The organism is Bacillus songklensis (genome assembly GCF_042649685.1).
Classification (GTDB): Bacteria; Bacillota; Bacilli; order Bacillales; family Bacillaceae_H; genus Bacillus_BA; species Bacillus_BA songklensis.
In genome coordinates this window covers 1-115,343 of sequence record NZ_JBHRZT010000070.1, presented here as the reverse complement: position 1 = coordinate 115,343, position 115,343 = coordinate 1, and the positions used below count along the sequence as shown (strand labels likewise).

Sequence of the window (115,343 nt, the reverse complement as noted above, 5' to 3'; positions counted from 1 at the left end):
GTCGTTATCCGTAATATCGCGGCCGGCAGTATTTCACAGCGCCTTGGCTTCAAGGAAGGGTTAAAGTTTGCACAGCCCCTTGTCGAGTTTTACTACAAAAACGATGAGTTAGGTGATCCGCTCATTACTGATGATCATGTATTATTGCTCGAACTAGCAACAACTGCTGAATTAGAAGAAATTAAGCGACAAGCGCTAGCAGTAAATGAAGTATTAATCCCTTATTTTCAAGAAAAGAACATCAAATTAGTTGATTTCAAGTTAGAGTTTGGCAGAACTGCTGCCGGAGAAATCATTTTGGCAGATGAAATCTCTCCAGATACATGCCGTTTTTGGGATTTGGCAACAAACAAAAAGTTAGATAAAGATGTATTCAGAAGAGATCTAGGTAAATTAACAGATGCATATAACGAAATCTTAACGAGAATCGGAGGATAATCATGTATAAAGTAAAAGTGTTTGTCACATTAAGAGAGAGCGTATTAGATCCCCAAGGAACGGCAGTAAAAGGTTCTTTACACAGTTTATCATTCGATGCAGTAAAAGATGTGCGTATCGGTAAATACATGGAATTAACAGTTGATAAAGTAGACAACATTGACCAAATGGTTAAGGAAATGTGTGAAAAGTTACTCGCAAACGTTGTAATCGAAGATTATCGTTATGAAATCGAGGAGGTAGTAGCACAGTGAAATTTGCTGTAATCGTGTTCCCAGGATCAAACTGTGATGTTGATATGTATCATGCGATTAAAGATGAACTTGGTGCCGAAGTCGAGTATGTTTGGCATGATGCAAATAATCTAGATGGGTTTGACGGTATCTTACTACCGGGCGGGTTCTCTTATGGAGATTACCTTCGCTGTGGTGCTATTTCCCGCTTCTCGAATGTTATGAACGCTGTTAAAAAAGCGGCTGACCAAGGCAAGCCAATTTTAGGCGTTTGTAACGGGTTTCAAATTTTAGTAGAAGCAGGTCTGTTACCAGGTGCCTTAATACGTAACAAAAATATCAAATTTATGTGCCGTACAGTTGAGTTACGTGTAGAAAATAATGAAACGATGTTCACAGCGGAATATGAAAAAGGTGAAATCATCCAAATTCCAATCGCACATGGTGAAGGAAACTATTATTGCGATGAAGAGACATTGCAGCAATTAATTGAAAATAATCAAATTGCATTCCGTTATCATGGTGAAAATCCAAACGGAAGTATTTCAGATATCGCTGGTATCACAAACAAGCAAGGAAATGTTCTTGGTATGATGCCGCATCCAGAGCGTGCCGTTGATGAGTTATTAGGAGGCGCTGACGGGTTAAAGTTATTCAAGTCGATTTTGAAGCAATGGAGGGAAACACATGTCGTTACTGCTTGAGCCAAATCCGCAACAAATTCAAGATGAGAAAATCTACCGTGAAATGGGTGTAACTGACGAAGAATTTGGGATGATTAAAAACATCTTGAACCGTCTTCCTAATTATACAGAGTTAGGCCTCTTCTCAGTTATGTGGTCAGAGCATTGCAGTTATAAAAATTCAAAGCCTGTATTGCGCAAGTTCCCAACGAGCGGTGAGCATGTGTTACAAGGGCCTGGTGAAGGTGCCGGAGTCGTTGATATCGGTGACAGCCAGGCGGTTGTGTTCAAAATCGAAAGTCATAACCACCCTTCTGCGATTGAGCCATATCAAGGAGCCGCAACGGGTGTAGGCGGTATTATCCGTGATGTTTTTTCTATGGGAGCCCGTCCGATTGCTTTATTAAATTCACTTCGCTTTGGTGAGTTAAAAACTTCACGCGGAAAATATTTGTTTGAAGAAGTCGTTGCAGGTATTGCAGGATATGGAAACTGTATCGGTATCCCGACTGTAGGGGGAGAAATTCAATTTGATCCTTGCTATGAAGGGAACCCGCTTGTTAACGCAATGTGTGTTGGTTTAATCGACCATAAGGACATTAAAAAAGGTCAGGCGCACGGCGCGGGCAATACAGTCATGTACGTAGGAGCAAAAACAGGGCGCGATGGTATTCACGGGGCAACATTTGCATCCGAAGAGTTATCGGAAGCATCTGAAGAAAAACGTCCGGCCGTTCAAGTAGGAGATCCGTTTATGGAGAAGCTTCTTCTCGAAGCATGTCTGGAACTTGTTCACTCCGATGCTCTTGTGGGGATCCAAGATATGGGTGCGGCAGGCTTGACATCATCATCCGCTGAAATGGCAAGTAAAGCCGGCATGGGCATTGAGATGTATTTAGATGATGTACCACAGCGAGAAACAGGCATGACGCCGTATGAAATGATGTTATCTGAATCACAAGAGCGTATGTTAATCGTTGTGAAAAAAGGCCGTGAGCAAGAAATCATTGACTTATTCCATAAATACGGTTTAGAAGCCGTAGCAATTGGAAAAGTAACAGACGATAAAATGCTTCGTCTATTCCATAAAGGGGAAATGGTTGCTGAGGTTCCGGCTGATGCACTAGCAGAAGATGCACCAGTTTACCATAAACCATCTAAAGAACCAGCTTACTATGCTGAGTTCCAGGCGATGGAGGAGCAGATTCCAGAAGTAAACGACTATAATGAAACATTAATGGAATTATTACAACAACCAACAATTGCAAGCAAAAAGTGGGTTTACGATCAATATGATTACCAAGTGCGTACAAATACAGTTGTGACGCCAGGATCTGATGCTGCGGTTGTACGCGTACGCGGTACGAAAAAAGCTCTTGCCATGACAACGGATTGTAATTCTCGTTATATTTACCTTGATCCAGAAGTGGGCGGTAAGATCGCGGTTGCTGAAGCAGCGCGTAATATTGTATGTTCAGGTGCAAAGCCGCTTGCCATTACGGATAACTTAAATTATGGTAACCCGGAGAAGCCGGAAATCTTCTGGCAAATCGAAAAATCTGTTGACGGTATAAGTGAGGCTTGCCGTGTATTAAGTACACCCGTTATTGGAGGAAATGTATCCTTATACAATGAGCGCAGCGGTGAAGCGATTTATCCAACGCCAACAATTGGTATGGTCGGTTTAGTTGAAGACCTGGCCCATGTGACTACACAAGAGTTTAAGCAGGCCGGCGATCTTATTTATGTCATTGGTGAAACAAAGACAGAATTTGGCGGCAGTGAGCTCCAAAAGCTTCGTTACGGCAAAATCTTCGGTAAAGCACCAGCGATCGACTTAACTATTGAATCGAATCGCCAAGAACAATTGTTGGCAGCAATTAAAGCGGGTCTTGTCCAATCTGCGCACGATATTGCGGAAGGCGGTTTAGCAGTTGCCCTTGCAGAAAGCTTAATGGGTGCATCCGGATTGGGTGCGAATGTAGCTGTAACAGGTGAAAATGTGACAGCCTTATTCGCTGAAACACAATCACGTTTCCTCGTTTCCGTTAAACCAGAAAATAAAGAAGCGTTTGAAAAAGCTGTGACAGCTTATTTTGCGGGAGAAGTAACGGAAACAAATGAGCTTGTAGTAAGCAACGAACAAAAAGAGTTACTTGTTAACATAGATGTAGACAAAATGAGAACGGCTTGGAAAGGAGCTATTCCATGCTTGCTGAAATCAAAGGCTTAAACGAAGAGTGTGGCGTTTTTGGAGTATGGGGGCATGATAATGCTGCCCAGATTACCTATTATGGACTTCATAGTTTGCAGCATCGCGGCCAAGAAGGTGCGGGAATCGCTGTAACAGACGGTGAAAAGGTAACTGTTGCAAAAGGTCTCGGACTTGTCACAGAAGTATTTGGTCAAGGAGAAATTAACGATTTACATGGAAAAGCGGCGATTGGCCATGTTCGTTATGCAACTGCAGGAGGAGGCGGCTATCAAAATGTACAGCCGCTTCACTTCCAATCGCATAGCGGCAGTCTTGCTTTAGCTCATAACGGAAATCTGGTAAATGCAACAGCTTTAAAACACCAATTGGAAAACCAGGGGAGTATCTTTCAAACAACTTCAGATACAGAAGTATTGGCACATTTAATTAAAAGAAGCGGTTATCAAACATTAAAAGATCAAGTGAAGAATGCATTGACGATGTTGAAGGGTGCATATGCGTTTTTAATTTTGACGGAAACGGAAATGTTAGTTGCTCTTGATCCAAATGGCTTGCGTCCACTTTCGATCGGTCGCTTAGGCGATGCATATGTTGTCGTGTCCGAGACGTGTGCACTTGATGTAATTGGTGCCACGTATGTAAGAGATGTGGAGCCCGGGGAGTTATTAATCATTAATGATGGAGGCTTAACATCTGAACGTTTTACTTTAAATATAAATCGTGCCATTTGTAGTATGGAATACATTTATTTCTCAAGGCCGGATAGCAACATCGATGGAATCAACATTCATTCAGCCCGCAAAAATTTAGGCCGTCAAATGGCCATTGAAGCACCAGTAGAAGCAGACGTGGTTACAGGTGTACCTGACTCAAGTATATCGGCAGCAATCGGCTTTGCTGAACAATCAGGTATTCCATATGAGTTAGGTTTAATTAAAAACCGCTATGTCGGCCGTACGTTTATTCAGCCTTCACAAGAGCTTCGTGAGCAAGGGGTAAAAATGAAACTTTCTCCTGTTCGCAAAATTGTAGAAGGAAAACGTGTTGTCATGGTAGATGATTCGATTGTAAGGGGAACAACAAGCCGCCGCATCGTGAATATGCTTCGTGAAGCGGGAGCGACAGAAGTACATGTTCGCATTAGTTCTCCTCCAATTAAAAATCCATGCTTCTATGGTATTGATACGTCAACAACAGAAGAGTTGATTGCAGCAAATCATACAGTTGAAGAAATTCGTGAAATGATCGGAGCGGATTCGCTTGTGTTTCTAAGTGAAAAAGGGCTTGTTGAAGCAATCGACAGACCGTATGAGGGAAAATATCGAGGTCAGTGCATGGCTTGTTTTACAGGGAAATACCCGACGGAAATTTACCAGGATACGCTGCATCCGCATGAGAAGGTTACATGTTAAACAAGCGTGTCATCATTTTCTACTAGAAAGGCATAAAAAGGAGGACTCATATGTCTCAGTCATATAAGCAAGCAGGAGTCGATATACAAGCAGGATATGAAGCGGTTGACCGGATGAAAAAGCATATTAAGCGTACAGTGCGGTCGGGCGTTTTAGGAGCGGTAGGCGGCTTTGGCGGAATGTTTGATTTATCGCTTCTAAATGTGAAGGAGCCTGTTTTAGTTTCAGGTACAGACGGTGTCGGAACGAAGTTGATGCTTGCTTTTTTACTAGATAAACATGACACAATCGGAATCGATGCAGTGGCAATGTGTGTAAACGATATTGTTGTTCAAGGAGCTGAGCCGCTTTATTTCCTTGACTATATTGCGTGCGGAAAAGCTGTTCCTGAGAAAATTGAACACATTGTTAAGGGCGTGGCAGACGGATGTGAGCAGGCAGGTTGTGCTCTTATTGGAGGAGAGACTGCGGAGATGCCTGGATTATATAGTGAAGAAGAATATGATTTGGCTGGTTTTTCCGTTGGTGTAGCAGAAAAGTCAAAGCTTGTCACAGGTGAAACGATTGAAGCTGGTGATGTTTTGATTGGGATCTCTTCCAGCGGTATTCACAGCAACGGTTATTCGCTTGTAAGAAAAGTTTTATTGGAAGATGCTAAACTTGATTTACATCAAACATATGATGGCTTTGATGTAACTTTAGGTGAAGAGCTGTTAAAACCGACTAAAATCTATGTGAAAGCTGTCCTACATGCACTGGAAGCAGGAAACATTAAAGGGATGGCTCATATTACGGGAGGCGGTTTCTATGAGAATATCCCGCGTATGCTTCCAGCAGGTTTAGGGGTTGAGGTTGATTATGGATCATGGCCAATTCCTTACATCTTTGATTTTATTCAAGAAAAAGGTGCCTTGAATCGAAAAGAGATGTTTGAAGTATTCAATATGGGGATTGGATTCGTATTGGCTGTGTCACCTGATCATTTGCATTCTGCTATTCGGGCTATTGAAGCGGAAGGTGAGAAAGCTTATATTATTGGCCGTGTAACGAATGAAGAAGGCGTTCAATTTGGCGGAGGAGCAATTGTATGATTAGCATCGCAGTGTTTGCATCAGGAAGCGGAAGTAACTTTCAAGCCATTTACGATGCGACCCAATCAGGCAGACTTCAAGCGCAGGTATCTTTGCTTGTGTGTGATAAACCGGATGCTAAAGTCATTGAACGTGCAGAGAAGGCGGGAGTTCAGACATTCGTCTTTTCTCCCAAAGATTTTGCCAGTAAAGAGGAATATGAAACAGAAATTTACAAACAACTTTCACAACAAAATGTAGAGTTTATTGTGCTAGCAGGATATATGCGTTTGATTGGCTCTGTGCTTCTAGAGAAGTTTAAAGGGAAAATCGTTAATATCCACCCTTCTCTGTTACCGTCTTTTCCTGGAAAAGATGCAATTGGCCAAGCGGTAAAAGCAGGCGTAAAAGTAACGGGTGTTACCATTCATTATGTAGATGCAGGAATGGATACCGGGCCAATTATCGCACAGCAAGCCATTGAAATCGGGAAAGGCTATACGAGAGAAACGATTGAGCAGCGTATTCATCAAGTTGAACATGCCATTTATGCTGAGACACTACAACAGCTATTTCAGCAAATCAAAAAAGCAGGAAATTCCTTGATAAAAACTTTTTAATACTTTACCATGATAATGAACAAAAGCAAAGTGAGAGGGGAATCAGCATGACAGCGAAGCGTGCTCTTATTAGTGTATCAGACAAGAATGGTATTCTTGAATTTGCCGGAGAGTTGACCAAGCTGGGATATGAAATTATTTCAACTGGTGGAACAAAAAAAGTATTGCAAGAAAATAAAATTCCGGTTATTGGTATTTCAGAAGTGACAGGTTTTCCTGAAATTTTAGATGGCAGAGTGAAAACACTACACCCTAAAATCCATGGCGGTTTATTAGCACTTCGAGCAAACGAAGATCATCAAAAACAAATTGAAGAGCATGACATCACACCAATCGATTTAGTTGTTGTCAACCTATATCCATTCCAACAGACTATTGAAAAACCGGATGTAACCCTTGCAGAGGCAATTGAAAACATTGATATTGGCGGCCCTTCAATGTTACGTTCAGCAGCGAAAAACTATCAATCTGTCACAGTGGCAGTAGATCCAGCTGATTATGAAACAATTATTACGGAACTAAAAGAGAATGGAACAGTTTCATTTGAAACAAATCAGCGTTTAGCGGCGAAAGTGTTCCGCCATACGGCAGCATATGATGCGCTTATTGCTGAATATTTAACAAATATCACTGGTGAGACGAGCACAGAAAAGTTAACAGTTACGTTTGAAAAGGTTCAAGGCTTGCGTTATGGAGAGAATCCGCATCAACAAGCGGCGTTTTACAAAAAACCACTAGCGCAAAAAGGCTCAATCGCAACGGCGACACAATTGCATGGTAAAGAGCTTTCATACAACAACATTAACGATGCCAATGCAGCATTACAAATTGTAAAAGAATTTACTGAACCTGCAGTAGTAGCAGTCAAGCATATGAACCCTTGTGGTGTCGGTGTTGGTAAAACAATCGAAGAAGCATACGGAAAAGCGTACGAAGCAGATCCAACGTCTATTTTTGGCGGTATCATTGCAGCTAACTATCCAATTGATGGTGCAACAGCTGCTAAAATGCATGAAATCTTCTTAGAAATCATTATTGCTCCTTCATTTACTCAAGAGGCATTAGACATTTTAACGACAAAGAAAAACTTACGCTTGTTAACAATCGAGTTTGATCAAAGCGAAAAGAGAGAAGTACAATTAACAACGATTAAAGGCGGTTTGCTTGTTCAAGAAGAGGATACTTACGGATTTGATGATGCGAATATCACAGTCCCAACAAAACGCCAACCAACAGAACAGGAGTGGGCAGATCTAAATCTTGCTTGGAAAGTTGTTAAGCATGTGAAATCAAATGCAATCGTACTTGCAAAAGATGATATGACAATCGGTGTTGGTGCCGGTCAAATGAATCGTGTAGGTGCAGCACAAATTGCCATCAATCAAGCCGGGGAAAAAGCAAAGGGTGCAGCGTTAGGATCTGATGCTTTCTTTCCAATGAGCGATACAGTTGAAGCAGCAGCAAAAGCAGGCATTACAGCAATCATTCAGCCTGGTGGTTCTATCCGTGATGAAGACTCAATTAAAAAAGCAGACGAGTATGGTATTACAATGGTCTTCACAGGCGTGAGACATTTCAAACATTAAAAAAAGTGCATAGGCCCTAAGAAAAAATGAATTTCTTCTTAAAAAGCGCTTTTATTCGAGGGGGAAATTCATTTTCCAGGGGTAGCTAGGGCGTAAGCTGTAAAAAAGCGATAAACTTAACAATAACTTGTAGTTCAATGAGGTGGGTATAGTGAATGTTTTAATTATCGGCAAAGGCGGCAGAGAGCATGCGATTGCATGGAAAGTATCACAAAGTCCATTAGTAGAAAAGGTTTTTGTTGCACCCGGAAACGATGGAATGACAGATGTAGCAACCCTTGTCCCGATTCAAGAAGATGCACAAGATCAACTAGTTGCATTCGCAAAGGAAAACAATATAGGTTTAACGATTGTCGGTCCTGAAATACCACTTATTGAGGGCATTGTTGATACATTTGAAAAAGAGGGACTAAAAATATTTGGTCCGAGACAAAAGGCAGCAATGATTGAAGGCAGCAAAGACTTTGCGAAGCAATTAATGGAAAAATATAAAATTCCTACTGCTGATTACAAGACATTTACAGATTATGAAGCGGCAAAAGCATATATTGAGGAAAAAGGGGCTCCAATCGTTATTAAAGCAGATGGTTTAGCTGCGGGTAAAGGTGTAACGGTAGCAATGACAATAAAAGAAGCCATTCAAACACTTCGGGAAATGCTGGTTGAAGGGAAATTCGATGAAGCAAGCCGCAAAGTAGTCATTGAAGAGTACCTTGAAGGGCAGGAGTTTTCACTAATGGCATTTGTCAATGGTACAAGGGTGTACCCGATGGTGATTGCCCAAGACCATAAACGTGCATATAACGGTGACAAAGGTCCAAACACAGGCGGAATGGGCGCGTACTCTCCTGTTCCTCAAATCAATGAAGAGGTTGTGCAAACAGCAATTGAAACCATTGTGCATCCGATGACGGAAGCAATGATGAAAGAAGAATGTCCATATACAGGTGTATTATACGCTGGTTTAATGGCAACAACGACCGGCCCTAAAGTCATTGAATTCAATGCCCGTTTTGGTGATCCGGAAACACAAGTCGTATTACCAAGAATGGAAAGTGACTTAGTGGAAGTATTGCTTAACTTATTGGAAGATAAAGCAGTTGATGTGAAATGGACAGAACAAGCAATTGTTGGGGTAGTAGTTGCTGCCGAAGGCTATCCAAACGAGTACAGGAAGAACACGCCGATTTACGGTCTAAACGATGTAAGCAATGAAGCACTCGTGTTTCATGCAGGTACAAAATTAGTGGACGGTACTTATGTAACCAATGGGGGACGCGTGCTTCTTGTAGCAGGCAAAGCCGATACATTAGAACTTGCCCAAAAACAAGTATATAAGGAACTTAAACAGCTATCATCAGAAGGTTTATTCTACCGTGATGATATTGCAGACAAAGCATTAAAATTAACGTCGCTTTAATTGTTTGCAACTAGTCTGACTATACTCTCTTCTTGAATCGGTAAATGTGAAAAAGACAAGCGGGATCATTTGCTTGTCTTTTTTAGTAAATCAAAACATCCGTTTTACTTTTTAAAATGTTGAAAACGTTTGTGCGTCTATTTACCCCCATATTAAAATGTATCTTGTTTTTGTCGTTTAAGAAGGATTGAAGGTAGATGACTCTTGCTCTATTTGCTGCTGTTGTTGATCTTGCTGATATTTATCATATAAGAAAGTTAACGGGCAAAAACGGGTGATTCCTTCCCCAACTTTCATTGCACCCATCATCGCAGCTAAAAGGTAGGATTCACGGTAAGGTCTCTTGGCTAATCGGGCTGTAGCCCATGTCAAAACGGTAAAACCAAATGTGATACGGACAAGTGCATTTATAATACCGATATTTGGCTTCATATTCTATCACCTATATTCCTATAATTTTTTGTAAAAAATTCACATATTCTTTAGTGCTTTAATATGGTTAATATGTTACGATTGAAATAACCATTATGATGAAGGGGGGAGTTGTACATGCTTGAACAACGATATCGCTGGAAAAATAAACACCTGCGTGAGCATGTAGCAGTTTTAAATGGGCAGAAATCACCCACTTTATTACTGAAAAATGCCACCTACTTAAACCAGCATTTAAGAAGTTGGCTTTCAGCAAACATTTGGATTTACGAAGACCGGATTGTTTATGTAGGAAATGAAATGCCTGAAAAGTTAAAAGATACTGAAGTAATAGATTGCCAAGGATTGTTTCTTGTTCCTGGATATATCGAACCCCATGTTCATCCTTTTCAATTATATAATCCCCATTCGTTTGCAAAATATGCATCACAGCACGGAACCACGACACTTATCAATGATAATATGATTTTAGCTTTGCATTTAACAAAAAAGAAAGCGTTTTCTTTTTTGAAAGAGATGCGTACAATTCCGGCTACGATGTATTGGTGGTGCCGCTTTGATCCGCAAACTGAAATCGTGCATGAAGAGACTGTCTTTTCACATGCCAACGTAAAAGCGTGGTTGGAACATGATGCCGTATTACAAGGGGGAGAGCTTACAGGCTGGCCTAAGTTATTATCGGGTGATGATTTGATGCTGCATTGGATGCAAGAGGCAAAGCGAATGAGAAAACAAATTGAAGGTCATTTTCCAGGCTCGTCTGAAATGACACTTGCTAAGCTTATGCTGTTAGGAGCGGACTGCGATCATGAGGCTATGACAGGGGAAGATGTGTTAAAGAGGCTTCTTCAAGGATATACGGTGTCGCTTCGTCATTCATCTATTCGACCTGACCTGCCAAAGCTGCTGAAAGAAATTCAAGAACTAGGCATTCAGCATTACGATAAAATGATGATGAATACAGATGGATCTCCTCCTTCTTTCTATGAAAAAGGGGTTTCCGATCATCTCATCAGGCTGGCTATCAAGCAAGGGGTTCCGGTTATCGATGCTTATAATATGGCCACCATTAATATTGCACGTTACTATAATATCGAATACTTGCACGGCAGTATTGCAACAGGACGCGTAGCGAATATTAATTTCCTAGATTCCATCAAGAACCCGACCCCTATCTCTGTTTTAGCAAAAGGAGATTGGATTGTAAAAGATGGAGAAGTGCAGAATGCATTCAATCCGTTTCCATGGGAAGAGCATGACTTTGCTCCACTAAAGTTAGACTGGGATTTGACGATGGATGATATGCAGTTTTCAATGCCATTGGGGATGTTAATGGAAAACGCCGTCATTATTAAACCTTATTCTATAGGAATTGACATTTCAGGAGATGAACTTTCAACTTCTCACGATGGGAGTTTCATGATGCTCGTTGATCGTCAGGGAAAATGGCGGATCAATACGATCATTAAAGGATTTACGACAAACGTTTTAGGATTTGCAAGCTCGTTTTCTAATACGGGAGATATTGTATTGATTGGCAAAAACAAAGAGGATATGCTCAAGGCTTTTCAGCGCATGAAGGAGATTGGCGGAGGAATTGTATTAGTGGAACACGGAGAAGTCGTGTATGAAGTACCCCTCACTCTAAATGGAATCATGTCCGATAAAAAGATAGAAGATCTAATGGAAGAGGAAAAGCAGCTGAGTCGTCTGCTGCGCGAGAGAGGCTACTGTTACAGTGACCCGATTTATTCCCTGCTATTCTTTTCCTCTACACATTTACCGTATATTCGCATTACGCCAAATGGAATTTACGATGTAATGAATAAAGTAGTACTGTTTCCGTCAATAATGCGTTAAAATATAAAAGTGGTAAAGGTTGTGCCTGCCTTGAAAAAATATTTTATTTGTTTAAGTTTGTTAGCATTGTTAGCGGGATGTCAACCCACAGAGAAACCAAAAATTAAAGAGAAAACAAATACATCCGAAGTAAGTGTATCACAAGAAGCGACCGCTTCTTACATATCTCCTTTAACAGGAGTCGAAGTTGATCAAGAATTGATGAATCGACCTGTTGCGGTCATGATTAATAATCATCCAAAGGCAAGACCGCAGGCAGGATTACCGCAGGCTGATATTGTATATGAGGCGTTGGCTGAAGGTGATATCACACGTTTTTTGGCTATCTTTCATAGCGAGAAGCCAGCATTTATCGGTCCGGTTAGAAGTGCCAGGGATTATTACATTGACTTGAGCAATGGCTATCATGCACTGTATATATGTCATGGCTGGAGTCCGGAAGCGAAGCAAATGCTCGAATCCGGCGATGTCGATCATTTAAATGGGTTGTTTTTTGATGGGATACTGTTTGAAAGGGTTTCGTTTCGAAAGGCACCGCACGATTCATATATTTCATACGATAATATTTTAAAAGGTGCGGGGTTGAAAGGGTATGAAATGGAAGAAGAAGTCGAACCTCTTTTATTTCAGGAGAAGCCCTTTGAGTCAGAAGGGAAAAAGGCTCAAAAAATTACCATATCCTATTCACGCGGGTCTATGTCTGAAGTCGAATATGTGTATAATAAGAAAGACGGGCGATATGATCGATTCACAAGCAATGAAAAGCTCATTGATTATAATACAAAGCAACCTGTACAAATGGATAATATACTCATTGTAGAAATGGACCATGAGATTGTTGATCAACAAGGAAGACGAGATATTGATTTAACCTCGGGCGGAAAAGGGTATTTAATACAGAAAGGAAAAGCCCTTCCGGTTCAATGGAAAAACGAGAACGGTAGAATTGTCCCCTATCGAGAAGGAAATCCCATTCATTTTATAAAAGGGAAGACTTGGATTAATATCGTTCCATTATCACCTGGTTTAGAACATATTGTTTCCATTCAAAGCAATGAAAAAGGAGTTTGAGTTCATGCAGATTGATAAACTTCGTGGGAAAGAGTTAGATCAATTATTTAAAGCTGTATTATCATTAAAAGACCTTGAAGAATGTTATCGCTTTTTTGATGACTTGTGCACTGTGAACGAAATTCAATCACTTGCACAGAGGTTAGAGGTAGCTCGCATGCTGCGTGAAGGGAATACTTATCATAAAATTGAAACAGAGACGGGTGCGAGTACAGCAACGATTTCTCGTGTAAAGCGTTGTTTGAACTACGGCAGTGATGCTTACCAAATGGTGCTTGAGCGCATCAGCTCAGATGAAAACAAAGAAGAAAACAAGTAAAAAGTATCCCTTTTGGGGATACTTTTTACTATATAATTTGAAAAGATATTGACTATTTTTAGGGATTCTGTTATATAATAAATATAAAATAAATAATCTGTTATAAAACAGAGCGAGGGGAGAATTATAAAATGGAAATGTATACACAAGCATATAACAGGTATATGGAGAAATGTGAAAAGTTCGGAGTAAAAGGTATCGATTTTATTGAGTTTATCCGCAATACAACAACAGAACAAGTACAAACGATGTTAAGTAATTCACATTAAGGCAATTGGAGTGGAAAAAATGAATAGTGACGTGGAGGTCGCCCGTTAAAATCGCCTGTCTATCTTAATGATAAAGAGTACAGGCGATTTTCTTGTTTTTAGGAAACAAAAAAGCATTCTTCGAGGAATGCTTTTTTGGCTTCATTAAAATTGAACCGCTTCTTCAATAAGAGTTTTTAATTCACTGATTGGCACACGTTTTTGTTCCATTGTGTCACGGTTGCGGATTGTTACCTGTTTGTCTTCTAATGAGTCAAAGTCAAATGTAATACAGAACGGTGTACCGATTTCATCATGACGGCGATAACGTTTACCGATGGAGCCGGCATCATCAAAATCCACCATGAAGTGTTTGGCCAAGTCTTCAAATACCGTTTTTGCTTCATCCGAAAGCTTTTTAGAAAGAGGAAGCACAGCTGCTTTGAAAGGTGCCAAGGCAGGATGCAAATGCATCACTGTACGGGATGTACCGTCTTCTAACGTTTCTTCTTCATAGGCATCAAGCAAGAATGCTAATGTCACGCGGTCTGCCCCTAAAGATGGCTCAATGCAGTAAGGGATATACCGTTCATTTGTTTCTTGATCGATATATTGGAAGTCCTCCCCTGAGTGTTCCATATGTTGTTTTAAGTCATAGTCTGTACGAGATGCAACACCCCATAGCTCACCCCAGCCAAACGGGAACTTATACTCGAAGTCGGTTGTCGCATTACTGTAGTGTGATAACTCATCTTCTGAGTGGTCACGAAGACGGATGCTCTCTTCCGTTAGACCAAGGGATAGTAACCACTTATGGCAGTGCTCTTTCCAGTAGTTGAACCATTCAAGCTCTTGGCCTGGTTTACAGAAGAATTCAAGTTCCATTTGCTCGAATTCACGCGTTCTGAAAGTAAAGTTGCCAGGAGTGATTTCGTTACGGAAGCTTTTACCGATTTGAGCAATACCAAACGGAAGCTTTTTACGCATGGAACGTTGAACATTTTTAAAGTTCACGAAAATCCCTTGTGCTGTCTCAGGGCGCAGGTAAATTTCGTTAGCAGATGTTTCCGTCACACCTTGGTGTGTTTTAAACATTAAGTTGAATTGGCGAATTTCTGTAAAGTTATCAGAACCACACTCTGGACATGTAATTTCATGTTCTTTAATTAGACTCATCATTTGATCGAAAGAAAGGCCGTCTACGATCATCTCAATATCCTTTTCTTGCAGCTTTTCTTCAATCAGCTTGTCTGCACGGTGCCGGGCTTTACAATTTTTACAGTCAATCATTGGATCGTTGAAGTTACCTAAGTGACCGGAAGCCTCCCAAGCTTTTGGGTTCATAAGAATAGCAGCATCTAAACCAACATTGTATGGGGACTCCTGAACAAACTTTTTCCACCAAGCTTTTTTGACATTGTTTTTTAACTCCACGCCAAGAGGGCCGTAATCCCACGTATTAGCGAGACCTCCGTAAATTTCAGAACCTTGGAAGATAAAGCCGCGATGCTTTGCGTGAGAAACGATTTGTTCCATTGAAACTGACATACAATTTTCCTCCTTCGTAATAAGTGGGCAGAGAAAAAACCAATAAAAAAATCCCCCATCCCACAGGCCTAATGCCCAGGGACGAGAGATTGTTTCCCGCGGTTCCACCCTGCTTGATACACGTTTGGTGTATCCTCTTTTCAGATGCACACTCCAGACTGCCGTTTCTCTAAATCTTTCTCTAGGCTCTCACCGCCCCTAGATCGCTTATATAATGAAGAGGATTTAGATACTATTGGTCCTTCATAGTATGATATGGTATCAATTTTTGTCTATATATTAGCACATCAGATTTAACTAAACAAGCATTGTTATAAGAATCTCTTTACCCGAGCAGTAAGACCCCCGCTTTAAAACTTGGCGTAATCGGAGAAGTTTAAGTGGGGGACGGAGGAAAAACCCACTGATGGAAGTTTTTTATTCACGTGTTTAGGTAGGATTTGCTTTCGTATATGGTATGCAGTTTTGCTATAATGTTGTAATGGAGCAACGAATGGAGGTTAACAAACACTATGTACGATATTAAAGAGTGGCGACACGTTTTCAAATTAGATCCGAATAAAGATATTTCAGATGAAGACCTGGAACGCATTTGTGAATCCGGAACAGATGCGGTAGTAGTTGGGGGAACAGATGGAGTTACATTGGACAACGTGCTGAGTTTACTAGCCCGCATTCGTCGTTATACGGTTCCGTGTGTACTGGAAGTATCGGCGATTGAAACGGTGACTCCGGGCTTTGATTTTTACTTTATTCCTACGGTCCTCAACAGCGGGAAACGCGATTGGATTGTAGGGCTGCATCATGAAGCCATGAAAGAGTACGGACATATCATGAATTGGGATGAAATCCTTGTAGAAGGTTATTGCATTTTAAATGAGAATTGTAAGGCAGCTCAAGTGACAGAAGCGAACACCCATTTAACAGAAGAGGATGTGATCGCGTATGCTCAAATGGCGGAGCAAATGTTTCACTTTCCCATTTTTTATCTAGAGTATAGCGGCGTGTACGGAAATGCTTCATTAGTGAAGCTGGTAAAGGATACAATGCAGCATACGCGGGTGTTTTATGGCGGGGGCATTGAGTCGATGGAGCAAGCAGCAGAGATGGCTCAGGCAGCTCATACAGTAGTAGTAGGAAACGTAATTTATAAAGATTTGACAACTGCTTTGCAAACTGTACAAGCAGTGAAAAATACGGTACGATAAAACAGAACGAATGTTTGGTTTGGGAGTGATGTCATTGCAATTTTTAAGTGAAAAATTATTGTCAGGTTTGAATCCAAAACAACAAGAGGCGGTCAAAGCAACAGACGGCCCTTTACTTATTATGGCAGGAGCGGGAAGTGGAAAAACAAGGGTGCTGACGCATCGCATTGCGTATTTAATGGCAGAAAAAGAAGTTGCCCCTTGGAATATTTTAGCCATTACCTTTACAAATAAGTCCGCGCGCGAAATGAGAGAACGTATTACCAGCTTACTAGGCGGAGCGGCAGATGAAATCTGGATTTCGACGTTCCACTCAATGTGTGTTCGCATTTTACGAAGAGATATTGATCGCATCGGTTATAACCGTAACTTTACGATCCTTGATACGACCGATCAGCTCTCGGTTATTAAGGCGATTTTAAAAGAGAAAAACATCGATCCGAAAAAGTTCGATCCTCGATCTTTCTTAGGAACGATCAGTTCAGCGAAGAACGAATTAATCAAACCGGAGCAATTTGACAAGACTGCTGCGAGCCCGTATGAGCAGATGGTCAGTGAAGTATATATCGATTACCAAAAGCGATTAAAAAAGAATCAGGCGTTAGATTTTGATGATCTTATTATGATTACAATCCAGTTATTCGAACGCGTTCCGGAAGTGTTAGAATATTACCAGCGAAAGTTTCAATACATTCATGTAGATGAGTACCAGGATACAAACCATGCTCAATACAAGCTTGTTAAGTTACTGGCGGAACGCTTCCAAAATATTTGTGTGGTCGGGGACTCCGATCAATCCATTTACCGTTGGCGCGGAGCGGATATTGCTAACATCTTGTCATTTGAAAAAGATTATCCCCAAGCGACCGTTATTTTGCTAGAACAAAACTATCGCTCAACGAAAAACATTTTAGCCGCGGCAAACGAAGTCATTGCGAACAATTTGAATCGTAAGCCGAAAAATTTATGGACAGAAAACGATGAAGGAACAAAAATTTTCCACTATCAAGCAATGAGTGAACATGAGGAAGCTCAGTTTGTGGCGGGTAAAATTAAACAAGCAGTAGAAAGCGGCAAACGAAAGTACTCGGACTTTGCCATCCTTTATCGTACGAATGCCCAATCACGTGTAATGGAGGAAGTGCTGTTAAAATCGAATATTAACTATACGATTGTCGGCGGTATTAAGTTCTACGACCGTAAAGAGATCAAGGACATGCTTGCTTATTTACGCTTAATTGCCAATCCTGATGATGACATCAGCCTGGTTCGTGTTGTGAACGTGCCGAAGCGGGGAATCGGTGCTACTTCTGTTGATAAGCTGGCTAATTACGCGATTGCCCACGATATCTCCATTTTTAAGGCATTAGGGGAGGTCGACTTTATTGGGCTCAGTGCAAAAGCGGTCAATGCCTTGATTGCATTCCGTGACATGATTACAAATTTAGCGAATATGCAGGATTATTTATCTGTTACCGAGTTAGTGGGAGAAGTCCTGGAAAGAACGGGTTATCGCGACATGCTGAAAGCGGAAAAGACAATTGAAGCACAAAGCCGCCTAGAAAACATTGATGAGTTCTTATCTGTCACGCAAAACTTTGAGAAGGGCAGTGAAGATAAGAGCCTTGTTGCCTTTTTAACGGATTTGGCTCTAGTAGCGGATATCGACCAGCTTGACAGTGAGGAAGATGAAAATGATGCTGTTATTTTGATGACACTGCACTCTGCTAAAGGATTAGAATTCCCAGAAGTCTTTTTAATCGGTCTGGAAGAAGGAGTCTTCCCGCACAGCCGCTCCCTTCAAGAGGAAGAAGAAATGGAAGAAGAGCGTCGTTTAGCTTATGGTGCGTGACGTTAGACAGAAATCGAGCTTGCTCGAAGGATTGTCTGGGCTAACGATTTGTTAGTTACAACTGAAACTGTGAGACCACGGTGGGATACCCAAATAAATCCCATGACTAGATGGCTGTTAATACTCCCCCATGCGTGTTTGGTAACGAATGCGTGTGAAGCGGGGTGAAGTCGCGTCGAGTAGCCCTAACAGGTTAAGCTGAGGAAAGGTTAAACATACTGCGAAAGTGATGCGGACAGGGAGCTATATATGGTTAGAATTTGAAAAATCAATGACGAACTGCTGAATGTACGCCTCGTAGAGCGGTCTTTAGAAATGAAGGCTAATTAATTACTTTCCAGAACAGATATCGTAGCGGTTTGTGATGGATGAAGCTAATGGGTTGCTTCACTCTATAAAGAGAGGTAATCGGGGTAAAGGCAGGACCTAAGTATAGTTATATACCTAGCAGTTTCGGAACGTCAGAAGTCCCTAACGATTAAGTAATAACTTGGGGAGCAGCAAGCCTAGGCTGTGAAAGAGTTATGAATAGGGATGGCAGTAGGGGTGTAGTACCAATGAAACTCTGATAATAAGGAGTGGAGGGAAGGCCCCAAGTCTAAGGGACAGGTTAATCGCTATCCTTATTATGATAACCTGTTTACTTAGATGGAACGCCGTGTGCGGTGAAAGCCGCACGCACGGTGTGGGGTGGGGGAAAAGCTGGAGATCACATCAAAGGCTTACCTATCACCATTAGGAATTACAAGGGCGGAGGAAGTACTCTATCTTCTTCATGCGCAGATGAGAACGTTGTTTGGTAAGACAAACATCAATCCGATGTCCCGTTTCATTAACGAAATCCCAGATGAATTGGTGGAGCGATTGAACGAGCGCAAAAAATCGCTTTCTCCATCCACAGTCAATCGTCCCGTAAAACGTTCGATGGCCGCACGCCCTGCTCTATCCTCAACTGGGGGCGAATCGATTGATTGGCAAGTGGGGGATAAAGCCGAGCATAAAAAATGGGGAATTGGTACAGTAGTAAGTGTAAAAGGAGAAGGGGATTCAAAGGAGCTCGATATTGCGTTCCCGAGCCCGACTGGCATTAAGCGTTTGTTGGCGAAATTTGCACCTGTTACGAAAGTATAATTTGTCAATCACGAATTGTGTAAAGGAGTAAAAGGAATGAATGTAGAAACGGCTAAGGTTCGTGTTCAAGAGCTGCATGATCAGTTGAACCGTTACAATTATGAGTACTATGTACTGGATAATCCGAGTGTCCCTGATGCGGAATACGATCAACGAATGCAAGAGCTAATTGATCTTGAAACGCAATTTCCCGAGTTAAGAACATCCGACTCCCCATCCCAGCGAGTTGGAGGACAAGCGCTGGATGCATTTGAAAAAGTGGAACATAAAACACCGATGTTAAGCTTGGCAAATGCCTTCAATGAGCAGGACCTGCGCGATTTTGATCGCCGTGTCCGCCAGGTAGTGGGAGATGGTGTTGCTTACGTTTGTGAGCTGAAAATTGATGGATTAGCTGTTTCCCTTCGCTATGAGGACGGCTATTTTGTACAGGGAGCGACGCGAGGTGATGGAACAACGGGAGAAGATATTAGTGCTAACTTAAAAACGATTCGTTCTATTCCGCTGCGCTTGCCGGAGCCTCTTTCGATCGAAGTAAGAGGCGAAGCTTATATGCCAAAGAAATCGTTTGATGCTTTAAACGAAATCAAGGCTGAGCAAGGAGAAGTTCCTTTTGCTAATCCAAGAAATGCAGCGGCTGGTTCGTTAAGACAGCTTGACCCTAAAATTGCGGCAAAGCGCAATCTCGATTTATTTTTGTATGCGATTGCCGATGCAGGAAATACAGGGGTTGAGTCCCATAGTGAAGGATTAAATTTACTTGATAAATTGGGCTTTAAGACGAATCCAAACCGCCAGAAATGTGCTACGATAGATGAGGTTTTAGAATATGTGGATAGCTGGAGAGAGAAGCGGCCTGATTTACCTTATGAAATTGACGGCATTGTCATTAAGGTCGATTTATTTAACCAGCAGGAACAGCTTGGTACAACTGCCAAAAGTCCACGCTGGGCCATCGCTTATAAGTTCCCGGCTGAAGAAGTGATGACAAGGCTCTTAGGAATTGAGCTGAATGTAGGGCGGACAGGTGTCGTAACGCCAACCGCCTTACTGGAGCCGGTTCGAGTTGCCGGGACGATTGTAAGACGTGCGTCCTTGCACAACGAAGACCTTATTCGCGAAAAAGACATTCATATCGGTGACTATGTTGTCGTGAAAAAGGCAGGAGACATCATCCCGGAAGTGGTAAATGTCATTGTAGATCGCAGAAGCGGTGAAGAGCAAGAGTTTCATATGCCGACACACTGTCCGGAATGCGATAGTGAACTTGTGCGTTTGGAAGGCGAGGTTGCGTTGCGCTGTATTAATCCTAGCTGTCCCGCTCAAATTCGTGAAGGGCTCATTCATTTTGTGTCCCGTAACGCCATGAACATCGATGGTTTAGGTGAAAAGGTGATTACACAGCTGTTTAAGGAAGATCTCGTTCACGATGTTGCTGATTTATACCGTTTAACAAAAGAGCAGCTCATTCAATTGGAAAGAATGGGAGAGAAATCAGCTGATAATTTAATCCAAGCGATTGAAACATCGAAAAGCAATTCTTTAGAGAAGCTATTGTTCGGCTTAGGGATTCGTCATGTAGGTGCCAAAGCTGCGAAAACATTGGCTCAACACTTCGAAACGATGGACAGGCTAAAAGAAGCAACCTATGATGAATTAGTAGCAATCAACGAAATAGGGGATAAAATGGCTGATGCCGTTGTCACTTATTTCTCCCAGCCGGAAGTACTCGAGCTTTTGGCTGAATTAGAGTCATTCGATGTGAATATGACATACAAAGGGCCAAGGCAAGTTGAGCCATCAGAGATCGATTCTTATTTCGCCGGCAAAACCATTGTACTAACCGGAAAGCTCGAACAATTAGCACGTAACGAGGCCAAAGCCAAGATTGAAGAACTTGGCGGAAAAGTCACCGGGAGTGTCAGTAAAAAGACCGATCTTGTCATTGCAGGAGAAGAAGCCGGCTCCAAATTAACAAAGGCACAAGAGCTTGGTATCGAAGTTTGGGACGAAGCTCGAATGCTCCAAGAATTAAATAAATAAGAGCAGTAAAACAATAGCCTAAAACTTAAATAACCTTGTAAAAAAGTGGCTGTTTGTCTTTTATATGGAGATTGTTTTACAGCTCTCCCCCCCCTCAGTGAGTGTGAAGGATTTTCTCATTTGTCTATAAGTGTCTATATATTAATTAATAAGAGGTGTCAAATGTTTTGTTGAAAAAAACGTTTTTAATTTCTCTCATCGTCATGCTGTTTGTCTCAGCGTGTGCACCTAATTTCAAAAAAGAGGATGAAGTTGTACAGCAGACGGATTCTAAAAAAGAAAAAGCAATTATTCCAAAGTTTAGTATTTCAGATAGTTATTATCGAACAATCCTTCCGTTTAAAGCAGGAGAAGCGAGAGGACTTGTTGCATCTAATTTAAATAACCGCCTTGATATTACAGAATTTGAGACTGGCTTAATGAGATTGGCACAGTCTGAGTTTCCCGCCGATCAGTATTTTTATCAAGAAGGGCAATATCTCGAGAAAAAAACTGTTCAGGCGTGGTTAAAGAGAAAAAAGACCGATCAACAATTAGCAGAGGCCCAAAAAGAATCGAAAGACAAAAAAGTCCAAAACTTAGGATTAAACCCAATTGATACGGGAAAGGGTTCGTTAGAAGAACGAAATAAAAGAAGTCCGATATATCTTTCCCATATTTTAGAGCAAGATTATTTAATTAAAGGTGATGATGAGAAGCTTCAACTCGGCGGCATCATGATTGGCTTAGCTTTAAATTCGACTCATTACTACGCCGAAGAGCATGGGTATCCTCGGGAAGTAAAAATTAAACAAGAAGAGCTTGAACGGGAAGGAAAGAAAATAGCAGAAGAGATTATTAAACGCATGAGGGAAATGGAAGGGCTCGGACAAGTTCCAATCACGATAGGTCTGTTTAAACAAATGCCTAAAAATTCTATTACTCCAGGAAACTTCTTTGCCGTAGGAGCAGCTGACAAAGGAGAGGCAACGATTGATAACTGGGAAAAGATAGATGAGAAATATTACTTATTTCCTTCATCTGAAGCAACGAAAGACTATCGGGACGATGCCATGATGTTTAATGAATTCAAGAGCAAGATTGAAGATTATTTCCCTAACTTTACAAGTGTCATTGCCCGCGGTTATTACAAAGACGGACAATTACAGCAGATGACCGTTGAGATTCCAATTCAATTTTACGGAAAAGGCGAGGTTATCGGGTTTACCCAATATGTGGCTGGTTTAATGCTTGAGCATTTTCCTCCTCATATCTCGACTCAAGTATATATTACTTCTACCGCTGGACCTGAAAGTGTCATTGTAAGAGAAGCAAATAAAGAAAAACCGTTTGTTCATATTTATCAATAAAAGAGGTCTGGACGTATTTTTAGGCGTCCGGACCCCTTTTTATATATTATATAAAAATATTTTTTAATATTTTAATAATTTTGATGTTTGGAGTAGTCAGTATATTCCAGTAAAATGAAAATTATGATATGTAACCGTTTTTTGTATTGGGCAGGGAAGGGAATGCAATATATTAATCTTTAAAACTAACTCTCAGGAAACGAAGTGTCCTTGAATGAAAAAGGGCGGTTTTCTCTCGTTTGTGCATGTTGATAGTGGGATAAAAATACAAAAAAACAACTATGGTGAAAGGTTGCTCCATTAGGCTAAAGTTTGGTATTATCAGTATATTGCAGTGGGACGAATATCCGGAGGTGAAAGGACATGTCAAGAATTTCAATCGACCAAGTAAAGCATGTTGCACATTTAGCGCGTTTAGCGATTACAGAGGAAGAAGCATCCATGTTTCAAAAACAGTTAGATGCGATTATTACATATGCAGAACAATTAAATGAATTAGATACAACGAATGTAGAGCCAACTTCGCACGTATTAGCGATGAAGAACGTAATGCGTGAAGATGAGCCGAAACAGGGCTTACCGATTGAAGAGGTTGTGAAAAATGCACCAGACCACAAAGATGGATACATTCGTGTACCATCTATTTTAGAGTAAGGAAGGAGGCTTTATTATGTCACTTTTTGATTCAAAGATATCGGAATTACATAAGAAGTTACATAACAAAGAAATTCGTGTACAAGACCTTGTCGACGAATCATATAAACGTATTAATGAAGTAGACGAAAAAGTAGGCGCATTTTTAGCGTTAAATGAAGAACAGGCTCATACTTATGCAAAAGAATTAGATGAAGCATTAGGAACGAAGGATGAATTCGGTCTATTATTTGGTATGCCAATCGGCATCAAGGATAACATTGTAACAAATGGCTTACGTACAACATGCTCTAGTAAAATTCTAGCAAACTTCGACCCCATTTATGATGCAACTGTTGTTCAAAAACTAAAAAACGCAGAGGCTGTTACCATTGGTAAGTTGAACATGGACGAGTTTGCGATGGGGTCTTCTACGGAAAATTCAGGCCTTCAATTAACGAGAAACCCATGGAATCTTGGTCATGTACCAGGCGGTTCAAGTGGTGGATCGGCAGCGGCAGTTGCAGCAGGAGAAGTACCATTCTCATTAGGCTCAGATACGGGTGGTTCCGTCCGTCAACCGGCTTCTTATTGTGGCGTTGTTGGCTTGAAACCTACATATGGCCGTGTATCTCGATACGGTTTAGTTGCGTTTGCGTCTTCTTTGGATCAAATTGGACCAATCACAAGAACGGTAGAAGATAATGCTTACTTACTTCAAGCCATTGCGGGGTTAGATCCAATGGATTCGACATCCGCTAATGTTGATGTACCTGATTATGTATCTGCTTTAACAGGCGATATTAAAGACTTGAAGATTGCCGTACCGAAAGAATATTTAGGTGAAGGGGTAAGTGAAGAAGTTCGTCAATCCGTTCTGGATGCGTTAAAAGCATTAGAGGGATTAGGCGCTACTTGGGAAGAGGTTTCCCTTCCGCATTCTAAATATGCGTTAGCAACTTACTATTTATTATCGTCTTCTGAAGCATCAGCGAACCTTGCCCGCTTTGACGGTGTTCGTTACGGTTATCGCACAGATAACGCTGAAAGCTTAATTGAGATGTACAAACAAACACGGAGCGAAGGCTTTGGTGACGAAGTTAAACGCCGCATCATGCTTGGTACGTTTGCATTAAGCTCCGGTTATTATGATGCTTACTATAAAAAAGCACAACAAGTCCGTACATTAATCAAGCAAGACTTTGAAAATGTATTTGAAAAATACGATGTCATCATTGGACCAACAACACCGACACCGGCATTTAAAATCGGTGAGAAAACAAGCGATCCAATGACCATGTATGCTAATGATATCTTAACGATTCCGGTTAACCTTGCAGGTGTTCCAGGGATTTCTGTACCATGCGGACTTTCTGATGGGTTGCCTTTAGGATTGCAGATCATAGGTAAACACTTTGATGAATCGACCATTTACCGTGTTGCTCATGCGTTCGAGCAAGCAACAGAACATCATAAAGCAAAACCAGCATTGTAAGGGGTGAGAACAAGATGAACTTTGAAACAATTATTGGTCTTGAAGTACACGTTGAGTTAAAAACGAAGTCAAAAATCTTCTCTGCAAGTCCCAATGCATTCGGTGCGGATCCAAATACGCAAACGAGTGTTATTGAATTAGGATATCCAGGCGTACTTCCTGTTTTAAACAGGCAGGCTGTGGAGTTTGCGATGAAGGCTGCAATGGCATTAAACTGCGAAATTGCGACAGACACGAAATTTGACCGTAAAAACTATTTCTATCCAGACAATCCAAAAGCATATCAAATTTCTCAATTTGACAAGCCGATTGGCGAGAACGGCTGGATTGACATTGAAGTGAACGGTAAAACCAAACGTATTCGCATTAACCGTCTTCACTTAGAGGAAGATGCAGGGAAATTAACGCATACAGGCGACGGTTATTCCTTAGTAGACTTTAACCGTCAAGGTACTCCCTTAGTGGAGATTGTATCCGAGGCTGATATGCGTTCTCCTGAAGAAGCATACGCATACCTTGAAAAATTAAAATCCATTATCCAATACACAGGTGTATCAGACTGTAAAATGGAGGAAGGTTCTCTTCGTTGTGATGCGAACATTTCTCTTCGTCCAATCGGTCAAGAGAAATTCGGTACAAAGACAGAGCTGAAGAACTTAAACTCATTCGCCTTCGTTCAAAAAGGTCTTGAGTACGAAGAGAAACGTCAAGAAAAAGTGCTTCTTTCAGGTGGAGAAATCCAACAAGAAACACGCCGCTATGATGAGGCAAGCAAAACAACGATCTTAATGCGCGTAAAAGAAGGTTCTGATGATTACCGTTACTTCCCGGAGCCGGACCTTGTGGCGCTGCACATTGATGATGAGTGGAAAGCGCGGGTGCGTGCAGAAATCCCTGAGCTTCCGGATGCACGTCAAAAGCGCTATGTAGAAGAGTTTGGTTTGCCATCTTATGACGCCAAAGTCTTAACGGTAACGAAGGAAATGGCGGATTTCTTCGAAGCGACAGTTAATGCCGGAGCCGATGCTAAGCTGGCATCTAACTGGTTAATGGGTGAAGTATCTGCTTATTTAAATGCAGAGCAAAAAGAGTTGAAAGATGTTGCGCTAACACCGGAAGGTTTAGCTGGTATGATCAAATTGATCCAAGACGGTACCATTTCTTCTAAGATTGCCAAGAAAGTATTCAAAGAGCTGATTGAAAACGGCGGCGATGCCGAAAAGATCGTCAAAGAAAAAGGTCTTGTTCAAATTTCGGACGAAGGTGCTTTACGCAAAATCGTTACAGAAGCCCTGGATGCAAATCCTCAATCCATCGAGGACTACAAGAACGGAAAAGAGAAAGCAATTGGTTTCTTGGTTGGTCAAATCATGAAAGCTACTAAAGGACAAGCGAATCCGCCGATGGTTAATAAATTATTGTTAGAAGAAATTCAAAAGCGCTAAGTAATGTAATAGCCCTCCCTTCTTCTGAAGGGAGGGCTATTACGTTATGTAGCTTTCCAGGGACAGCTACAAGCTTAGAAACATAAATAATTTGAACACTAAATGATGCAAAAGATATTCTTCAAAGGAAATAATCGGGATTAATTCACTCATTAATAAGCTATTTTCTAGTGATAATTGCTTGTTTTTTCTATATTTGTTATACTTATTTGCGCAAATTGGTGTACTTTTCAACTTAGAGACGCTGCTCGTTGGTGGGTGGTGTTTTTTTCGTGTAGAATAGAAAAGGACATGTTTGAAAAAGGAGTAAGTTTACGATAATAAGGATTAGTGAAAAATTATCATTATTTATAGGATGATGGGATATGAAACGAGCAAGGATTATTTACAATCCGACTTCCGGACGTGAGCTATTTAAAAAACATTTACCGGAAGTGTTACAAAAATTGGAACAGGCAGGTTATGAAACATCTTGCCACGCGACAACAGGAGCTGGTGATGCAACTAAGGCGGCGCGCAAGGCTGTTGAGCGCAAGTTTGATTTAGTCATTGCGGCAGGCGGAGACGGTACGATCAATGAGGTAGTCAACGGTATTGCCGAACAGGAATATCGTCCAAAATTAGGAATTATACCTGTTGGGACGACTAATGATTTCGCCCGTGCCATTGGTGTACCAAGAACAACGATTGAAGCAGCTTGTGATGTGATTACAGAGGGTGTTTCAGTGCCTATTGATCTTGGCAGTGTGACAAACGAAGGAAAAACGCATTATTTCATCAATATTGCCGGTGGCGGACGTTTAACAGAGTTGACATACGAAGTGCCAAGTAAATTAAAAACGATGCTTGGACAGCTTGCTTACTATCTTAAAGGGATGGAAATTTTACCGTCCATTAAGCCGACAAACGTTAGAGTTGAGTATGATGGCAGAATGTTTGAAGGCGAAGTTATGTTGTTTCTTGTATCGTTAACGAATTCAGTTGGCGGTTTTGAAAAGTTAGTACCAGATTCTTCTTTAAATGATGGAATGTTTGATTTAATTATTTTAAAGAAAACGAACCTTGCAGAATTTATCCGGATTGCGACACTCGCTTTACGCGGGGATCATATTAACGATCCAAATTTGATTTATACAAAAGCGAATCGCGTTAAAGTGTTCACAGATGAAAAAATGCAATTGAATTTAGACGGAGAATATGGGGGATTGCTCCCTGGAGAATTCGTTAACTTATACCGGCATATCGAAGTGTTTGTACCAAAGAAAAAAGCAGAAGCAATGGAGAGAGGCGAGAATCTTCCAGACGTGTAAAAATATCATCTTGAACATCTTCGCTAAATGGACCTTTTCCTCAAGATACAATCAGTTCAGCATTTTAGAAAAGGATGTAACATACGATGACCAAACAACAACTACCGGTTCAAAAGAATGAATATGTAGATGTCACATTTGAAGATTTAACCCATGATGGAGCAGGAGTAGCGAAGGTTGAAGGCTTTCCTATCTTTGTGCCGAATGCTTTGCCCGGCGAGCGTGGAAAAGTGAAAGTGATGAAAGTGAAAAAAGGGTATGCGTTCGGGAGATTGGAGGAAATACATGAAGAAAGCCAATATCGAATGACTCCTCCATGCCCCATCTATAAAGAATGCGGCGGTTGCCAGCTGCAGCATTTGAGTTATGAAGGGCAGCTTGTTTTTAAACAAAAGCAAGTGAAAGAAGTAATGGCACGCATCGGCCATTTACCTGATGTTCCCGTTCATTCTGTATTAGGGATGAATGATCCATGGCGCTACCGTAATAAAGCCCAGGTTCCTGTCGGAGAGCGAGAAGGAGGGCTTATCGCAGGCTTTTATCAACAGCGAAGCCATGAGATTATCGACATGGAAGCTTGTCTCATTCAACAAGAAAAAAATGATGAAATTGTTCAGGCTGTGAAAGAGATTTGCGGGAAATACGATATCCGTGCGTACGATGAACAAAAACACCGCGGTACATTGCGCCATATTATGACCCGCTACGGCCTTGTTACAGGGGAGGCCATGGTGGTACTCGTAACTAAAACAGAAGAGCTGCCTCATAAGAACAGCATTGTACAAGAAATCATCGAGAAATTCCCACAAGTGAAATCAATTGTCCAAAACGTTAATTCAAAGCGTACGAATGTCATCATGGGTGACAAAACAAATGTGCTTTGGGGCGAGGAATATATTTATGATTTAATCGGCGACATCAAGTTTGCTATCTCGGCACGCTCCTTTTACCAAGTTAACCCTAAGCAAACGAAGGTATTGTATGACAAAGCATTGGAGTATGCACAGCTGACCGGTGAGGAAACGGTAATTGACGCCTATTGCGGCATTGGAACCATTTCACTTTTCCTTGCGCAAAAAGCGAAAAAAGTATATGGTGTTGAAATTGTTCCTGAGGCGATTGAAGACGCAAAACGCAATGCGAAATTAAATGGCATGACGAATGTTGAGTTTGAAGTAGGAGAAGCGGAAAGAGTTATTCCTGACTGGTATGATAAAGGTATTAAAGCAGATGTCATCGTTGTTGATCCGCCAAGGAAAGGCTGTGATGAAGCCCTGCTGCAAACCATCATTGACATGAAGCCGAAAAGGGTGGTGTATGTATCCTGTAATCCGGCTACACTTGCCCGCGATCTTCGGATTTTAGAGGACGGCGGGTATAAAACCGTACAGGTGCAGCCTGTTGATATGTTTCCACATACGCTGCATGTGGAGTCGGTAGCCGTGCTGCAACTAAAAGAAGATGAATGAGTTTCTTAATGGAGTGATTGTTCTATTCACTCCATTTTGCCTGTTACGACCAACTTGAAGACCAAGGAGTGAAGTCATTGTATTTGACCGTTAAAGAGACCGCCGAGTTTTTATCTGCGTCGGAGTCGTATATTGAAAGCCTCATACGGCAAAAGCGAATCCGTGCTATCCATGATGGAGAGAAGTATTTGATTTATAAGGAGCAATTCAATACGCATTTGGAACAAATGGAAAAGTACAAAAAACTAGTGGAAGAAATGCTCAATGAACCAATTCCAGAAGATTTGGACGTGAAGGATGAGGATTAAGTTTAACACTCCTGTCACACTTCATCTCTCCTTTTTTCTGATCCAACTGTTTATCAATTTTGATAGGTACTGTTCACTACCGGTCGCGGATGAAAATTAAGGTGCGGTTACGTATGTAAACTGTATTTCGGTTTGATTCCGACTCGAAATCAGACGCCATGAATTTGTGCTATTGAAGTATGTCAAGGCATGGGAATATTTCATACTTTATATAGAAAATGAAGTTTTGAAATAGGGGGTGAAAAGGATGACAGATCGAAATTCTCTTTCTAGATATAAGAAAGATGATAATGGAGTTCTTTGGATATGGAATTATGTCGCAAATGCTAGATTAAAAGCTGGCTATAAAATAAAAACCTTACTCCATTATGAGCAATCCCCATTCCAAGAAATTAGTATTGTCGATACGAAAGGTTTTGGAAAAATGCTTATATTGGATGGAACACCGCAAATATCAACAAATGAGGGATTTATTTATAATGAAATGATTAGTCACATTCCCATCGTGACCCATCCAGATCCGAAGAAGGTGGCCATGATTGGCGGAGGAGATTGTGGCCCTGCACGTGAGGCGATGAAATATGCAGGGATTGAACAAATCGATGTAGTGGAAATTGATCAACGGGTTACAGAGGTATGTCGGATGTGGTTAACTCCTTCCTCTTATTATGAAAACGATCAAAGATTCCACATGATCCATCGCGATGGTCTCGATTGGATTCAGGAGAATAAAGGAAGCTATGACGTCCTTATTATTGACCGACCAGATCCAGCTGGACCGGGAGCCAAGTTATTTAAACCGGATTTTTACCAATATGTCTATGATTGTCTTACTAATGACGGCGTTGTTGCCTTTCAGTCAGGCTCCCCCTACTATAACATTTCTACTCTAAAAAATACTGTGAAAAACTTGAGGGATTTATTCCCCATTGTCCGTCCGTACTTGGTCTCTATACCAATCTTTCCTTGTGGTATTTGGAGTTTCACAATTGCCTCCAAGAAATGGGATCCTCTTCAGGCAGATCTCAACAAGTTGCAACACAAGGATACTCAATATATTGACCCTGAGATTTTTCTTGCTTCTTTTGTTTTGCCGAAATACGTGAAAAATATAGTGGATGAAGGGACTCCTTAAGGTAATCAACTTGAAAAAGGGACAAACGTTCTGCCTCTTTCCGTCTAATATCCTGCCAACTCAGTCAATAGCTTCTTCTTAGAAACGATTAATAAAATAAGAGAGTTTGTCCGTGAAGCGAGGTTTATTTTATGCAATTAAAAGAAAAAGGGCGGTGGTCTTTTAACCGCTCTCCCTTTAAGAATAAATGGTTCCCTATGTAACGGGCAATAAATGGTTGTTGGTGATTAATTGATCACAAATGTTGTTTGGAAATCATTTATAATTCGGGAAAATATATCAACTATTTTAGAACAGTGCTTACTTCGAACTGTTCGGGATAACTCGATTTGAAAAGTATTAAAGTTATGATGATATCCCGAATACCCCTTTCCGTCTCCTAGTCTATGAAAAACAATGGACTTGTTGCCAATAAATTTTTTATCAAATACTACTTCTATTTCGGGTATAATTTCTAGGGCCTTCTTCGTTAAGATTTCCTCGAACCAACTTCTAATTTCCATCGAACACGATTGTCCATGGACTGTTCCAACTTCAATAGCATAAGGTCCGTGATGAATATCCTTCATACCATGAAAAGATAAATGTAGATAAGGTTGTGTTAAATGGTTGTTAACATGATCTAATATGTCTAAAAATTCAAGGATATCTTTAATGGCATTTCTATATTCTTTTATACCTTCATCATTGTCACCATTAGGGCTTCTATTCAAATCAGCATGATTTCTCGATACTGTACCAACAATACCAGCACATCCTGTTTTTTTTATTAGATTCTCCACAATTTTGTCGGTAAATAAATCCGCTGCAGGCGGCGTAGCATGTAAGGCATCGACGTGACAGCATATAAATCCTTTGCCTTTGTTATATTTCAAGTAGTTTTGATGAATAAATTTCAATGGCATCGGTCATTCCTCCTTTATTTCGTCCCCAATCATGTCCCTCCATAATAACAAATGCAAGCGAAATGGAATTTGTGAAACATTATAGTAATTTGATAAGAAATATATACCCTCTCTTTAAAGTCAACAAAGCTTTCTATCCTTATATGGGCTTAACCGGGATAAACACACAGGAAACTTATTTGGATATTTATAATATATTATTAATTAACTAATTAACTTTTTGTATAGTATGAACGGAAGAAAGCTTTTGAAGATTATCTAAATTGGAGGTTTTACATATGGATCCGATGAGAGAGCGATTCTGTATGTTATCAGATAAAGAATTAATGTTGCAAACCCTTAATTTAAATAATGTACCATCCGTTGAACTGGTTGATCCCAAAACCTGTGCGTATCCTATCATAGGCCGAAAGTACGGTCATCACGTAGGAAAAGATATTTTTATTATAAATACACAGGATCAAGCGATGGATGAAGGATATGATTATTTTACAAAACTCTATGTAATCGAAAAGGAGTATCGTTTGGAAGTTCAAGCGCTTAACGTAAAAAGAATTCAAATAGCTGTAGGTCAACAGGTAATATTCAATGAAGTGCCAATTCGAACCGAAGCATTTGGCTGGAGCTGGGAATTTATAGATAGTACGAGTATTCCAACAGACTGGTTGAACATTGCCATTCGGGCGCTTTACGTAACGGGTCTTACTAATGGTTTTGTAAAAATTGGAATGTTAGCGAGCGGATCAGTAATTGTAACGGATATTAATTCTTCGGAGATTCCTTATTCAGAACCGGACATTACACCAAAACTCCCCTTCACTATGGGTGCAGACATTGAGTTTATGTTGAGTTGTGATGATGAACTTTTACCTGCATCCACTTTCTTTCCTATTAAGGGAGCCATTGGATGTGATGAGAGGCAAATCGAACAAGATAGTGGTGAATATGCGTTGGCAGAACTAAGACCGGAACAAGCGGAATCACCGCTGGAACTTTTTGGGAATATAAAAAAGTTGATATTAGAATCATCAGAAAAGGTACCTTATGAAAACATCCAATTTCATGCAGGCAGCATGCCTTTTTCAGGATATCAATGTGGAGGACATATCCATTTTGGAATGCCTCATTCTTTATCCCTATTAAGGGCTCTTGACCATTATCTTGCTATCCCTGCAGCGATGATAGAAGACCCCAGGACGGCTAAGATCAGAAGGAGAACAAAACACGGCGGGTTAGGGCGCTATCGTGTAAAGGAGTATGGGTTTGAATATTTATCCTTAAGTTCATGGATCATTGACCCAAAACTTACAATATCTATTTTGTGTCTTGCCCGGTTAGTCGCTGCACATCATCATGAATTAAAGAGTGAATTCGTATTTCATCCACTTGTTCAACGGGCTTACTACCAGGGAAATCAAATTTTTCTCAAACAGCTGTGGGGAGATATAAAAGCCAGGCTCATGAAAACCTCTAGTTATTCCCAATATGAGAGTGAATTATCTTTTCTATTCGAAGTAATTGAAAAAGGATATCCCTATAGTGAGGCAAGTGATATTCGCCGGAACTGGGAGATGACGATTCCTAAGAAATCATATGATCGAGGACACATTATCCAGATTCCGAAAAAGACGAGACTAAAATATAACCTTAAAGAGGGACAGTCTGCAACTATTTGTGCAGGAAAAGCAATTTCACCGGCCATCATTCACGCTTATCCATTCTCATTTCGAAATTCAAATATGGTACATCTTTCCAAATCCCTGCGCGAAAAATTATCTCTACCGAAAGATTGGTGTCCAAAATTATCATCTACAAATGGAGTAATTACCCTGGGGCCTATTGTCGGAATCCTCGCTACCCGTCCTTTTGAAAGACAAACTACCTATTTTCAACACTTATGTCGGCTTGCAAATGAAAAGCAAATGCTTGTATATGTCTTTGAACCTCAAGACATTGACTGGGATCAAAAAGTGATTAAAGGAACATCGCTCCAAGGTGACGAGCTTTTCCCTTTTCCGGCAGTCATCTATGATCGCTATTTTCTGGGTGGCGAAAAAAATGTTGACATAGATGAAGTCCGAACCAAGCTTCAATCAGTTTATAAAATTCCCTTTATCAATCCACCGATCTTATTTCATTTGACAGGTAACAAATGGGAGACCCATCAGCTTCTCGCTAGAGAGCATAAAAAATATCTCCCGGATTCCCGTTTACTCGAACACCCTAATGATATTACAGAAATGCTCGATAGCTATGGAGAAATCTTTTTAAAACCATTAGGCGGGGCTTTAAGCAAGGGAGTAATTCGGGTAATCCGTCGACCTACGGGAATCTTTTGGTTGGATTTCAATCAAAAAACATTCCATCAGCTTAATTATATAGAAGAGTTATTTACCCTGCTGTCTCCTCTGCTGAAAAACAACCCTTATCTTGTTCAAGAGGGAATCCAGAGGAAAAAGTACAACGGAAAAAATTTGGAGATACGTGTCTATATGCAAAAAACTCAAAAACAAATTTGGTATAGAACAGGTATGGTGGCCCGTCTCACAAATGAGGATGTGTTGACAGAAGCATCGGAAACGAACATGCGTTTAAGCAAAGTACTAAATAACTTGTACCCTGATCCAACAGATCGACGCAATGTCACTAACCAACTGGAGAAAATCTCTCGAAATATCGTTACAACTATAGAAGAGAAAATTGGTGCCTTTGGAGAGTTGGCGGTAGATTTATGCATAGACCAGTACAATTCAGTTAAGCTGCTTGAAATTAATGCGAAGCCCGACAACTTGTTTTCACAGATCAAAGCGTATAAACTGCGCACTTTGGCTGGCATCCGTCTGCTCAATTACGCAGCTTTGCTGGCAGGTTATGAAGAAGAAAATAAATAATAAAAAGTAAGGTGATTTTACGTGAAAAACTTAACGTTACAAGAAATCCTCAAGCAAATTGGGGGGGATGTCCTTCAAGGGTCAGGAAATCCATTAATTAAACATGTCATGAATTATTCAAAAAAGGATATTAATGATCACACATTGGTGTTTCATATGGATAGAGAACGAATTAGAGGTAAGTATTGGAAGCAAAATCATTCCATTGTGATCGTAACAGATAAACCTGATTTATGTACAGAACTAGGAAATCAAATCACTCTTATTAAAACTGATCATTTAGAAGAAGCTTATTGGAAGTTTATCGAATATTACCGAAGTCTTTTTGATATCCCCGTCATCGGTGTAACGGGAACTTGTGGAAAAACGACAACCAAAGAGATGATCCGCCAAATTCTCCGCGAAGATTATAAAGTGAAGGCCACCTGGATGAGCATGAATTCCATGTCCGTCAATTTGCGGTATTTGACTGGTATTGATGATGAAACAGAAGTGGCTGTCTTTGAGATGCCGGTTGCTTATCCAGGTTATTTGAGGGTTGCTTGTAAGTATTTCCAACCTCAAATCCGAATTTTGTTAAATATCGGGGTTCATCATCTGGCTGATTGTGAAACACCTGAAGAATATATGAAAGCGAAAGCGGAAATCGTGGAAGGATTAGATCCTGAACACGGAACGCTCATTTTGAATGAGGATGATGAAAATATTAGAAAAGTGGTGGATACCCGTCATTTTCATAGAGTCGTATATATTGGCAAGAGTGATCGTTGCCATTTTCGGGCAAAGAATATCCAGTATGCTGAAGGAGGCATGAATTTCACCTTGGAGCATGAAGGAAGGTTTTATGAAGTCTTTGTACCCGGATACGGCGGGCACAATGTCTATAATGCCCTTGCTGCAATAGCGGCCGCATCGTATGTAGGTATAGAAATCCCGGTTTCCATAAAGCGGTTAGCTTCATTTGAACAGGTGGAAGAACATTTAGAGTTTAAAAAAGGAATAAAAGGATGTACGGTGATTGATGATACATGGAATTCTTCTCCTCTTTCTATGGCTGCAGCGCTCCAAGTACTCAAGGATGTTTCAAAAGGAAAAAAATCAATCGCCCTTCTAGGTTATATGCCCCAACTGGGAGAAGGCCCGTATGCGATGAAACAATATGAAGAAATGGGAAAAAAGGCTGTGGAGACAAATATCGACTTACTTATCGTCGTAGGAGAAGAAGCAGAAGAAATTGGGAGAGCAGCTTTAAAGTTTGGAATGGATCAAAACAGTGTTCATTTTTGTCATACAGGTGATGAGGTATATGAAATTTTGCGTCCTCACTTAGATGAAAATACGAAGATACTTCTAAAAATTACCCATCGTGTTATGAAGAAATCAACCTTTAAAGAGCTAAGAAAAAAACTCATCCCGGAAAACGATGAGTAAAAAAGCAAGGGGAATGGCAATGAGGAAAACTACACAGCTGAGAAACTTGATTAATAGTAAACAGCTAGAGTCCATCATGGAAGCTCATAATGCTTTGTCTGCGAAAATCGTGGAAGAAGCAGGATTCAAAGGGATATGGGCAAGCGGTTTATCCATTTCAGCTACAATGGGTGTCCGAGATAACAACGAGGCTTCATGGACGCAAGTACTGGAAGTTTTGGAGTTTATGAGTGATGCGACATCGATACCAATTCTTCTTGATGGTGACACAGGTTACGGTAACTTTAATAATGCCAGGAGATTGGTTAAAAAGCTCGAACAGCGCCATATTGCCGGGGTTTGCATTGAAGACAAACTATTTCCGAAAACGAATTCATTTATTAGGGGCGAAGCACAGCCGCTTGCCGATATTAATGAATTTTGCGGAAAGATCAAAGCAATGAAAGATAGTCAGGTAGATGATGACTTTGTCGTGATTTCGAGAGTGGAAGCTTTTATTGCAGGCTGGGGACTGGAGGAGGCTTTGAAACGTGCAGAGGCTTATCGAAAAGCCGGGACTGATGCCATCCTTATTCACAGCAAACGATCCGATGCCGTAGAAATCGAAGCCTTTATGAAGGAATGGGGCGGAAGACTTCCGGTTGTTATTGTTCCGACAAAATATTATTCAGTTCCAACCGATCGATTTCGGGATTTAGGTATTAGTTTGATCATTTGGGCCAATCATAACCTACGGGCATCGATCAAGGCGATGCAAAAAATATCAAGTCAAATTTACCAAGATGAAAGTCTGTTAAATGTGGAAGGGGGTGTTTCTCCATTGGAAGAAGTGTTTCGACTTCAAGGAGCGGAAGAGCTTGCCGCAGCGGAGCAAATCTATCTGCGCTCTTCCGAACAGAAAACGAATTCTATTATTCTAGTAAGACAACCGGAGAATCAACCTTTAATAATGGAGCAAATCCGTCAACTAAAAACGCTTGGATTGAAAGACATTGTTAAAACAGGAGGTCCTCAGGCAAGAGAGATAGATGGCGGCGATCCTGCTGATAGTGGAGAGTTATATTCCCTTTACACGGCTAAAGACAAAATAAGGGAGAATACCATAATAAGCTGCAGTGACATCATCTATAAAACTCATGTCCTTACTGAGCTAATGGATGAGGAGAGCGACATCACAATTGTTGTAGATGCTGATTATGAGTTGAAAGGTCCCCCGAAATATTTTATTACGGCAAAAATTCCATATTCGAAAATGCTGTATTCCAAAACAGTAGACTTGATGCAAATATCAAGCAAGCCGGATACCCCAAATATTCATGGAGAGTTTATCGGTCTTTGGAAAGTTTCGGGGAAAGGAACCAATGTTGTAAAAGAAGCTTTGGAGGAGTTAGCAGAGAATGAAGATTTTAAACAGCTTACTTTGGCTGATCTTTTCAATCATATCCTGCCAATCCATCCAATTGCCGTTAAATATATTAAAGGATCATGGCTGAATATTGAAACCTTTAGGAAGATCCAAAGAGACGGTGAAGAAAAATGATCAACACAACGATATTCGGGGCTGAACTAAAAAGGATAGGTTTTGAATTTTATAGTGGTGTTCCCTGTTCGTATCTAAAGGATCTAATTAACTTTGCCATCAATGAGTGCGAATACGTAACGGCTTCCAATGAGGGAGAAGCTGTGGCCATTGCCGCTGGAGCAGCTATCGGTGGCAAAAAGGCTGTCGTTTTAATGCAAAATTCCGGGTTGTCTAATGCTGTATCACCTTTGGTATCACTCATTTACCCATTTCAAATTCCCATTCTTGGCTTTGTTAGTCTTCGCGGGGAACCTGGGCTTTCAGATGAGCCGCAGCACGAATTGATGGGACAAATCACACCACAAATGCTAAGCATCATGAAAATAAAATGGGAATATCTATCTTCCGACTTTGAGGAAGTTAGAAGACAATTGGAACGGGCCAATCAATGCATAGAAAATAATGAATCCTACTTCTTTATCGTAAAAAAAGGGACATTCGAACCGGTTGTACTTGTGGAAAAACAGATGAAAAAATCCATAACTATTGTGAAACGGGAAAAAGTGACGGATGACCAGCTGCCATCACGATACGAAGCATTACGAATGATTAATTCATTGAAGGATAGTGAAACCATCCAACTGGCAACCACAGGAAAAACGGGACGGGAACTTTATGAACTAGAAGATGCATGTAATAATTTGTATATGGTAGGTTCCATGGGATGCGTTAGTTCACTCGGACTAGGATTGGCCTTAACTAGGACGGAAAAGATGATCATTGCCTTGGATGGTGACGGTTCTTTACTCATGCGTATGGGTAATTTGGCGACCAATGGCCACTATTCTCCTCCCAATTTACTTCATATTCTTCTGGATAATCACATACATGATTCCACAGGGGGGCAACACACAGTTTCCCATAATGTCAATTTCGTGGACGTAGCAGCTTCTTGCGGTTACGCGCACTCGATTTATGTTCATAACCTAGAAGAATTAGAAAAGTGCATTAAAAGTTGGAAGCAGCATCCAAAACTAACATTTTTATATTTGAAAATAGCAAAGGGTTCCAAAAAGGGGCTTGGACGCCCAAACATAAAACCTCACGAGGTCAAAGAAAGATTGCAGGTGTTTTTGGATGATTAAGACTGCAGTTATTTTAGCGGCAGGAATGGGGAGTAGAATTCGTGAATGGACAGGAAATCGTCCGAAGGGATTTTTGATGATCGATGAAAAGCCTATTATTGAAAATTCCATCTCCAAATTGTTAGAAATGGGGATTAGTAAAATTTTTATCGGAACAGGGTATATGAGAGAAGCGTATGAGAAGTTAGCTTTTAAATATCCGCAAATTCAATGTATCTACAATCCAAAATACGAAACAACTGGAAGTATGCTCACCCTCTATCAGTTAAAGGACTATATTAAGGAGGACTTTTTATTATTAGAGTCGGACTTGATTTATGAAAAAGTTGCTTTGCAGACATTAATAGAAAATAAAAGGTCGGACGTGATATTGGCAAGTAAGTTGACTCATACTGGTGATGAGGTTTATATAGAAACGGATGAAAATCATTACCTTGTAAATATGTCAAAAAAACAAGAGGATCTGAACAGCATCTACGCAGAATTGGTTGGTTTAACAAAACTCTCCTATCCCACATTTCAAAAAATGTGTACCTATGTAAAAAAGGTTTTTCAAACAAGAGGGAATATTGATTACGAGGACGGGCTCGTTGGAATTTCTAAGGAAGTAGCTTTATATGTTCATAAACTGAGTGATTTAGTATGGTGCGAAGTTGATGACGAAAATCACTGGACGAGAGCAGTTAATATTATTTCTCCGATCATCAAAGCACGCGAAAGCATTCAAACATCTGTTAAACGAAATATATTATTGAATCCTGGACCGGCAACAACGACGGATACTGTAAAATATGCCCAAGTCATACCAGATATTTGTCCAAGGGAAAAAGAGTTTGGCCAGATCATGGAATTTATCTCCACTGAACTAACAAAGTTTGTTGCTAATCCTGAAGAGTATACTACCGTATTATTCGGTGGCTCCGGAACGGCAGCAGTGGAATCAGTATTAAGTTCGGTTATTGGTCAGGATGCTGTAGTGATTGTTAATAATGGCGCATATGGTAAGCGCATGTGTAAAATTGCTGAGATTTATGGACTAAATTATCTGGAATATGAAAGTCCTGTTGACAACGTTATCGATCTCAATCATCTAGAGCTTTTTGTTCAAAATGCTCCTCAAAAAGTTTCTTATCTTGCGCTCGTTCATTGCGAGACCACAACAGGTCTTCTTAATAATATCGAAGCTGTTGGAGAATTATGTAGAAAGAATAATATCTTAATGATTGTTGACGCCATGAGTTCATTTGCTGGGATTCCGATTGATATGAAAAAGATGAATATTTGTTATCTTGCTGCAAGTTCTAATAAAAACCTTCAAGGAATGGCAGGAGTATCGTTTGTTGTTGCCCGGAAAGATCATTTGGAAAAAACACGTCAGATTAAACCTCGAAATCTATATCTTCATTTATACGACCAGTACCATAATTTCAAAATGACCAAACAAATGCGATTTACTCCCCCTGTACAGACTCTTTATGCCTTAAAGCAGGCCATTATAGAAACTCAGTGGGAAGGAATCCAGAACAGATATGCACGCTATTCAAAATCGTGGGATACTTTAATTGAAGGAATCACCCGGCTTGGATTGACTCATTTAGTTCCAAAGAAACATCATTCCAAAATTATCACATCTATAATCGAACCTTCTTATCAAAACTATGAATTTAATAAAATGCATGATTTTTTTTATAGGGAAGGCTTTACGATTTACCCTGGTAAAGTTGACATGCTAGGCACCTTTCGAGTAGCGAATATTGGTGATATCACATATAAAGACATGGAAGTGTTTATCCTCCTTCTTGAACAATATCTTGAGGGATCGAAAGGGGGGTGAATGAAATCTTAAGTCACAAATTAGCAGTAGCGGTTATGGTGATGAATCGGGATCATAAATTCCTTCTAGTAAAGAGTTATAAAAGAGGATGGGAGTTTCCCGGAGGATTTGTGGGAATCGGTGAATCAATAAAAGAGGCAGCAATAAGAGAAGTAAAGGAAGAGTCTGGAATCGACATTCAGCTGACCAATTTTTTAGGAATCGAACAAGATGTTGCGAAATCAACTTGTGTGGTTATATTTAAAGGTACACCTGTTAGCGGAAAATTTGCCGCTTCTGATGAAAATCAAGACGTGGGTTACTTTACCTTTGATGAGGCGATGAGTATGATCACATTGGGAAAATTCAGGGATAGAATCGTTCGGTGCCTAAAGGAAAAAGAAATCCCTTTTTTTATTGAAAAATAAGAAGTGTTGGAGAGTTGAGAACTTGGACCGGGAACTGACCTGGCTGAAGGAATGGGGTTAGCCACTTCGATTTTTGAAGAATTGTATAATAAAGGGGCTGCCCTTCTTGTGATGGCAGAACTAAATAAGAGCTTCCTGTTGTTCTCTTAAATTCACAATTGTCTCCGACGCTTTATATCAACAAAAAATTCCAGCAATCATGATTTTGTGCTGGTATTTTGATTTCTGCCAATTGTTGCATGGGAAAAACGAGTTTGTTACTAAAGTGGGATGCCAGTGCATTTCCATTCTATTTTGAATGATGCCGTATAGGGCTTGCAATCTAGATATGATCGAAAAAATGAAGAGAAAGTGAGATTTTCTGCAGGACTATTTCTGTTAGAATAATACGAAGAGACCGGAAAGGTCAGAACTTGCGAAAGAATAAAGGAATATTGGTAGCACTTTTGCATTAAAATGAACTTATATATACAGCGGAGGAGAAAAATGTCATTAGAAAAACAACTAATCCAAAAGACGTATTATGAAACATTTATACAGGAAAATGAAACAAATCATCCTATTCAAGTGCTTGGAGAGGCATTTCTGGAGGAGCAAAAGAACGAGCTATATGATTTATCTTATATTCGTTTTGCACAAGGTGAGATTTATTATCATAACAAGGATTTTGAAGCAGCTATTTTTAAATGGGAGAATGTTAATAGTGAGCTGGAACTGTGGGCAAAAAAGAATATTGCGGATTCTTATTATGAGCTTGGATTGTTGTCAATTGCCGAAGACATTTATACATCTATTAATGCAGAATGCGGGATACTTACCGCCGAGGTGGCATTACAGTTATTTTCTCTTTACATCGAACAGAACAAGCTCGATTCCGCTTATGAGGTTATCAAAAGAGCCGTTTCTTCGAATCCGGATTATCCCAATGTCACGGAGCTTGCCCGTACTTTCTATGAAGAGCAGGAGGATTGGGACAGCGCCGTTGAGCTTGCCGTTAATGAATCGGTTCGAACTGAGTCATTAAAATGGTTTGAGATCCTAAAAGCATATATTGATAAAGGGTATACGAAGTCCCTTGCACCGGATTATTTTTATCAAGTGCTCATTACATTTTATAGAGTTGATCAAGTACATTTTAAGAAAGTCGTTTCGTCACTTTGGCACAGCTATAAACATCAAAAATCTTATTTGTCATGGATTAAAACGATTAATGATATTTTCTTGAATATTGAGGTGGAATTATACGATTATTGGCAGGAGATTTCCGTTCTTTATCAGGAAGCGTATTGTGAATTGATTGAGGGGCAGTATGCTATGAGAGAGCTGCATGATGTCATTCCGAATCTTTTAACGAATTGGTTGAAAATAACCAATGAATCGCGTGCTTTATTTCCATCTGCGGCAGTGCTGGCATGGTGCGAAAACTTTTCTTCTTCTATAAGCTCATTGGCAGTCAGGGATGCTGAAACCCGAATCTTTAATTCCAAGAATGATATCGATGGCTTACAATATAGCCTTAAGCTTTGTGAATCTATTATCAAATGGGCCCAGGATAATGATTTAGAAGTAGGACATAAATTTAAATGGCAGGCTCACCTGCTTTCAGATTTAACACAAAAATATCTTTTAATAGCAGGACTACAGGGGAATGGAAAATCTTCCTTTGTTAACTCTATGCTCGGAGAAAACATACTAGGAGAAATAGATTCAACTGTAGTTGTGGTTCACAGTAATGAGACGGAAGTCAACGAAATATCAGAGAAGGAAGTAAAGGCTATTCCAAACCTCTCTGATCTTCATGGCATGGCGGCAGCAAGCGGTCAATCGGATGTGAAAGAAACATGTATCGAATTGAAGATACCATGCCGATTTTTAGATGAAAACAACTGTTCATTTATTGATGTTCCAGGCTTTAGAGGAAACCGTCATGAAAGAGATGAAGTGTTTGAGTTTTTGCCTGTAGCTGATGGTTTGCTGTTTGTTCTTGATGCACATGCACCTTTTACTGATAGGGAAAGGGACATCTTATTGAGAATTCAAGAGGCAGTGCCGGGCATTCCAGTCCATTTCCTATTAAATAAAATCGATATGGTGCATACTGAAGCGGAAGCAAGACGAATAGCAGACGATACCAGGGATCGAGTCCATGCCTATTTTCCAAACGCAAAGGTTTTTTCTTATTCCTCGCTGTATGCAGCCGGGCAACAGCTAAGAGATTTGGCTGCGTTTATTAAATCCGGCTTTCTTTTAGGCCGCAAAAGTGTAGATGAAGAACGTACGGCAAAACTATTGTTTTTCATCCGAAAAACGTTGTCGCAGCTTTTAAAGAAGCGGGCAGAAATTGAAAACGGCTTAATTGATTCTACCAAATGGAATGAAGATATGGTAGTGAGGCTAAACGGCTTTATTAACAACCTTCATGATTTAGAGAAGGAGAAAACTCGTGTTGTGACGGAATATTATCATAAAGTCAAAGAAGAGATGAAAAAGGATCTTACAAGAAATATTCCGAAACTGTTACACAGTTGTTCTGACCTAATCAATGAAGACAGTGATTTCAGACAAATTCATTTTGAGCTCAACGAAAAGATGAACGAAAGAATTCAGAGCTATTTACAACAAGATTTATTGCCTAAATTTCGCAGCTCCATTCAAGAGTGGATTGGGAAAGCGAATGAGGAGCTCAATGAAGGCCGAACTTATTTAGAGGAAATGGGCGAAACATTTAATGATATGTACGGAGAAAAGAAATTGAAACTGGAATGTGATGTTAAAGTGCTCGATGATTGGTGCCGAGATGTTAATAGAATGACAAGCAGAGTGCAAATTGAAAAAGAGAATATTTTGCTTCGATTTAAGCCGACACAGTTTTTGTTAAAGAGTGCAGGAAAATTATTTGGAGCTCTTCCGCAAAACAAAACGCTGCTGTATAACCAATACAAAAAGTATTTAGAAAACGAAAATTATGATGATGTGACGGCTTCTATTGCAAACAAATTTTTCTTGCAATTTGATTTATTTGAAAAAACATTAGAAGTGGATATCTCGATATTCTTTAAAGAGCCATCTGACATTTTGAATCAAACGGTAGAGGAAACTCATGCAGAAATACAAAGAAACCAGGATATGCTAAGCAAAATGAAAGCAAATCCGGAAACTTACTACGACCCTTTAACACTTTTTGAATTGAGACTGCGTCAATATGAACTAATGCTAAAAGCAACCGAAGATATTGATCATATCTATTCCACTTTGGAAAGAGACCAGGGGAAAGCAATGACAACTTAAACCTTCAATTACCATCTAAACCATATGGAACGTGCTGCAGTTCTTGAAAAAGATGATGATATAGCTAAAACCCCCTGCTTAAAGGAGGGGGTTTTAGTATTCCAATATAGGTTTTTCTATCCTTTTTTTAGGGAATTACATTTCACTTTCTCTGTCAACTCGATGAATGGAATGGCCATCGTTTTTCCGCCTATATAGTAACCACCCAACAACAATCAAAAGCAGTCCCGAGGCGTCAAAGAGCAAATCATATAACAACTGGTCAGGCCCCGGTCTGACATGATGGATTCGTAACAGATGATGATCAATGATTCCTTCGAGAAAATTGAATGATCCTGCCCCCAATAAAAAGGCACCCCAAAACTTCCCGGGTTGGTGCATTTTTTCTGCTGGGTCATTTCTCCATAATAAAATTCCTGAAATGAAAATGACCACTGTTACAAACAAGTGAAAGAGACCATCACTTACAATTTGATTGTGGCGGTCTGTAGGCATATAGACACTATGCCATTGTAAGATTTGATGAAGGATGATGCCATCCAGCATCCCAATGATACCGACACCAAATAGAAAAGCCCCCCAAAAAGTGCGGTGATGTTTCATTTATTGCCTCCTGGTAATTCTGGTACTTAAAAGTCATTTCCTGCTACTATTTTCCCCTAATCACAGGATAGTTAAACAATATACAACAGTTCTTATTTGCCGTTACTTACCGTCAAGCTAATGACGTATTGAGTGAAAAATTAATCATAGAAAAACCTTGTCATGTAATTCGACAAGGCTTTTATCATTTGCTGAAACTTTAGCCAATCCTCTGTAACTTGAGATGCATGCTGAACCAAAAAGTCATATGAAGCTTTTGCCTTCGCGTCCATAGCTTCTCCTTGAACTTTAAATATTTTGTTACTTCCATTGTTAGGTGAAGGGAAAAATGTCAATGTAAAATGGATTCTTTTTGTAGTTCGTCGCTGGGGATGAGGCCATGTGCTTTGGTAGAATAGATGCCTTCCGGTTGTTAAGGCACGATGAATCTTCATTCATAAATCTATATTGTCTTGAGAAATCTTTTACTTTATAATTCGTAATAGGTAGAAAATTCAGATAAAGAGGAGGGTTTTATTTGGAGCAACTGATTGGGAAATTGAATGAGGTGTTGTGGAGTACAACCATGATTTATTTTTGTCTTGGTGTCGGCTTATTGTTTTCTATTTTGACACGCTTTTTGCAGATTCGACTCATAAAAGATATGATTATTCAAATGTTTAAAGGAAAAAGTTCTGATGCCGGGGTTTCCTCTTTCCAGGCGTTATCTCTCACTCTTTCGGGCCGTGTTGGAACAGGTAACATTGCAGGTGTTGCCACTGCCATTGCGTTCGGCGGACCAGGAGCTGTTTTCTGGATGTGGGTTATGGCCTTACTTGGGGCAGCCACTTCTTTTATTGAATGTACGTTGGCACAAATTTATAAAGTGAAACAAGACGGTCAATATCGCGGGGGCCCAGCTTACTATATCGAAAAAGGAACCGGATGGAAATGGTATGCAGTTCTTTTTGCAATAGCAGCACTTCTTGCCATGAGTATATTAATGCCCGGCGTCCAATCTAATTCGATTGCATTAGGGTTAGAAAACGCCTTTGATCTCAGCACAACGGTTACAGGCAGTGGTCTTGTCATTTTATTAGGCTTTATTATTTTTGGAGGGGTAAAACGCATTGTAAACGTCGCTCAATACGTGGTACCTTTCATGGCGCTTGGGTATATCGTTTTAGCATTTATTATCATGGTTATGAATATCGGAGAATTACCGGGTGTTTTCGCACTTATCTTTAAAAGTGCTTTTGCATTAGATTCAGCATTCGGCGGACTTATTGGTATGGCCGTTTTATGGGGAGTAAAGCGCGGCGTCTACTCGAACGAAGCTGGACAAGGTACAGGTCCGCACGGGGCTGCGGCAGCTGAAGTGTCCCATCCGGCAAAACAAGGACTTGTACAGGCGTTTTCTATTTACATTGATACATTGCTTGTATGTTCTGCAACAGCGTTTATGATTTTGTTTACTGGAATGTATAATACTCAAGCTCCTGACGGCTCATATATTGTGAACAATTTGGGGGATGTAGAGCCTGGCCCGGGATATACACAAGCAGCCATTGAGACCGTTCTTCCTGGTTTCGGTGCAGGCTTTGTGGCCGTCGCGTTATTCTTCTTTGCCTTTACAACGATCATGGCTTACTATTATATTGCGGAAACAAATATTGCCTACTTACTGCGCGGGAAGAACAGTAAATGGGCTATGTTAGGATTGAAAATTGTCATTTTAGCAGCAACTTTCTACGGCTCTGTCAAAACAGCCGCTTTAGCATGGGCTTTAGGTGACGTTGGTTTAGGTATCATGGTTTGGTTGAATCTCATTGCCATTCTGATTCTTGCCAAACCTGCATTAATCGCGTTGAAGGATTACGAAAATCAGAAAAAGCAAGGGATCGATCCGATATTTGAGCCTGAAAAGCTAGGCATTAAAAACGCAGATTACTGGGTCAATGAATATAAGAAAGACCAAGAACGTGTTTCTTAATCACCCATGAAGAATCAAACTAACCCTCTGCCGGGATTTATGGCAGAGGGTTGTTTGTGTCATAAATTAGTTTCAGGAGAAGGCTGGATTATTTTGCAGATGCGTAAAGGAGTAAAAGAAGATAGCATATCTTGTCCATTTTTCCCATACATTGAAGTAGGAAAAATAAATGAGGAGGATGGACGTGCAATTTTATTACGGGCAGCAAATGCCATTGCGTATTTTAGATGAAGCGGAATTTTGGAAGCATCAAGAAGAAGAGCATACAGTCGTCATTCGAGAGCTTGTGACAGGGTTGGAACAAGAGTATGTGGACGCATTGAAAGAGTGGGAAACGATTCTTTCCAAAACCCACCAGAAAGTGATCCGCTATATTGAATCGGTTACCCGTTCGGCTTACTATATTCCAACGCAGTTGTATCAGCAGGTATTAAAGCTTGTTTCTTTCTGCTTGAAGCAAAGTCTGGACTTCATTCAATTATGTCGACAGATTAAAACAGAAAGTAAAGCAGTGAGTAATAACCCGACCGCCAAAGTCGTATTAGATCACATTATTCGGGAATCCGAATACTTTGTTGGAATTGCCCAAGCTCTGTTGTATGGAAGTCAAGCTGGTCCCCAGTAGCATCTGCAATAGTTTGGATAATGCGATCATAAAATCAAAGGACAAGCTTTTAGAACGCTTGTCCTTTCGTGTGTTAAAAATAAAAAATTCCCAGTGTATATCGAAGAATATGGTTACGTTATTTATGAGGGGTTGTAGAAGATGACTCCCAAAGTATAATTGTTATACCTTTGAGGCCATCCTCTTCCCGGAATTCTATGCTTCTTCAACCTTTTTCAGAGGCTTATTGGCCGGGCCTTCCACTATATTCCCGTCGAATGAAAAGCGCGAGCCATGGCATGGGCAGTCCCATGTTCGATCTCCATGATTCCAATTCAGTTCGCAGCCCATGTGAGTACAGGTAGTGTCCACGATATGAAGTTCGCCGTTTTCATCCTTATAAGCACCGGCTCTTTTTCCATTTACTGTGACGACAGCACCTTCATCGTTTGTTAAATTTTCCGGGTTTTTCATAGGGGAATCCAATTTTCCTTCAATAAGATGTTTGGCAACGTCCGCATTTTGCGTAATAAAATGTTTTACATCAGGATCTGCCTGGAACCTCGATGGTGTAAAGAGATCTTTATAAGGATTATCCTGTTTCAAAATGATATCCCTTAATAATAGAGAGGCGGCGGTGCTATTGGTCATTCCCCATTTTCGGTATCCCGTTGCCACTAAAATGTTGGAATGCCCCGAGCTAATGGTTCCTATATAAGGAACTTTGTCGAGGGTAATTAAATCCTGTGCAGACCAGCGATACATATATTCCTTGATGCCTAAAACCTCATTTCCAAACGATTCCAACGCTTCATAGTGTTTCATCGTATCCATTCCCTGACCCGTTTTGTGGCTTTCTCCACCAATTAATACGAGCTTTTCCCCGTTCAAAGTCGTATAACGGAGAGAGCGTACCGGGTTATCTACGCTTAAATACATACCGCCGGGATACTCTTTTTCTGTCTTGACTCCGAGTACATAAGATCGTTCCGCATACATTCTGGCAAAATAAAATCCTTTTCCATCATCAAAAGGAAAGTGAGAACAAGAGATGACAAAATTACAAGATATTCGATGTCCATCTCTTGTTATAACCGTTGGCTCACTCCCCTCATCAATATCTATCGCTGTCGTATTTTCATAGATGCTACCGTCAGACTGGGTGATTTGCCCGACAAGGCTGGCTAAATACTTGAGCGGATGAAACTGGGCTTGTCCCTTCATCACAAGAGCCGCTTCTATCGGAATCTCAAAAGGGATACTGTCTAATAGTCCGCCGTCAATCCCCAGTGTTTGATAAGCTTCATATTCTTTTTCGATTTTCATTCTGTATTTTGGGGAGGTAGCATATAAGTAAGCGTCTTCGTGGCTGAAGTCACAGTCTATACTGTATTCACTTACCTTGTTTTTGATGAAATGAAGAGCTTCGTTGCTCGCTTCATAGTAGAGTTTGGCTTTTTCTTTTCCTAAATGGCTAATTAATTCATCATAAATAAGGTCATGTTGGGCGGTTATTTTTGCAGTAGTATGGCCGGTCGTGCCGTTTAAAATGCTCCCTGCTTCAATCACTGCCACTTTCATTCCCTCTTTTGCAAGAAGGTAAGCGGTCGTAATGCCGGTGATGCCTCCTCCCACTATGGCAATATCTACTCTTATGTTTTCATTCAGTTTGGGAAACGAGGGCAATGAGACTGAGTTTCTCCAATATGGATTGGGGTATTGGGGCATCTCTTTTTTTGATTTGTCATCCGAATTCATGGTTCTTCCTCCTATCAATCATCTATCTAATACATAATTTTTCCAAATGATCAAAATTCATGTACCCGAAAAGTTAAATGGATTAACATTAGCTGATAGAAGAGAGTACATTCTGGTGCGACTTAGAGGACCCTCCTAGCTCCTATAAACGCTTTTTTCCAATAGGAATTTAGGCTTGTTATTTGTACCTTTTTTCCTTCCCTGAACGTATGCATCATTTTCCCTGAACCGAGGTAGACGGCTACATGGCCAATCTTCTCTATCCCTTTTTTATGTTTCCTTTTGCTTGTAGTGAAAAATAATAAATCCCCTCTTTGGATGGAGGAAAAAGAAACGGGAGCGCCAATGAGAAACTGCTGCCTTGAATTTCGGGGTAAAGAAATACCGTTTACTCCCAATATATATTGGATGAATGAACTGCAATCAAACATATCTGTTCGATATGAAGGGGCATTAAATACATAAGGAGTTCCCAGATATTGCAGTCCTGTAGAGATAATTCGATTGATTAACAATGAAGACATCCTTCCCTAATAAGTTGTGTACCACTATCATATTCAAGAAAGTGTAAGATGCTTGTACAGACGTATAAAATAGGGGAAGAAGCTCTAAAAATTTGGATCTTGATATAGTTCACATTTTTACAAAAATTAACATAGTTTTACAAAAAATAAATAAAATTTATATACTATGCTGTTTATCTAATGATCGCCGCTGTAATGGCCATTGCAGCGACAATCCCTGTTGCGGATCATCAAATATGGATGTTTGTAAGACCTGCTTTAACCTCAAAGGAGAGAAAAGGATGTTTTTTTGTATATAGAATAATGAATTTAGCTTAGAAAGCGTTTCCGAAAATAACATTCCCAACATATGATGATAAGTAAGATGTGTTTGGATGATTCATCTCTTTCATTTAAGGAGGGGGAATATGAGCGGGAAAGATCAAAAGATCGAGACGATCATTATTCACGGGGGGTATGATTCTAAGGAGTGTCTAGGCAGTCTTTCGACACCCATTTTCCAAACCTCTACATTTACTTTCGATAGTGCAGAGCAAGGGGAGAGACGCTTTGCTGGAGAAGAAGCGGGCTATATTTATTCTAGGCTGGGAAATCCCACGGTCCGTGCGCTGGAGGAGAAAATTGCTGCCTTGGAAGGGGGGGGGGGCCGGTCTTGCTTTTGCCTCCGGCATGGCTGCTGTATCAGCTGTTCTTTTCGCTTTAACAAAGGGGAATGACCATATTATTTGTTCGAAGGGAATTTATGGGTGTACGTTTGGATTATTAAGGCTTATGAGTGAAAAATATCATATATCACATGACTTTTGTGCGATGGAAACGGAAGAACAAATAAAAGAGCTCATTCGCCCCGAAACGGTCTGTATATATGTAGAAACGCCTGTTAATCCGACAATGAAAATGATTGATCTGCAACTTGTTGCCAAAGTCGCCAAGGAACATGGCATCATGGTCGTCGTGGATAACACTTTTGCTTCTCCCTACTTGCAGCAGCCTTTAAAGTTAGGATGCGATATTGTGCTTCACAGTGCCACTAAATATATTAGCGGGCATGGAGATGTCGTAGCGGGCCTTGTTGTAGGAAAGAAGGATTTTATAAAAAGTGTTTCCATGGCCACCCAGAAAGATATAGGCGGTATTATCTCTCCTTTTGATGCATGGTTGCTTTTAAGGGGAATAAAAACATTGCCTGTTCGTATGGATCGACACTCGTTTAATGCCATGAAAATATACGAACTCCTCAAAGAACATCCGGTGATCGAGAATGTCTACTATCCCGGAGACCTTGACCATCCTGACTATTCCATTACAAAAAAACAAATGAAACAGGGCGGAGGACTGCTCTCCTTTGAAATAAAAGGGAAAAAAAGGGATGCCCAAAAGCTGTTAAATGAACTGAAGCTTATTAAGATTGCAGTGAGTCTCGGTGATACGGAAACATTAATTCAACATCCTGCAACGATGACGCATTCCATCATTCCGGAGAAAGTGAGAGCAAAAATGGGTATTACAGATCAATTGATTCGATTATCGGTTGGTCTGGAAGCATGGGAAGATATATGGGAAGATTTACGGCAAGCAATGGATAAAGTGCATCATCCTGATTAATCAAGGAACAATAGTTATATTCAGTATACCCCACTCTTTATTAAGGATCCGTTTAAATGGATTCACAAAAATCATTCGGCATGAACCGGGAGAATTCAGGTCGAATGATTTTTACATTGAAAGTCATCTTCTGTTTTCTTCGTTTTCTTTTTCCATAATAAATAAGCGGCTTTGCCGTCGCTGGGAATTCCGGTTGGATTATCCATTGGAAACAAAGCAAAAAAGACAAAGTAGAAAGAAAAATAAACAAACTGGTCCCAAAACATAGAAGGTTCGAGGACTTTCACCTTTATCATCGAATTTACTATCAGCATACTTATTAAATTAAACAATGATCCTCCAAGAATAATAAGAGAGTTAGTGAGACGATTATTAAACTTCAGATATGAGAATTCGCATCTCCCAGACCAGAAATAAAACTTGCGTATCTCAATTTTTCCCAGCATACACAGTTTCTCACCGCATCCAACTATCATTCGCGTATTTTTTCCGCCAAATAATTTTACAAAAAAGATATGACCTAATAAATGAATGAAAGTGACAATAGGAAAAATGAGAAAAAAGGCTAAGAGGAATTTCCATACATCGTATACTCCAAACATATAAATCCTCCTATTAAAAACCATGTTGTTCAAAAAACTCCTATTACTCTTACCCGATGCCATTCCCCTCTAACATGTTTCTATTTACCAGTTGTGGAGGGAAATGTATAAGCAGCCCCCTTGAAGATAGCTAGCAGATTTCATATTGAGGTTGAAGGTAGGATTGAAAACTATTTCATTTGTATTTAGGGGTTTGACCTTCTTGCTGAGGGGTATGTACAAACTAAGAGTAAAGCAAAATTAAAAATAAATAAATTTCTGATAGGAGGAAAACGACATGAGTACAAATGAAAAACATATTGTAGGAGTATATGATACAGAGGAAGCGGCAATTCGTGCAGTAGAAGATTTAAAGAATAAAGGGTATAGGGCAGAAGATATCTCGGTTATTGGAAAAAGCCGCGACGAAGTAGATGCTATTACGGATGAAACAGGTACAAAAGCAGGAGAAGGTGCAGTCACAGGTGCAGCCACAGGTGGAGCAATCGGTGGTATTGCAGGGCTATTGGCAGGAGTCGGTGCCCTTGCAATCCCTGGAATTGGACCAATCGTAGCGGCAGGCCCAATTGCAGCCACACTTGCAGGTGCGGCAGTAGGAGCAGGGACTGGTGGTTTAGCTGGTGCATTAATCGGTATGGGAATTCCGGAAGATGAGGCTGAACGCTATGATTCCTATGTCAAGGAAGGAAAAATCTTAGTACTTGTTGACAGGGATGCAGGTGCTGCGGATATTGACAGAGAAACATTAACGGATGACGTTTCATTAACAAGACGTAATGCGTTAAGAGAAAATGATCCTTTAACAAGAGAACGTACACTAACGGACAACAACAGTTTAACAAGAAAAGGTACATTAACAGACGGTGATAGAGTCTTAGGAACTGATGGACGTCCTACGACTTATCCTTCAAAAAACAACCCGCTTTAATGCTGATAAAAGAATGATAGAGTAGAAAAGCTGCCATTTTCGGCAGCTTTTTCTATTTAACTTTATTAATCCAGTCTGTGGATAGGTAAAGCCAGGTTTATCCCTTAATTTCTTTAAATAGAGATTAAATCTTTTATTAGTTGTTTAGGCATTTTTAAAAGGGTCTCCTGTTGGGAGAGATAATATATATACTGACTAAATTTTAAATTAAAACAATTTTTTTTCAAATGGAGGTTTTAAGAAAGAAATGAATTTAATGCGGCTTATATGTAAATAAAAGGAATTGGTATACAGTTGTCGAATGGTGAGAAGAGGCATGTAAAGAAGGGAAGGAAAAGAAATGAACTTTAAGACAGCTGATTTATGTGATGATTTTTCAGGGGAATTAGAGATTTGTAAAGTGGAATTTCGATCCTATGGGAGAAAAAGGCGGTTTTCTGGACCAATTTCAACCGTTAAAGTGTGGGAAGATAATGTATTAGTAAAGGAAGCACTTCAATCGATCCCTAAAGGAAATGTGTTAGTGGTAGATGGAGGAGGCTTCAAAAACTGTGCCCTGCTTGGCGACCGCTTAGGGGAGATTGCTCAAAAACGCGGCTTAGCGGGAATCATTATTAACGGATGTGTGCGGGATACTGTTGATTTGGCGAATCTCGAAGTCGGTATTCTTGCACTCGGCAGCAATCCATTAAAAAGTAAAAAAGAGGGAAAAGGAGAAAAAGATGTAACGGTACGGTTTGGGGATGTTGAATGGAAGCCGGGCCATTATGTTTATGCAGACGAAGACGGGGTTCTTCTGGCAGCAAGGGCACTTTTATAAAAAATGTTAAAATAGAAAAAGGAGAATGATCTCTTCTTTTTCTATTTTAACCGCCTTTCAAGGTTTAAATTTAGAATATAGTTGTATTTATCTGCATGTTTCAATTCGTCTGTCAACATTTCAAATACCATATCGCGATAATAGCGGGTTGGAAGTCCTGCAAGAATGTCTCGATATCGTTCTACCGCTCCTATTTCCCAAAAAAGCGCTCGTTTAGCTCCCTTAATATAAGAGGCCGGTTTTTCAAATCCTACATTTTAGTTTTCCTGGATACCTCGTCCTGTAAAATCCTCATGAATTTTTCGAAACATCTTGTTGTGTTTGCGTTCATCGTCCCGAATGAGTCAAAAATCAACTATGTTCTTTAACAAAAACAATGGCTTAAGAATAAAAATTCCTTTATTATGCTATGATAAACATCAACTCATGTAGCATGTCTGAAGGAAGATTCCTTTATCGTGAAATAGGATAAATTTCTGAATATACTTTTTTCAGCTGTTTTCAATTAAGAGCGGCTATAATTGAAGAGAAAAGGATGGAAATGTTAAATTTATCATCAAGAGGTCGAGGGCATATATGTATAGATTGCTTGTCATTATTGCAGGTTCAGTGTTAATTGGATTCGCGTACAACTGTTTTTTGATTCCCCATAAAGTACTGAGCAGCGGCATCAGCGGTATTGCGATGATTATCGGCATTTTGACTCCTTTAAGCACAGGGACGATGAATTTTTTGTTAAACTTGCCGCTTTTAATTATCGGTTTTATGAAATTGGGAAGACGTTTTGTTTTATACACCCTTCTTTCTGTTGTTGTTTTATCGATAGCCCTGTACATCATTCCGTTAAGGCCTATAAGTACAGATCCGATCTTGTCTTCCGTATTCGGCGGTGTACTGACAGGAATAGGAGTAGGAATGGTGTTTCGTCAATCTGCTTCAACCGGCGGATTCGATATTATTGGAATGCTCCTTACTCATAAAAGAGACTTTCCGCTTGGCGGCTTGTTATCTGCTATGAACGGCATTGTTGTATTTGTTTCTGGTTTTTTTGTGAATTGGGATGCAGCATTGTATACGATGTTGTCCATTTTTGTAACAGGTAAAGTGGTAGATGCCATTTATACACGTCATATTAAGTTGACCCTCATGATTATTACGAACAAAGGGGAAGAAATGAAGCAAAAGCTTCTTGGCAATCTTGTCCGCGGGGTCACCTTAATGGATGGGGAAGGGGCTTACTCCAGCCAAAAACGCAAGATTTTAATGACCGTTATTTCTCGCTACGAGTTGGCAAACGTGAAGCCGCTTATTCAAGAAGTGGATCCGAGTGCATTCGTTAACATTACAGAAACAGTAGAAGTCATGGGATTATTTCGTAGAGATGCCCACTAATATATATGGATCCACATAAATCATTTAACATGAGCAAAAACGTTCTCATGTTAAATGATTGACCTTTGTAAGCCTGCCCAAGGTGAGAGAACAGAAAAGCACAAATAGAAGAAGGCTCGGTAACAGAGGTTGAAAAATTAAGTTGGAGTTATATAAAATCAGCTTACTGTCTAATTGAATAGTAAGCTTTTTTTCATGATAAAATTAAAGTAAGAATAAGGAGTAATCTTGTTAATTTGGATGATCATTATACTTTGTAAAGGAGAAGGGAAAATGGATATCTTTTTCTCAATGGCAGAAGAAAAAATAAAAAAAGCGGTTCAAGATGGAGAATTTGATCAGTTGCCAGGAAAAGGAAAGCCGTTAGAATTTGAGAATTTATCGCATGTTCCTCCAGAGTTGCGTGCTTCTTATAAGATTTTAAAAAATGCAGGTATCCTCCCTGAAGAAATGCAACTGAAAAAAGACATGATTGATCTGGAAGACTTGATTGCTTGCTGTCACGATGAAGAGAGAAAAGCAACACTGAAGAAAAAGTGGAATGAAAAGATGCTTCAATTCAATACATTGATGGAAAAGAGAAAAATAGCCGGTTCCTCTGCCTTTATGTCTTATCAAGATAAAATTTATCGTAAATTTAGATAATATATGAATTCGCATAAGCGGCTGCCAAACTCCCTTCCGGGTTCTTGTCAGCCGCTTATATGAGAACCTTTGTAAGTCTATTCAAGGAGAAAGAACAGAAAAGCGCGAATAGAAGAAGGCTCGATGACAGAAGTGAAAAAATTAAGTTGAATGTATATATAACAAAAAACACCTGCTTGGGCAGGTGTTTTTTGTTATGGTGGCGAGATAGATTTATTGTTTAGAACGTAAAAGCTGCTGGAGTTCGTCTTTGTTTTGAGTTAAATCTTCTAATGTATACCCTTTTAAGACATTGATGAATGCTTGAAGTGCTTCATATAAAACATGTTTCAATTTACAAGAAGGTGTGATGAGACATTGATTTCCCTTACGATTAAAACACTCCACCACGTGAAAATCTTCCTCTGTGTAGGTCACGACTTCTCCGATATTGATGTCACGAGGATTCTTTGCAAGTCGTATGCCGCCGTTTCGTCCTCGGATGGTCTCTATAAGACCAAGCTTTCCAAGTTCATGAATAACTTTCATTAAATGATTTTTTGAGATGTGATAGGCGTCTGCAATCTCTTTAATATTGCTCAATTCATTACCTTTTTTTAATGCCAGATATAATAAAACACGAAGAGAGTAATCCGTATAATTTGTTAATCTCATTTAACTAACCCCTTGGTTTATGAAAGGTATTTTTACCCCGCATTAACGGGCAGTAAGATCCTCCCCAAAAACTTAGCGTAATCGGGGAAGTTTAGTGTAGAATCACTGCCCTAATCTAGCTGCGGCTCCTAGCTCCTCCTACGTTTCACTCCTTCCTGCGGAACCAAAAAGCGGTTCTTTGTCAGGAGTTCCAACGTGCGTCGGAGCTAAACAGTCGCCTCGCTTTCTTGTGTAAAAGCCCGATAAGATCAACTAACCATCAGTGGGACTAAGGGACGAAGACTAAGAACGCGACGTCCTGTCGCAACATCTTCGCTTGCACATCCTGTGCATCGAAAAACCTCCACTGATGGAAGTTTCCTTTATCATAGCATTTTTTCCAACCATTTGGTAAGGTTTATGCTCTGTTTATGGGAGGGAATAACCACCAAGTTTTTAATAAAGGCTATTTGGAAAATAAGTTGCTTATAAAGATAGTAACTTTGGCACAGCTTTAAATGAAAAGGGCAGCCACCGTTTTAATCATGCTTACATTGGAAATTGTGACAACTTTTTAAAAGATGTATTTAAAATATATCTTTTTTGGATGAATTCGCTTACTGTAAAGATATATTAAAAATACATGTTTAAAAGGATGAGAGAAAATGTTAAGTGCGAAAACGATTGAAATTGTGAAAAGTACCGCTCCTGTTTTGGAAAGATACGGCCAAGATATTACAAAGCGTTTTTATGAATTAATGTTTAAGGCGCATCCGGAACTTTTAAATATTTTTAACCAAACGAACCAAAAAACGGGCAGACAGCAGACAGCTTTAGCCAATACGGTTTATGCAGCGGCGGTTTACATTGATCAACTTGATAAAATTATCCCGGTTGTGAAACAAATTGGTCATAAACATCGCAGTATCGGAATCAAACCAGAGCATTATCCAATCGTGGGAGAGCATTTGTTATTAGCGATTAAAGATGTCTTAAAAGATGCAGCTACAGATGAAATCATTCATGCATGGGCAGAAGCATACGGTGTCATTGCAGATGCATTTATTTCAGTCGAGCAAGAGATGTATGAAGAAGCAGAAAACAAAGAAGGCGGATGGAAAGATTTCAAAGAACTTTATGTTGCAAATAAGGTAAAAGAAAGTGATGTTATTACATCCTTTTATTTAAAACCAAAAGATGGGTCAGGAGTCTCTTCCTTCTTGCCAGGCCAATATGTGAGTATTCGTGTCAATATTCCCGGTAAAGAGTATACGCACATTCGTCAATACAGTTTATCTGATGCGCCAAATGGGGAATATTATCGCATTACAGTTAAGCGTGAAGCAGATGATCAAAAACCGGAGGGTGCCGTTTCCAATTACTTGCATGATTATGTGAAAGAAGGAGATACAATTGAAGTAAGTGCTCCTGCAGGTGAATTTGTGTTGAATATGGAGAGCGAAAAGCCTCTTGTACTCATCAGCGGTGGAGTAGGGATTACACCATTAATGAGTATGTTAAAAGTTGCCGCAAAGGAACAGCCAGACCGTGATATGACATTCATCCATGCAGCAAGAAGCGGACATTATCATGCTTTTCGTAAAGAGGCAGCTTCTTTAGATGCAAAAATGTTCGTGTGTTATGAAAAACCGACAGAAGAAGATGTCGCTGCACAAAACTTTGATAAAGAAGGATACATTACAGCTGAATGGTTACAACAAGTCATTGAAAACAAAGATGCTGATTACTATATGTGCGGACCGCTTTCCTTCATGAAAGCCATTTATCAAGCATTGCAAGAAATTGGTGTGAAAGAAGAATCCATTCATTACGAATTTTTCGGACCAAACATGAAATTATAATCCTGGCGCTTCTTGTTTACCTTTCGGTTAGGATTCATTCCAAAAAAAGTTTGAGATAGGACAAGACCGGGTACTTTATTTATAGACAAGCGAAATGTTAAGGAGTGAGTCTATAATGAGCAAGAAAATTGCAGTATTATTGACGGATATGTTTGAGGATTCCGAGTACACGGAGCCTGCTAAAGCATTCAAAGAAGCCGGGCATGAGCTTACTGTCATCGAAAAGGAAAAAGGTAAAACAGTCAAAGGGAAACAAGGAGAAGCAACAGTAACTGTTGCTGCAAGCATCGATGAAGTGAAACCATCGGATTTCGATGCCTTGTTCTTACCAGGAGGCTTTTCACCAGATATTTTACGTGGGGATGATCGTTTTGTCGCTTTCGCCAAATCAATGATGGATGAAAAGAAACCGGTGATGGCGATTTGCCACGGCCCGCAATTGCTGATTACAGCGGAGGCTTTAAAAGGACGAGATGTGACGGGTTATAAATCCATTGCCGTTGACTTAAAAAATGCCGGTGCCAATTTTCATGATAAAGAAGTCGTTGTGTGCGGCAACCAGCTTGTAACAAGTCGTACGCCTGATGACATACCGGCCTTCATCCGTGAATCTCTTAACGTGTTACAATAAACGAGAATAAACGCTACTTAAAAGGAAGGACTTCCATTCGATGGGGGTCTTTTTTTATTTACATAAATTACCTTTTGGGATTTCTAAAGGAATTGAATCTTCCACTATTCCTATTGCATCAGTGTTTATAGTGGTGGTTAAATATTCCTTCAAACTATGTTTTCATAGTTTGATAATATTGGAAGCTTTAAAAGGTTGATAGATTGCTAGTATTCATGGAGAATAGTGTGCGTGGGGTCAAAAAAACGAGGAGGTAATTCACTTATGAAAAACAAAAAACTTCGTTTCGCGACTATTATTGGAGCCATGTCATTCGGATTATTAGCAACACAAACACAGGCAGATGCTTCAACAGTAAATTGTCCAGTAAATTCAAAACAGAATATTCAGCATATTAATGTTCAAGATATAAATGATGTAGATGAGCTTTTAAAGAAATTTAATATTCAAATCCCAACAGCTCAAGCTAAACAAACAGCACCAAAAGCAGCACCAGCTCCACAAACGAATAATGAAGCACAAGCCCAACCAACGGAACAAGCAGCACCACAGCCAACACCAAAAGCAGCACCAGCTTCGCAAACAAGCAATGAAACACAGGCACAGCCAGCAGCTGAACAAACAGCTAATCAATCATCTGTAAGTGAGTTTGAAAAGAAAGTCGTCGAGTTAGTAAACCAAGAGAGACAAAAACAAGGCTTAAAACCATTACAATTAGACACAAAACTTAGTGATGTTGCTCGTGAAAAATCAAAAGACATGATGAACAAAAATTACTTTGATCACACTTCTCCAACTTACGGCTCACCGTTTGATATGATGAAGAAATTCGGTATTCAATACAGTGCAGCCGGTGAAAACATTGCCAAAGGTCAACAAACACCGGAAGAAGTAATGAATAGCTGGATGAACAGTGACGGTCACCGCAGAAACATTTTAGATCCAAACTTTACACATATTGGTGTTGGATACGTAGAAGGCAGCGGTTCAACATATTGGACACAAATGTTCATTGGTAAATAAGTAGAAAAATCTTCCCTTTCTTAAAGGGGAGATTTTTTTTATAAGAAAGCATAGATTGTGCATTGAATTTGTCCAGCTACGCAAGCTACACCCTGGGGTCATTCCACTTCTTCCCGCGGAGCCAAGGAGCGACTCCTTCTCAGAAGGTCCAATACCCTATGGATGTGAACGAGCTTGCTCCGCTTTTCTTGTTGTATCAGTACAGTTAGGAGTCCTTCCTCTTATTGGAAAGCCTTTTAAAAAGGGTTTTTTGCAAGAGTTAAGAGGGTATAGTACTAGCAAAAGCAGAGAAGTGGGGATGATTATGGGCAAAATTTTAAAAAGAGTTTTAGCAGCCATTTTACCAATTCTGGTAAAAGAAGGTGCTGCCTATTATAAAAACCGAAGAAGAAGAGGAGTAGGGAGGTGACCCAAAAGGTAAAAAACCATACTTTTTGAGTCATCTCCCTGAAAGGATCGGGCATGTGAAATCCAATAAAATCAAGGATTTTCTGCCGGGTCCTTTCAGTAAAAACGTTTCTGGCTGTCTATCCCAAACTTATGGGGATTTTCCTTATTTATTTTTGTGTTTTTTCGATAAATTCGAATAAGAAAGACTGCCCTTTTCGATAAAACCTTGGATCATAAATCCCTAACCGTTCCTCATTATCTACGACTACGACAAATGGAGACCATTTGTACAGGGTCTGGGCTTTCGGATTTTGTTTGAATAGTTTTTTTAAGTTGCTGTTGTCACTGGATTGCAGCTTGTACATAAGGTGTTTTTGGGTTAATAAAGAGTCTTGGATGATGTCCACTGTATTCTCGTCTTTGCCGATAACAGAATAATTCCATGGAAGAAAGCTTGCAGATAATGCAAGTTGTTCATAACGAGGCTCATATTGCTTATACAATGCATAGCCCTGTATGGATTGAATGATAATGTGAAGAGCAATCATGATCCAGCTTATACGGTAAATAGACGATTCCTTGTATGAGCCTTTTTTCGATAAGATAAAAGCTAATAAGAAGATGAACCAAATGACAAAATCGATAATAGGGATGGTTCCAAAGGTTAATCGGGCATTTGAAAAAGGCTCTAAATAACCTGTACCCCATGCGTTAAACACATCGCTTGTATCATGAATAAACACAGCGAGAAGAGCAATCCAAAAGAAGCGCCAACTTTTCAGGCGAAAGATGAAGAAATTTAAAATAAAAAATAGAAGGGCCCATACCGGGACGAGAAAGAGCGAATGTGTAATCCCTCGATGCCACATTTGATATTGTCCAGATGTATCCCATAGCTGTGAAATCACGTCAATGTCAGGAATTTGACTGGCTCCTATAGCAGTAAACAGGAGAGTCTGTTTTTCCCTTTTACTCATGTTTTCTTTATTGATGGCTTTATAAATCCCAAGACCGAACAATGTATGTGTAATTGTGTCCATACCGTCACCAACTTTCAATCAATGCGCTCTTATTATAAAACGCACGCTTGCTGTATGTAAAAGAAAAGCATCGCTTTATGTGCGATGCTTTCAAGCTAGGTCTGGACTGGAATATGTTCAAACGTCTTAACATTGAAGAGGCCTTTATCTGTCAGTTTTAGTTCAGGGATGACAGGAAGGCTTAAAAAGGAAAGAGTAAGCAATGGGTTGAATTCATCCGAAGCCCCGATTTGTCGTAAGGCAATATTGAGTTGATGAAGCGAGTCATTGACTTGATGAAACGGTTGGTTGGTCATAAGCCCTCCAATAGGTAAGGAAAGAGAAGTAATCGTTTGTTTGTTTTTCACGATTGTAATCCCGCCCTGCAGCCGTTTCAATTCCTCCACAGCATGAAGCATATCCTCATCATTCGTCCCCACTACGACAATGTTATGGGAATCATGCGCAATAGTAGTGGCAATCGCTCCGCAAGTAAGACCGAATCCTTTCACAATACCAAGTCCGATATTTCCAATCTGATGATGGCGTTCGATTACGGCTAACTTTAATTGATCTTTTTTTACGGAAGGAACAAACTGTTGACGGTGAACATCAACTGATTCAATGAGATGATTTGTGATCAGGCTGTTTGGAATAATCTCTATTACATGGGCCAACTGATTTTTCATCGTTATTTGTAAATCGTTATGAATGAGAGGAGGAATATGAACAGAATCTGTTAACCCATCTGCCTTTGTTGTATGTGCAGATAAAGAAGCTGCATATGCTCCTTGCTCTGCTGCCAGCTTCCCGTCTTTGTATACTTGATAAATATTCAATGTTTCTAAGTCATCCAGTAGCAGGAGATCAGCTTTATAACCGGGAGCAATGGCCCCTTTTCCTTTTAATCCGTAACATTCTGCCGCATTCAGCGAGGCCATTTGAATGGCTAGCAATGGATTTAGTCCTTCTTTAATGGCGAGGCGTATATTGTGATCGACAGAGCCTTCCACGAGTAAATCATCTAAATGTTTGTCGTCTGTGCAAAATAAACAACGGCGGGCATTTCGTTCATTCACAACAGGAATTAGGGCTTTCAAATCTTTAGCGACAGAGCCTTCACGAATCAATACATACATGCCTCTTCTCAACCGTTCTAGCGCGTCTTCTACAGTGGTACATTCATGGTCGGTCAATATGCCGGCGGTACGGTATATATTGAGACCTGTTTCATCCAATCCGGCTGCATGACCATCAATGACAGCTCCTAAGGAAGCGGCATTCATTAGTTTATCAAGCATTTGAGGGGAAGCATCCCTAACAGAAGGGAAATCCATGACTTCTGCTAATCCCATTACTCTAGGATGCTGATAAAATGGCTTTAAGTCTTTGGCATGGAGAACAGCCCCAGCATTCTCAAAAGGAGTGGCCGGCACGCTGGAAGGGAGCATCACCATGACATCAAGGGGGATATTCTCTGAATCATCAAGCATGAATTGGATTCCTTTTGCACCTGCGACATTGGCAATTTCATGAGGGTCTGTAATGACGGTTGTCACACCGTGAGGGATAACCAGTTTTGAAAACTCTCTTGGTGTCACCATTGATGATTCAATATGCACATGGCTGTCGATGAAAGCCGGAGAGATATAACGTCCTTGTGCATCAATAATGATGTCTCCTTCATAGTTTCCGATCCCGACAATCATTCCTTCAGAAATGGCAACATCGCCCTCTATAATATCAAGGTTAAATACATCAATGATTTTTCCATTTTTAATAACGATATCCGCTGGGCTTTTTTTGCTGGAAGCAGCAATTTGTTTATAGTATTTTGTTTTGTACATGGTGTCTACTCCTTTCTGAAAATAAAGAAGTAGTTAGACTAAAAAGAGAAGAACATAAGAAGAGAATAGACGGGTAGTGTGTTCATCTCTCGTAGTCCAACTATTTACGGTAGTCCGGTAGAGACTCTTGGCCCATATCGCCAAGATTATACGAGTGATTTTTCTTTATTTTGATTCATTCTAAAAGTCAGACCTCTTTTCGGCAATGATTTTTTCAAAAACTATGGGAAATATCGATTTCACACGAACCAGCTAAAAATAATAGGAAGAACATAGTTGTTAAATAGCGGTTTTTCAAAAAGAGGGTGCCCCAAAAGTACAAAGAATATACTTTTGGGGCACCCTCCTGCGATGGATCATCATTAAAAATCCAGCATGGCGATGAAGGCCCATCACAGAAAAAATGGATGATTACCGTCATCTGGAGGCTTTTGAGTCAGCCTCTTTTTTCTTAAGCTTGTTTACGCAAGTTTCCTAATTCTTCAGCGATGGCTTGCATTTCGTTTGGACTGAAGGAGTTTTTTTTCATGACTAATTCATAAATATCGTGCAGTTCTTCATACATTTCTTCATCAAAATGAGCAGGCTTAATAGCACCGAAATTTAATACCTTTAATTTTTCCTTAATTGCTTCAATCATAAATTCCACATTTTCTGCTGTCTTTTTTGATAAATCCACTTTTTTCAATCCTTCCGACTGTTTTTTTCATTATAACATGTTTCGAGTGAAAGGAAAGGATGACAATCACGCTTGCATATATCAGTGCCGGATGATTTTTGTTTTCTTTATGAATGCCTAATCTGTTTTTTCATCACTTTTCATCCATCAAATCATTTGTATATAATGTTTGTAAATAAAATTAAAGGAGAAAGAAAATGGTAAAAGTACTGTTTGTATGTTTAGGGAATATTTGCCGATCCCCGATGGCAGAAGCGGTTTTTCGCGATTTAGTTAGAAAAAAAGGCATGGAAGATCAAATTATCATTGATTCGGCAGGAACAGGCGATTGGCACATCGGAAATCCCCCTCACAAAGGTACACAGGCAATTTTAACAAAAAATAATATTAATTTTGGTGGGCTGACGGCCCGTCAGGTCAAAGAAGATGATTTAGCTGAATTTGATTATATTATCGGGATGGATACAGAGAATATTGGGAATTTAAGAAGGATGGCTGGATACAACAAAACGGGTTATATTGGCCGTTTATTAGACTTTGTACCGGAAGCTCAGATAAATGACGTGCCGGATCCGTATTTTACCGGAAATTTCGATGAAGTATATGACTTGGTGAAAAAAGGCTGCGAAAACTTATTGGAAGATATTTTGGAAAAACATTTTCGTGTTTAGGACTGATCTACATAGGAGAAAACAAAGGAGGAGAGCAGAACGATGAAAAAACGAAGTAAGTTATTAGATGGAATCCTGATTGGAGCTTTAGTAGGTGCTGCGGTATCGATGTTCGATAAAACCACACGCGAGCGGGTCATAAGAGGCGGTAAGAAGGTTGGAACACAAGTGGCGGAAGTGGTTAAGAATCCAAAACAAACCCAGCAAGTAATGAAGGAGAAGTTCAATGAATTGAAATCAACGGTTGAACATATCTCTGAGGACGTCTCTTTTATAGCCGGGAAAGTAGAGGAGTTGCGGGAAGTAACGCCGCAAGTAATGGATATTGTAAAAGAAACAAAAGATGTTTTCACAGCGAAGGATTCGAAAGAACATTCTCTCCACTAAGAGAGGTGAACATATGGAGAATATAAACGAAACGAATTCCCCTTCCTGGTTGAAAGAATTGGTATGGCGATTTCAACGTGATGAAATTTCAAGGCTTGCAGCAGAGCTGGCTTATTATTTTCTCCTTTCCTTATTTCCGTTTTTAATTTTCTTGATTACATTGATTGGCTTCTTTCCTTTAGAACAGAAAGACGTATTAAATTTAATAAGTGAATTTGCTCCAAAGCAGACGATGAAAATGATTGAAACAAATGTAAACACCATTATTGGTTCACATAATGAAGGTCTTTTATCGTTTGGGATCATCGCTACTATTTGGTCTGCTTCTAACGGAATTAACGCTATTGTAAGAGCTTTTAACCGTGCGTATGAAGTGGAGGAGAGCCGTTCTTTTATTGTGGCTAGAGGAATGGCGGTAATGTTGACGACGGCCATGATTTTTGTCATTATAACAGCTTTACTACTCCCTGTTTTTGGGAAAATGATCGGCTTGTACTTATTTTCGACATTTGGCTTATCGGTTACTTTCTTAGCCATATGGTCGGCTTCCCGCTGGATTGTTAGTGCCATTATCTTATTTATAGTTTTCACAGGGCTGTATTATTTTGCGCCAAATAAACATTTAAAGTTAAAAGAAGTAGTAAGGGGATCTGCCTTTGCTACCTTTGGATGGATGATTGCTTCCCTTGCTTTTTCGTATTACGTCGGTAATTTCGGGAATTATACAGCAACATATGGGAGTTTAGGGGGAATCATCATTTTAATGGTTTGGTTATATATATCAGGGATGATTATCGTGATAGGGGGAGAAATCAATGCCATTTATTATCAAAAAAATGTTATTCCCCATGAGTGATGAACACATATTACCACTCAATACATACCGTCAAAACAGCCATACTATATGATGTAAGGGATACTTTTTTAGGAGGCTTATATCATGACAAAACATACAAAAAAAGGCGGCAGCCACAACAAACAAAACAGCAAACAAGGTTCTAAAAATAAAACAAGCGGCAGCGCAAACGGGCAAAACGGCTATCATTAAAAAAACAGCTTAGGGTTCCCTAAGCTGTTTTCGCTTATTTCAGCAGGCGCAGGCTATTTAAAATGACAAGAATGGTGCTTCCTTCATGTCCGATGACACCAAACGGCAAGTCAAGAAATTGAAGGAAATTAGAGCATATGAGCAGAATGATCACACTAATGGAGAAAATAATGTTTTGTTTAATGATTTTGTTCATTCTTTTTGACAATTCCATGGCTTCTGCAATCTTTGATAAATCGTTTTTCATCAGGACGATGTCAGCTGTTTCCAATGCTACATCTGTTCCTTCTCCCATGGCAATTCCGACATGAGCGGTTGCCAGGGCAGGAGCATCATTGATTCCGTCTCCAACCATTCCTACCGTCTCAAATTTCTCCTTTAAGCCTCTTACTTTATTGACTTTTTCTTCCGGCAGGCATTCCGCTTCATACTGGTCAACATGGCATTCTTTTGCAATTGCTTCTGCTGTTTTTTCGCCGTCTCCTGTCAGCATGACCGTATATACACCTAGGCGTTTAAGGTGCTCGATGGCTGAAGATGTTTCATCGCGAACCACATCTTTTAAGGCCAGAAGACCGACAATTCCTTTTGGATCTTTTGCAAATACGATTGTTTTACCTTCCTCTGCAAGTTTTAGGGCAATGGAATGGTGAAAGGAGAGAGCTTCCTCTTTTCCCACGAATTCAGATTTGCCAACTTTCCATTCTTCCTGTTGGACAGAACCGATGACACCCCATCCAGGCGCATCTTCTAAATAATCGGGCTGCAACAATGGTTTGCTCCCTTTTGCTTTGGCGTGTTGTACGATGGCCTGTGCCAGCGGGTGGTTGGATTGTCGCTCAATAGAAGCAATCTTTTGCAAAAAATCAGCTTCGTCTATGTCCGAGCGTACTACTACGTTTGTTACTTCCGGTTTTCCCCTTGTCAGTGTTCCTGTTTTATCAAGAGCAATGGCTTTTAGATGACTTAACCGTTCTAAGTGAACTCCGCCCTTAAATAAAATACCTTTTCGAGCTCCGTTCGAAATGGCTGACAAGGAAGCCGGCATAATGGAGGCAACAAGGGCACAAGGGGAAGCAACAACGAGTAAAATCATGGCTCGATAAAATGTTTCGGTCCAACTCCACCCTAATAAATAATGAGGAAGAAACATCATAATCGCCACAGTTGCAAGAACAATTTTCACATAGATTCCTTCAAATTTTTCAATAAAAAGCTGAGAAGGGGACTTTTCACTTTGAGCGCTTTGAACAAGCTGGATAATCTTCTGGAACAGTGTTTCTTGGGATTCTTTTGTAATTTCGACTGTAATGGCTCCTTTTAAGTTGACGGTGCCTGCAAATACTTCATCATTGCCAGATTTAAAAACGGGTACGGATTCACCTGTGATGGCAGCCTGATCAATGGTTGTTTCACCTGTTGCAATGAGGCCGTCTGAAGGAATGCGCTCCCCCGGTTTCACGAGAATCCGGTCACCGATTGAAAGCGCAGAAACATGAACAACTTCCTCTATTCCGTGACGGATTCGCGTTGCCTGTTCAGGCTGGAGTTCCATCAAAGAAGTAATCTCCCGGTGACTTTTATTCATTGTATATGTCTCAAGGGCACCGCTTAAAGCAAAGATAAAGATTAGCATCGCTCCTTCCACCCAATAGCCGATGATGGCAGATCCGATGGCTGCAAAAATCATCAGCATTTCCACATTTAGCTCTTTATTTTCAATTGTTTCTTCAATGCCTTCTTTTGCTTTGGCATATCCGCCAATAAGATAAGCTGATATGAACAATGTTACAGCTAACGTTGAATGAGCTCCTTTTGAAACGATCCATCCTGCTAAAATGAGAATACCGCATATCAAAGTGGCAATTAGTTCGCCATGTGTAGAAAGGAATATAGAAAGAGAAGAAGGCTGTTCTGCTCTTTTTCTCCTCTCCAGTACGTTTGCTTCCATATCCATCACTCCTTTTATTTATTGTATAAGAAAGTATAGATTGTGCTTTGGAACTGTCTAGCTGCGGCTCCTAATCTTTCGGTCGCCTGCGCTTTTCTTAGTGTCTAGTTCCGCAAGCTATCCTCTACGGTCACTTCACCACCTCCTACGGAGTCAAAAAGCGACTTCTCGTCGGTGGTTCCACTGCCCTATGAGCATGAGCAAGCTTGCTTCACTTTTCTTAGTAATTGAGAATTAGAATCACAATCATTACTCCTAAAAAAGTACGAAAGCTGCCATCCATACAGATAGCAGCATATTTCTTTACCATATTTTATTATTTATTAAAATTATACCATGCTGTATAGGAGTTGAAAAAGATTATTTTCAGTTAATATATGATTCAAAAAGCTATAGGTGATAAGAAAAAAAAGAGGCTGGCTCCAAAGCGTAAAGAACTCGCTAGTGGGGCCGCCTCTTAAGAATGGAACATATATATAAGGGAGAGAAATTCCTGGCTTACCAGTTGAATCATTCGTACGCTCGGCAGCGGTACGAGACTGGAAGCACTATTCTACGATTTCTTCGTGATGGTAATACACAGCGTTGTAAATATGCTCAATATCGGCATCTGTCATGTACATTAAAGTTTCCTGATCAAACTCTTTCACCTTTGCTATAAACTCCACCATGTTTTTCCGTTCTTGTCGACTCATTGTTAATCGCTCCTCTCAATTTCTTACTGTTTTAATACAGTTTATTATTGTTAATTGTATTATATAACAGATTTTTGTTTTTGTGCTCATTTTTTTAAAAAATAGGCCAAAATTTTTAAAGAGCTCGTTCCTGTTTACTCTTTAATAGGAACGAGCCCGTTTTGTCTAAAGGATATTAATGCGATAAGAATGAGCAGCAGCATGAAGCTGATGACGTAAAAAAAGCTGGCATTAGGTGAGAATTGAATAAACAAACCTCCCATATAGGGGCCGAGGATACTTCCCATACTGAAAGCTATACCGCACATGAGGTTTCCGGCGGGCAGTAAAGCTTTTGGAAGTAAATCCGTCATATAACTAATTCCCAGAGAAAATGTAGAACCGACCAACATACCGGAAATAAATAAACAAATGATTAAACCGATGACTGAATGTTCTATAAAACTGGCGGATAAGAATGTAAAAAATCCTGAGGCCATCACGAAAACTAAAATGTTTCGTCTTCCGTATTTATCACTCAAAATGCCAAGAGGTAATTGGAAGACAATGCTTCCTAATGCGAAGGCAGGCAGGATAATGGATACGTGTTCAATTGTAATTCCGTTTCGCAAAGCGTAAACCGGAAAGTTGCCGTGAAGTGAAGCTTCTAAAAAACCATATCCAAAAGGCATTAGGAGTGAAATCCATCCGTACTTCATCACTTTGCCAAAGCGTTTCATTGTACGGAAAAAAGAAGGAGAATGATCATCTTGTTCGGGATATTCGTTTTTCAACCACACAATGAGTGACCAGGCAATCAGACTTGCGATGCTCGTGATGATAAATGGGAGAGCGGGATGGATGTGCAAAAGCGGTGCGATGGCAGGCCCAAGCGCGAATCCTACTCCAAACGAAATCCCATAAACCGATAAATTGCGTCCAAGCTTATTGCTGGGTGAAGAAGAGGTAATCCATGTTTGAGTACCAAAATGCAATGCATGGTCTCCAATTCCAATTAGGAATCGTAACACAAACCAAAACCAAAACGATTTCCATAAAGGAAAAGAGAAAAGGCAAAGTACAACAAGTAAGCCTCCATACAGAATAAATGGTTTGTACCCGTATTTTCTCAAAGGATATTCCATAAAAGGAGAGGCAATCAAAATACCGATATAAAGAGCGGTAGCATGTAGTCCATTAAGAGAAGAAGATATCCCTTCTTGTTCGAAAATAATGGAAATAATGGGCAGCAGCATCCCCTGTGAAAAACCGGAGATGCCTACAAGTACTACTAATATCAAAAATCGTATTCGATTGATTGTCATCACGATGTCCTCACTTGTTCATGATGGTTATCCCGTCTAACGGACAGTAAGATTTCACTGATAAAAGTTTAGCTTTATCCTTTTTGATGGTATCGGTTGTTATACAATTTGGCAAGGTTTTTCCGAGAAGGAGGATTTGTTTTATGATTTGTATGAAGACAAAGGTTGTGCTATAACAAAGGAAAGAAGAAGGGGTGAGAAACATAACATGGAATTCAAGATGAAACCGGAAGTAGGGTTTACAACACAATTGTCATATGGGGAATTGCATATTGCCGGAGATGAGGAGTACGGTTTTCGTCCATATCAATTAATGGTTGCATCTATTGCGGTGTGCAGCGGGGGAGTATTACGTAAAATTCTGAAGAAGAAACGTCTTGAAGTGGACGATATAACCATTCGTACGGAAGTCGTTCGTAATGAAGAAGAAGCAAATCGCGTTGAAAAAATCCATATTCATTATCTGATTAAAGGCCAGAACTTACCAAAGGAAAAAATAGAGCAGTCGTTAGAACTTGCCCGCAAAAATTGCCCAATGGTTCAATCGGTTATCAATAGTATTGAAGTAACAGAGAGCTTTGAACTTGTCTGATTATATGATTTATCCATAAGCAGTTGCCAAGTTCCCTTGCAGGCTCTTGTCAACCGTTTATACAAAGACCTTTGAAGGCATTTTCAGAAGGTCTGGATCATCGGGATAGCAAATATCCAATATCCCAGAGATTGATGTGTTAGAAAATTAACGTGGATTTTATATAGAAAGCTCCACTTTTGTCATTGATTAGAGGCTTATGGGACAGCCTCTTTTCTTATTGGAGTAATTGCGGTTTGCTTCCCGCTTTCTCATAATAACGAATGGTTTGAGGCATAAGCTGAAGCAGTATATATTCAGGATCACCTGGTCCGTTAATCCATTCTTTTAAGTCTTTGCTTTTTCAGCTCTTCTGATATGTTTTCAACCCCTCTTTTTTCAAATGTCTATCATTAATCTTTCTAATTGAAGGGGGGGTAAACATAAAAATGGAAGGGGAAAGGAATAACATGTATTCAAAATGTTTATAAGTAAAGAAAAAAGGAAATAGTTAAAAAGATAATTTCATGTAAATTATTCCAAAAAACTCTATCTGCAGTGGTAATATATTTTTATAATACAAATGTTAAAAATGAAAAAAGGAAGGTATTCTACTATGGTTAACAAGGTGTTTTTTCTGGCGGTGTTAATCGGTGTTCCTTTGTCTGTTATAGGGAGCTTGATGCACTGGTCACCTGTTCTGTTGTTCATTATTTACTGCCTAACAATTATTGCGCTGGCAAGTTATATGGGAAGAGCAACAGAAAGTTTAGCAGTGGTCGCAGGACCGCAAATTGGAGGATTATTGAATGCTACATTTGGAAATGCGGTAGAATTGATCATTTCCATCTTTGCGTTAAAAGAAGGGCTTGTAGAAGTTGTTTTGGCATCTTTGACGGGTTCTGTTCTAGGAAACTTACTGTTAGTAGCAGGATTATCATTTTTTGTCGGCGGATTAAAATATAAGCGTCAGGCATTTAACGTATATGATGCACGGCATAATGCGGGGTTATTGATTTTTGCTGTTATTGTGGCCTTTGTTATCCCGGAAGTGTTTTCAATTGAGATGACCGAAGGGGAAACATTAACGTTAAGTATCGGGGTTTCCATCATTTTAATCGCTCTTTACCTAGCAGCTTTATTTTTCCGTTTAGTTACGCATCGAGGTGTGTATGTACATAAAAGTGATACAGCAGAAGAACATGAAGAAGCAGAGTGGGGCAAGGGAAAGGCTCTTATCATTCTGGGAGCAGCTACCGTTGCGGTGGCCTACGTATCTGAAAACCTTGTGCATACATTTGAGGTTGTAGCAGAGCGATTTGGCTGGAGCGAGTTATTCATTGGGGTTATTATTGTGGCCATTGTAGGAAATGCAGCAGAGCACGCTTCTGCCATTATCATGGCATACAAAAACAAGATGAACGTTGCCGTTGAAATCGCAGTTGGCTCTACACTGCAAATTGCTTTGTTTGTAGCACCGGTTCTTGTCCTGGTTTCCTTAATGTTTCCGACGACGATGCCTCTTGTCTTTACTCTGCCGGAGCTCATTGCAATGATCGCATCCGTCTTACTAATGATCATCATTTCCAATGACGGGGATACAAACTGGTTTGAAGGAGCTACACTTCTTGCTGCATATGTTATTATGGGAATTGGATTTTACTTGTTATAGAAGAAAAAGGAGCTAACTCAAAAGTCTCCAGAGGATGATAATAATCCATTTTTCGGCGATGAACCTCACCGAAATCCATGATTTTCTTGGATTTTTGATGACGGTTCATCGCAGGAGGGTGTCCCAACTTGGGGCACCCTCTTTTTTACAGCTTACTAAGTATTAGAAAGATTTCTCCTCTGTATGGATATGTGTGCTGGTAATCAAATCCCTCCTTTTTCTTGAAAAGATGTATGAAAACTATATGGTAATTTTGGTTTGAATATTCTTAACTTTTGGCAGCGTTTTCATTTTTCTTCGAAAATTCAAGTAACTCTACCATAAAAATAAGGATAAATCAAAACCCTTTTGAAAACACTATATATGATAATTCGAGTGGAAAGGAGTTCACATATGCTGCGGAAGGTTTCATTGGCTGTTCTTGTTCTTTCTTTCTTATGTATCATGCCGTTTTCATCGTATGCCAACAATCAAACAAATATTGCCTCTTCCGTAAAGGTACCTAACTCAGCTTTAAATATTTCAAAAGAAAATACATATCCTAATGCTTCACAGGATATGCCATATTTAGAGCCGAGTGAGTTGGCAAAAGAATTAATCGGCACCTCTAATGTAAAAATCGAAAACCCGGACTTAATCCGAATGCTCAATGAGTCGACGATTTCTAAATCCATTTTAGCTTTCGGCTCACGGGCTACTATTTATTTGGGACAGTGGCCATTAAATTACGAGTCGTCTGAGACAAATACGAATTGGGAATATCAAAGAATCAATACGAATCTTTTTGATAACAGGGGAGGGAAAATACCTTATCAGATTCGCTATAGACAAGAAGAACAAAAACAAATTAAAGGCGGTTTAACAGCAAGTGTTCCAAATGCAGAGCATGTAAAGCAAATGATGTTATTAAAAGCGATGGACAAAACGAATCTGCCTTTGGCTTTTACAACAGTAATAGGGGCAGGGACAAAAAAAGATCAAGTATATAACGTACCTCCTAAAAAAATAGGGTATTTATATGGATATGCGCCTGCCGTAAATGAAAAGGGAAAAGTCACATATGGTGAAGTGTATCTTGTATTAAAAGGCACAAAACATTCGATTGTGGTAAAAAACGTGACTTCTCAGGGGATTGGAGCCTGGATTCCAGTACAGGATTATGTCTCTTTTAGCTTTGGCGTTTACGACCAGCCTAGATAAAGAAGAAAAGAGTTCTGCTCGTTGTGCAGAACTCTTTTTCACCGTGTAAGAAAGTACAAATTGTGTTTTTGGAATTGTCCAGCTCGGAAAGCCAAACCGTACGGTCATTTCACTCCTTCCTGCGGAGTAAAAAAGCGGATCCTTCTCAGAAGTTCCAATGCCCCATCGGTTTAAGCGGGCTTTCTTCGCTTTTCTTATGTTACTTGTACAATACAAGGTTGGATTTCTTTTTAGTAAAATCCTCGGCCGGATAATAGCTGTTTTTGACCAAGATATTTGGTCCCAGGCATTGTACGCTCGGACAATGGCAACTTAACTGCGCAGAAAGGGAAGATTGCTGCCAATTGTCGAAAGCTTCTTTTAATGTACAGTCCTTAATATTTCCTAACGGGGGAGCATCTCCGAAATCTGTCACAATGATATCGCCATTAAAGATATTCACATTTAAACGAGAGCGGCCGTCTGGATCGTTTCGAACAGTGACATTTTTACTTGTGTGCAGGCGTTTTAACAAGCTCAGGTCTTCTTTGTTCTGGCTGCAAGGATAAAACGGCAATGTTCCGAACAGCATCCAGACCTTTTCATCCCTGATATCCAGAAGGTGATGAATAGCCAATCTTATCTCTTCAAGTGAGAGTGTTTCGAGCGTACTGGCAAAGTCGCTTGGATACATCGGGTGGACTTCATGACGCTTACATTCCATTTCCTCCACAATCTGGCGATGGATTTTTTCGAGGTGAGGAAGGGTTCGTTTGTTCAACATTGTTTCAGCAGATACCATCACTCCGGCTCTTGATAAAGCCCGGCTGTTTTCAATCATTCGCTCAAAATAGCTGGCACGCTGTTCGTAAGTCGGTTTGCGTTCCATCATCGCAAAGCCACCTTCCACAAAATCCTCCATTGTCCCCCAGTTATGAGAAATATGTAGAACATCCAAGTACGGAATAATCAATTCGTAGCGTGATAAATCCAATGTTAAATTTGAATTAATTTGCGTACGAACCCCGCGTTCACGGGCATACTTTAGAAGAGGAACTACGTAGTTTTTGACAGATGACATGGAGAGCATCGGTTCCCCGCCCGTAATGCTTAATGAACGTAGTGTCGGGATTTCTTCCAGCCGCTTTATGAGCAGCTCAACAGGAAGAGCGGAAGGGTCTTTTGACTGCAGTGTATACCCGACAGCGCAATGTTCACATCGCATATTACAAAGAGTCGTCGTTGTAAACTCAACGTTCGTCAAGGTCGATGTTCCATACTCTTGTATGTCTAAATAAGCTTCCCATGGATCATAGGACGGATTAATTGGTTGTAGGGGTAAAGTCTTATTCATTAAGATGCTCCTTTAAATAGAATGACAACACCGCTTATTATGGAATTTATTAATGAAGGTTGTCAATTATGAAATGATTCGTTAGGATAAAATAGGAATTGTATCAGTGAAGAAATTACCTGCATGTTAGACGGGATCAGTGAGAAAGGAGCGGTTGCTTGTGGGAAATGCAGTTCGAGATAAAGAATCTCAAGTAAATTATTTAAAACAGCGATTAAACATGTTTTTAGATGTATTAGATGCGATTGAGCCTGAACATACAGAGTTAGAGGATATCGACCGTCTTATTAAAATGATTGATGATCTAGAAGAGAAATGCGAACAGTTTAAAAAAGATTGGTAAAAACAAAAAGTCCCAGCATGGGACTTTTTGTTTTTACCTTTCGCTCTAAAATTCAAAAGAGTATAATATGAATGTAGATTACATATATAACACGAACAGGGGATTGGGAAGGAGAAAGACGGATGGAACAGTTAAAACAAAGTATGTATGAATTAATCGTAGAAACATCAACAAAATTGCCAAGGGATGTTCGTCGTGCAATTGCTGAAGCAAAAGCAAGAGAAAATGCAGGAACACGTGCTGCGATGTCATTATCAACCATTACAAATAATATTGCGATGGCAGATGAGAATATTTCGCCAATTTGTCAGGATACAGGGTTGCCGACATTCAAAATCAAAACACCAATTGGTGTTAACCAATTAAAAATTAAAGAAGCCATCTATTGGGCTATTGCGGAAGCGACGAAACACGGCAAGCTCCGTCCTAACTCGGTTGACTCGCTTACAGGGGAAAACAGCGGAGATAACTTGGGAGCAGGTACACCTGTCGTTAAATTTGAACAGTGGGAAAAAGATTATATAGATGTACGCCTTGTTTTAAAGGGAGGCGGCTGTGAAAATAAAAATATTCAATACAGCTTGCCATGTGAGTTAGAAGGATTAGGGCGTGCCGGACGCGATCTTGATGGCATCCGAAAATGTATCCTGCACTCCGTTTACCAAGCACAGGGCCAGGGATGCAGTGCAGGATTTATTGGCGTAGGTATCGGCGGTGACCGTACGTCTGGTTATGAATTAGCGAAAGAGCAACTGTTCAGAAGTGTAGACGATGTCAATCCAAACGAGCAGCTAAAAGAACTTGAAGAATATATTATGGAAAATGCCAACAAGCTTGGCATCGGTACGATGGGATTTGGCGGTGAAACGACCTTGCTTGGCTGTAAAGTTGGCGTTATTAACCGTATTCCGGCAAGCTTCTTCGTGTCGGTCGCATACAACTGCTGGGCATTTAGACGCTTAGGGGTTAAATTGGATGCACAAACAGGGGATATTCAAGAGTGGTTCTATCAGGATGGTGAACATATTGACTTCTCTAAATCTAAAGAAGAGAAAGCAGAAGCCTCTTCTGAAACGAGAGAAGTGGTGCTGCAAGCCCCAATCACGGAAGAACAAATCCGTGAACTGAAAGTGGGAGATGTTGTACGTATTAATGGAATGATGTACACAGGCCGTGACGCCATTCATAAATATTTAAGCGATCATGATTGTCCGGTAGACTTAGACGGTCAAATTATTTACCACTGTGGTCCGGTTATGTTAAAAGATGAAGATGAGAAATGGCATGTGGCGGCAGCTGGCCCGACGACAAGTATTCGTGAGGAGCCCTATCAAGGAGATATTATGAAGAAATTTGGCATTCGTGCTGTAATTGGTAAAGGTGGTATGGGACCAAAAACATTAGCGGCGCTAAAAGAACATGGCGGTGTATATTTAAATGCAATCGGCGGGGCAGCACAATATTATGCAGACTGTATCAAGTCCGTTGAAGGCGTGAACTTCATGGAATTCGGTATTCCAGAGGCTATGTGGCATCTGCGTGTGGAAGGCTTTAAAGCAGTTGTGACAATGGATTCACATGGTAACAGTTTACACAAAGATGTTGATCAATCATCTCTGGAAAAACTGGCACAATTCAAAGAACCTGTTTTTAAATAAAGTAAAACTTTCATTTTTTCATCCTTAATGTTTCATGTGAAACATTAAGGATTTTTTATTGACTTTATTAAAGCTCCATATTGACTTTTTGAATTTTGCGCGTATTCAGGTAAAATACCCATTCGGTACATTTTTAGCTAAGGTTGAATGAATGGCTCACTGAACGCTAATGCGCTATTTTTTGGATGGAAAACAATACAGGGGATGAATCCGTAGGTGACACACAAACTAAAAACAAAAAGCAAGAGAGGTGACACCCATGTTTAAGCGCATCTCTTTTTTATGTGCTACTATATTGATGAGTTTTCTTATATTTCAAGGCTGGTCAGAGGCCAGTACCTATTCCAATAAATCGTTACATTGGGGATTTAGTAAGAGTAAAAATCACGAACCGGCATCAGCCGGAAAAGAACTGGATGAGCTGTTGGCAAAGTATGATTCCTTTTATATTGGTCATACAAAAGAAAAGCATATTTATTTAACATTTGATAATGGTTATGAAAACGGCTATACAGAGAAAGTGCTGAATGTATTAAAAGAGAAAAAAGTACCTGCTGCCTTTTTTGTGACAGGCCATTATTTAAAAGATCAGCCTGACTTAGTTAAGCGAATGGTAAGCGAAGGGCACATTGTCGGCAACCATTCATGGCATCATCCTGATTTAACTCAAGTCAGTGATGAGCGTTTAGGAGAAGAACTGAAAAAAGTAAAAGAGGAATATAAAAGGCTCACAGGTCGAGATGATATGAGATATTTACGGCCGCCAAGGGGAATCTTTAGCGAGCGAACATTGGCCCTATCCAGACAAGAAGGCTACACGAATGTCTTTTGGTCGTTAGCTTTTGTCGATTGGAAAACAGATCAACAAAAAGGATGGAGATATGCTTACGATAATATTATGAGGCAAATCCATCCGGGATGTATTTTATTGCTTCATACTGTCTCAGGAGATAATGCTGAAGCACTCGGAAAAGCTATTGATGATTTACGTAAAGAAGGCTATGAATTTCACAGTTTAGATGAATATATACTAAACGAAGCAAAGGTGGATCCTATTCTGTTTCATCAAAGATAGAAATATGCATAAAAGAAACTGACAGGGTATTTGAAAAGGAGAAGCTCTTTTTGGATACCCTTTTTCACATGGTATAATGAGAGCAAAAGAAGGAAAAGGATGAAAGATGTGTGGAAACGAACAGTTAAGCTAACACCGCCTTATGATTTTGAACGTGTAATGGAAAGGTTGGCTCTAGATCCTTTGAATAAAGTGGATAAAAAGGAGAGTATAATGTGGGTACCCCTCTATATAGACCGGAAACCTGTGGTCATTAAACTTAAAAGTATAGGAACGGTTGAAAAACCCGTTTGTATGGTCCAAGCCTGTCAAAAGGTTGGTGAAGAGGCGGTATTAAACGAATTAAAGCGCATTTTTCAATGGAATGTATCCTTGTCCAGAGTAAATGCTCATTTTGCTCATACACACTTAGCCCCTTTATTCGAGGAGCACAGTGGAACACCGCTTGTCTTAGAATTCGACTTATACCGCTGCTTAGTCAAGTCCATCATTCACCAACAGATAAATTTAAAAGTTGCCCATACACTGACAGAGCGCTTCGTTCACACGTTTGGCAAACAAATGGACGGGGTATGGTTTTATCCTTTACCGGAAGAAACGGCTATGTTAAGGTATGAAGATGTTCAAGCATTAAAATTCAGCCGGAGAAAGGCTGAATATATAGTGGATCTTTCTGTCCAAATTGCAAGCGGGAAATTGGATCTAAATGAACTCCATTCGGCATCTGATGAAGAAATCATGAAGAAACTAATTAAAGTGCGAGGGATTGGACCATGGACGGTCCAAAGCTTTTTGATGTTTGGTTTAGGACGGGCGAATATGTTTCCTTATACTGATGTAGGCTTGCAAAATGCATTGCGGCAGCTGTTTGCTTTAGAGAAAAAACCGACGTTAAATCAAATGCAGCAATGGAGTACAGAGTGGCATCCTTATTTGAGTTATGCTTCTTTATACTTGTGGAGAAGCATTGAAAAACGAACAAGCTGAGGGTTAAGAGATGAATAAAATAAATACAGGCATTAAAATGAAAAAAGGTCAGGTAGTTCTGTTAACAATTAAGAGACTTGGAATTAATGGTGAAGGTGTAGGCTATTACAAAAAGCAAGTAGTATTTGTTCCAGGAGCTTTGCCAAATGAAGAGGTATTCGTTGAAATAACGAAGGTACAGCCTAATTTTGCAGAAGGAAAAGTAAAACGCATTAAAACAAGATCTCCCGAGCGAATTGAGCCCATATGTCCCATTTATGAAAAATGTGGAGGCTGTCAACTGCAGCATTTAACATACGAATCACAGTTAAAACAAAAGAGGGACATTGTAATCCAGTCATTTGAAAGGCACAGTTCATTAAAAGAACTGGAAAGAAGGGTATTAAACACGATTGGAATGGAAGAGCCATGGAATTATCGGAACAAAGCACAGTTTCAAGTTGGAGTACAGAATCAAAAAGTCATTGCAGGGCTTTACGGGTTAAATTCACATCAGTTAATCGATATTGAAACATGTCCAATTCAGCACAGTGCAACAAACAAAGTTACCAATATGGTCAAAACAATCTTACAGGATTTGCGTATTCCGATTTACGATGAGCGAAAACGAACAGGTATCATTCGCACGATCATTTCGAGGGTAGGGTTTGAAACAGGGGAAGTACAAGTCGTGTTAGTGACAAGTCAAAAGGAAATTCCTCGGAAAGATATATTGGTGGAAGAAATAAAAAAACGCCTGCCTGAAGTGAAATCCATTATGCAAAATATCAATGGACAGAAAACGTCTCTTATTTTCGGTGACGAGACCGTTCCTTTATCTGGAGAAGAGGTTATTCAGGAAGTGTTGGGCGATCTTTCATTCGAGCTATCAGCAAGGGCCTTCTTTCAGCTAAATCCTATTCAAACAGTAAAGCTTTATGATGAAGTAAAAAAAGCAGCTGGCTTAACAGGGAATGAAAGGATTGTCGATGCATATTGCGGAGTGGGAACAATTGGTTTATGGCTTGCAAAAGATGCAAAAGAAATTAGGGGCATGGACACCATTGCAGAATCCATTGAAGATGCAAAAAAGAATGCCCAAAAGCATGGGTACCACAATGCAAAATATGTGGTAGGAAAGGCTGAACACTGGCTGCCGAAGTGGGTAAAAGAAGGCTGGAAGCCGGATGTCGTAGTAGTAGACCCGCCTCGTACTGGTTGTGATAAGGAATTGCTCAAAGCGATTTTAAACGTAAAGCCGGAAAAAGTAGTTTATGTATCATGTAATCCGTCTACATTGGCAAAAGATGTGGAAAAACTAACGAAATTTTACCGGGTCGAATATATTCAACCTGTGGATATGTTTCCTCATACAGCTCATGTAGAAGCAGTGACGCGACTTATTCGTAAATAATTTTTAAAAGAAAGTGGTTATCCCACTTTCTTTTTTTATTGAGACATCACTGCTGACAAGAGTTGAGAAGAACATTGATTATTTTAGAACATATTGATGGGGTAAAAGAACATTTTTTGGATTCTACGTATTTAAAAAGGAAATGTAAAGGGAGGATGTCAAACGTTAAACAAATAAAATGAATTTATCCACAAGAAAAGTAAGTAGGGAATCCTTTATAAAAAGGATATCAACATATTTATTCACATTATCCACAAAAATAGGAGGAAATACTCAAAAAAATTATACACTAACGAAACCCTATCATGATAAGGAATAAATAAATTATCCACATTATCCACAATAATGTGGATAAGCTGTGTGTATATATTTAATTTTTATAAAAAGTGTGAATATATTGTGAACAACTTAATTAAACAGTGTAAAACCACAAATTTTAATTTTGTTGTTCATTTATCCTGTTTTAAAGGGCGGTAAATCCTAGTTTCTTAAGTAGGATTTACCGCCCGTGGGAACTTAATTGATTTGGATATAGTTAAGAAGCAAAGACTAACTACGCAACGTTCTGTTGCAACGTCTTTGCTCACACGCCCTGTATGTCGTCAACTTATCTTTTATTGTTTTGCATTCCATGAACACGGTTATCTGCTGCTTGGGATCTTGCTAATGCTTCTAGATCCTCATGGTCTGCGTGTTCCATTGAAAATTCAACATCAAGACCATCAGCTTTATCACCTTTTAAATTCTTTGGTACTTGAGGCAATGTTGCTTTATTTTTATCACGACTTCTTCCACCGCGAGATCTGCCCATTAGAAAGCCCTCCTTTAATACATATGAACGATTGTTCATATGTATTTTGTGTAGATAGGAGGACTGTATGTATGAAAGATATTGTCAGCTTAGTGTCTCGCTTTTTTGGCTGTGTATCCGCCGGCTTGATCTGCCATTTTAAAATCACGGGCATAAGATACTTCCTGGGAGCTGCTTAACGTATTTTTTGTTTTATCCCGTTTCTTCTTTTCACTCATTTGTATCCCTCCAATAAAAGTGTGATAAATCTTTACATTTCCTATTTTGACCAATCCGTTTTCTTTTCAAACGAGCCATTCGAAATTTTCTGCAACAGGAGGGCGTAAAAAACCTCTTTCCCCACACGGAGGAAAGAGGTTTTTTACGCTTCTTTGAGATGCTCTTCTTGAAGTTCTTGCCCATTACGCATGATGTATAATGTGTAAAGGTCTTTTGAAATTTCATACAAATTATAAACATCGCCTTCTTGATTGATTTCTTCATAAAGGCTTTTTCTTGTTTCATTTGCCAACGTTACATAAGGCAGTTTTTCCGCTGCTTTCATGGAACGAGCATTTACCTTTCGGATACGCATGAAAATGCGCTCAATGCCCAGCTCATAAAATAGTTCATTAAAGAACGCTTCTTTTGCTACTTGGTTATATCCTTTCCCATGAAAAGGTTTGCCTAACCATGTGCCAAGGAATCCTGCATTGTCTTCGACGTCAAATAGGTTAATGGTGCCGATCGGATTACCCCACTCGTCTGTGATGGTACGAGAAATTAGTTCGCCATGTTCTTCCGCTTCGATTGTCTGTTTTGTCACGAACAAAAATTCTTCGTAAGAATGGGCTTTATGACGAACAAAAGGGAAGACATCCGGGTGCACCATTAGTTCGTATAAAGCCTGGCAGTCATGTAAATCACGTTTTTTCAACATAATATTCCCCTCCTATCGAGGGCAGACCACGACTGTTGGCTCTCCACACCCTCGAAATTTTTTATAAAAGATCAAAAAATTTCGGGGTGGGAATCGAACCCACTAGAACCAGTATTTACTGGTGGCGCACCATTTGCCTTCCCATTCAAAGTCAACAAATCTATTTGAATGTTTTATCCAATTGTAAGCAACTCTCAATTAAAAAGATAACTCTTACCATACGTATCATACTAAAAAATAATTAAAAAGGAAATAGGTAATTTGTTAATTTTTTTTAAATAATATTTTTCCATTAATCATCGTTAAAACCGGTTTAGCCAAATAATGGAGCGGATGATGGCTCCATAAGACAATGTCTGCATCTTTGCCTTTTTCTAAGCTGCCAATTCGATCATCAACCCGCAAGTTTTTAGCCGGGTTGATTGTAATTCCTTCCAGTGCTTTTTGTTCATCCAATCCTTCCCGAACAGCAAGAGAAGCACAAATATTCAGATACTGGATAGGTGTATAAGGGTGATCGGTTGTAATGGAAACTTCAACCCCATGTTCCACCAGAGTTTGATATGTCTTCCAGCTTTTATTTTTCAGCTCGATTTTAGAGCGCCTTGTCAAGGTTGGCCCCACGCATACTTTTAAGTTTCGGCCCTTTAACTCTTCTGCAATTAAATGCCCCTCTGTACAATGCTCAATACGAACATCAAGATCAAACTCATCAGAGAAGCGCAAGGCTGATAGAATGTCATCAGCTCTATGAGCATGGATCCGGACGGGTATCTCCTTTTTAAGTGCCTGAATAAGGGGTTTGATCCGCAGATCTTCTACATTATCGCAATATTTAGCACTATAGAAGGCCTCGCGAAGCATCCCCATAATCCCCATGCGTGTAATGGATTCTTTATTGCCGTTACTGTGAATACGTTTTGGGTTTTCTCCTAAGGCAATTTTCAGTCCTGCTGTTTCTTGGATGATCATGTTTGAAATATTTTTACCTGTTGTTTTGATGACTGAAGTAGTACCTCCAATTACGTTAGCGCTCCCCGGCATAATATGCACGGTGGTAATACCATATTGGATGGCATCTTGAAAGCCAGGGTCAAGCGGATGGACACCGTCGAGCGCACGAATATGAGGAGTGAGAGGGTCAATGGTCTCGTTGGCATCATTTCCCGCCCATCCGGTCCCTTCGTCATAAAGCCCCAAATGCGTGTGAACATCAATAAATCCAGGAAAAAGGTATTGGTTTCGGCAATCGATGATCTCCATCTCTTCTGATGTTTCAATATGGCGATTTATTTCTTTGATTTTCCCATCCTCAACAAGCAAGTCGTGATTTGACAAAGGAGGGGACGTAACAGGATAAATTGTTGCATTTTTAAATAAAACCTTTTTCATACTAAACTCCTATCTACAGCTGCAAACTTTATAATCAAGTCGAAGTTCTATCAGAGAAGGTTATTTTTCTCCGATGACTAGTTTGTTCTTACAGGCGTTCAACTATGTCTAAAAACAATTCTTAATGCCCATTAGAACGGTATAAATGTGTTAATGCTCCTTCTAGTTTATCATATGTAAATGAATAGTGATGGTCGCATAATTTTTGAGGTAAAACACGTTGTCCTTTTAAAATTAACATGCTCATTTCCCCTAAAAGTATGTTAAGGGCAAAGTCAGGTACTGGCAGCCAATGAGGACGGTTTATGACTTTGGCGATGGTTTGCCCAAATTCCTTCATTGTAACGGGGTGGGGAGCCGTAACGTTAATCGGTCCTTCAAGATCTTCATGTTCGATGATAAAAGCCATAATACGGACAACATCTTCAATATGCACCCATGACATCCATTGTTCTCCAGAACCGACTGTTCCTCCTGCAAATAATTTATACGGAAGGATCATTTTAGGAAGAGCTCCTTCATTTTGCCCCAGGATAATGCCAAAGCGGGTAAGGGAGGTGCGAATTCCGTATTCCTTTGCCTTTAGAGCTTCTGCTTCCCATGCTTTGACGGTAGAGGCGAGAAAATCATTATTCTCGGAAGGGGATGCTTCTGTAAACGTTTCAGTTGTCGAGGTCCCATAGAATCCGACTGCACTTGCATTGATAAACACTTTTTTGGAAGAGGTCTTCATCATTTTAACAAGCTTTTGGGTTGTCGACACCCGGCTTTGAATGATCGCTTTTTTCCTCTCCTCGGTCCAGCGGCCGCTGTTTAAGGAAACACCAGCAAGGTTAATGACAACATCTGCTTGTTGAACGTACGGCAAGGCATGTTCCCAATCCACATAATGTAAACGACCGGATGAAGGGCGGGGATTTCTTGTTAGGATCCATATGTCATGCTGTTGATTCAAAAAGAACGATGTTAACACCTTACCAACAAATCCTGTACCGCCTGCAATGACAATTTTCATTTCCATCAGCCTCCTGCTTATCGTCTCTTATAAATAGTTCAGATGATGTATATAAACGTTGAAACATCTTTTTGTATTGTATAATCTTAATAATAAGGTTTAAATCAATCGTAATTTAAAGGGATTAATCGGAAGAAATGGGATGTTTTTTATGCCAATTATTACTAAAATAACAACTCAAGCGAAAAATAGTGAAAGGTACAATGTGTACCTTGATTATGGCAAAGGGGAAGAATACGGTTTTAGTGTTGATGAATACGTTCTGGTGAAATTTCAGTTAAAAAAAGGAAGAGAGTTGGACGAACTTGACTTAACTGAAATTCAATACGCCGACGATGTGAAAAAAGCGTATAATCTAGCCCTGAATTACTTGTCATACCGGATGAGATCCAAAAAGGAAGTCCATACTTACTTAAAATCAAAAGGGATAGGGGAAATGATCATCCAAGAAGTGTTACATAAACTCGATGATCAACGCTATATTGATGATTTAGAGTTTGCCAAAGCCTATGCACGTACTCAAAGGAGTACAACCGTAAAAGGACCGAATCTCATTCGGAAAGAACTAAAAGAAAAAGGGATTGCTGACGAGTATATTGATATTAGTTTAATGGATTTTTCCGATAATGAGCAACTTCAAACTGCAATTAAAATTGCAGATAAAACAAAAGGGAAAAATCAAAAGCTATCCTCATCGGCCCTCAGGCAAAAAATTGAACAAACATTGCAGCAAAAAGGTTACTCTTTTACCATCATTCAACAACTTTTTCATGAATGGGGAGTGGAAAAGGAAGAAGATGCAGAGTGGGAAGCGTTGAAACATCAAGGCCTAAAAGCGCACCGCCGCTACGAGAAATATGAAGGATGGGAATATGAACGGCGGATGAAACAAAGCTTATATCGAAAAGGGTTTGCAATTGAGGATATTAAACGGTTGTTAGAAGAGCTAAAAAGTGAAGAGTAATGGAATTGGACAATTTGACCCCAAGGAATTTATCCACCTTGGGGTCAAACTGCTATTGGATGATGATATCTTCATTTGTATGTTGCTTTTCATAAATAAACTTAGCGATGTCGCTTGCTGGTTTTAAGCGGCTCTTATCTTTTATATGGTCTGTTTTATCCCAAAACGGCGTATCCATTCCACCCATGTACGCGCCAATAATGGAAAGGCGGGTATCGGCATATTCCTTTTGTAAGCTTTCGGTGAAGCCGCGCACAGCAAATTTGCTGGCTACATATACCGATTCATTGACCTTGCCCCGTAATCCCGCTGTGGAGACGATATTAATAATCTTTCCTTCGGGCCTTGAAAGAAGATGTTCAATCAGTGCTTTAGTAACATAAATGGTCCCTTTTACATTACTGTCAATCATCTCTTCAATTTCTTCATGACGCAAGCGGTGAAAATGACCAAAATGTCCTACCCCTGCATTATTAATTAAAATATCGATCGTATGGGTTAATAAAAGTTTTTTAACGGCTTTTTCCGGGCTGCGGATATCGAGCTGCTGAATATGGGCGGTCCCGCCTAGCTGCTTTATTAAGTGTTTGGTTTTTTCAAGCTTTGATAATGTTCGACCCGCTAAAATAACCTGATGGTTGTCTTTAGCATAAAGGAGAGCCAATTCTTTTCCCAACCCCGTACCTGCTCCTGTAATCAATACCGTTTTCATGCTTTATCACCTTTCTTTCCTTTTTCAACATAACTATTTTTAACGGTGGATGCAAGTGCAGGCAATATCTTTTGTTTTTTCGATTGTTTTCGTATACTTAAGATGATAAGGAACGAAAACTAACACCGCGGCGTCCTGTCGCAACGTCTTCGCTAGCACGTCCTGTGCATCAAAGGGGGAACACATATCATGCAAGAAAAACGATACAGCGATATGAAGGAATGGGAGTTGAAACAAGAAATTGGTTCACTGCAGGAAAAAGCAAGAAAAGCGGAACAAATGGGAATGGTGAATGAATTTGCTGTGTTTGAACGTAAAATTCTTCTTGCTAAAGCCTACTTGTTGAATCCAGACGATTTTCAAGCAGGGGAAGTATATGAAATTGAAGGGGACCCTGGTAATTATTTTAAAATTGATTATATAAATGGTGTCTTTGCATGGGGCTTCCGCCTAGGGGGAAACATGAAAGAAGAAGCGCTGCCGATTTCAATGCTGAAAAAGTGAGGCTGTCCCATAAGTCTCCAATCGATGGCAAAGGTTGATCTTTACTGAAAGGGCCCGTCACGGTATTTTTTTATTTTGCCGTATTTTCATGACGGGTCCTTTCAGGAGGATGACTCAATAGGTATGTCTTTTTATACCTTTTGAGTCATCCTCATTTCTTATGAATAGTTAAGAACGTTTGCGGGTTTCGCGTTTCAAGATAATTAAGTCTTGTGTCAGCCGCGTTTCTCCGTTTGCCTGAGAATGTGCATGTTTCGGATTTGCCCATGGCTGCTGAAAGGGATTGGAATAAAGATTGTCATAAAATCTTTTATGTGTGTGTTGGCCCAAACGAAACACCTCCAAATGGAATTGCTTTTCTATTCGTCTGTTCGTTGATTAGAAGCACGCATTCTTTCTTGAGGGTGTGTATTAATGGTACCGTTTGCTCGCATAGAGGCAAACTCTGCTTTTGCGCGGGGTTCACCTTCTAGTTTCTGGTTATTTTGGTTTGGAAAACCTTGTGCTTTATTACGCATTACAATCCTCTCCTTTTCAAGAGGTTATCATCAGTACGTGCATTGATATGCACGTATCAATAGTATGATTCAAAAGAGAATCACTATGTAAGCTTGCTTTGATACATTATTGGCAAAAGAGGTGAAAAATATGGAGGATACATTTAAGCGGCTTGCCGATTTGTTATTGGAAAAAAATGATTCACTATCTTACGGTCAGGCCCGTACATGGGTGGAGCTACTATGGGAAGACTTTGAAAGCACGTATGCAAAAGCGGGGCGGACATACAGAGGGCCGGAAGTGACAGAACAAATTGTCAGAAGATGGATTGAACAGTATGGTTCCAAACTTCATGAAATGAAAACGGAAAATCCTAAATATAAACATTTAATCAATCGCAATGACCATCTCACCCATTAAAAAGCTAAAACATTTTTACAATGAAATGGACCTTCCTTTCTAAAGGAAGGTCCATTTCATCTTTAATTGGGTAAATAGTCCAGCTTTTTTCTGAGCTTTTGCTCACTAAAAATCCAGCCTGTATAGGAGCTAATGATATTTAAGTTATAATCCAGCTGAACAACCGCTACAAATGGATAATAATCTTTACTACGATAGCGCAAGTCGATAAACCGCACCTCAATATGGTCATTATATTCCTCAATTTCCCAGCGATATACAGGTGAAAAAGAGAGAAAGGCTGATAAGTTATCATCCTTTTTGGCAGCATGGATGATGTCGGATTCCGGAATTGGCACTTTATCAAATTGATCGTAAACAATGATTTCGTTTTTGATAGCGCGTCCCACATAAAAATGGTTTTTGGCTGTAATCGCCAAATGCCAATGAGAAAAGCGCAGTGTTGGTGAAATAATTAAGTTGGTGACATCGGGGATTTTATCATGAACGGCTTTGGCCACTTTGCGCTGCATCCGAAAGCGTATAACATAATAAAGGAAAAGAATCGCATAGACGATTAAAAAGGTATAACCGGGATGCGCCCCTAATCCCCATACGATAATTCCCGCAATGTGAACAAGAAAGATAAAAGGGTCGAACGTGTTAATGATGCCAAGTGCAATCCATTTCTTTGTAAAAGGCCGGAGTGCCTGAGTTCCGTATGCATTAAAAATATCGACAAACACATGAAAAATAACAGCTACAAAAGTCCATATCCATAAATGTAAAAGATTGGCGGTTGGAAAAAAGAATGTAATTATTAGAATAATGAGTAACGGCCATAACATCACGGCAGGAATGGAATGAGTGATGCCGCGATGGTTACGAATATATGTCGCGTTGTTTTGCAATTTTAAAATGGTATCTAAATCAGGGGCAAGTGAGCCGGCAATTGCACCAGCCATGATCGCTTGAGCAGTAGCAGGGTGTGACGCGGCAACCGGATCGAGGGTGGCCAGTCCTCCCAATGCAATTCCCATCACGATATGAGTACCAGTATCCAAAGGCAAAACCTCCTTTTCTACTCTTTGTCACTTCTCCTTATATGCTTGTGGTTTATTCCTTTCTAACGGGCAGCAAGAACCCTACTTCTTTAAGCAGGGAATAACAGCACATAAGAATTGAATTGGTTCAACTAACCATCACTAGAGGTCATAACTGTACTGATGGAAGGTTCATCTTATTATTGGTAAATTCATTCCTGTTTAATTAAACTAAAGAAGATTAATGAACTAATGACATAATCTATATTTATAGTAATACCTCGGAGGATATAACGTGAAACAAAGTAAAGATATTGTAAATCATTTTAACATAAATCAATTTCAACATGATTTAATTTCATGGTTTGAAAAAGAACAGCGTACCTTACCATGGAGAGCCGATCAGGATCCATATAAGGTCTGGGTCTCTGAAGTAATGTTGCAGCAAACGAGGGTAGATACTGTCATCCCTTATTTTAATAACTTCATTCAACAGTTCCCGTCTATTGAAAGTTTAGCAAATGCTGATGAGGAGAAAGTCTTAAAAGCGTGGGAAGGGCTCGGCTATTATTCGCGTGTCCGTAACTTGCAAGCGGCAGTTAAGGAGGTTCATGAGAACTATGGAGGGAAAGTGCCGAATACCCGTGAAGAGATATCTCAGCTGAAAGGAGTCGGTCCTTATACGACAGGAGCCGTTTTGAGCATTGCTTACGGCGTTCCGGAGCCTGCGGTAGATGGAAATGTGATGAGGGTTTTATCGAGAATTCTTTCCATATGGGAAGATATAGCGAAGCCAAAGACAAGGAGGTTGTTTGAAGAGGTCGTACGCTCAATTATTTCAAAAGAGAACCCTTCTTTCTTTAATCAAGGTCTAATGGAATTAGGTGCGATTGTATGTACGCCTACTTCTCCCTCTTGTTTATTATGTCCTGTTCGTGAGCATTGCCGGGGATTTCATGAAGGCGTTCAAGACCAGCTGCCGGTGAAATCCAAAAAGAAATCTTCTAAAACGGTTCAATTAACAGCCTCCGTTTTAACTAACGAGGATGGAAAAGTGTTGATTCATAAGCGGCCCGGTACAGGTTTGCTAGCGAACCTATGGGAATTTCCAAATGTAGAGGTGACAGAGGAAGCGGGTTCAGAACAAGAACAATTCCTTGCATATTTGCAGACGCATTATCGGGCGAAGGCTGATTTGCAAAAGCCTTTTGCTACCATTCAGCATGTTTTTTCCCATCTTGTTTGGAATATTCAGGTGTATCGGGGAACATTAGAGTCTGAAGTGGAGCAAACGTCAACCATTAAATTAGTGGATTTTACAGAATTGGAGAATTATGCATTTCCTGTTTCGCATCAAAATATTCTGAAAGTCTATAAAGAGGTTGAATCAAAAGCATAAAGAACATGGTCCCGATTCAACCTTCTGAAAATGAACCGTCATGATAAATCGAGTAAAAACAGGGATTTTCTTGACGGTTCATTTTAATTTAGAAACATGATGACCCGTCTTATTTCGTTCTGACGAGAAGATCCTTTTGTTTTAATCAATCATAGGAAATTCTTGTACCATGGGCGTAATCGGCTTCGTGACGTTTCAATCCGCCTCTTGCTTCAATTTCTTTAATAATTTCACGGTGAATGGTTTGACCTTCTGTATTTAAGTAAGGAACCATTTGTTGGAGCGAGTGGTGAAAATACTCCAATTCATTATCTGTCCATTCTTGTTTAGAAGTCATGGATAACTCTGTCATATCACGACCTACGTACATATGTCGCTTCACCTCTGTTTTATTAAAATGCCTTTTGCGACTTTACCCTGTTCTAACGGTCGATAAGACCTTGGCTTCTTCACGTGAAGAATAACCACCCGTCCGTAAGAACCCGATAAGGTCAACTAACCATGAGCGGGAGAACCCCGTTCATGGAAGTTTCACTTTATTTTGGCAAAAAAGCTTGTTTCCTATACAATACAAGTAAATATGGTATTTAAAGGAGTGATGGGTTTGTCACAAAAAGTAGCACTTGTTACAGGAAGCAGCCGAGGAATCGGAAAGGAAATTGCCCTTCGGTTAGCAAAAGAAGGATATGATCTTGTAATTAACTATGCCCGCAGCAAAACGGCTGCTGAGGAAACAGCCAAGGAAATTGAAGCACTTGGAAGAAAAGTGTTATTAGTGAAAGCAAATGTTGGAAAAGTGGAAAAAATCAAAGAAATGTTCGCTGTCATTGATGAAACTTTTGGAAGGATGGATGTGTTTGTCAGCAATGCAGCTTCAGGTGTACTGCGTCCGGCAATGGGGCTTGAAGAAAGTCATTGGGACTGGACGATGGACATTAATAGTAAAGCGTTTTTATTTTGTGCACAAGAGGCGGCGAAGCTGATGGAAAAAGCGGGCGGCGGCAAAATGGTCGCCATCAGTTCGCTTGGTTCCATTCGATATTTGGAAAACTATACAACCGTTGGGGTTTCAAAAGCGGCACTTGAAGCGCTGACCCGTTATTTGGCAATTGAGCTTGCCCCTAAAAATATTGTTGTTAACGCAGTTTCAGGCGGTGCCGTGGATACTGATGCGTTAAAGCATTTTCCGAATCGGGATCAGCTGTTAGAAGATGCTAAAGCTAATACACCAGCTGGGCGAATGGTGGAGATGGCCGATCTGGCCAATGCGGCTATGTTTTTAATCTCGGATGCAGCGAGCATGATTCGAGGTCAAACTATCATTGTGGACGGCGGTCGTTCATTGATGATGTAACAAAAAATTTTTATGGATAGTTCTCTCACCTCCTGGGCAGATTAAATGTCGTGGAGGTGATTAACAATGGCAAACAACTTCAAAAACCAAGCCGGTAGAACAGCAGCTGGAACTAACATCCAGCAAGTTAGACAACAAAATGCTCAATCTGCACAAGCAGGCAGCGCAGCTGGCGCAGGCCAATTCGGTACTGAGTTCGCTTCTGAAACAGCAGCTGGTACAAACGTACAACAAGTACGTCAGCAAAACGCTCAATCTGCACAAGCAGGTCGCGCAGCTGGTGCAGCAGCCGGAGCAGCAGCTGGTGCAGGCCAATTCGGCACTGAGTTCGCTTCTGAAACAGCGGCTGGAACTAACATCCAACAAGTTAGACAGCAAAATGCTCAATCACAAGCTGCAAAAAACCAAAATTCTAGTCGCTAATTGATTTACTTCAAGGTACTTCCTTGTTCATAGGAAGTACCTTTTTCAGTGAGAAACTGCGGTGGCGACAAAACTTCTTGAAAGTTTACATATCTCGTCAAAGGATTCACAGCGCTTGAAAAAGAATCTAGTACGAAAGGAAAAGATGCTCAAAGTTGGTGAGGAGGGTAAATGAAATGAATCACTTTGATACATTGGTAGGCCAACAATTGGAAACGATGGATCAGCTATTGTTTTTGCAATCAGAGATTGAGCGTTGTCAGGAAATTGAGCAGGAGCTTGAAAAGTTGCAAGAGAAAACGAAATTAAATTTCTTGCGTGAAGAAATTTTGTCCATGAAACTTCAACTAAAAGAAATTCAACAAACATTCGAGACTCAAACAGCTGAAATCATTAGAACGTACCAGGCTACTGTATCTTAAATTTTTGTTTAGAAAAACGGCCATCTACTCCAAAAGATGGCTCTTTTGTTTTAAATTAGCTCTCAAATCGCTATAATAGTATAAATAGGGCTAGAAAGCGTTAAATGAAAGTAGGGGAGTAAACATGGGCTTTCCCATCGAAGGAGAAACAATTCAAATACATAGTTACAAACATAACGGCAAAATACACCGTATATGGGATGCCACGACTATTTTAAAAGGTTCTAGAAATATGGTGATAGGTGGCAATGATCGCACGGTTGTGACAGAATCGGACGGCAGAACATGGATTACCCGTGAGCCGGCTATTTGTTATTTTCATGCCAAATATTGGTTCAATATTATTGGGATGCTCAGAGAAGATGGTATTTATTATTACTGTAATATCAGCTCGCCGTTTATTTATGATGAAGAAGCGCTAAAGTACATTGATTATGATTTGGATATTAAAGTTTTTCCTGATATGACGTACACTTTGCTCGATCAAGATGAATATGAGCGTCATCGCAGGCAAATGAATTACCCGGCTGTAATTGATCAAATTTTACATGAAAACGTAGAAACGTTGAAAAACTGGATTCGTCAACGTAAAGGGCCGTTTGCACCAGATTTTATTGATACATGGTATGAAAGATATTTGACTTATCGAAATCCTTGAGGTAAGCCAAAAACCTGTTGCCTTTTCCATCAACAGGTTTTTTAGGTGTTTATTGTAAGGGGGAATATTTCTGAGCACCATAAGACGTTACATGCATTTCGTAAAACCGTACAGATGGCAAATTATCGGGACAGTTTTGATTGGAATTATTAAATTCGGGATTCCGCTGTTAATCCCTCTCTTATTAAAATACATAGTAGATGACATCATTAATCAAAATGGGCTTTCTTCTGCGGCAAAAACAAAAGAATTAATCACCATTATGGCTGTTATGCTTGTTGTTTTCGTCATATTAAGACCTCCTATTGAATACTATCGTCAATATTATGCCCAGTGGGTTGGAAGTAAAGTTCTTTATGACATTCGTGATAGGCTGTTTGACCACCTCCAAAAGTTAAGCTTACGCTATTATTCGAATACAAGGGCGGGAGAGATCATCTCCAGGATCATCAATGACGTAGAGCAAACAAAAACGTTTGTCATTACAGGGTTAATGAACGTATGGCTCGATACGCTGACCATTTTGATCGCGATTGCCATCATGTTCACAATGGATATAACTTTAACTATTGTATCGATCATCTTATTTCCTATCTATGCATTTTCCGTTAAATATTTTTACAGCCGTTTGCGGCATCTGACTCGTGTGCGATCACAAGCATTAGCTGAAGTACAAGGTCATTTGCATGAAAGGGTGCAGGGGATATCGGTCATTAAAAGCTTCGCCATTGAAGATCATGAACAAGAGCAGTTTAATAAGCAAAACCTTAATTTTTTAGAAAAAGCTCTTGAACACACGAGCTGGAATGCAAAAACGTTCGCTGTCGTGAACACCGTTACGGATGTTGCTCCTCTCCTAGTTATTGGCTATGCGGCCTTGCAAGTGATTCAGGGGGATTTGACAGTAGGAACGATGATTGCATTTGTAGGCTATATTGACCGCTTGTACAATCCGCTTCGCCGGTTGGTGAACTCTTCAACTACCCTTACACAATCTTTTGCGTCGATGGATCGGGTATTTGAGTTTATTGACGAGAAGTATGATATTGTCGATAGCCCTGACGCGATGGAGTGCAGGGGTGTAAAAGGCGAGGTTATATTGGATCATGTTTCTTTTGCATATGAAGATGAAGAAACATTCGTGTTGAACGACATCAATCTTCATGTACAATCAGGACAATCTGTGGCGCTTGTTGGGATGAGCGGCGGAGGCAAATCGACCTTAATCAGCTTGATTCCCCGTTTTTACGATGTGACAGAAGGAAGAATTTTAATTGACGACCGGGACATTCGCGATTATAAGGTGCGAAGTTTACGCGATAAAATTGGAATAGTGCTGCAGGATGCTGTTTTATTTAGTGAATCAGTGAAAGAGAATATTTTGATGGGAAAGCCAGATGCAACAGAAGAAGAAGTGATTCAGGCAGCAAAAGCAGCCAATGCACATGATTTTATCTTAAACCTGCCTGAAGGGTACAATACAAAAGTAGGGGAGCGGGGAGTGAAGTTATCTGGTGGACAGAAACAGCGTATTGCTATTGCAAGAGTGTTTTTAAAAAATCCTCCGATCTTTATTTTTGATGAAGCAACTTCGGCACTGGATTTAGAGAGTGAACACTTGATACAAGAGGCTCTTGAAGAACTGGCGAAAGATCGTACTACCTTTATTGTAGCCCATAGGCTATCAACCATTACCCATGTAGATCGTATTGTATTATTAGAGCATGGAAACATTGTCGAAACAGGTACGCATGAAGAATTAATGGAGAAAAAAGGGAATTATTATCAATTATTCAATGTACAACAACTGGATACAGACTAAAAAACCGGCTGCCCTGAATTTAGGGCAGCCGGCTTTTTTATAATGAGCGTAAAATGTAATATGGATGTTCGGTCCTATCAAGGAAATGAAAGGGTTGTTTCATACGAATGAGCCCAAAATTGTTAAAATCAATATAATTCTTGACTAGAGTTTTTTCTCTAGTTAAAAATTTATGGCAAAACTTTTTTATGATACTGTTCTTTTTCTTTTACATAGAGACAACTAGGGGAAGACATTATACTTATAAGATAAATTTTACCAGTTAGTAATGATGATAAGGTCATAAATATCAAGGGTATTTTTTTCTATAAGGAAAAATGTAAGCGTTTCAAAAAAAGTGTAGAGATGAATGTAAACCCTTTCTGTATAAAGGATTTACACCCTTTTGAAAAAGTATGTCGGTTTTTGTCGATGGAAAAATAGGGAATTCCGCACAAATTCCCTTTAACTTTTTTAGGATAGAATGTATACTCTAAAAATGAAAAATATTCTAATTATTTAAAAAATAAGCAACTGTGGGATGTGAGAACGTGACAAGAAAGAAAGTGCTCGATGTAGTAGGATTAAAAACATCGTTTTTCACAGAGGAAGGCGAAATACCAGCAGTTGATCATGTTGATTTTCACATAAACGAAGGGGAGATTTTAGGGATTGTTGGAGAATCCGGCTGTGGAAAAAGTGTGACCTCCCTTTCCATCATGAAGCTCATTCCATCTCCTCCAGGGAAAATCACTTCTGGTCATATTTACTTTAATGGTGAAGACTTAGCCCGGGCATCCGAGAAAAGAATGCGCGAAATAAGAGGAAATGATATTGCGATGATCTTCCAAGAACCAATGACCTCACTCAATCCTTTGTTTACAATCGGCAACCAATTGACAGAAGCAATCCGAATACATAGAAAGTGGGATAAAAAGAAAGCGAAGGGCCATGTCATTAACATGTTAAGGCTGGTGGGTCTTCCAAGGCCGGAAGAGTTATTTCGAGAATATCCGCATCAACTGTCAGGCGGGATGCGCCAACGTGTCATGATTGCGATGGCCCTGCTTTGCGACCCAAAGTTATTAATTGCCGATGAACCAACGACCGCATTGGATGTGACCATTCAAGCGCAAATCTTACAACTTATGAAAGAACTCAATGAAAAATTAAATACGGCGATTATGCTTATTACGCATGATTTAGGTGTGGTAGCGGAAGTATGTGACCGAGTGAGTGTCATGTATGCCGGTAAGGTTGTCGAAGAGGCAGATGTACAAATGATTTTTAAAAATCCGAAGCATCCGTATACAAAAGGGCTAATCCAATCTGTACCGGACAAGCGTTACAAAAAGGACCGCTTATATTCCATTCCGGGTAATGTACCAAAACCTGGATCAATTAAGAAAGGCTGTCGTTTTGCTGGTCGCTGTGACTATGTAAGCGATCGATGTTATCAAGAAGATCCCCTTCTTTATGAAGTAGATGAACCGGGGCATCGTGTGCGTTGTTTCCTATATGCAGAAGAGGGGGTTGGACAAAATGATGGAATCGTTACTACAAGTTAAAGGGTTGAAGAAACATTTTTCCATCAAGGGCGGCCTTTTTGGTAAGGAAATAGGAACCGTTAAAGCCGTGGACGGCCTAAGTTTCGACGTGAAAAAGGGTGAAACGCTCGGAATTGTAGGAGAGAGCGGCTGCGGGAAGTCAACGACGGGACGATTGCTGCTCCGGTTGATTGAGCCTACTGATGGACAGGTCATTTTTGAAGAAAAAGAGATTACGAGTTTATCCAATAGTGAAATGCGTAAGTTGAGACGGGAAATGCAAATGGTATTTCAAGATCCATTCGCTTCTCTCAATCCGCGCCATACCATCGAAAAAATATTAGAAGAACCCCTTATTGTTCATGGAATAGGCAATAAGGAAGAGAGACGGAAAAAGGTTAGGGAGATACTGGAAGTGGTCGGTTTGAGCAGCTATCATGCAAGCCGCTATCCCCATCAGTTCAGCGGAGGACAAAGACAGCGTATCGGTATTGCAAGAGCGCTGATGACAAAACCAAAGCTGATTATTGCCGATGAACCTGTTTCGGCTCTCGATGTGTCGATCCAATCCCAGGTTTTGAACTTGCTGGAAGACTTACAAAAAGAGTTTCAATTAACGTATATTTTTATCTCTCACGATTTAGGCGTTGTTCGACATATCAGTGATCGCGTTGGAGTGATGTATCTAGGGCAAATGGTAGAACTGGCCGAGAGCGAAAGAATTTACGAGAAGCCGCTTCATCCCTACACCGAAGCATTGTTATCAGCCGTACCTGTTCCGGATCCGGAATTTAAACGCCAGCAAATCGTGCTTCAAGGCGATTTGCCGAGCCCGTCGAATCCACCGGTAGGCTGCCCTTTTCATACACGCTGCGGTAAATGTATGGATATATGTAAAACAAATCGTCCCGTATTAAAAGAGATTGAACCAAATCATTTTGTTGCCTGCCATCTTTACGAATGAAACAAACAGTAAGGATGATAGATAACATTAATGATAGATATATAACATAAGAAGGGGGATTTTAAATGAAGAGGAAATGGTATGCTTTAGTACTGATTGTTGTACTTACACTTTCCGTGGCGCTTGTTGGATGCAGTAAGTCAGAGTCAACAGGAAGCGGATCCAAGGAAGGCGGAAAGCAAGAAAGCGGCAGTAAACAAGATACTCTTGTATTTGGCCGCGGCGGAGATACAGTATCTCTAGACCCTGCTACTGCAACAGACGGGGAGTCTTTTAAAGTAACGAAAAACTTATTCAATACGTTAATTGAGTTCGGTGAACAAGATACTGAATTACATCCGGGGCTTGCAAAAGAATGGTCTGTTTCAAAGGATGGTTTGACGTATACGCTTAAATTACAAGAAGGCGTTAAATTCCATGACGGTACAGACTTCAATGCAGAAGCGGTTGTATTTAACTTTAATCGCTGGAAAGCAGGTAACAAAGAGCAATTCTACTACTATAACTCTCAATTTGGCGATGTGATCCAGGAAGTAAAAGCGGTGGATCCAACTACAGTAGAATTTAAATTAAGTCGTCCATTAGCTCCATTCTTCAAAAATTTAGCGATGTCACCGTTTGCGATTTCATCACCGGCTGCCATCGAGAAGTATGGCGACAAATACAATGAAAATCCTGTAGGTACAGGGGCATTCAAATTTAAAGAGTGGAAACGAAATGATCGTATTACAATCGTCAAAAATGAAAACTATTGGATAGATGGTCTTCCAAAATTAAATCAAGTTATCTTTAAAGTAATTCCTGAAAATTCAGCTCGTCTAAATGCATTAAAAACAGGCGAAGTTGATTTAATTGACGGCGTGAATTTCAGTGATGTCCCTGGAATCGAAAGCGATTCTAACTTACAAACTTTCTTCCGTCCGTCTTTAAACGTAGCATACTTAGGTTTAACATCGACAAGAGGTCCATTAAAGGATAAAAAAGTTCGCCAAGCGTTAAACTATGCGGTTGATAAAAAAGCATTAATTGATGCATTCTTTGCTGGTGAAGCCACTCCAGCGATCAACCCGATGCCGGAAGTAGTAGAAGGTTACAATGATGCCATTCAAGATTATCCATTTGATTTAGAAAAGGCAAAACAATTATTAGCAGAAGCAGGCTATCCGGATGGATTTGAAATGGAACTATGGGCGATGCCTGTGCCGCGTCCGTACATGCCAGATGGCCAAAAGGTAGCGGAAGCCCTTCAAGCCAACTTTGCGAAAATCGGTGTAAAAGCCAAAATCGTCACATATGAGTGGGCAACATATTTAGACAAAGCCCGTGCTGGCGAAGCCGATTCTTTCTTGCTTGGATGGACCGGCGACAACGGTGATGCTGATAACTTCTTGTACGTATTACTAGACAAAGATTCAATCGGCAGCAACAACTACTCTTATTACCAAAATGAAGAGGTTCATAAATTGTTCATTCAAGCTCAAACTGAAGTAGATACTAAGAAACGAAACGAATTATACAAAAAAGCACAAGAAATTATTAAAGATGACGCCCCTTGGGTACCTCTTGTGCACTCAAAACCAGCGTTAGCAGGAAAAGCTAACATCACTGGCTTTAAAGCACATCCAACTGGCTCTGATGAATTAGGAACAGTTGAGTTTCAATAATCGGTAAGTCGTGTTACAGCCTAAACGAAGGCTGTGGAATGCCTCATGCAAAGTATGCAGAGATTATGATGGGGGGTGTCCCAAAACCCCAAAATATGTGGTTTTGGGACACCCATCAAATGAATCGTCATGGAGAATCTAGTGAAATCCAGGGTTCCTCTGACGATTCATTTGATAAAAAATTTTTATAACGTGGAGGAGCGGCCTTTTGAGTCAGCCTCTTTTTTAATGAATAAGGAAGTATAAATTGCACGTTGAAATTGTCTAGCTGCGCAAGCTACATCCTACGGTCATTTCACTTCTTCCTGCGGAGTCAAAGAGCGACTCCTTCTCAGAAGTTCCAATGCCCTATGGATGTGAACGAGCTTGCTCCGCTTTTCTTAATATATCATGAAAGAAGTGATGATATGTTTTCTTATATAGTACGGAGAATTTTAATGTTAATACCGGTTTTACTAGGCTTATCACTTGTTGTGTTTTTTATGATTCGTGCTATTCCGGGTAACCCGGCCCAAGTCATTTTAGGGCAGCTTGCAACGAAAGATGCCATTGAAGCACTGACAAAGGAACTTGGATTGGACCAGCCTTGGTATACTCAATATTTCAAATATCTTGGCGGGTTATTAACGGGAGATTTGGGAGACTCATTACGGACAAAAGCTCCGATTAGTGAAGAAATGCTTCCGTATTTAGCCGCAACGATTGAGCTGGCGGTAGTCGCATTGTTAATTGCAGTTGTAATCGGAGTAAATGCAGGCATTATCAGCGCTTGGTTCCAAAATTCATGGTTTGATTATGCTGCCATGCTATTAGCATTAATCGGTGTTTCCATGCCAATTTTCTGGCTGGGACTGATGGAACAGTGGACATTTGCTATCCAATTAGAGATACTTCCGACTTCGGGAAGAGAAGATGTGCGTAATCCAATTGATCCGATTACGAATCTCTATCTTATTGATACGCTCCTTCAAGGACGTACCGATCAATTTGTACAAGTTTTACAACATCTTGTCTTGCCGAGCTTTGCGTTGGCGACCATTCCAATGGCCATTATTGCCCGTATTACACGTTCCAGCATGTTAGAAGTCATGCGTTCTGATTATGTTCGTACAGCAAGAGCAAAAGGTTTGGGAATGTTTTGGGTTGTATACAAACATTCTTTGAAAAATGCAGTTATTCCAATTATTACGATCATTGGTTTGCAGTTAGGGTTATTGCTTGGCGGTGCTATTTTAACGGAAACTATTTTCAGCTGGCCTGGAATCGGCCGTTACATCTATGAAGCAATCGGCTTCCGTGATTATCCCGTTATTCAGTCAGGCATTCTTGTCATTGCGGTCATTTTCGTCTTAATTAACTTAGTTGTCGATATCTTATACGCAGCAATAGATCCGCGAATTAAATATAATTAGGAGGAACGTTCATGGCAGAATTAGCAAGAAATGATGTATCGTTAAACCCGACTGTCCAGCAAGGGGCAGCTGTTTCGCCATGGAAAGAAGCGTGGAGAGGGTTTCGTAAAAATAAATTAGCGCTCGTTGGAGCTTTCATAGCCCTGTTCTTTATTTTATTGGCTGTGTTTGCGCCGGTTATTGCTCCTCAAGGGATTAATGAGCAAGATTTATCCCGACGATTACAGCCGCCTTCCAGTGAGCACTGGTTTGGTACGGATGACTTTGGTCGTGATATTTTATCGCGTGTAATCTATGGAGCAAGAATTTCCTTGTGGGTCGGCTTTTTCTCCGTATTGGGATCTGTCGTGGTCGGTACATTTTTAGGGATTGTAGCCGGCTATTATGGTAAATGGGTAGACGCCATTATCTCGCGTATTTTTGATATTATGCTCGCGTTTCCAAGCATTCTTTTAGCCATTGGGGTAGTTGCGGTGTTAGGGCCGTCTTTGCAAAACGCTTTGATTGCCATCGCCATTATCAACATCCCAAACTTTGGCCGTTTGATCCGGTCAAAAGTATTAAGTGTGAAACAAGAAGAATATATTATGGCGGCAAAAGCCATTGGTATGAGTGATGCAAGGATCTTATTTTCGCACATTTTACCCAACAGCATGACCCCTATCATCGTGCAAGGGACACTTGCTATTGCTGCAGCAATCATTGAAGCTGCCGCACTTGGTTTCCTGGGGCTGGGAGCCCAACCGCCTAATCCGGAGTGGGGAAAGATGCTGGCCGATTCGAAGCAATTTTTAGTACAAGCTCCTTGGACCATGATCTTTCCAGGTTTAGCGATTATGCTGGTAGTATTAGGATTTAACTTAATGGGGGACGGCTTGCGTGATGCCTTAGACCCCCGAATGAAAAATTAGTATATAAATTCATATAAAGAATTAACACGGGTAAAAAACGCCCATGCTGAATTCTTTACGCATCATTCTAAAGCAGCTTTATCCAGAAGGACCTTTAAGAAAAGGTCCGTTTTTTATTTGGGGGGAACTTCAAAAAATTACTATATTAAGAGGTAAATAAGAAATATAATAAATGGTGAGAAAAGGTGGAAAAGAAGGGTGGATCTTCCATGGCCAAAAGAGTAATTATACTAGCTGTTACGCTGGTTGTTTTTACGGTTGGGGCCGTTTTTTGGAAAAGTGACATCGTTTTTGCGGAAAGTCCAGGAAAAATCGGTGTTGTGTTTTCCGAATCCAGTGAAAAATATTCTCTAATTTCAAGGCCGGGAGGAACCTATAACAACCAGAAAGTTGCTCCAAAAGATCCATGGTCACCAATAATTGAAAAAGAGCAAAAATTGTATGCACTGCTGGCAGAGCAAGGCTTTCAAGTAGAAAAGGTGTCTGATCAAGACTTGAAAAACGCTTCAACATTAAGGCGGTACGATGCCCTTGTCTTTGCCCATACCGTCTTAATGTCAAAGGAACAGCGCTACACGGTGAAGGAGTATATTCGAAATGGCGGCGGTGCTTTGTTTATTTATGGAACAGCCCGCAACGAGGTGACAAAGTTTCCAAAAGAAGGACAAATGGATTTAACACCCCTTATTTATGATACAAAAACGTGGATTTGGGAGTGGGATAACTTAACGGAGGTTTTTCAATCTGCATTCGTTAATGACGTAGTTGTAAAAAACACCAAGCTTACACAATCAAGTTCACATCCCATTATTCAACATACATTAAGGACGTCGGATCAATCGAAACTGTCTATTGAAAACAACCGCTCAATGGGGGAGTGGATTGAAGTAATTAAGCCGTATGCAGGTGCAAAAGTGACTTCTCTTCTTACAAATGAGGCGTTCAAAGACGTATCTCCAAACTCTTCTTTAAAAAGCTTTATTGATGTGCTGTCAGCTGCGAATGTGACCACTGGCTATCCAGATGGAACCTTCCGCCCTAACAATTTTGTAACAAGAACTCAGTTTGCTACCTTTGTCGATCGTGCACTCCATGTAATGGAGTAAAGGCGTTTTTGGACTATTAAATAAAAACCACCGTCTCCTTTCAATTTCCGTCGAAAGAAGAACGGTGGTTTTTCATTGTTCTGCCGTAATCGCTGATAAGAATTTTACTTTATTCGCTCTCTTGTTTTTCTTGGATGTCGAATGCATTATCTTCTTTATGGTAATGATGAAAGCTGTCAATCAGTTTATCCAGGTGCTCTAATTGTTCACTGTATTCGATGGTGGCCGAGACAAGAGGGAAGAGATGATAAACCATTTTGTTTTCTTCTTCATCCTCGAATAGCTTGTACTTCATGAAATTATTGATGAGTGCTCGCTTGCTGGTGCATGCTTCGTTAGCCATCGTTTCTGAGAATTGTGTCTTGATTTTTCCTACAAACTTTAACATCAATTGCTCATGATACGTTAATAAACATTCAACTTCTGACTTAATAAGGTGTTGAAATGTCTTAGGCATATGATGCATGTCGTGTTCAAGACGATGTAAAAGCTTTAATGTCTCCAGCGCTCTTGTGGTTGTAACAATCATTTGACGAAAAAGAACAAGTTTTCGGGATTTAACAAAAACTCTCTTTTTCCTATATATTCGTTCTTCTTTATAAAAAGTAAAAAACAACTCCATCTTGTTCATCTTTTCCTTAATTCGTTCGATGTCTTCTTTCAGAAGAGTGTAATCAGAGGCTTGACGGATGTTTATACGAATCCATTTAATGATTTCCTCCGTTGTATCTACGATTTTATAGTACAGCTTTGTTTCATACTTCGGAGGAATAAAAACAAGGTTCACGATGAAAGCTGAAAGGACTCCAAGCATTATGGTTAAAAAGCGAATGATAGCAAAAATAACAAATTGATCACTCGTGCTTTCCATGATGGCAATAACGGTGACAAGGGCTAGACCAATAGTGTTTTCAATTCTTAACTTTAAGTTAATCGCAATGACAATGACTGCTGTTAATCCGATAATAAAAGGATTGTTTCCGAAGATTAAAACGAAGACAATAGCTAAAACCGCTCCAATTATATTGGCTTGCACTTGCTCTAAAACGGTAAGGTAAGAGCGATAAATAGATGGCTGCATGGCAAAGACAGCAGCGATCGCCGCAAACACCGGAGAGGGCAGCTGCAAAATATTTGCCAACAAAATAGAAAGAGTGATGGCAATTCCCGTTTTCAAAATGCGGGCACCAAGTTTCATGTGAATTCAAAGTTCCTTTCTTCTAAAATGATCTTTAATTAATTATTATCCTTTTTGATTTAAAGTAAACAATAACATAATATACAAGGTTTATAGCTTGATATCAAGAGAAGAAAAAAGAAAAATCCCGCTAAATCGCGGGATTTTTCGATTATTTTTTTCCAATTGGAAGGTAAGGGTTATTCAGTTGAAACAGAAGGGTCAGCTTGCTCTTTCGCTGGAATGATTTGCAGGAAGTGCTGAGCCGGCTGTTGCAGCAATGTATCCATTTCTTTTGCTTCTTCTGTTTGTCCTTGTTCGGTTAACGCATCTCGATAAATCGTCAAAAGCTCTGTTACATCAGAGATTCCTTTTTCGCTTAGCGGCGTGATACTAACTTTTGCACCTTTAGCGATACGTCGCTGTAATGCTTCTTTGGTTAACCCCATTTCCGGCTGGTGTCTTAAGTAAATAACACCGCCAGTCATACCGGCGCAAATCCATGGACCTGGATCACCTAAGACAAGGCCTCGGCCGTTTGTCATGTATTCAAAAGCAAATCCTTTAATGTTGGCATTTACCCCAAGATTACCATGTTCTTCTTGAGGAATAGGCGTCGTAACTTTCCCGCCGATAATCATATCGGCACCAGATAGGCGGATACCGGCCCTTGCATCGGCATTTCCTTGCACAGCAAGTAAGCCTTTTTGTGCTCCATAACCGAATCCTTTACCGACTGATCCGTTATAGTATTTACCGTCTTTTCCTTTTGACTTAAGGACAAAAATACTGCCGCCTAATGATGTTTTTCCTGTTCCGTCTTGCGCACCGCCGCTTACTTCAATACGGATGCCGGAACTATTATAAGCACCTAGACCGTTTCCGGGAATCGATCCTTCTTTATATTGAAGTTTAACTGCCGGCAGTTTAAGGTAGGAGCCGTCCAAACGATTTCGAACACGATGGCAAGATACGCGGCTTCCGAGAATGCGCTGTTCGGATGTTACCGCTTCGTATTCACGAGATTTCGCCAAATCTTCCACGTCGAAATCTAGATATTCTGCGCCTACTGCAGCACTTAGTTTTGGGCGTTCACTGCTTGCTGCTACTTCTTGCTGTGCAAAAGGATGGATATCAACTGTCTTTAATAAGTGAGTTAAATCCATCCAATCCTGACCACGGGCCTGAGTAAGTAAGTCGGATCGGCCGACAATGTCTTGCAAGCGATTGAACCCCAGATTCGCCGTTAAGCGTTTTAACTCATCACCGAACGCTGTAAATAGGTTCATCAATCCTTGTACCGCATCATCTAATTGACGAGGTACAAAACGGCGTAAACCATGTTCTTTTGCCTGTGCTTCTGACTCAATCTGTGTCGCGATACCAACATGACATGTATCTAAATGGCAACCGCGACAGGTCGTACAGCCGATTGCAATCATGGACAATGTACCAAACCCGATACGGTTCGCACCTAACAGCATCAATTTCATGACATCCAGAGCACTTTTAACACCGCCATCAGCCCAAATTTCTACTTGGTGACGCAGCCCTGCTTCCAGTAAAGCGTTATGAGCAGCTTTAACGCCGATTTCAACCGGCAGTCCAACATATTGGAGGGCATGGATACGTGCGGCCCCTGTACCGCCGTCAAATCCACTCAACGTAATAATATCCGCGCCAGCTTTTGCAATTCCTACAGCGATGGTTCCAATGTTTGGGACAACAGGTACTTTAACAGCTACTCTTGCTTGGTCATTGGCTGTTTTGAGCTCAGCAACCATTTGTGCCAAGTCCTCAATCGAATAGATGTCATGGTTATTGGACGGTGAAATTAAGTCTGATCCGACGGTTGCATTACGAGCTTCAGCAATCTTTGCCGTTACCTTTGAAGCTGGCAAGTGCCCCCCTTCACCAGGCTTCGCTCCCTGGCCAATTTTAATCTCTAAAAGATTAGAAGAGTTTAAGAGTTCCGCATTTACACCAAAACGTCCAGAAGCCACTTGCTGCCCGCGGGTACGCCGATATTTACCGAGCATATCCTTAATTTCGCCGCCTTCACCATTTAGACTCACCATGTTTAGGCGATCGGCTGCTTCAGCATAAGCGCGGAAGGCAATCTCGTTTTGTGAGCCAAAAGACATGGAGGCAATGACAAACGGCAAACTGTGGTCTCCTACACTTATATCTGCTTTTTCTGATGAAAGCGTTTTGTTTGCCGTCACTAAGTTTGTTAAGTGGCGAATCGTTGTAGGATTATTTTCTTCTAGATCGGTTAGCTTTTCACGGTAAGAATCGTAAGATCCTGTTTGGGCTACTTCACCAATTGCCTTCCAGATGCGAGGGAATAGATGGAATGTTTTCCCTGGTCTGGCTTTTTCGTCTTCAAAATCCTGTGCGCGTGCAAGGGCATCCTCTTTTAAAGCATCAAAATCATAGCTTAAATGATGGGAACCGAAGAAGTTGACAACGTTTAAGACAGCGGCAATTTCTTCATGCAAGCCGATGGAGGAGAATAATCGCCCGTAGCCTCGCAGTTCATGAATCCCGATGGTAGAAATAACTTTCTCTAAACCTTTAACTAAAGCTTGATACAGGTTTACGATAGGTTGAGTTGCTTCTTCGCTGACTGTTGCAAATAACAGGTAAGGACTAATGACGTTCGCACCTAAACCGTAAGCGACAATCACATCATGCAGCGATCGAATGGCACCGGATCTGAGCAGCAACGTACAGTCACGGCGAAGCTGCTGCTGTACAAGTGCTTGATCGATAGCTGACGTAATCAAATGGGGATCAATCCACAACAACCCATCTTGATGAGCTTTCGTATCATCGATAATTAAAAGGGTTTTTCCGTTTTGAACCGCTTGGATAGCTTCATCTGCCAGGCGATTTAATGCGCTTTTTAATGTTTCCTTTTCGCTGAAGGTAGCAGATACATAATAAACGAGACCTTTTGTTTCATAGGCATTTACAAGCTGGTCATAGGAAGGTTGCTCTAGCGATTCTGAACATTTATAGCCCAACTGTCCTTCAATCAATAATGGAGAAGCCAGCTCCACGACATAGCTTTTTTCCTCGTTCTTTGTTAGAGAAGGGCGTTTGCCGATAATAGTTCTTGTTGAAAAATGCTCTGTTTCACGATCGCGGTCGATCGCGGGATTTGTTACCACCGCAACACTTTCTTTGATAAAATCAGCTAAGTTTTTACGAGAAGAATCAATAGCTGCAAGAGGAGCATCATGTCCAAGGGAACGAATCGGTTCCGCCCCTTTTTCTGCCATTTGTTCAAGCAATTGAATATGCTCCCGGTCCCAGCCGAACGCTGCATATTGTCCATTTGATACTTTGGCAGGATGAGCAACTAAAATATGCTTCTCGTATTTAGGTGGTGTTAAGCGTTCTGCCTCATTTGACAAAGAGACCCGTCTTGTAAAGCGCTTGTACACCTCTTCTTGAAATGCAGGATATTGATAGACGTCCATAATTCCATCACTGTTCCATTTCAGCCCGATCTTTTCGCCTGGTGCTAAAGGCTTTGGTTCTGCTACATACTCACTGTTTGGAATAATCCCCGGTTCAGACGAGAAAAGGTAGGAAGTATCAGTTTCGAGCTTCCATAGAGGACGTAATCCTAAAGCGTCTACACTAAATACCGCTTCATCTTCATATCTGGAAATAATGCCTGCCGGTCCTTGTGCAAAATGCCCCCAGCCTTCGCGAATATAAGTGTACAAGTTTTGCAAGTGAGAAGGATAGGATTTCATTTCGTTAATAATAGGCGGAAAGAGGATGTCCACCGCTTCGAATAAAGAATAGCCATGACGGGCAATCAATGTTTGGATGATTCGATCTAAATCTTGCGAATCACTTCCACCTTTTGTAAGAGGGACATCCATCATTCTTGCTTCATCTCGTAATTTGGCTACCGTATTGATTTCGCCATTATGACCCAACAAACTAAATGGCTGCACCCGGAAGAAAGTTGTTAGCGTGTTTGTTGAATAACGATTATGGCCTAATGTCATTGTCGAAGCGATAAGCGGGTTTTGCAAATCTTTATAAAAGTGACGGAGCGTATTTCCGGCCCCCATCACTTTATAGACAACATAAGAATTGCTTAAAGAAGCTACATGTACCTGTTCATCTTGCTCGATTTCAATGGTCAACTCGAATAATGTTTTAGATAGGTGTTCCGTGTCTGATGCCGTTAAGGCAAATTGCCAGAAGTAAGGCTCTTCGTTCCGGGCTAGCGGTCCTAAAACGCTTGCGTTTACTACATTATCTGCTTCGTACACAATTGTTAAGGAGTGCTGGGCGAAAAGGGAAGCGGTTCGTCTCTTAATATCGCTCACATTGGCTTGTTTGGAAATGAAAACATGGCCCACAATGAAAGAATCATCCTTTACTAAACTAGCATCTTGACCGGATTGCGACAGTTTTTCTTTCCATAAAGCTTTGGGAAGATCGATATGGATGCCAATCCCGTCGCCTTCTTCGTTAACGAATCCCGCGCGGTGATTCATAGTTGTTAAAGCGTCTATACACATATCGATATTCGCTTTTGTCGGTTTTTTTGTTTTCTCCATCACCGAGACGATGCCGCATGCATCATGTTCATGAAGACGATAATCTTTAAATAAACCAGGGGTCCATCTTGTTTGCATCTCTTCGGCCTCAAATGTACATTTCGTACATTTTTTCTGCCGTTCACCTCCATTAAAATTCTTTATTAATAAAATGTTTAATTTAGACTAAATGTTTTAATTTTTCAGAATTTATAAGTATTATCTTACCATGAAAGGCAAAATGTTTCAATTGATTATTCATGGGATTGGACGGGATATCCAAGAGGAGAAAAGTGATTTTTTCGTAGAAATTGTGTGTTGACGAGATGGTTGTAAACGTTTTCGTTATTTTGGAAAACTAAACGGGAGAACGGCTCTCTCCCGTTATAGAATAAAGATTGCATATTTATTCGGTTTTTAATTGCTTAAACGCATGTTCTACAGCATTCAATGTTACTTTAATATCTTCTTCTGTATGCTCTGTTGTTAAGAACCATGCTTCATATTTTGATGGAGCCAGGTTTATGCCTTGGTGAAGCATAAGCTTGAAAAACTTCGCAAACATTTCTCCGTCTGTGTTTTCTGCCTGCTCGTAATTTTTGACGGTTTCAGTGGTAAAATAAACCGTTAAGGCACCCTTGAGACGGTTGACCGTAATAGATACGTTGTATGTTTTGGCATGTTGCAAAATACCTTCTTCCAACATAGCGCCTAAGCGATCCAGATGTTCATAAACACCTTCTTGCTGCAATACTTCCAAACAAGCAATCCCGGCCAGAATAGAAGCGGGATTACCGGCCATCGTTCCTGCCTGATAAGCTGGACCGAGCGGCGCCACTTTTTCCATGATCTCTTGTCGGCCTCCATAAGCGCCGATTGGAAGACCTCCGCCGATAATCTTTCCTAGTGCGGTTAAATCCGGCTTTACACCCAACAAATCTTGAGCTCCGCCATACATAAAGCGGAAAGCCGTAATAACTTCGTCATAAATGACAAGAGCACCGGCTGCGTGAGTTAACTCATTCACTTGTTTTAAAAAGCCCGGTTCTGGTTCCACGATTCCAAAGTTGCCTACTATTGGTTCAACAAGCACTGCTGCTACTTGATCTCCCCATTTTTCAAGCGCTTCTTTAAAGGGGCGGATGTCATTGAATGGAACAGTAATCACTTCTTGAGCAATACTTTTTGGTACGCCCGCGGAATCAGGTGTCCCAAGAGTAGAAGGGCCAGAACCTGCTGCTACCAGGACTAAATCAGAGTGGCCGTGGTAACAACCGGCAAATTTGATGATTTTATCGCGGCCTGTATACGCACGTGCTACACGAATCGTGGTCATTACTGCTTCCGTACCTGAGTTCACAAAACGCACTTTATCCATAGCTGGCATAGCTTCTTTTAGCATTTTAGCAAATTTCACTTCGTGCGGATGAGGAGTTCCGTATAAAACACCGTTTTCCGCTGCTTGTTGAATTGCTTTTGTGATATGGGGATGGGCATGCCCGGTAATAATTGGACCATAGGCTGCTAAATAGTCGATATATTTATTGCCGTCCACATCCCAAAAATAGGCACCTTTCGCTCTTTCCATTACAACGGGAGCACCGCCGCCGACTGCCTTATAAGAACGAGAAGGACTGTTGACACCTCCGACTATATGTTCAAGCGCTTCACTATGTAGTTGCTCGGATTTTGTAAAATTCATTTTAGATCCTCCTAAATGATACATGCTTTCGAAACATTTTCTGCTGCATTTTTTCAGCTTGAGTTTTTTTGCTCATCGCAAAAATGCAGGCAGCGTTATTTCACTCTTTCATTCTAGCAGAATTTCTATCATCTTAAAAAATCCCCGCATTTATTTTTTATTCCGATTTAATGGGCCTTAAAGACCTTGCCTATGCGTAAATAATGGGGCGCGAATGTTTTTATCCATGTCCCATTATTTATGTGGATTAATCTAGTTTGTGCATAGTATTTGTGAAAGCCATGACAGATTGTATAAACTAGTGCTTATGGTTACAAATCATGGGGGGGAATAAAATGAAAAATGCAATAGAAGTAGAAAATCTTCGGAAAGAATTTAAATCCCATTCGAGTCGATCCGGTTTAAAGGGAGCTTTTCGCGACCTCTTTACTCGAAACTATAAGATTCTCCCTGCAGTAAACGATATTTCCTTTACTGTCAAGCAAGGAGAAATGGTTGGATATATTGGAGAAAATGGGGCGGGAAAATCAACGACCATTAAAATGCTAACAGGCATTTTGACTCCCACATCCGGAAAAGTAATAGTGAATGGGATGAACCCTCATAAAGAGAGGGAGAAGTTTGCCCAAACCATCGGGGTTGTATTCGGACAGCGTTCCCAGTTATGGTGGGATATCGCCGTTCAAGAATCATTTCGTCTGTTGAAAAAAGTATACAAAGTATCAGATGAGCAATATAACGAGCATATGAATCATGTCATTCAAATATTGGATATTGAACCGCTGTTAGATAAACCGGTTCGTAAACTGTCACTCGGTCAACGAATGAGATGTGAACTGGCCGCTGCGCTTATTCACAATCCTCCATTGTTGTTTTTAGATGAGCCCACGATTGGATTGGATGTATTGGTAAAACTGAAAATCCGTCAGTTTTTAAAAGAAATTAATGAAAAATATAACACTACCATTTTATTAACTACGCATGATCTTTCGGATATTGAAGCGCTTTGCGAGCGAGTTGTGATGCTGGATGAAGGGAATATCATTTATGACGGTTCTCTCCAAAATCTTCGTTCTACATGGGGAGAAGGAAAACAAGTCGCATTTGAGTTTTCATCACCTCCTGCAAAGCAGCAGCTCGAATTGATTGTAAGCGACTTACCTGTTACATGGTTTATGGGGGAAAGAAGTAATATTTGGATAGCCCATATTAAAAATCAGCAAGAAGTAATGTCCGATTTGATTGGACGCATTGTAGGCCAGTATCAAATCAGAGATATCACCATCAATGAAGTATCAACAGAGGAAATTATTCGCAACATCTATGAAGAAGGTGCTGTTAATGGCTAAGTATTTAGAAATGATCCGTGTTCGTTTTTTGATGATGCTGGCATATCGCACCAATTATTACAGCGGTATTTTGATCTATAGTATCAACATTGGTGCTTACTATTTTCTCTGGTCGGCTATTTATGGCGGGAAAGAAAATATACAAGGGCTGTCCATTGTGCAGATGACAACATACGTAGCTGTTTCATGGATGGCACGCGCTTTTTACTTTAATAATATTGATCGTGAAATCGCGATGGAAATCAAGGAAGGGAAGGTAGCTGTCGAATTAATTCGGCCTTATAGTTATTTGGGGATGAAAACCATGCAGGGATTAGGGGAAGGAGTCTTTCGTTTAGTGTTCTTCTCTTTGCCTGGCATGGTCATTGTATCCCTTCTGTTTCCGGTTGACTTTTCAGCGAATGTATCGGTATGGCTTTATTTTAGTTTATCCATCGTTTTAAGTTTCATTATTAACACCCAAATCAACTTATTAACGGGTATTACTACTTTCTTTTTGTTTAACAATGACGGACTCATCCGGGCCAAACGTGTGATCATAGATTTATTTTCAGGTCTTTTACTGCCGATTAGCTTTTATCCTCTTTGGGCGCAGGAATTTATGAAATTTTTCCCTTTCCAAGCCATCAGTTATATTCCAAGTATGATTTTTACAGAGGGGTTTAAAGGGACCGAAATAATAGAAGCATTGATGTTCCAATGTGTATGGTCCATCATCTTAATCATTCCAATTCGATTCTTATGGAATGTAGCAAAAAGACAGATGGTTATTCAAGGAGGGTAAGAAGTGTTTTATTTATCGATGCTTGTTCAATACATTGCCCAATATATGAAGACACGTCTGCAGTACCGGGCTGATATGCTGGTTGAAGTCATGACGGATTTGTTGTCTCAAGGAGTTAATCTCATTTTTATTTTAGTAGTATTCGGACACACGCAATTTTTGAATGGCTGGTCCAGAGAAGAAATTATTTTCATTTACGGTTTCTTTTTAGTACCTTTTGCTTTATTTGCTGCTTTCTTTAACATTTGGGATTTTAATGAACGCTATATCGTAAAGGGGGAAATGGATCGGATCTTAACTCGTCCGATACACAGTTTGTTCCAAGTGATATTAGAGCGGATGGAATTGGAATCGCTGTTTGGAGCTATTACTGGAATAGTGGTCATGGCTTATGCCGCCTCTAAACTGCAATTAAGTTTTCATTGGTATGATCCCTTTATCTTTATTTTATTTGTTGTAGGGGGCGCGCTAGTGTATGCGGGGATTTTTGTATCCATTGCCAGCATCGGTTTTTGGTCGGATGCCCGTACATCTATTATGCCGACGATGTATAACATTGGGAACTATGGACGTTATCCCGTTGATATTTATAATCGTGTGATTCGTTACGTACTAACATGGATTTTGCCTTTTGCGTTTGTAGGTGTTTACCCGTCTGCTTATTTTTTGAAAAGAACTGAATGGTACGGATATGCCTTTTTAACTCCGGTAGTGGGGGCATTGTTTTTTCTGCTGTCGCTTTTCCTTTGGAATACAGGAGTAAGAAGATACCGCGGAGCTGGTAACTAAGGCAGGTAGCTCGGACTATCTGTTTTTTTCTGCCGGTTGTGTTTGAATTCATGTTTCGGTACGCTTAATTAGACATTTACTATCAGTTATAGGAGGAATAGAAATGACAATTGCAGTGGGTCAGCCAGCACCAGCCTTTGAGCTAATAGCGAACACAGGGGAAAAAGTTAAATTATCGGACTTTAAAGGAAAATATGTTGTTTTGTATTTTTATCCAAAAGATATGACACCGGGATGCACAACGGAAGCATGTGATTTCCGGGACTTCCATGATCAGTTTGCAGAACTGGAAGCAATAATCCTTGGAGTTAGCCCGGATCCTGCTGAAAAACACCAAAAGTTTGTAGAAAAGCATGGCTTACCGTTTTTATTGTTAGTGGATGAAAAGCATGAAGTAGCAGAACGATACGGAGTCTGGAAACTTAAAAAGAATTTTGGGAAGGAATATATGGGGATTGAGCGCTCTACCTTTGTGATTGATAAAGAAGGTATGTTGATAAAAGAGTGGCGAAAAGTAAAAGTGAAAGGTCACGTGGAAGACGCTTTGGCGTTCATTAAAGAACAAGGTTAGGTTTTGCGCTGACTATTCCAGAAAATGGTTGTTCGTCTAGAACCTCTTTTAGCTTCCATACGTACAATGTAAGTGTAGGGCATACCTCCTCAGATGTTAGCACATGGTAAGTGCGGAATTATCCGCACTTGTTTTTTGTTCAGTTATGTGAAAGGTGAATATTGTTATTTGAAAAGATATTTTTAAAAAGAACGAAAAAATAAAGGAAAAATACATACTATAGTAAAGATAGGAAAGTTGACAAAAGTGTGAATTTCCATGTAGACTATTTATAAACATTATAAAATAATAATTGGTTTAGATGATAAATGATATTTCTTTATAGAAAAGAGGTGCATGACGGTGACTACTCAAGAAGAATTGAAAGAGGCGCTTGAAGCATTAAAAAGCACTGGAGTTCGAATTACGCCGCAGCGTCATGCGATTTTAGAGTATTTAATTAACTCTATGTCACATCCGACGGCAGATGATATTTATAAAGCTTTGGAAGGAAAGTTTCCAAATATGAGTGTTGCGACTGTGTATAATAATTTGCGTGTTTTTCGAGAAGTGGGAATCGTAAAAGAGTTAACGTATGGAGATTCCTCAAGCCGATTCGATTATGTCACAACGCATCACTACCATGTCATTTGTGAAAAATGCGGTAAAATCGTTGATTTTCACTATCCAGGATTAGATGAAGTAGAAGCGTTAGCTGCTCACATTACAGGATTTGAGATTAGCCATCATCGTATGGAGATTTACGGGACGTGCCCGGAATGTAAAAAGAAAGAGCAGCATTAGAAAAGCTGATAGCATGCGATTAGGCTATCAGCTTTCTTTTTGTCTTTTTTGATTGTATTTCTCATCAAATTCTTTACCTTCGAGAGAAGGATCAAGTGTTAAAGGTTCCCGACAATGCATACACATATCGACTCTTCCTAATAATTTCGTTGGTTTGCCGCATGTAGGGCAAATAACCTGGATGGCTTTTGTGGACAGCATCCCGATCCAAAAATAAACAACGGTGCTGGCGATTATGGAAAGCAGGCCGAGCAACATGAACAATGTCATTAACCACATGGTTGTTCTGAAGAAAATACCAATATACATAACGATAAAGCCGACGAAAATAAGGCTGAGAGCGAAAGTGCGGATTTTATTGATTTTATTTGAATATTTTAACGACATGTTATGCCCCTCCTAAGTTATAACTATAACATAATCCGCTTACAATTTTTGAATTTTTTATTAAATCTGTATATAAGGAGAAGTGTCAAAAACAAAAAGGTATTGCATTCTTAAATGTAGAAGTAGAGTAAACGGAGTAAATATACTTAATGTGAAACCAGTTGTGGAGGAAATCAGATATGGAAGATATACTGCGCCCTATTTACCAGGAACGTGCCAGCAACGAGGATACGCTAGGAATTATATTGATTGAAAAAAAGAAGTCAGAATCACCGGTTACGGATAATTTGGACGCTGTCATATTAGTAATCGTAAAAGATGCTGCACAACCTTTGTTTATCAAACATTACGAGTATAAAAACGATACGGCAGGTTTATGTGTGGTGACGGAATCGCTGGTGTATGACTGGATTTTAAATGGAACGAATCGCCGTATTGTTAATTGGATTTTTAACGGCAAGCTTTTGTTTGACCGCAATGAGTATATAGAATCTTTAAAAAAACGATTAGAAACTTTCCCTTATCAAGATCGAGTACGGAAAATGGGGATCGAGTTTGCCAAGTTGATCCGGCGCTTTATGGAAGGAAAAGATTTTTATGAGTCCAATCATTATTTAGATGCCTTTAACCATATGGTTCACGCCTTACACCATTTAGCTCGCCTATCCGTACTTGAACATGGTTTCCATCCGGAGATTACAGTGTGGAGCCAAATTAAGAAAATAGAGCCTCAAATTTATAAGTTATATGAGGAGCTTGTAGTGGGACGGGAAAGTCTTGAAAAGAGGGTAGAGCTTCTATTTTTAGCCATTGAATTCTTAATTACGGAACGAAAAAGGAGTGGTTCTAAACACTTGTTGAGCTTGTTAGCTACAAAGTCAGAGCCCTGGACTTTTGCTGATATCATGAACCATCCTGAGATAAAGTCATATGCAATCGATCTAGGATTGCTGCTCGAGTTTTTGGTTGAAAAAGAAATTGTTTCGGTACATAAAGTTGAAACAAAGGGCAAGGGGCTTTATCACCGATACTATTATGTCAAGGGTGATTCAGCAACCGGAGATAAATAAGAAATAAAGAGTAATAACCTTTCCATGATTTTAACAAATACATGGTTAAGGTTATTTACTTTTTTATATAATGTTATTAAAATTATGCAATGGTTAATGAGGGGTTATATAAATGATCAATTGCCGCTGCATATCTTTTGTGGTTATAGTAATCGCTGAGTTATCAGTTGTACGTTAAATAAAGTATAGCCCAAAAATAATTTCTTAAAAAATGTTGACGTTATATTTTTTCTGTGATAAATTATTACTTGTCGCTGAGGCGAAAACGAAACGCACAGTTAACACTTCAAAAAGGAAATGAAAAAAAGTGTTGACGAAAGAAAATGAAAATGATAAGATTAAAAAGTCGCTTCGAGCGGCAATGAACTTTGAAAACTGAACAAACGAACAAACGTCAACGTTAATTCTTTTTATTAGAGTAAGGAACATCGACTAAGAACGTCACGTCCTGTGACAACGTC

At 40.1% G+C, this 115,343-nt stretch carries 100 protein-coding genes, 5 pseudogenes and 1 riboswitch (1 of these 106 running past the window's edge); of the genes and pseudogenes, 77 read left to right on the top strand and 28 right to left on the bottom strand.

Going from position 1 to position 115,343, the window contains the following annotated elements; genetic code table 11:
* From purC to purD, 9 genes are all read left to right on the top strand, one after another.
* Positions 1–438 carry the 3' portion of a phosphoribosylaminoimidazolesuccinocarboxamide synthase gene (purC, locus tag ACFOU2_RS18720; RefSeq protein ID WP_377917828.1) on the top strand. It extends 270 nt beyond the left edge of the window, so 438 of the gene's 708 nt are visible here — the last part of the coding sequence; its start codon lies off the left edge, out of view; the stop codon is at positions 436–438.
* Positions 439–440: 2 nt separating this feature from the next.
* Positions 441–692 carry a phosphoribosylformylglycinamidine synthase subunit PurS gene (gene purS, locus ACFOU2_RS18715; RefSeq protein ID WP_377917826.1) on the top strand — a complete coding sequence of 84 codons (252 nt, stop codon included), beginning with the start codon at positions 441–443 and terminating at the stop codon, positions 690–692.
* Positions 689–1,375, top strand: coding sequence for a phosphoribosylformylglycinamidine synthase subunit PurQ (purQ, locus tag ACFOU2_RS18710; RefSeq protein ID WP_377917824.1), 687 nt, complete (start codon positions 689–691; stop codon positions 1,373–1,375). Before purS ends, purQ begins: the two co-directional genes overlap by 4 nt.
* Positions 1,359–3,587 (top strand): phosphoribosylformylglycinamidine synthase subunit PurL, encoded by a 2,229-nt coding sequence (purL, locus tag ACFOU2_RS18705; RefSeq protein WP_377917822.1) that lies wholly within the window; start codon positions 1,359–1,361, stop codon positions 3,585–3,587. The genes purQ and purL overlap by 17 nt, the downstream gene beginning before the upstream one ends.
* Entirely contained in the window at positions 3,563–4,981 is a 1,419-nt protein-coding gene (gene purF, locus ACFOU2_RS18700; RefSeq protein WP_377917820.1) for an amidophosphoribosyltransferase, read from the top strand. Before purL ends, purF begins: the two co-directional genes overlap by 25 nt.
* Before the next feature lie 50 nt (positions 4,982–5,031).
* Entirely contained in the window at positions 5,032–6,072 is a 1,041-nt protein-coding gene (purM, locus tag ACFOU2_RS18695; protein ID WP_377917818.1) for a phosphoribosylformylglycinamidine cyclo-ligase, read from the top strand.
* Positions 6,069–6,671: a phosphoribosylglycinamide formyltransferase gene (gene purN / locus ACFOU2_RS18690; protein ID WP_377917816.1), complete on the top strand. Its 603-nt coding sequence runs from the start codon at positions 6,069–6,071 to the stop codon at positions 6,669–6,671. The genes purM and purN overlap by 4 nt, the downstream gene beginning before the upstream one ends.
* Before the next feature lie 47 nt (positions 6,672–6,718).
* The gene (gene purH, locus ACFOU2_RS18685; RefSeq protein ID WP_377917814.1) at positions 6,719–8,257 is read left to right on the top strand and encodes a bifunctional phosphoribosylaminoimidazolecarboxamide formyltransferase/IMP cyclohydrolase; all 1,539 of its coding nucleotides are present in this window, start codon (positions 6,719–6,721) and stop codon (positions 8,255–8,257) included.
* 151 nt (positions 8,258–8,408) lie between these two features.
* Positions 8,409–9,677 (top strand): phosphoribosylamine--glycine ligase, encoded by a 1,269-nt coding sequence (gene purD, locus ACFOU2_RS18680; protein ID WP_377917812.1) that lies wholly within the window; start codon positions 8,409–8,411, stop codon positions 9,675–9,677.
* A 177-nt stretch (positions 9,678–9,854) separates the two neighbouring features.
* Here purD and ACFOU2_RS18675 read toward each other — a convergent pair whose 3' ends face one another.
* The gene (locus ACFOU2_RS18675; RefSeq protein WP_377917810.1) at positions 9,855–10,109 is read right to left on the bottom strand and encodes a YgaP family membrane protein; all 255 of its coding nucleotides are present in this window, start codon (positions 10,107–10,109) and stop codon (positions 9,855–9,857) included.
* 117 nt (positions 10,110–10,226) lie between these two features.
* Between ACFOU2_RS18675 and ACFOU2_RS18670 the strand changes: the two genes are divergently transcribed.
* The 4 genes from ACFOU2_RS18670 (at position 10,227) to ACFOU2_RS18655 (ending at position 13,628) form a co-directional block, all read left to right on the top strand.
* Positions 10,227–11,969, top strand: a complete 1,743-nt coding sequence (locus ACFOU2_RS18670) for an adenine deaminase C-terminal domain-containing protein (RefSeq protein WP_377917808.1) — start codon at positions 10,227–10,229, stop codon at positions 11,967–11,969.
* A 30-nt stretch (positions 11,970–11,999) separates the two neighbouring features.
* Positions 12,000–13,040, top strand: coding sequence for a DUF3048 domain-containing protein (locus ACFOU2_RS18665; protein WP_377917806.1), 1,041 nt, complete (start codon positions 12,000–12,002; stop codon positions 13,038–13,040).
* Positions 13,041–13,044: 4 nt separating this feature from the next.
* Complete coding sequence (locus tag ACFOU2_RS18660) at positions 13,045–13,359, top strand: YerC/YecD family TrpR-related protein (protein WP_377917805.1); 315 nt, start codon at positions 13,045–13,047, stop codon at positions 13,357–13,359.
* A 131-nt stretch (positions 13,360–13,490) separates the two neighbouring features.
* A complete protein-coding gene (locus tag ACFOU2_RS18655) occupies positions 13,491–13,628 on the top strand; it encodes a hypothetical protein (RefSeq protein ID WP_377917803.1) in 138 nt (45 codons plus the stop codon).
* 144 nt (positions 13,629–13,772) lie between these two features.
* Here the strand turns inward: ACFOU2_RS18655 and ACFOU2_RS18650 are convergent, their stop codons facing one another.
* A complete protein-coding gene (locus tag ACFOU2_RS18650; protein WP_377917801.1) occupies positions 13,773–15,155 on the bottom strand; it encodes a glycine--tRNA ligase in 1,383 nt (460 codons plus the stop codon).
* Between the two features lie 512 nt (positions 15,156–15,667).
* On the opposite strand from ACFOU2_RS18650, the gene ACFOU2_RS18645 reads away from it, so the two are divergent.
* The 13 genes and pseudogenes from ACFOU2_RS18645 to speE all read left to right on the top strand — a co-directional run bounded on the left by ACFOU2_RS18645 (position 15,668) and on the right by speE (position 30,533).
* Complete coding sequence (locus tag ACFOU2_RS18645) at positions 15,668–16,363, top strand: heptaprenylglyceryl phosphate synthase (RefSeq protein ID WP_377917799.1); 696 nt, start codon at positions 15,668–15,670, stop codon at positions 16,361–16,363.
* Positions 16,364–16,391: 28 nt separating this feature from the next.
* Positions 16,392–18,206, top strand: a pseudogene (pcrA, locus tag ACFOU2_RS18640) (DNA helicase PcrA); the annotation flags it as partial.
* Positions 18,207–18,947: 741 nt separating this feature from the next.
* A pseudogene (locus ACFOU2_RS25735) lies at positions 18,948–19,085 on the top strand (hypothetical protein); the annotation flags it as partial.
* Positions 19,086–19,133: 48 nt separating this feature from the next.
* Positions 19,134–19,346, top strand: a pseudogene (locus ACFOU2_RS25730) (hypothetical protein); the annotation flags it as partial.
* 36 nt (positions 19,347–19,382) lie between these two features.
* Complete coding sequence (gene ligA / locus ACFOU2_RS18630) at positions 19,383–21,389, top strand: NAD-dependent DNA ligase LigA (RefSeq protein WP_377917797.1); 2,007 nt, start codon at positions 19,383–19,385, stop codon at positions 21,387–21,389.
* Positions 21,390–21,559: 170 nt separating this feature from the next.
* Entirely contained in the window at positions 21,560–22,738 is a 1,179-nt protein-coding gene (locus ACFOU2_RS18625; RefSeq protein WP_377917850.1) for a CamS family sex pheromone protein, read from the top strand.
* Between the two features lie 363 nt (positions 22,739–23,101).
* The gene (gene gatC, locus ACFOU2_RS18620; RefSeq protein WP_377917795.1) at positions 23,102–23,392 is read left to right on the top strand and encodes an Asp-tRNA(Asn)/Glu-tRNA(Gln) amidotransferase subunit GatC; all 291 of its coding nucleotides are present in this window, start codon (positions 23,102–23,104) and stop codon (positions 23,390–23,392) included.
* A 16-nt stretch (positions 23,393–23,408) separates the two neighbouring features.
* Positions 23,409–24,866 (top strand): Asp-tRNA(Asn)/Glu-tRNA(Gln) amidotransferase subunit GatA, encoded by a 1,458-nt coding sequence (gatA, locus tag ACFOU2_RS18615; RefSeq protein ID WP_377917793.1) that lies wholly within the window; start codon positions 23,409–23,411, stop codon positions 24,864–24,866.
* Positions 24,867–24,880: 14 nt separating this feature from the next.
* Complete coding sequence (gene gatB, locus ACFOU2_RS18610; protein WP_377917791.1) at positions 24,881–26,311, top strand: Asp-tRNA(Asn)/Glu-tRNA(Gln) amidotransferase subunit GatB; 1,431 nt, start codon at positions 24,881–24,883, stop codon at positions 26,309–26,311.
* Positions 26,312–26,676: 365 nt separating this feature from the next.
* Positions 26,677–27,621 carry a diacylglycerol kinase gene (locus ACFOU2_RS18605; protein ID WP_377917790.1) on the top strand — a complete coding sequence of 315 codons (945 nt, stop codon included), beginning with the start codon at positions 26,677–26,679 and terminating at the stop codon, positions 27,619–27,621.
* An 86-nt stretch (positions 27,622–27,707) separates the two neighbouring features.
* The gene (gene rlmD / locus ACFOU2_RS18600; protein WP_377917788.1) at positions 27,708–29,090 is read left to right on the top strand and encodes a 23S rRNA (uracil(1939)-C(5))-methyltransferase RlmD; all 1,383 of its coding nucleotides are present in this window, start codon (positions 27,708–27,710) and stop codon (positions 29,088–29,090) included.
* A 77-nt stretch (positions 29,091–29,167) separates the two neighbouring features.
* A complete protein-coding gene (locus tag ACFOU2_RS18595) occupies positions 29,168–29,398 on the top strand; it encodes an excisionase family DNA-binding protein (RefSeq protein WP_377917786.1) in 231 nt (76 codons plus the stop codon).
* Between the two features lie 247 nt (positions 29,399–29,645).
* Positions 29,646–30,533: a polyamine aminopropyltransferase gene (gene speE / locus ACFOU2_RS18590; protein WP_377917784.1), complete on the top strand. Its 888-nt coding sequence runs from the start codon at positions 29,646–29,648 to the stop codon at positions 30,531–30,533.
* Positions 30,534–30,760: 227 nt separating this feature from the next.
* On the opposite strand, the gene ACFOU2_RS18585 is transcribed toward speE, so the two are convergent.
* Entirely contained in the window at positions 30,761–31,438 is a 678-nt protein-coding gene (locus ACFOU2_RS18585; protein WP_377917782.1) for a hypothetical protein, read from the bottom strand.
* Between the two features lie 278 nt (positions 31,439–31,716).
* Between ACFOU2_RS18585 and ACFOU2_RS18580 the strand changes: the two genes are divergently transcribed.
* From ACFOU2_RS18580 to ACFOU2_RS18550, 7 genes are all read left to right on the top strand, one after another.
* Positions 31,717–34,329 (top strand): putative amidoligase domain-containing protein, encoded by a 2,613-nt coding sequence (locus ACFOU2_RS18580; RefSeq protein ID WP_377917780.1) that lies wholly within the window; start codon positions 31,717–31,719, stop codon positions 34,327–34,329.
* Between the two features lie 21 nt (positions 34,330–34,350).
* Entirely contained in the window at positions 34,351–35,760 is a 1,410-nt protein-coding gene (locus ACFOU2_RS18575; RefSeq protein WP_377917778.1) for a Mur ligase family protein, read from the top strand.
* Positions 35,761–35,779: 19 nt separating this feature from the next.
* On the top strand, positions 35,780–37,300 hold the full coding sequence (gene aepX, locus ACFOU2_RS18570) for a phosphoenolpyruvate mutase (RefSeq protein WP_377917776.1): 1,521 nt from the start codon (positions 35,780–35,782) through the stop codon (positions 37,298–37,300).
* The gene (aepY, locus tag ACFOU2_RS18565) at positions 37,297–38,427 is read left to right on the top strand and encodes a phosphonopyruvate decarboxylase (RefSeq protein WP_377917773.1); all 1,131 of its coding nucleotides are present in this window, start codon (positions 37,297–37,299) and stop codon (positions 38,425–38,427) included. Before aepX ends, aepY begins: the two co-directional genes overlap by 4 nt.
* Positions 38,420–40,261 (top strand): 2-aminoethylphosphonate aminotransferase, encoded by a 1,842-nt coding sequence (locus ACFOU2_RS18560; RefSeq protein WP_377917771.1) that lies wholly within the window; start codon positions 38,420–38,422, stop codon positions 40,259–40,261. The genes aepY and ACFOU2_RS18560 overlap by 8 nt, the downstream gene beginning before the upstream one ends.
* Entirely contained in the window at positions 40,258–40,668 is a 411-nt protein-coding gene (locus ACFOU2_RS18555; protein ID WP_377917769.1) for an NUDIX hydrolase, read from the top strand. Before ACFOU2_RS18560 ends, ACFOU2_RS18555 begins: the two co-directional genes overlap by 4 nt.
* 486 nt (positions 40,669–41,154) lie before the next feature.
* A complete protein-coding gene (locus tag ACFOU2_RS18550) occupies positions 41,155–43,956 on the top strand; it encodes a dynamin family protein (protein ID WP_377917768.1) in 2,802 nt (933 codons plus the stop codon).
* Between the two features lie 135 nt (positions 43,957–44,091).
* Here the strand turns inward: ACFOU2_RS18550 and ACFOU2_RS18545 are convergent, their stop codons facing one another.
* Positions 44,092–44,559: a DUF2243 domain-containing protein gene (locus ACFOU2_RS18545; protein ID WP_377917766.1), complete on the bottom strand. Its 468-nt coding sequence runs from the start codon at positions 44,557–44,559 to the stop codon at positions 44,092–44,094.
* A gap of 565 nt (positions 44,560–45,124) precedes the next feature.
* Here ACFOU2_RS18545 and ACFOU2_RS18540 point away from each other — a divergent pair.
* From ACFOU2_RS18540 to ACFOU2_RS18530, 3 genes are read left to right on the top strand one after another with little or no spacing between them, the layout of a single operon-like run.
* A complete protein-coding gene (locus ACFOU2_RS18540) occupies positions 45,125–46,531 on the top strand; it encodes an alanine/glycine:cation symporter family protein (protein ID WP_377917848.1) in 1,407 nt (468 codons plus the stop codon).
* A 6-nt stretch (positions 46,532–46,537) separates the two neighbouring features.
* Positions 46,538–46,762 (top strand): hypothetical protein, encoded by a 225-nt coding sequence (locus tag ACFOU2_RS18535; protein ID WP_377917764.1) that lies wholly within the window; start codon positions 46,538–46,540, stop codon positions 46,760–46,762.
* A complete protein-coding gene (locus tag ACFOU2_RS18530) occupies positions 46,716–47,156 on the top strand; it encodes a DUF2935 domain-containing protein (RefSeq protein ID WP_377917762.1) in 441 nt (146 codons plus the stop codon). The genes ACFOU2_RS18535 and ACFOU2_RS18530 overlap by 47 nt, the downstream gene beginning before the upstream one ends.
* Before the next feature lie 195 nt (positions 47,157–47,351).
* Here ACFOU2_RS18530 and ACFOU2_RS18525 read toward each other — a convergent pair whose 3' ends face one another.
* Both ACFOU2_RS18525 and ACFOU2_RS18520 read right to left on the bottom strand, forming a co-directional pair.
* Positions 47,352–48,893: an FAD-dependent oxidoreductase gene (locus ACFOU2_RS18525; RefSeq protein WP_377917760.1), complete on the bottom strand. Its 1,542-nt coding sequence runs from the start codon at positions 48,891–48,893 to the stop codon at positions 47,352–47,354.
* 122 nt (positions 48,894–49,015) lie between these two features.
* Positions 49,016–49,408 (bottom strand): C40 family peptidase, encoded by a 393-nt coding sequence (locus tag ACFOU2_RS18520; protein ID WP_377917758.1) that lies wholly within the window; start codon positions 49,406–49,408, stop codon positions 49,016–49,018.
* A 180-nt stretch (positions 49,409–49,588) separates the two neighbouring features.
* Here ACFOU2_RS18520 and ACFOU2_RS18515 point away from each other — a divergent pair.
* From ACFOU2_RS18515 to ACFOU2_RS18490, 6 genes and pseudogenes are all read left to right on the top strand, one after another.
* Positions 49,589–49,696: pseudogene (locus tag ACFOU2_RS18515) on the top strand (twin-arginine translocase subunit TatC); the annotation flags it as partial.
* A gap of 95 nt (positions 49,697–49,791) precedes the next feature.
* Positions 49,792–51,022: pseudogene (megL, locus tag ACFOU2_RS18510) on the top strand (methionine gamma-lyase).
* A gap of 879 nt (positions 51,023–51,901) precedes the next feature.
* Positions 51,902–52,552 (top strand): general stress protein, encoded by a 651-nt coding sequence (locus ACFOU2_RS18505; protein ID WP_377917756.1) that lies wholly within the window; start codon positions 51,902–51,904, stop codon positions 52,550–52,552.
* Between the two features lie 340 nt (positions 52,553–52,892).
* Entirely contained in the window at positions 52,893–53,372 is a 480-nt protein-coding gene (gene rraA / locus ACFOU2_RS18500; RefSeq protein ID WP_377917754.1) for a ribonuclease E activity regulator RraA, read from the top strand.
* Between the two features lie 576 nt (positions 53,373–53,948).
* Positions 53,949–54,764, top strand: coding sequence for a YitT family protein (locus ACFOU2_RS18495; RefSeq protein WP_377917752.1), 816 nt, complete (start codon positions 53,949–53,951; stop codon positions 54,762–54,764).
* Positions 54,765–55,037: 273 nt separating this feature from the next.
* Positions 55,038–55,409 carry a DnaJ family domain-containing protein gene (locus ACFOU2_RS18490; protein ID WP_377917750.1) on the top strand — a complete coding sequence of 124 codons (372 nt, stop codon included), beginning with the start codon at positions 55,038–55,040 and terminating at the stop codon, positions 55,407–55,409.
* A gap of 213 nt (positions 55,410–55,622) precedes the next feature.
* On the opposite strand, the gene ACFOU2_RS18485 is transcribed toward ACFOU2_RS18490, so the two are convergent.
* Positions 55,623–56,063, bottom strand: a complete 441-nt coding sequence (locus ACFOU2_RS18485) for an RrF2 family transcriptional regulator (protein ID WP_377917748.1) — start codon at positions 56,061–56,063, stop codon at positions 55,623–55,625.
* Positions 56,064–56,707: 644 nt separating this feature from the next.
* Between ACFOU2_RS18485 and hmpA the strand changes: the two genes are divergently transcribed.
* The 3 genes from hmpA to ACFOU2_RS18470 all read left to right on the top strand — a co-directional run bounded on the left by hmpA (position 56,708) and on the right by ACFOU2_RS18470 (position 59,558).
* Entirely contained in the window at positions 56,708–57,904 is a 1,197-nt protein-coding gene (hmpA, locus tag ACFOU2_RS18480) for an NO-inducible flavohemoprotein (protein WP_377917746.1), read from the top strand.
* A 115-nt stretch (positions 57,905–58,019) separates the two neighbouring features.
* Positions 58,020–58,535 (top strand): type 1 glutamine amidotransferase domain-containing protein, encoded by a 516-nt coding sequence (locus ACFOU2_RS18475; RefSeq protein WP_377917744.1) that lies wholly within the window; start codon positions 58,020–58,022, stop codon positions 58,533–58,535.
* 264 nt (positions 58,536–58,799) lie between these two features.
* Positions 58,800–59,558 carry a CAP domain-containing protein gene (locus ACFOU2_RS18470; RefSeq protein ID WP_377917742.1) on the top strand — a complete coding sequence of 253 codons (759 nt, stop codon included), beginning with the start codon at positions 58,800–58,802 and terminating at the stop codon, positions 59,556–59,558.
* 557 nt (positions 59,559–60,115) lie between these two features.
* Here the strand turns inward: ACFOU2_RS18470 and ACFOU2_RS18465 are convergent.
* From ACFOU2_RS18465 to ACFOU2_RS18455, 3 genes are all read right to left on the bottom strand, one after another.
* A complete protein-coding gene (locus ACFOU2_RS18465) occupies positions 60,116–60,988 on the bottom strand; it encodes a metal-dependent hydrolase (RefSeq protein WP_377917846.1) in 873 nt (290 codons plus the stop codon).
* A 95-nt stretch (positions 60,989–61,083) separates the two neighbouring features.
* Positions 61,084–62,814 carry an adenine deaminase gene (gene ade / locus ACFOU2_RS18460; RefSeq protein ID WP_377917740.1) on the bottom strand — a complete coding sequence of 577 codons (1,731 nt, stop codon included), beginning with the start codon at positions 62,812–62,814 and terminating at the stop codon, positions 61,084–61,086.
* Positions 62,815–62,886: 72 nt separating this feature from the next.
* Positions 62,887–62,988, bottom strand: a riboswitch (purine riboswitch).
* 277 nt (positions 62,989–63,265) lie between these two features.
* Positions 63,266–63,493, bottom strand: a complete 228-nt coding sequence (locus ACFOU2_RS18455) for a DUF1128 domain-containing protein (RefSeq protein WP_377917738.1) — start codon at positions 63,491–63,493, stop codon at positions 63,266–63,268.
* A 197-nt stretch (positions 63,494–63,690) separates the two neighbouring features.
* Between ACFOU2_RS18455 and ACFOU2_RS18450 the strand changes: the two genes are divergently transcribed.
* Genes ACFOU2_RS18450 through ACFOU2_RS18440 form a run of 3 tightly spaced genes read left to right on the top strand, consistent with a single transcriptional unit; the run spans position 63,691 to position 65,407 of the window.
* On the top strand, positions 63,691–64,164 hold the full coding sequence (locus tag ACFOU2_RS18450; protein ID WP_377917736.1) for a low molecular weight protein-tyrosine-phosphatase: 474 nt from the start codon (positions 63,691–63,693) through the stop codon (positions 64,162–64,164).
* A gap of 42 nt (positions 64,165–64,206) precedes the next feature.
* On the top strand, positions 64,207–64,551 hold the full coding sequence (locus ACFOU2_RS18445) for a YtxH domain-containing protein (RefSeq protein WP_377917734.1): 345 nt from the start codon (positions 64,207–64,209) through the stop codon (positions 64,549–64,551).
* A gap of 13 nt (positions 64,552–64,564) precedes the next feature.
* Positions 64,565–65,407 carry a YihY/virulence factor BrkB family protein gene (locus tag ACFOU2_RS18440; protein ID WP_377917732.1) on the top strand — a complete coding sequence of 281 codons (843 nt, stop codon included), beginning with the start codon at positions 64,565–64,567 and terminating at the stop codon, positions 65,405–65,407.
* A gap of 226 nt (positions 65,408–65,633) precedes the next feature.
* On the opposite strand, the gene ACFOU2_RS18435 is transcribed toward ACFOU2_RS18440, so the two are convergent.
* The 3 genes from ACFOU2_RS18435 to ACFOU2_RS18425 all read right to left on the bottom strand — a co-directional run bounded on the left by ACFOU2_RS18435 (position 65,634) and on the right by ACFOU2_RS18425 (position 69,549).
* A complete protein-coding gene (locus ACFOU2_RS18435) occupies positions 65,634–67,556 on the bottom strand; it encodes a heavy metal translocating P-type ATPase (protein WP_377917730.1) in 1,923 nt (640 codons plus the stop codon).
* A gap of 542 nt (positions 67,557–68,098) precedes the next feature.
* The gene (locus tag ACFOU2_RS18430) at positions 68,099–68,245 is read right to left on the bottom strand and encodes a BH0509 family protein (RefSeq protein ID WP_377917728.1); all 147 of its coding nucleotides are present in this window, start codon (positions 68,243–68,245) and stop codon (positions 68,099–68,101) included.
* Between the two features lie 134 nt (positions 68,246–68,379).
* Positions 68,380–69,549, bottom strand: a complete 1,170-nt coding sequence (locus tag ACFOU2_RS18425; RefSeq protein ID WP_377917726.1) for an MFS transporter — start codon at positions 69,547–69,549, stop codon at positions 68,380–68,382.
* A 208-nt stretch (positions 69,550–69,757) separates the two neighbouring features.
* Between ACFOU2_RS18425 and ACFOU2_RS18420 the strand changes: the two genes are divergently transcribed.
* From ACFOU2_RS18420 to ACFOU2_RS18410, 3 genes are all read left to right on the top strand, one after another.
* A complete protein-coding gene (locus ACFOU2_RS18420) occupies positions 69,758–70,141 on the top strand; it encodes an OsmC family protein (protein ID WP_377917724.1) in 384 nt (127 codons plus the stop codon).
* Positions 70,142–70,736: 595 nt separating this feature from the next.
* Positions 70,737–71,792, top strand: coding sequence for a calcium/proton exchanger (gene cax, locus ACFOU2_RS18415; RefSeq protein ID WP_377917722.1), 1,056 nt, complete (start codon positions 70,737–70,739; stop codon positions 71,790–71,792).
* Positions 71,793–72,236: 444 nt separating this feature from the next.
* Positions 72,237–72,992: a YfkD famly protein gene (locus ACFOU2_RS18410; RefSeq protein ID WP_377917844.1), complete on the top strand. Its 756-nt coding sequence runs from the start codon at positions 72,237–72,239 to the stop codon at positions 72,990–72,992.
* A gap of 199 nt (positions 72,993–73,191) precedes the next feature.
* Here the strand turns inward: ACFOU2_RS18410 and yfkAB are convergent, their stop codons facing one another.
* Positions 73,192–74,325, bottom strand: coding sequence for a radical SAM/CxCxxxxC motif protein YfkAB (yfkAB, locus tag ACFOU2_RS18405; RefSeq protein WP_377917720.1), 1,134 nt, complete (start codon positions 74,323–74,325; stop codon positions 73,192–73,194).
* 160 nt (positions 74,326–74,485) lie between these two features.
* Between yfkAB and ACFOU2_RS18400 the strand changes: the two genes are divergently transcribed.
* The 5 genes from ACFOU2_RS18400 to rlmD (ACFOU2_RS18380) all read left to right on the top strand — a co-directional run bounded on the left by ACFOU2_RS18400 (position 74,486) and on the right by rlmD (ACFOU2_RS18380) (position 79,781).
* The gene (locus ACFOU2_RS18400; RefSeq protein ID WP_377917718.1) at positions 74,486–74,668 is read left to right on the top strand and encodes an SE1561 family protein; all 183 of its coding nucleotides are present in this window, start codon (positions 74,486–74,488) and stop codon (positions 74,666–74,668) included.
* Between the two features lie 122 nt (positions 74,669–74,790).
* Entirely contained in the window at positions 74,791–76,326 is a 1,536-nt protein-coding gene (locus ACFOU2_RS18395; protein ID WP_377917716.1) for a fumarate hydratase, read from the top strand.
* 298 nt (positions 76,327–76,624) lie between these two features.
* Positions 76,625–77,401, top strand: a complete 777-nt coding sequence (pdaA, locus tag ACFOU2_RS18390) for a delta-lactam-biosynthetic de-N-acetylase (RefSeq protein ID WP_377917842.1) — start codon at positions 76,625–76,627, stop codon at positions 77,399–77,401.
* A gap of 108 nt (positions 77,402–77,509) precedes the next feature.
* On the top strand, positions 77,510–78,388 hold the full coding sequence (locus ACFOU2_RS18385) for a DNA-3-methyladenine glycosylase family protein (RefSeq protein WP_377917840.1): 879 nt from the start codon (positions 77,510–77,512) through the stop codon (positions 78,386–78,388).
* A gap of 10 nt (positions 78,389–78,398) precedes the next feature.
* The gene (gene rlmD / locus ACFOU2_RS18380; protein ID WP_377917714.1) at positions 78,399–79,781 is read left to right on the top strand and encodes a 23S rRNA (uracil(1939)-C(5))-methyltransferase RlmD; all 1,383 of its coding nucleotides are present in this window, start codon (positions 78,399–78,401) and stop codon (positions 79,779–79,781) included.
* A gap of 607 nt (positions 79,782–80,388) precedes the next feature.
* Here the strand turns inward: rlmD (ACFOU2_RS18380) and ACFOU2_RS18375 are convergent.
* The 5 genes from ACFOU2_RS18375 to ACFOU2_RS18355 all read right to left on the bottom strand — a co-directional run bounded on the left by ACFOU2_RS18375 (position 80,389) and on the right by ACFOU2_RS18355 (position 83,918).
* The gene (locus ACFOU2_RS18375) at positions 80,389–80,592 is read right to left on the bottom strand and encodes a YfhD family protein (RefSeq protein ID WP_377917712.1); all 204 of its coding nucleotides are present in this window, start codon (positions 80,590–80,592) and stop codon (positions 80,389–80,391) included.
* A gap of 89 nt (positions 80,593–80,681) precedes the next feature.
* Positions 80,682–80,810 (bottom strand): YfhE family protein, encoded by a 129-nt coding sequence (locus ACFOU2_RS18370; protein WP_377917710.1) that lies wholly within the window; start codon positions 80,808–80,810, stop codon positions 80,682–80,684.
* 143 nt (positions 80,811–80,953) lie between these two features.
* Positions 80,954–81,511 carry a GNAT family N-acetyltransferase gene (locus ACFOU2_RS18365; RefSeq protein ID WP_377917708.1) on the bottom strand — a complete coding sequence of 186 codons (558 nt, stop codon included), beginning with the start codon at positions 81,509–81,511 and terminating at the stop codon, positions 80,954–80,956.
* Positions 81,512–81,775: 264 nt separating this feature from the next.
* Positions 81,776–82,903 (bottom strand): amidohydrolase, encoded by a 1,128-nt coding sequence (locus ACFOU2_RS18360; protein ID WP_377917706.1) that lies wholly within the window; start codon positions 82,901–82,903, stop codon positions 81,776–81,778.
* Positions 82,904–83,024: 121 nt separating this feature from the next.
* The gene (locus ACFOU2_RS18355) at positions 83,025–83,918 is read right to left on the bottom strand and encodes a TIGR01777 family oxidoreductase (RefSeq protein WP_377917704.1); all 894 of its coding nucleotides are present in this window, start codon (positions 83,916–83,918) and stop codon (positions 83,025–83,027) included.
* A 151-nt stretch (positions 83,919–84,069) separates the two neighbouring features.
* Here ACFOU2_RS18355 and recX point away from each other — a divergent pair, with 151 nt between their 5' ends.
* Complete coding sequence (gene recX / locus ACFOU2_RS18350; RefSeq protein WP_377917702.1) at positions 84,070–84,882, top strand: recombination regulator RecX; 813 nt, start codon at positions 84,070–84,072, stop codon at positions 84,880–84,882.
* 52 nt (positions 84,883–84,934) lie between these two features.
* Here the strand turns inward: recX and ACFOU2_RS18345 are convergent, their stop codons facing one another.
* Entirely contained in the window at positions 84,935–85,594 is a 660-nt protein-coding gene (locus ACFOU2_RS18345) for an SDR family NAD(P)-dependent oxidoreductase (RefSeq protein ID WP_377917700.1), read from the bottom strand.
* Positions 85,595–85,783: 189 nt separating this feature from the next.
* On the opposite strand from ACFOU2_RS18345, the gene ACFOU2_RS18340 reads away from it, so the two are divergent.
* Positions 85,784–86,098: a YfhH family protein gene (locus ACFOU2_RS18340; protein WP_377917698.1), complete on the top strand. Its 315-nt coding sequence runs from the start codon at positions 85,784–85,786 to the stop codon at positions 86,096–86,098.
* 168 nt (positions 86,099–86,266) lie between these two features.
* On the opposite strand, the gene ACFOU2_RS18335 is transcribed toward ACFOU2_RS18340, so the two are convergent.
* The gene (locus ACFOU2_RS18335) at positions 86,267–86,428 is read right to left on the bottom strand and encodes a YpzG family protein (RefSeq protein WP_377917696.1); all 162 of its coding nucleotides are present in this window, start codon (positions 86,426–86,428) and stop codon (positions 86,267–86,269) included.
* A gap of 29 nt (positions 86,429–86,457) precedes the next feature.
* Positions 86,458–86,616, bottom strand: coding sequence for a small, acid-soluble spore protein K (locus tag ACFOU2_RS18330; RefSeq protein ID WP_377917695.1), 159 nt, complete (start codon positions 86,614–86,616; stop codon positions 86,458–86,460).
* 130 nt (positions 86,617–86,746) lie between these two features.
* Between ACFOU2_RS18330 and ACFOU2_RS18325 the strand changes: the two genes are divergently transcribed.
* Positions 86,747–87,016 (top strand): YfhJ family protein, encoded by a 270-nt coding sequence (locus tag ACFOU2_RS18325; protein WP_377917693.1) that lies wholly within the window; start codon positions 86,747–86,749, stop codon positions 87,014–87,016.
* 62 nt (positions 87,017–87,078) lie between these two features.
* On the opposite strand, the gene ACFOU2_RS18320 is transcribed toward ACFOU2_RS18325, so the two are convergent.
* Positions 87,079–88,059 (bottom strand): metal-dependent hydrolase, encoded by a 981-nt coding sequence (locus ACFOU2_RS18320; RefSeq protein WP_377917691.1) that lies wholly within the window; start codon positions 88,057–88,059, stop codon positions 87,079–87,081.
* Between the two features lie 274 nt (positions 88,060–88,333).
* On the opposite strand from ACFOU2_RS18320, the gene mutY reads away from it, so the two are divergent.
* The gene (gene mutY / locus ACFOU2_RS18315) at positions 88,334–89,437 is read left to right on the top strand and encodes an A/G-specific adenine glycosylase (RefSeq protein ID WP_377917689.1); all 1,104 of its coding nucleotides are present in this window, start codon (positions 88,334–88,336) and stop codon (positions 89,435–89,437) included.
* Between the two features lie 145 nt (positions 89,438–89,582).
* On the opposite strand, the gene ACFOU2_RS18310 is transcribed toward mutY, so the two are convergent.
* Entirely contained in the window at positions 89,583–89,807 is a 225-nt protein-coding gene (locus tag ACFOU2_RS18310; RefSeq protein ID WP_377917686.1) for a hypothetical protein, read from the bottom strand.
* Between the two features lie 228 nt (positions 89,808–90,035).
* Between ACFOU2_RS18310 and fabL the strand changes: the two genes are divergently transcribed.
* The 11 genes from fabL (at position 90,036) to ACFOU2_RS18255 (ending at position 101,699) form a co-directional block, all read left to right on the top strand.
* Complete coding sequence (gene fabL, locus ACFOU2_RS18305; RefSeq protein WP_449237053.1) at positions 90,036–90,791, top strand: enoyl-[acyl-carrier-protein] reductase FabL; 756 nt, start codon at positions 90,036–90,038, stop codon at positions 90,789–90,791.
* A 66-nt stretch (positions 90,792–90,857) separates the two neighbouring features.
* Positions 90,858–91,214 carry a gamma-type small acid-soluble spore protein gene (locus ACFOU2_RS18300; RefSeq protein ID WP_377917682.1) on the top strand — a complete coding sequence of 119 codons (357 nt, stop codon included), beginning with the start codon at positions 90,858–90,860 and terminating at the stop codon, positions 91,212–91,214.
* A 176-nt stretch (positions 91,215–91,390) separates the two neighbouring features.
* Positions 91,391–91,636, top strand: coding sequence for a YgaB family protein (locus ACFOU2_RS18295; RefSeq protein WP_377917680.1), 246 nt, complete (start codon positions 91,391–91,393; stop codon positions 91,634–91,636).
* A gap of 124 nt (positions 91,637–91,760) precedes the next feature.
* Positions 91,761–92,294, top strand: a complete 534-nt coding sequence (gene ntdP / locus ACFOU2_RS18290; protein ID WP_377917678.1) for a nucleoside tri-diphosphate phosphatase — start codon at positions 91,761–91,763, stop codon at positions 92,292–92,294.
* Between the two features lie 70 nt (positions 92,295–92,364).
* Positions 92,365–94,116, top strand: coding sequence for an ABC transporter ATP-binding protein (locus ACFOU2_RS18285; RefSeq protein WP_377917838.1), 1,752 nt, complete (start codon positions 92,365–92,367; stop codon positions 94,114–94,116).
* Positions 94,117–94,646: 530 nt separating this feature from the next.
* Complete coding sequence (locus tag ACFOU2_RS18280; RefSeq protein ID WP_377917676.1) at positions 94,647–95,663, top strand: ABC transporter ATP-binding protein; 1,017 nt, start codon at positions 94,647–94,649, stop codon at positions 95,661–95,663.
* The gene (locus ACFOU2_RS18275; protein WP_377917674.1) at positions 95,638–96,606 is read left to right on the top strand and encodes an ABC transporter ATP-binding protein; all 969 of its coding nucleotides are present in this window, start codon (positions 95,638–95,640) and stop codon (positions 96,604–96,606) included. The genes ACFOU2_RS18280 and ACFOU2_RS18275 overlap by 26 nt, the downstream gene beginning before the upstream one ends.
* 65 nt (positions 96,607–96,671) lie before the next feature.
* Positions 96,672–98,270 (top strand): ABC transporter substrate-binding protein, encoded by a 1,599-nt coding sequence (locus ACFOU2_RS18270; RefSeq protein ID WP_377917672.1) that lies wholly within the window; start codon positions 96,672–96,674, stop codon positions 98,268–98,270.
* 407 nt (positions 98,271–98,677) lie between these two features.
* Entirely contained in the window at positions 98,678–99,682 is a 1,005-nt protein-coding gene (locus tag ACFOU2_RS18265) for an ABC transporter permease (protein ID WP_377917670.1), read from the top strand.
* A gap of 11 nt (positions 99,683–99,693) precedes the next feature.
* The gene (nikC, locus tag ACFOU2_RS18260) at positions 99,694–100,593 is read left to right on the top strand and encodes a nickel transporter permease (RefSeq protein ID WP_377917668.1); all 900 of its coding nucleotides are present in this window, start codon (positions 99,694–99,696) and stop codon (positions 100,591–100,593) included.
* Between the two features lie 209 nt (positions 100,594–100,802).
* Positions 100,803–101,699 (top strand): S-layer homology domain-containing protein, encoded by an 897-nt coding sequence (locus tag ACFOU2_RS18255; RefSeq protein ID WP_377917666.1) that lies wholly within the window; start codon positions 100,803–100,805, stop codon positions 101,697–101,699.
* Positions 101,700–101,808: 109 nt separating this feature from the next.
* Here the strand turns inward: ACFOU2_RS18255 and ACFOU2_RS18250 are convergent, their stop codons facing one another.
* From ACFOU2_RS18250 to ACFOU2_RS18240, 3 genes are all read right to left on the bottom strand, one after another.
* A complete protein-coding gene (locus tag ACFOU2_RS18250; protein WP_377917664.1) occupies positions 101,809–102,897 on the bottom strand; it encodes an FUSC family protein in 1,089 nt (362 codons plus the stop codon).
* Positions 102,898–103,076: 179 nt separating this feature from the next.
* Positions 103,077–107,546, bottom strand: coding sequence for a glutamate synthase-related protein (locus ACFOU2_RS18245; RefSeq protein ID WP_377917662.1), 4,470 nt, complete (start codon positions 107,544–107,546; stop codon positions 103,077–103,079).
* A gap of 307 nt (positions 107,547–107,853) precedes the next feature.
* Positions 107,854–109,149 (bottom strand): glutamate-1-semialdehyde 2,1-aminomutase, encoded by a 1,296-nt coding sequence (locus ACFOU2_RS18240; protein WP_377917660.1) that lies wholly within the window; start codon positions 109,147–109,149, stop codon positions 107,854–107,856.
* A 335-nt stretch (positions 109,150–109,484) separates the two neighbouring features.
* Between ACFOU2_RS18240 and ACFOU2_RS18235 the strand changes: the two genes are divergently transcribed.
* The 5 genes from ACFOU2_RS18235 (at position 109,485) to perR (ending at position 113,425) form a co-directional block, all read left to right on the top strand.
* Entirely contained in the window at positions 109,485–110,498 is a 1,014-nt protein-coding gene (locus ACFOU2_RS18235) for an ABC transporter ATP-binding protein (RefSeq protein ID WP_377917658.1), read from the top strand.
* Complete coding sequence (locus ACFOU2_RS18230; protein ID WP_377917656.1) at positions 110,491–111,282, top strand: ABC transporter permease; 792 nt, start codon at positions 110,491–110,493, stop codon at positions 111,280–111,282. Before ACFOU2_RS18235 ends, ACFOU2_RS18230 begins: the two co-directional genes overlap by 8 nt.
* Positions 111,283–111,285: 3 nt before the next feature.
* Positions 111,286–112,071, top strand: coding sequence for an ABC transporter permease (locus ACFOU2_RS18225; protein WP_377917654.1), 786 nt, complete (start codon positions 111,286–111,288; stop codon positions 112,069–112,071).
* Positions 112,072–112,174: 103 nt separating this feature from the next.
* Positions 112,175–112,642: a thioredoxin-dependent thiol peroxidase gene (gene bcp, locus ACFOU2_RS18220; protein WP_377917652.1), complete on the top strand. Its 468-nt coding sequence runs from the start codon at positions 112,175–112,177 to the stop codon at positions 112,640–112,642.
* Positions 112,643–112,978: 336 nt separating this feature from the next.
* Complete coding sequence (perR, locus tag ACFOU2_RS18215; RefSeq protein WP_377917650.1) at positions 112,979–113,425, top strand: peroxide-responsive transcriptional repressor PerR; 447 nt, start codon at positions 112,979–112,981, stop codon at positions 113,423–113,425.
* Between the two features lie 27 nt (positions 113,426–113,452).
* Here perR and ACFOU2_RS18210 read toward each other — a convergent pair whose 3' ends face one another.
* On the bottom strand, positions 113,453–113,812 hold the full coding sequence (locus tag ACFOU2_RS18210; protein WP_377917648.1) for a YgzB family protein: 360 nt from the start codon (positions 113,810–113,812) through the stop codon (positions 113,453–113,455).
* A 179-nt stretch (positions 113,813–113,991) separates the two neighbouring features.
* Here ACFOU2_RS18210 and ACFOU2_RS18205 point away from each other — a divergent pair, with 179 nt between their 5' ends.
* Entirely contained in the window at positions 113,992–114,882 is an 891-nt protein-coding gene (locus ACFOU2_RS18205) for a nucleotidyltransferase-like protein (protein WP_377917646.1), read from the top strand.
* Positions 114,883–115,343 lie beyond the last annotated feature (461 nt).

What these genes read in the sequence shown, in the direction of transcription:
- purS (WP_377917826.1), top strand. Translation starts at nt 441, where the DNA reads ATGTATAAAGTAAAAGTGTTTGTCACATTAAGAGAGAGCGTATTAGAT.
- purL (WP_377917822.1), top strand. Translation starts at nt 1,359, where the DNA reads ATGTCGTTACTGCTTGAGCCAAATCCGCAACAAATTCAAGATGAGAAA.
- purF (WP_377917820.1), top strand. Translation starts at nt 3,563, where the DNA reads ATGCTTGCTGAAATCAAAGGCTTAAACGAAGAGTGTGGCGTTTTTGGA.
- purM (WP_377917818.1), top strand. Translation starts at nt 5,032, where the DNA reads ATGTCTCAGTCATATAAGCAAGCAGGAGTCGATATACAAGCAGGATAT.
- purN (WP_377917816.1), top strand. Translation starts at nt 6,069, where the DNA reads ATGATTAGCATCGCAGTGTTTGCATCAGGAAGCGGAAGTAACTTTCAA.
- purH (WP_377917814.1), top strand. Translation starts at nt 6,719, where the DNA reads ATGACAGCGAAGCGTGCTCTTATTAGTGTATCAGACAAGAATGGTATT.
- ACFOU2_RS18675 (WP_377917810.1), bottom strand. Translation starts at nt 10,109, where the DNA reads ATGAAGCCAAATATCGGTATTATAAATGCACTTGTCCGTATCACATTT.
- ACFOU2_RS18670 (WP_377917808.1), top strand. Translation starts at nt 10,227, where the DNA reads ATGCTTGAACAACGATATCGCTGGAAAAATAAACACCTGCGTGAGCAT.
- ACFOU2_RS18660 (WP_377917805.1), top strand. Translation starts at nt 13,045, where the DNA reads ATGCAGATTGATAAACTTCGTGGGAAAGAGTTAGATCAATTATTTAAA.
- ACFOU2_RS18655 (WP_377917803.1), top strand. Translation starts at nt 13,491, where the DNA reads ATGGAAATGTATACACAAGCATATAACAGGTATATGGAGAAATGTGAA.
- ACFOU2_RS18650 (WP_377917801.1), bottom strand. Translation starts at nt 15,155, where the DNA reads ATGTCAGTTTCAATGGAACAAATCGTTTCTCACGCAAAGCATCGCGGC.
- ACFOU2_RS18645 (WP_377917799.1), top strand. Translation starts at nt 15,668, where the DNA reads ATGTACGATATTAAAGAGTGGCGACACGTTTTCAAATTAGATCCGAAT.
- ligA (WP_377917797.1), top strand. Translation starts at nt 19,383, where the DNA reads ATGAATGTAGAAACGGCTAAGGTTCGTGTTCAAGAGCTGCATGATCAG.
- gatC (WP_377917795.1), top strand. Translation starts at nt 23,102, where the DNA reads ATGTCAAGAATTTCAATCGACCAAGTAAAGCATGTTGCACATTTAGCG.
- gatA (WP_377917793.1), top strand. Translation starts at nt 23,409, where the DNA reads ATGTCACTTTTTGATTCAAAGATATCGGAATTACATAAGAAGTTACAT.
- gatB (WP_377917791.1), top strand. Translation starts at nt 24,881, where the DNA reads ATGAACTTTGAAACAATTATTGGTCTTGAAGTACACGTTGAGTTAAAA.
- ACFOU2_RS18605 (WP_377917790.1), top strand. Translation starts at nt 26,677, where the DNA reads ATGAAACGAGCAAGGATTATTTACAATCCGACTTCCGGACGTGAGCTA.
- rlmD (WP_377917788.1), top strand. Translation starts at nt 27,708, where the DNA reads ATGACCAAACAACAACTACCGGTTCAAAAGAATGAATATGTAGATGTC.
- speE (WP_377917784.1), top strand. Translation starts at nt 29,646, where the DNA reads ATGACAGATCGAAATTCTCTTTCTAGATATAAGAAAGATGATAATGGA.
- ACFOU2_RS18585 (WP_377917782.1), bottom strand. Translation starts at nt 31,438, where the DNA reads ATGCCATTGAAATTTATTCATCAAAACTACTTGAAATATAACAAAGGC.
- ACFOU2_RS18580 (WP_377917780.1), top strand. Translation starts at nt 31,717, where the DNA reads ATGGATCCGATGAGAGAGCGATTCTGTATGTTATCAGATAAAGAATTA.
- aepX (WP_377917776.1), top strand. Translation starts at nt 35,780, where the DNA reads ATGAGGAAAACTACACAGCTGAGAAACTTGATTAATAGTAAACAGCTA.
- aepY (WP_377917773.1), top strand. Translation starts at nt 37,297, where the DNA reads ATGATCAACACAACGATATTCGGGGCTGAACTAAAAAGGATAGGTTTT.
- ACFOU2_RS18560 (WP_377917771.1), top strand. Translation starts at nt 38,420, where the DNA reads ATGATTAAGACTGCAGTTATTTTAGCGGCAGGAATGGGGAGTAGAATT.
- ACFOU2_RS18550 (WP_377917768.1), top strand. Translation starts at nt 41,155, where the DNA reads ATGTCATTAGAAAAACAACTAATCCAAAAGACGTATTATGAAACATTT.
- ACFOU2_RS18545 (WP_377917766.1), bottom strand. Translation starts at nt 44,559, where the DNA reads ATGAAACATCACCGCACTTTTTGGGGGGCTTTTCTATTTGGTGTCGGT.
- ACFOU2_RS18540 (WP_377917848.1), top strand. Translation starts at nt 45,125, where the DNA reads ATGATTTATTTTTGTCTTGGTGTCGGCTTATTGTTTTCTATTTTGACA.
- ACFOU2_RS18535 (WP_377917764.1), top strand. Translation starts at nt 46,538, where the DNA reads ATGAAGAATCAAACTAACCCTCTGCCGGGATTTATGGCAGAGGGTTGT.
- ACFOU2_RS18525 (WP_377917760.1), bottom strand. Translation starts at nt 48,893, where the DNA reads ATGAATTCGGATGACAAATCAAAAAAAGAGATGCCCCAATACCCCAAT.
- ACFOU2_RS18505 (WP_377917756.1), top strand. Translation starts at nt 51,902, where the DNA reads ATGAGTACAAATGAAAAACATATTGTAGGAGTATATGATACAGAGGAA.
- rraA (WP_377917754.1), top strand. Translation starts at nt 52,893, where the DNA reads ATGAACTTTAAGACAGCTGATTTATGTGATGATTTTTCAGGGGAATTA.
- ACFOU2_RS18495 (WP_377917752.1), top strand. Translation starts at nt 53,949, where the DNA reads ATGTATAGATTGCTTGTCATTATTGCAGGTTCAGTGTTAATTGGATTC.
- ACFOU2_RS18490 (WP_377917750.1), top strand. Translation starts at nt 55,038, where the DNA reads ATGGATATCTTTTTCTCAATGGCAGAAGAAAAAATAAAAAAAGCGGTT.
- ACFOU2_RS18485 (WP_377917748.1), bottom strand. Translation starts at nt 56,063, where the DNA reads ATGAGATTAACAAATTATACGGATTACTCTCTTCGTGTTTTATTATAT.
- hmpA (WP_377917746.1), top strand. Translation starts at nt 56,708, where the DNA reads ATGTTAAGTGCGAAAACGATTGAAATTGTGAAAAGTACCGCTCCTGTT.
- ACFOU2_RS18475 (WP_377917744.1), top strand. Translation starts at nt 58,020, where the DNA reads ATGAGCAAGAAAATTGCAGTATTATTGACGGATATGTTTGAGGATTCC.
- ACFOU2_RS18470 (WP_377917742.1), top strand. Translation starts at nt 58,800, where the DNA reads ATGAAAAACAAAAAACTTCGTTTCGCGACTATTATTGGAGCCATGTCA.
- ACFOU2_RS18465 (WP_377917846.1), bottom strand. Translation starts at nt 60,988, where the DNA reads ATGGACACAATTACACATACATTGTTCGGTCTTGGGATTTATAAAGCC.
- ade (WP_377917740.1), bottom strand. Translation starts at nt 62,814, where the DNA reads ATGTACAAAACAAAATACTATAAACAAATTGCTGCTTCCAGCAAAAAA.
- ACFOU2_RS18450 (WP_377917736.1), top strand. Translation starts at nt 63,691, where the DNA reads ATGGTAAAAGTACTGTTTGTATGTTTAGGGAATATTTGCCGATCCCCG.
- ACFOU2_RS18445 (WP_377917734.1), top strand. Translation starts at nt 64,207, where the DNA reads ATGAAAAAACGAAGTAAGTTATTAGATGGAATCCTGATTGGAGCTTTA.
- ACFOU2_RS18440 (WP_377917732.1), top strand. Translation starts at nt 64,565, where the DNA reads ATGGAGAATATAAACGAAACGAATTCCCCTTCCTGGTTGAAAGAATTG.
- ACFOU2_RS18435 (WP_377917730.1), bottom strand. Translation starts at nt 67,556, where the DNA reads ATGGATATGGAAGCAAACGTACTGGAGAGGAGAAAAAGAGCAGAACAG.
- ACFOU2_RS18430 (WP_377917728.1), bottom strand. Translation starts at nt 68,245, where the DNA reads ATGAGTCGACAAGAACGGAAAAACATGGTGGAGTTTATAGCAAAGGTG.
- ACFOU2_RS18425 (WP_377917726.1), bottom strand. Translation starts at nt 69,549, where the DNA reads ATGACAATCAATCGAATACGATTTTTGATATTAGTAGTACTTGTAGGC.
- ACFOU2_RS18420 (WP_377917724.1), top strand. Translation starts at nt 69,758, where the DNA reads ATGGAATTCAAGATGAAACCGGAAGTAGGGTTTACAACACAATTGTCA.
- cax (WP_377917722.1), top strand. Translation starts at nt 70,737, where the DNA reads ATGGTTAACAAGGTGTTTTTTCTGGCGGTGTTAATCGGTGTTCCTTTG.
- ACFOU2_RS18410 (WP_377917844.1), top strand. Translation starts at nt 72,237, where the DNA reads ATGCCGTTTTCATCGTATGCCAACAATCAAACAAATATTGCCTCTTCC.
- yfkAB (WP_377917720.1), bottom strand. Translation starts at nt 74,325, where the DNA reads ATGAATAAGACTTTACCCCTACAACCAATTAATCCGTCCTATGATCCA.
- ACFOU2_RS18395 (WP_377917716.1), top strand. Translation starts at nt 74,791, where the DNA reads ATGGAACAGTTAAAACAAAGTATGTATGAATTAATCGTAGAAACATCA.
- pdaA (WP_377917842.1), top strand. Translation starts at nt 76,625, where the DNA reads ATGAGTTTTCTTATATTTCAAGGCTGGTCAGAGGCCAGTACCTATTCC.
- rlmD (WP_377917714.1), top strand. Translation starts at nt 78,399, where the DNA reads ATGAATAAAATAAATACAGGCATTAAAATGAAAAAAGGTCAGGTAGTT.
- ACFOU2_RS18375 (WP_377917712.1), bottom strand. Translation starts at nt 80,592, where the DNA reads ATGGGCAGATCTCGCGGTGGAAGAAGTCGTGATAAAAATAAAGCAACA.
- ACFOU2_RS18370 (WP_377917710.1), bottom strand. Translation starts at nt 80,810, where the DNA reads ATGAGTGAAAAGAAGAAACGGGATAAAACAAAAAATACGTTAAGCAGC.
- ACFOU2_RS18365 (WP_377917708.1), bottom strand. Translation starts at nt 81,511, where the DNA reads ATGTTGAAAAAACGTGATTTACATGACTGCCAGGCTTTATACGAACTA.
- ACFOU2_RS18360 (WP_377917706.1), bottom strand. Translation starts at nt 82,903, where the DNA reads ATGAAAAAGGTTTTATTTAAAAATGCAACAATTTATCCTGTTACGTCC.
- ACFOU2_RS18355 (WP_377917704.1), bottom strand. Translation starts at nt 83,918, where the DNA reads ATGAAAATTGTCATTGCAGGCGGTACAGGATTTGTTGGTAAGGTGTTA.
- recX (WP_377917702.1), top strand. Translation starts at nt 84,070, where the DNA reads ATGCCAATTATTACTAAAATAACAACTCAAGCGAAAAATAGTGAAAGG.
- ACFOU2_RS18345 (WP_377917700.1), bottom strand. Translation starts at nt 85,594, where the DNA reads ATGAAAACGGTATTGATTACAGGAGCAGGTACGGGGTTGGGAAAAGAA.
- ACFOU2_RS18340 (WP_377917698.1), top strand. Translation starts at nt 85,784, where the DNA reads ATGCAAGAAAAACGATACAGCGATATGAAGGAATGGGAGTTGAAACAA.
- ACFOU2_RS18330 (WP_377917695.1), bottom strand. Translation starts at nt 86,616, where the DNA reads ATGCGTAATAAAGCACAAGGTTTTCCAAACCAAAATAACCAGAAACTA.
- ACFOU2_RS18325 (WP_377917693.1), top strand. Translation starts at nt 86,747, where the DNA reads ATGGAGGATACATTTAAGCGGCTTGCCGATTTGTTATTGGAAAAAAAT.
- ACFOU2_RS18310 (WP_377917686.1), bottom strand. Translation starts at nt 89,807, where the DNA reads ATGTACGTAGGTCGTGATATGACAGAGTTATCCATGACTTCTAAACAA.
- fabL (WP_449237053.1), top strand. Translation starts at nt 90,036, where the DNA reads ATGGGTTTGTCACAAAAAGTAGCACTTGTTACAGGAAGCAGCCGAGGA.
- ACFOU2_RS18300 (WP_377917682.1), top strand. Translation starts at nt 90,858, where the DNA reads ATGGCAAACAACTTCAAAAACCAAGCCGGTAGAACAGCAGCTGGAACT.
- ACFOU2_RS18295 (WP_377917680.1), top strand. Translation starts at nt 91,391, where the DNA reads ATGAATCACTTTGATACATTGGTAGGCCAACAATTGGAAACGATGGAT.
- ntdP (WP_377917678.1), top strand. Translation starts at nt 91,761, where the DNA reads ATGGGCTTTCCCATCGAAGGAGAAACAATTCAAATACATAGTTACAAA.
- ACFOU2_RS18275 (WP_377917674.1), top strand. Translation starts at nt 95,638, where the DNA reads ATGATGGAATCGTTACTACAAGTTAAAGGGTTGAAGAAACATTTTTCC.
- ACFOU2_RS18270 (WP_377917672.1), top strand. Translation starts at nt 96,672, where the DNA reads ATGAAGAGGAAATGGTATGCTTTAGTACTGATTGTTGTACTTACACTT.
- ACFOU2_RS18265 (WP_377917670.1), top strand. Translation starts at nt 98,678, where the DNA reads ATGTTTTCTTATATAGTACGGAGAATTTTAATGTTAATACCGGTTTTA.
- nikC (WP_377917668.1), top strand. Translation starts at nt 99,694, where the DNA reads ATGGCAGAATTAGCAAGAAATGATGTATCGTTAAACCCGACTGTCCAG.
- ACFOU2_RS18255 (WP_377917666.1), top strand. Translation starts at nt 100,803, where the DNA reads ATGGCCAAAAGAGTAATTATACTAGCTGTTACGCTGGTTGTTTTTACG.
- ACFOU2_RS18250 (WP_377917664.1), bottom strand. Translation starts at nt 102,897, where the DNA reads ATGAAACTTGGTGCCCGCATTTTGAAAACGGGAATTGCCATCACTCTT.
- ACFOU2_RS18245 (WP_377917662.1), bottom strand. Translation starts at nt 107,546, where the DNA reads ATGCAAACAAGATGGACCCCTGGTTTATTTAAAGATTATCGTCTTCAT.
- ACFOU2_RS18240 (WP_377917660.1), bottom strand. Translation starts at nt 109,149, where the DNA reads ATGAATTTTACAAAATCCGAGCAACTACATAGTGAAGCGCTTGAACAT.
- ACFOU2_RS18235 (WP_377917658.1), top strand. Translation starts at nt 109,485, where the DNA reads ATGAAAAATGCAATAGAAGTAGAAAATCTTCGGAAAGAATTTAAATCC.
- ACFOU2_RS18230 (WP_377917656.1), top strand. Translation starts at nt 110,491, where the DNA reads ATGGCTAAGTATTTAGAAATGATCCGTGTTCGTTTTTTGATGATGCTG.
- bcp (WP_377917652.1), top strand. Translation starts at nt 112,175, where the DNA reads ATGACAATTGCAGTGGGTCAGCCAGCACCAGCCTTTGAGCTAATAGCG.
- perR (WP_377917650.1), top strand. Translation starts at nt 112,979, where the DNA reads ATGACGGTGACTACTCAAGAAGAATTGAAAGAGGCGCTTGAAGCATTA.
- ACFOU2_RS18210 (WP_377917648.1), bottom strand. Translation starts at nt 113,812, where the DNA reads ATGTCGTTAAAATATTCAAATAAAATCAATAAAATCCGCACTTTCGCT.
- ACFOU2_RS18205 (WP_377917646.1), top strand. Translation starts at nt 113,992, where the DNA reads ATGGAAGATATACTGCGCCCTATTTACCAGGAACGTGCCAGCAACGAG.